87 protein-coding genes and 1 tRNA gene (2 of these 88 cut by a window edge) are annotated in these 115343 nt (G+C 62.8%); 22 read left to right on the top strand and 66 right to left on the bottom strand.

What is annotated here, in order from left to right:
• From H6678_07410 to H6678_07350, 13 genes are all read right to left on the bottom strand, one after another.
• Positions 1 to 953, bottom strand: the 5' portion of a protein-coding gene (locus H6678_07410) for a transglutaminase domain-containing protein (protein MCB9473621.1). 877 nt of this gene lie to the left of the window's left edge; 953 of the gene's 1830 nt are visible here — the first part of the coding sequence; it begins with the start codon at positions 951 to 953; its stop codon lies off the left edge, out of view.
• Positions 954 to 1205: 252 nt separating this feature from the next.
• Positions 1206 to 2645: a T9SS type A sorting domain-containing protein gene (locus tag H6678_07405; GenBank protein ID MCB9473620.1), complete on the bottom strand. Its 1440-nt coding sequence runs from the start codon at positions 2643 to 2645 to the stop codon at positions 1206 to 1208.
• 90 nt (positions 2646 to 2735) lie between these two features.
• A complete protein-coding gene (locus tag H6678_07400; GenBank protein ID MCB9473619.1) occupies positions 2736 to 3758 on the bottom strand; it encodes a PorV/PorQ family protein in 1023 nt (340 codons plus the stop codon).
• 11 nt (positions 3759 to 3769) lie between these two features.
• Positions 3770 to 7735, bottom strand: a complete 3966-nt coding sequence (locus H6678_07395; GenBank protein MCB9473618.1) for a hypothetical protein — start codon at positions 7733 to 7735, stop codon at positions 3770 to 3772.
• A 21-nt stretch (positions 7736 to 7756) separates the two neighbouring features.
• On the bottom strand, positions 7757 to 10681 hold the full coding sequence (locus H6678_07390; GenBank protein MCB9473617.1) for a TonB-dependent receptor: 2925 nt from the start codon (positions 10679 to 10681) through the stop codon (positions 7757 to 7759).
• Entirely contained in the window at positions 10678 to 11751 is a 1074-nt protein-coding gene (ugpC, locus tag H6678_07385; GenBank protein ID MCB9473616.1) for a sn-glycerol-3-phosphate ABC transporter ATP-binding protein UgpC, read from the bottom strand. The genes H6678_07390 and ugpC overlap by 4 nt, the downstream gene beginning before the upstream one ends.
• Positions 11752 to 11773: 22 nt before the next feature.
• Positions 11774 to 12604, bottom strand: a complete 831-nt coding sequence (locus tag H6678_07380) for a sugar ABC transporter permease (protein ID MCB9473615.1) — start codon at positions 12602 to 12604, stop codon at positions 11774 to 11776.
• 27 nt (positions 12605 to 12631) lie between these two features.
• Positions 12632 to 14851, bottom strand: coding sequence for an extracellular solute-binding protein (locus tag H6678_07375; protein MCB9473614.1), 2220 nt, complete (start codon positions 14849 to 14851; stop codon positions 12632 to 12634).
• A gap of 292 nt (positions 14852 to 15143) precedes the next feature.
• On the bottom strand, positions 15144 to 17294 hold the full coding sequence (locus tag H6678_07370) for a hypothetical protein (GenBank protein ID MCB9473613.1): 2151 nt from the start codon (positions 17292 to 17294) through the stop codon (positions 15144 to 15146).
• Between the two features lie 155 nt (positions 17295 to 17449).
• Positions 17450 to 19093 carry a hypothetical protein gene (locus tag H6678_07365; GenBank protein MCB9473612.1) on the bottom strand — a complete coding sequence of 548 codons (1644 nt, stop codon included), beginning with the start codon at positions 19091 to 19093 and terminating at the stop codon, positions 17450 to 17452.
• A gap of 64 nt (positions 19094 to 19157) precedes the next feature.
• Complete coding sequence (locus H6678_07360) at positions 19158 to 22802, bottom strand: hypothetical protein (GenBank protein MCB9473611.1); 3645 nt, start codon at positions 22800 to 22802, stop codon at positions 19158 to 19160.
• 458 nt (positions 22803 to 23260) lie between these two features.
• A complete protein-coding gene (locus H6678_07355) occupies positions 23261 to 25567 on the bottom strand; it encodes a hypothetical protein (GenBank protein MCB9473610.1) in 2307 nt (768 codons plus the stop codon).
• Between the two features lie 8 nt (positions 25568 to 25575).
• The gene (locus H6678_07350) at positions 25576 to 29463 is read right to left on the bottom strand and encodes a T9SS type A sorting domain-containing protein (protein MCB9473609.1); all 3888 of its coding nucleotides are present in this window, start codon (positions 29461 to 29463) and stop codon (positions 25576 to 25578) included.
• A 616-nt stretch (positions 29464 to 30079) separates the two neighbouring features.
• Between H6678_07350 and nrfH the strand changes: the two genes are divergently transcribed.
• From nrfH to H6678_07330, 4 genes are all read left to right on the top strand, one after another.
• A complete protein-coding gene (gene nrfH, locus H6678_07345; GenBank protein ID MCB9473608.1) occupies positions 30080 to 30631 on the top strand; it encodes a cytochrome c nitrite reductase small subunit in 552 nt (183 codons plus the stop codon).
• A gap of 86 nt (positions 30632 to 30717) precedes the next feature.
• Positions 30718 to 32073, top strand: coding sequence for an ammonia-forming cytochrome c nitrite reductase subunit c552 (locus tag H6678_07340; protein MCB9473607.1), 1356 nt, complete (start codon positions 30718 to 30720; stop codon positions 32071 to 32073).
• Between the two features lie 210 nt (positions 32074 to 32283).
• Positions 32284 to 32895, top strand: a complete 612-nt coding sequence (locus H6678_07335; protein MCB9473606.1) for an inorganic pyrophosphatase — start codon at positions 32284 to 32286, stop codon at positions 32893 to 32895.
• Between the two features lie 7 nt (positions 32896 to 32902).
• A complete protein-coding gene (locus tag H6678_07330) occupies positions 32903 to 34474 on the top strand; it encodes a hypothetical protein (GenBank protein ID MCB9473605.1) in 1572 nt (523 codons plus the stop codon).
• Between the two features lie 55 nt (positions 34475 to 34529).
• Here the strand turns inward: H6678_07330 and H6678_07325 are convergent, their stop codons facing one another.
• From H6678_07325 to ccoN, 13 genes are all read right to left on the bottom strand, one after another.
• Complete coding sequence (locus H6678_07325) at positions 34530 to 35330, bottom strand: hypothetical protein (protein MCB9473604.1); 801 nt, start codon at positions 35328 to 35330, stop codon at positions 34530 to 34532.
• Between the two features lie 172 nt (positions 35331 to 35502).
• Positions 35503 to 36081, bottom strand: a complete 579-nt coding sequence (locus H6678_07320) for a sigma-70 family RNA polymerase sigma factor (protein ID MCB9473603.1) — start codon at positions 36079 to 36081, stop codon at positions 35503 to 35505.
• 193 nt (positions 36082 to 36274) lie between these two features.
• Positions 36275 to 36700: a rhodanese-like domain-containing protein gene (locus tag H6678_07315; protein MCB9473602.1), complete on the bottom strand. Its 426-nt coding sequence runs from the start codon at positions 36698 to 36700 to the stop codon at positions 36275 to 36277.
• A 251-nt stretch (positions 36701 to 36951) separates the two neighbouring features.
• Entirely contained in the window at positions 36952 to 37755 is an 804-nt protein-coding gene (locus H6678_07310) for an HAD hydrolase-like protein (protein MCB9473601.1), read from the bottom strand.
• Positions 37752 to 37958, bottom strand: a complete 207-nt coding sequence (gene ccoS, locus H6678_07305) for a cbb3-type cytochrome oxidase assembly protein CcoS (protein ID MCB9473600.1) — start codon at positions 37956 to 37958, stop codon at positions 37752 to 37754. Before ccoS ends, H6678_07310 begins: the two co-directional genes overlap by 4 nt.
• Positions 37959 to 38000: 42 nt before the next feature.
• Entirely contained in the window at positions 38001 to 40907 is a 2907-nt protein-coding gene (locus tag H6678_07300; GenBank protein ID MCB9473599.1) for a response regulator, read from the bottom strand.
• A 146-nt stretch (positions 40908 to 41053) separates the two neighbouring features.
• Positions 41054 to 43570 (bottom strand): heavy metal translocating P-type ATPase, encoded by a 2517-nt coding sequence (locus tag H6678_07295; protein MCB9473598.1) that lies wholly within the window; start codon positions 43568 to 43570, stop codon positions 41054 to 41056.
• 2 nt (positions 43571 to 43572) lie between these two features.
• Entirely contained in the window at positions 43573 to 44340 is a 768-nt protein-coding gene (locus H6678_07290) for a sulfite exporter TauE/SafE family protein (protein ID MCB9473597.1), read from the bottom strand.
• Positions 44337 to 44861, bottom strand: coding sequence for a FixH family protein (locus H6678_07285; GenBank protein ID MCB9473596.1), 525 nt, complete (start codon positions 44859 to 44861; stop codon positions 44337 to 44339). The genes H6678_07290 and H6678_07285 overlap by 4 nt, the downstream gene beginning before the upstream one ends.
• The gene (gene ccoG / locus H6678_07280; protein MCB9473595.1) at positions 44858 to 46258 is read right to left on the bottom strand and encodes a cytochrome c oxidase accessory protein CcoG; all 1401 of its coding nucleotides are present in this window, start codon (positions 46256 to 46258) and stop codon (positions 44858 to 44860) included. The genes H6678_07285 and ccoG overlap by 4 nt, the downstream gene beginning before the upstream one ends.
• 140 nt (positions 46259 to 46398) lie before the next feature.
• Entirely contained in the window at positions 46399 to 47031 is a 633-nt protein-coding gene (locus tag H6678_07275; protein MCB9473594.1) for a c-type cytochrome, read from the bottom strand.
• A gap of 58 nt (positions 47032 to 47089) precedes the next feature.
• Positions 47090 to 47290, bottom strand: a complete 201-nt coding sequence (locus H6678_07270) for a hypothetical protein (GenBank protein MCB9473593.1) — start codon at positions 47288 to 47290, stop codon at positions 47090 to 47092.
• On the bottom strand, positions 47287 to 49464 hold the full coding sequence (ccoN, locus tag H6678_07265; GenBank protein MCB9473592.1) for a cytochrome-c oxidase, cbb3-type subunit I: 2178 nt from the start codon (positions 49462 to 49464) through the stop codon (positions 47287 to 47289). The genes H6678_07270 and ccoN overlap by 4 nt, the downstream gene beginning before the upstream one ends.
• A gap of 373 nt (positions 49465 to 49837) precedes the next feature.
• On the opposite strand from ccoN, the gene H6678_07260 reads away from it, so the two are divergent.
• Positions 49838 to 50521 carry a Crp/Fnr family transcriptional regulator gene (locus H6678_07260; GenBank protein ID MCB9473591.1) on the top strand — a complete coding sequence of 228 codons (684 nt, stop codon included), beginning with the start codon at positions 49838 to 49840 and terminating at the stop codon, positions 50519 to 50521.
• A 108-nt stretch (positions 50522 to 50629) separates the two neighbouring features.
• Here H6678_07260 and fahA read toward each other — a convergent pair whose 3' ends face one another.
• The 4 genes from fahA to H6678_07240 all read right to left on the bottom strand — a co-directional run bounded on the left by fahA (position 50630) and on the right by H6678_07240 (position 54496).
• Positions 50630 to 51916, bottom strand: a complete 1287-nt coding sequence (gene fahA, locus H6678_07255; GenBank protein ID MCB9473590.1) for a fumarylacetoacetase — start codon at positions 51914 to 51916, stop codon at positions 50630 to 50632.
• Between the two features lie 46 nt (positions 51917 to 51962).
• Positions 51963 to 52832 (bottom strand): hypothetical protein, encoded by an 870-nt coding sequence (locus H6678_07250; protein MCB9473589.1) that lies wholly within the window; start codon positions 52830 to 52832, stop codon positions 51963 to 51965.
• A gap of 35 nt (positions 52833 to 52867) precedes the next feature.
• Entirely contained in the window at positions 52868 to 53824 is a 957-nt protein-coding gene (locus tag H6678_07245; protein MCB9473588.1) for a hypothetical protein, read from the bottom strand.
• A 150-nt stretch (positions 53825 to 53974) separates the two neighbouring features.
• Positions 53975 to 54496 (bottom strand): BrxA/BrxB family bacilliredoxin, encoded by a 522-nt coding sequence (locus tag H6678_07240; protein MCB9473587.1) that lies wholly within the window; start codon positions 54494 to 54496, stop codon positions 53975 to 53977.
• Between the two features lie 359 nt (positions 54497 to 54855).
• On the opposite strand from H6678_07240, the gene H6678_07235 reads away from it, so the two are divergent.
• The 5 genes from H6678_07235 to H6678_07215 all read left to right on the top strand — a co-directional run bounded on the left by H6678_07235 (position 54856) and on the right by H6678_07215 (position 63630).
• The gene (locus H6678_07235) at positions 54856 to 57075 is read left to right on the top strand and encodes a hypothetical protein (GenBank protein ID MCB9473586.1); all 2220 of its coding nucleotides are present in this window, start codon (positions 54856 to 54858) and stop codon (positions 57073 to 57075) included.
• Positions 57076 to 57127: 52 nt separating this feature from the next.
• Entirely contained in the window at positions 57128 to 58186 is a 1059-nt protein-coding gene (locus tag H6678_07230; protein ID MCB9473585.1) for a DUF444 family protein, read from the top strand.
• Positions 58173 to 59795 carry a SpoVR family protein gene (locus H6678_07225; GenBank protein MCB9473584.1) on the top strand — a complete coding sequence of 541 codons (1623 nt, stop codon included), beginning with the start codon at positions 58173 to 58175 and terminating at the stop codon, positions 59793 to 59795. The genes H6678_07230 and H6678_07225 overlap by 14 nt, the downstream gene beginning before the upstream one ends.
• A gap of 2 nt (positions 59796 to 59797) precedes the next feature.
• A complete protein-coding gene (locus H6678_07220; protein MCB9473583.1) occupies positions 59798 to 62296 on the top strand; it encodes a hypothetical protein in 2499 nt (832 codons plus the stop codon).
• A gap of 482 nt (positions 62297 to 62778) precedes the next feature.
• On the top strand, positions 62779 to 63630 hold the full coding sequence (locus tag H6678_07215) for a class I SAM-dependent methyltransferase (protein ID MCB9473582.1): 852 nt from the start codon (positions 62779 to 62781) through the stop codon (positions 63628 to 63630).
• Between the two features lie 369 nt (positions 63631 to 63999).
• Here H6678_07215 and H6678_07210 read toward each other — a convergent pair whose 3' ends face one another.
• Positions 64000 to 65922, bottom strand: a complete 1923-nt coding sequence (locus H6678_07210) for a hypothetical protein (protein MCB9473581.1) — start codon at positions 65920 to 65922, stop codon at positions 64000 to 64002.
• 661 nt (positions 65923 to 66583) lie between these two features.
• Between H6678_07210 and H6678_07205 the strand changes: the two genes are divergently transcribed.
• Positions 66584 to 67759, top strand: coding sequence for an ATP-binding protein (locus H6678_07205; protein MCB9473580.1), 1176 nt, complete (start codon positions 66584 to 66586; stop codon positions 67757 to 67759).
• A gap of 406 nt (positions 67760 to 68165) precedes the next feature.
• Here the strand turns inward: H6678_07205 and H6678_07200 are convergent, their stop codons facing one another.
• From H6678_07200 to H6678_07110, 19 genes are all read right to left on the bottom strand, one after another.
• Positions 68166 to 69767, bottom strand: coding sequence for a fumarate hydratase (locus H6678_07200; protein ID MCB9473579.1), 1602 nt, complete (start codon positions 69765 to 69767; stop codon positions 68166 to 68168).
• Positions 69768 to 69877: 110 nt separating this feature from the next.
• Positions 69878 to 70444 (bottom strand): GTP cyclohydrolase I FolE, encoded by a 567-nt coding sequence (folE, locus tag H6678_07195; GenBank protein ID MCB9473578.1) that lies wholly within the window; start codon positions 70442 to 70444, stop codon positions 69878 to 69880.
• Positions 70445 to 70460: 16 nt separating this feature from the next.
• Complete coding sequence (locus tag H6678_07190) at positions 70461 to 71192, bottom strand: queuosine precursor transporter (protein ID MCB9473577.1); 732 nt, start codon at positions 71190 to 71192, stop codon at positions 70461 to 70463.
• On the bottom strand, positions 71189 to 71839 hold the full coding sequence (gene nth / locus H6678_07185) for an endonuclease III (protein ID MCB9473576.1): 651 nt from the start codon (positions 71837 to 71839) through the stop codon (positions 71189 to 71191). The genes H6678_07190 and nth overlap by 4 nt, the downstream gene beginning before the upstream one ends.
• Positions 71840 to 71894: 55 nt before the next feature.
• Positions 71895 to 73097: an FAD-binding oxidoreductase gene (locus H6678_07180; protein ID MCB9473575.1), complete on the bottom strand. Its 1203-nt coding sequence runs from the start codon at positions 73095 to 73097 to the stop codon at positions 71895 to 71897.
• Positions 73097 to 75289 (bottom strand): hypothetical protein, encoded by a 2193-nt coding sequence (locus tag H6678_07175; GenBank protein MCB9473574.1) that lies wholly within the window; start codon positions 75287 to 75289, stop codon positions 73097 to 73099. Before H6678_07175 ends, H6678_07180 begins: the two co-directional genes overlap by 1 nt.
• Before the next feature lie 48 nt (positions 75290 to 75337).
• Entirely contained in the window at positions 75338 to 76657 is a 1320-nt protein-coding gene (locus H6678_07170; GenBank protein MCB9473573.1) for a BamA/TamA family outer membrane protein, read from the bottom strand.
• Complete coding sequence (locus H6678_07165; GenBank protein MCB9473572.1) at positions 76658 to 77476, bottom strand: purine-nucleoside phosphorylase; 819 nt, start codon at positions 77474 to 77476, stop codon at positions 76658 to 76660.
• A gap of 27 nt (positions 77477 to 77503) precedes the next feature.
• Complete coding sequence (locus tag H6678_07160) at positions 77504 to 78802, bottom strand: NupC/NupG family nucleoside CNT transporter (GenBank protein MCB9473571.1); 1299 nt, start codon at positions 78800 to 78802, stop codon at positions 77504 to 77506.
• Positions 78803 to 78861: 59 nt separating this feature from the next.
• Positions 78862 to 79452, bottom strand: coding sequence for a thymidine kinase (locus H6678_07155; protein MCB9473570.1), 591 nt, complete (start codon positions 79450 to 79452; stop codon positions 78862 to 78864).
• 5 nt (positions 79453 to 79457) lie between these two features.
• A complete protein-coding gene (udk, locus tag H6678_07150) occupies positions 79458 to 80117 on the bottom strand; it encodes a uridine kinase (GenBank protein MCB9473569.1) in 660 nt (219 codons plus the stop codon).
• Entirely contained in the window at positions 80101 to 80493 is a 393-nt protein-coding gene (locus H6678_07145) for a cytidine deaminase (GenBank protein ID MCB9473568.1), read from the bottom strand. The genes udk and H6678_07145 overlap by 17 nt, the downstream gene beginning before the upstream one ends.
• 20 nt (positions 80494 to 80513) lie before the next feature.
• On the bottom strand, positions 80514 to 81062 hold the full coding sequence (locus H6678_07140) for an AMMECR1 family protein (GenBank protein ID MCB9473567.1): 549 nt from the start codon (positions 81060 to 81062) through the stop codon (positions 80514 to 80516).
• 232 nt (positions 81063 to 81294) lie between these two features.
• Positions 81295 to 82179: a lipoyl synthase gene (lipA, locus tag H6678_07135; protein MCB9473566.1), complete on the bottom strand. Its 885-nt coding sequence runs from the start codon at positions 82177 to 82179 to the stop codon at positions 81295 to 81297.
• 403 nt (positions 82180 to 82582) lie between these two features.
• A tRNA-Lys gene (locus H6678_07130) sits at positions 82583 to 82655 on the bottom strand.
• Between the two features lie 91 nt (positions 82656 to 82746).
• A complete protein-coding gene (locus tag H6678_07125; protein MCB9473565.1) occupies positions 82747 to 83688 on the bottom strand; it encodes an NYN domain-containing protein in 942 nt (313 codons plus the stop codon).
• 152 nt (positions 83689 to 83840) lie between these two features.
• A complete protein-coding gene (gene rnz, locus H6678_07120; GenBank protein ID MCB9473564.1) occupies positions 83841 to 84869 on the bottom strand; it encodes a ribonuclease Z in 1029 nt (342 codons plus the stop codon).
• The gene (locus H6678_07115; GenBank protein MCB9473563.1) at positions 84869 to 85921 is read right to left on the bottom strand and encodes a M20/M25/M40 family metallo-hydrolase; all 1053 of its coding nucleotides are present in this window, start codon (positions 85919 to 85921) and stop codon (positions 84869 to 84871) included. The genes rnz and H6678_07115 overlap by 1 nt, the downstream gene beginning before the upstream one ends.
• Complete coding sequence (locus H6678_07110; GenBank protein MCB9473562.1) at positions 85921 to 87132, bottom strand: Glu/Leu/Phe/Val dehydrogenase; 1212 nt, start codon at positions 87130 to 87132, stop codon at positions 85921 to 85923. Before H6678_07110 ends, H6678_07115 begins: the two co-directional genes overlap by 1 nt.
• 403 nt (positions 87133 to 87535) lie before the next feature.
• Here H6678_07110 and nadE point away from each other — a divergent pair, with 403 nt between their 5' ends.
• From nadE to H6678_07070, 8 genes are all read left to right on the top strand, one after another.
• A complete protein-coding gene (gene nadE, locus H6678_07105) occupies positions 87536 to 88219 on the top strand; it encodes an NAD(+) synthase (GenBank protein ID MCB9473561.1) in 684 nt (227 codons plus the stop codon).
• Entirely contained in the window at positions 88195 to 88398 is a 204-nt protein-coding gene (locus tag H6678_07100) for a hypothetical protein (GenBank protein MCB9473560.1), read from the top strand. Before nadE ends, H6678_07100 begins: the two co-directional genes overlap by 25 nt.
• 29 nt (positions 88399 to 88427) lie before the next feature.
• Positions 88428 to 89168, top strand: a complete 741-nt coding sequence (rsmI, locus tag H6678_07095; protein ID MCB9473559.1) for a 16S rRNA (cytidine(1402)-2'-O)-methyltransferase — start codon at positions 88428 to 88430, stop codon at positions 89166 to 89168.
• Positions 89165 to 89797, top strand: a complete 633-nt coding sequence (locus H6678_07090; GenBank protein ID MCB9473558.1) for a dTMP kinase — start codon at positions 89165 to 89167, stop codon at positions 89795 to 89797. The genes rsmI and H6678_07090 overlap by 4 nt, the downstream gene beginning before the upstream one ends.
• Before the next feature lie 130 nt (positions 89798 to 89927).
• A complete protein-coding gene (locus H6678_07085; protein MCB9473557.1) occupies positions 89928 to 91613 on the top strand; it encodes a S41 family peptidase in 1686 nt (561 codons plus the stop codon).
• A 256-nt stretch (positions 91614 to 91869) separates the two neighbouring features.
• Positions 91870 to 92910 carry a TerC/Alx family metal homeostasis membrane protein gene (locus H6678_07080; protein MCB9473556.1) on the top strand — a complete coding sequence of 347 codons (1041 nt, stop codon included), beginning with the start codon at positions 91870 to 91872 and terminating at the stop codon, positions 92908 to 92910.
• The gene (locus tag H6678_07075) at positions 92907 to 93575 is read left to right on the top strand and encodes an HAD-IB family phosphatase (GenBank protein ID MCB9473555.1); all 669 of its coding nucleotides are present in this window, start codon (positions 92907 to 92909) and stop codon (positions 93573 to 93575) included. Before H6678_07080 ends, H6678_07075 begins: the two co-directional genes overlap by 4 nt.
• A gap of 32 nt (positions 93576 to 93607) precedes the next feature.
• On the top strand, positions 93608 to 94747 hold the full coding sequence (locus H6678_07070) for an aminotransferase class I/II-fold pyridoxal phosphate-dependent enzyme (GenBank protein MCB9473554.1): 1140 nt from the start codon (positions 93608 to 93610) through the stop codon (positions 94745 to 94747).
• Between the two features lie 115 nt (positions 94748 to 94862).
• Here the strand turns inward: H6678_07070 and H6678_07065 are convergent, their stop codons facing one another.
• Positions 94863 to 95780, bottom strand: coding sequence for a T9SS type A sorting domain-containing protein (locus H6678_07065; GenBank protein MCB9473553.1), 918 nt, complete (start codon positions 95778 to 95780; stop codon positions 94863 to 94865).
• A 452-nt stretch (positions 95781 to 96232) separates the two neighbouring features.
• On the opposite strand from H6678_07065, the gene H6678_07060 reads away from it, so the two are divergent.
• The gene (locus H6678_07060; protein ID MCB9473552.1) at positions 96233 to 97453 is read left to right on the top strand and encodes an ATP-binding protein; all 1221 of its coding nucleotides are present in this window, start codon (positions 96233 to 96235) and stop codon (positions 97451 to 97453) included.
• A gap of 149 nt (positions 97454 to 97602) precedes the next feature.
• Here the strand turns inward: H6678_07060 and H6678_07055 are convergent, their stop codons facing one another.
• The 6 genes from H6678_07055 to H6678_07030 form a co-directional block, all read right to left on the bottom strand.
• Entirely contained in the window at positions 97603 to 97755 is a 153-nt protein-coding gene (locus H6678_07055; GenBank protein MCB9473551.1) for a hypothetical protein, read from the bottom strand.
• Positions 97756 to 97838: 83 nt separating this feature from the next.
• Positions 97839 to 98429, bottom strand: a complete 591-nt coding sequence (locus tag H6678_07050) for a cytochrome c oxidase subunit 3 (GenBank protein ID MCB9473550.1) — start codon at positions 98427 to 98429, stop codon at positions 97839 to 97841.
• Entirely contained in the window at positions 98426 to 100285 is a 1860-nt protein-coding gene (locus H6678_07045; GenBank protein ID MCB9473549.1) for a hypothetical protein, read from the bottom strand. The genes H6678_07050 and H6678_07045 overlap by 4 nt, the downstream gene beginning before the upstream one ends.
• Positions 100286 to 100313: 28 nt before the next feature.
• Entirely contained in the window at positions 100314 to 101105 is a 792-nt protein-coding gene (locus tag H6678_07040; protein MCB9473548.1) for a CbbQ/NirQ/NorQ/GpvN family protein, read from the bottom strand.
• An 84-nt stretch (positions 101106 to 101189) separates the two neighbouring features.
• Positions 101190 to 102542, bottom strand: a complete 1353-nt coding sequence (locus tag H6678_07035; protein MCB9473547.1) for a cbb3-type cytochrome c oxidase subunit I — start codon at positions 102540 to 102542, stop codon at positions 101190 to 101192.
• Positions 102539 to 103015 carry a cytochrome c gene (locus H6678_07030; GenBank protein MCB9473546.1) on the bottom strand — a complete coding sequence of 159 codons (477 nt, stop codon included), beginning with the start codon at positions 103013 to 103015 and terminating at the stop codon, positions 102539 to 102541. Before H6678_07030 ends, H6678_07035 begins: the two co-directional genes overlap by 4 nt.
• A gap of 123 nt (positions 103016 to 103138) precedes the next feature.
• Between H6678_07030 and H6678_07025 the strand changes: the two genes are divergently transcribed.
• Positions 103139 to 103567: an Rrf2 family transcriptional regulator gene (locus H6678_07025; protein ID MCB9473545.1), complete on the top strand. Its 429-nt coding sequence runs from the start codon at positions 103139 to 103141 to the stop codon at positions 103565 to 103567.
• A 92-nt stretch (positions 103568 to 103659) separates the two neighbouring features.
• Here H6678_07025 and H6678_07020 read toward each other — a convergent pair whose 3' ends face one another.
• From H6678_07020 to H6678_07010, 3 genes are all read right to left on the bottom strand, one after another.
• A complete protein-coding gene (locus H6678_07020) occupies positions 103660 to 103848 on the bottom strand; it encodes a VOC family protein (GenBank protein MCB9473544.1) in 189 nt (62 codons plus the stop codon).
• A 36-nt stretch (positions 103849 to 103884) separates the two neighbouring features.
• Positions 103885 to 104286, bottom strand: coding sequence for a hypothetical protein (locus H6678_07015; GenBank protein MCB9473543.1), 402 nt, complete (start codon positions 104284 to 104286; stop codon positions 103885 to 103887).
• A gap of 83 nt (positions 104287 to 104369) precedes the next feature.
• On the bottom strand, positions 104370 to 104621 hold the full coding sequence (locus H6678_07010; GenBank protein MCB9473542.1) for a hypothetical protein: 252 nt from the start codon (positions 104619 to 104621) through the stop codon (positions 104370 to 104372).
• Between H6678_07010 and H6678_07005 the strand changes: the two genes are divergently transcribed.
• Positions 104620 to 104835: a hypothetical protein gene (locus H6678_07005; GenBank protein MCB9473541.1), complete on the top strand. Its 216-nt coding sequence runs from the start codon at positions 104620 to 104622 to the stop codon at positions 104833 to 104835. The two genes, H6678_07010 and H6678_07005, sit on opposite strands and share 2 nt — an antisense overlap.
• A 294-nt stretch (positions 104836 to 105129) precedes the next feature.
• Here H6678_07005 and H6678_07000 read toward each other — a convergent pair whose 3' ends face one another.
• The 6 genes from H6678_07000 to hsdR all read right to left on the bottom strand — a co-directional run.
• The gene (locus H6678_07000; GenBank protein ID MCB9473540.1) at positions 105130 to 107097 is read right to left on the bottom strand and encodes a cation:proton antiporter; all 1968 of its coding nucleotides are present in this window, start codon (positions 107095 to 107097) and stop codon (positions 105130 to 105132) included.
• 165 nt (positions 107098 to 107262) lie between these two features.
• Positions 107263 to 108006, bottom strand: coding sequence for an MOSC domain-containing protein (locus H6678_06995; protein MCB9473539.1), 744 nt, complete (start codon positions 108004 to 108006; stop codon positions 107263 to 107265).
• Positions 108007 to 109570: 1564 nt separating this feature from the next.
• Positions 109571 to 111154 carry an AAA family ATPase gene (locus H6678_06990; protein ID MCB9473538.1) on the bottom strand — a complete coding sequence of 528 codons (1584 nt, stop codon included), beginning with the start codon at positions 111152 to 111154 and terminating at the stop codon, positions 109571 to 109573.
• Positions 111151 to 112737: a restriction endonuclease subunit S gene (locus tag H6678_06985; GenBank protein MCB9473537.1), complete on the bottom strand. Its 1587-nt coding sequence runs from the start codon at positions 112735 to 112737 to the stop codon at positions 111151 to 111153. The genes H6678_06990 and H6678_06985 overlap by 4 nt, the downstream gene beginning before the upstream one ends.
• Positions 112734 to 114200 (bottom strand): N-6 DNA methylase, encoded by a 1467-nt coding sequence (locus H6678_06980; protein MCB9473536.1) that lies wholly within the window; start codon positions 114198 to 114200, stop codon positions 112734 to 112736. The genes H6678_06985 and H6678_06980 overlap by 4 nt, the downstream gene beginning before the upstream one ends.
• A 12-nt stretch (positions 114201 to 114212) precedes the next feature.
• On the bottom strand, positions 114213 to 115343 hold the end of the coding sequence (gene hsdR / locus H6678_06975) for a type I restriction-modification system endonuclease (protein ID MCB9473535.1). It continues 2226 nt past the right edge of the window; only the last 1131 of its 3357 coding nucleotides appear in the window; its start codon lies off the right edge, out of view — the gene reads right to left on this strand; the stop codon is at positions 114213 to 114215.

The following is a 115343-nucleotide window of genomic DNA, read 5'->3' as shown; positions in this document are numbered from 1 at the left end:
CGGTCGGACATGGCACACAGCAGCGTGCTCTTGGCCTTGCAGTCGCCGAAGCGACTTGTCAGCGTTTCATCCGGGCTGGCCGACACCAGGCCACGCATCTCGCGCGTATCGGATACATAGCGGATGTTGCGCGCGACCCAGCGAGTCATCATGAGCAACCGGGCGCGGTCCGTTTCCGCTGACTCCAGCTCCGTGCTCAGATCCGGGGGAAATGGCTGGTCCAGTCTGGGTTCAAGCGTTGTCAGATTGCCGTACCAGCGCGTGAAGCCGACCGGGCCTTCAGGCACCAGGCTGCTGTCAGCCAGGCTCAGGTGAATCACGAGCCGTGCCACCAGATCATTGTCGTCGTGCAGGGCCAGTGGTTCGGGCGTGCGCATGGGTGTCACGCGAAAGATCTGCTCCCCGTCGGACCCCTTCTCGATCGACGTCCGGACATCCCGCCAGGACGAGTTCCACTCGAAGGATGCATTCAGGTCCTCCGGCACGGTCAGTCTCAGCTCGAAGGCCTCCAGCGAATCGGCACCATCCACCAGATAGCTGGGAAACTGGGAGAAATCCCGGCAGCTGCGCTCGGTATCCGTTCGGAAGAAATCTCCCGGGCGAAAGTTCTTCAGCGCCTGTTCCCAGTCCAGCACGTACCAGGTCCAGGACCCCATGAAGGCATCCGGGCGCGGCCCGGTCATCTTCAGCACGGGCACCCCCAGCGAGCGGCCGTTGCGATTGCCGCGGACCTTGTCGAAGGGGGCGTTCTCGTCATCGAAGATGTAGAAACGCCGCGCCTCGGCCAGATCGCGAATCACGGCACGGGTGTGGATGCGCAGGTCCTGTCTGCGGGTCTCGTGCCAGAAGAGCTCACCTTGTCTGTCGCGAGACACGGACAGCTCGATCCGGTTGGCAATGGAGACTTCCAGCCGATCCGGAGTCTCGGCCCGGACTGCTGGCAGACAGAGCAACAGGAGTCCGGGCAAGAGCCAGCGGGACCGGTGGCGAGGTGTGGGGGGGCGGAATGACATGCAACATTTTGGCAAATGGGAACGGAGATGGGTTGAGATGAATCAAGCGGCCGCGGATTGCACCGGCGGTCGACCGATGGAATGGCGTCTCCGGCTGCTGAGGGTCCGGCCACCCTTTCCCGGGTTCCCCCCAGAAACAGAACGCCCCCGTGCCAGGCACGGGGGCGTTCGTGGATCACGCGTGAGCAGGAACTACTTGACCAGCAGAACCTTGCGGGTTTCGCTCATGCCGTTGGCCTTCAGGGTGTAGAAGTACACACCGCTGGACAGACCGGCCGCATCGAAACTGGTGGTGTGATTGCCGGCCTGGTGCATGCCGGAAGCCAGCGTGGCCACAGCCTGGCCCATCATGTTGAACACGGTCAGCTCGACCACCGCGGGGCGGACCAGCGAGAACTCGATGACCGTGCTGGGGTTGAAGGGGTTGGGATAGGCCTCACCCAGCTCGAAGGTGCGGGGCTGGCTGGCGGGATTCACCGCGGTGGTGCCCCAAAGGTCACCCAGCGAGCCGAACTCGTTGTTGATGGTGAAGGTGGGGTTGGTGTCGTCAATGACGGTGACCCAGTCGGCCTGGAAGCCGGACTCGTTGTCGCTGCCGTTGATGCCGTACTTGTAGGTGATGGAACGCGCCGAGCCCGAGGTGAAGGTCACCGTGCCGCTGAACAGCGTGCCGCCGGCATTGGCGAACTGATACTGTGGGGGCACCAGATCCCAGGGCCAGTTGTTCCAGGGGCCGCAGATCGCCACGTAGTTGATGGCATCCCAACCGGTGATGCCCTGGTTCGTCTCACCCGGGTGTTCGGTGAACCAGGTGTCCACCATGTTCAGGTCCACATTGAAGGTGACGTCCACATTCTGCGAGAGGATGTCGTCCCAGGTCACATTGTCGAAGAAGGCTTCTTCGGTCACGTATTCGTGATACCCGTTCTGATCCTCGTCGGGCCAGGCTTCGGTGGGCTGGGCCGTGCGGTTGGCCACGGACTCCCAGCGCGCCAGGTTCTCGTCGCCATCGGTCAGGATCACGAACTTGTACTCCACGGGAGTTTCGGCACTGACCTGGTCGAACTGGACCTGCAGGAAGTAGTGACCGGGGTTTCCACCCACTTCGTTCAGGGCCACGGCTCCACCCCAGTTGCCGATGCCATCGTTGTTGCCACGGATCACGATCAGATCGCTGGCCGGAACGAAGGAGCCGTTGTCGATCATGATTTCCATGTTCACCAAAAAGGTGATTTCGGCATCCAGAAGCGCAGGCACCGTGTCGAGATTGTCGAAGTACCCGCCGTCCACGGTCTGGGCACCCGTATCACCAACCACGAAGCTGCGATCTTCGATGGATTCCCAGACATCACCGCTCGTGGCGGCGTTGACGAACTTGTACGTCACGGTCTCGCCGATCAGGGCGTCATCCAGATCGTAGGTCCCGGAGTACACACCGTCGCCGATCGGGCTGAGCGTGGGGTCGGTTCCACCCCACCCATTGAAACTGCCGCGCACGACCACGTTGTCCGAGCCGGGGACAAAATTGCCCAGAGCCTCCTGCACAGACATGTTCACCTGAAAGGTGATGGTCTGGGTCGCCCAGGCGCTGGCCGCACAAGCCAGCAGGGAAACACCGATCCACTTGTTCATTTGAACCTCCAGTTCTGCCGCCCTTTCGGACGGACATTCAACACCCGTGCACCGCGCATCCGGATTGGATGCGGTCGGGCACACTACCCATTACCATTTGAATCGCAAACTGTACTTGACGACCTCACCCAGCCGTCCGAACTCTTCCCAGGCGCCGTCGACGCACAGTGTACCCGCCGAGAAAACAGGCAGTTCCAGCCCGCCTCCCAGGGTCAGCCCGCCTTCAAGGTCGGTCAGGAAGAGATTGTGCCAGCCCCCACGCAGGAAGAAGCGGTTCTTGTAGCCATACTCGCCTCCCACGCTGATTGATTCCGAATTGTCCACCGGATGCGAGGCATCGGCGGCCACCAGCAAGGAATGCTCCGGGTTCTCGATCAGATACATCGAGGCGCCCATCCGGAAGGTTATCGGCAAAGGCCAGGCATAAAGATCAAGATTGACGGGAACGGCAGGATTGTCGCCGCCCTGATTGGGATCCAGGTCATGGCCGAGCAGCAGGTCGGTGCCACCCATCTCCATGTCCATGCCCACGTTGTAGATGCCCATGCCCAGCACCAGGTTGTGGAAATCGGTGCGGAACCGGGTTCCCACATCAAACGCGACACTGCTGGCGCTTTCGTGCCAGATCTTCTGCTGGACGAACTTTCCCGTGAAGCCAATGCTGAACCGATCCGTGAAGCGCGTGCTGTAGGTCAGTCCCAGAGCCAGATCCGAGGAACGAAAGAATTCGCCCGTTCCCTCCGGCTCTTCCACGGTGGTCACTTCCAGTTCGCCATAGTCCAGATAGGTCATCGAGAGACCCACGCTGCTGCGTTCCCCCGCAGGGGTCACCAGACCGAAGAAGTTCAGATCCGTATCGGCCAGATACTGGGTCTGCACCAGCAGCGCTTCGGACTTTTCCAGTACCGCGGCCGCACCGGGGTTCCAGTAGAGACAACTGGCATCCATCGCGACGCCCGTGTAGGCTCCGCCCATGCCCAGAGCGCGACTGCCGAGGCCGATGGTCAGAAAGGGTGCCGCCGTGGTGCCCACGCGCGTGATCCCTGCAAGCGCGGGTCCCGCCAGCAGCAGTGGGAGCATGACACCCGTCACGACAGGAAAGGAGTATCTCATCGTCGGGGCTCCTACTTGATCAACGCGAACTTGCCCACCGTCTCACCGGCCGAACAGTCCACGTGGTAGATGTACACACCGTAGGCCACATCCAGGCCTTCCTTGCTCTTCAGGTTCCAGTCCAGACTGCCGTCCCAGACCGGCGAATCGTGATGCAGTGTCTGCACCAGGTCGCCGCGAATGGTGTAGATCCTGACCGTGGAGGCAGGCGGCAGATGGGTGAACTGAATCTTGCGGGCTCCGCGGTTGCCCTTGATGGGCTTGCTTTCCCAGGTGGCGCTGGCCAGGTAGGGATTGGGCACCACGCGCACATTGTCCAGCGAATGGGCGGCCACCGAGGAATCGTATCCCGGGGCCTGCACCGTGTAGCGATAACTGTCTTCGGCCGAGAATGGCTTGCGCGTGATGGCCGTGTAGGATTCGCCGCCCTGGGGCAGGCTCATCAGACCGGCATCGAAGGGCACCTGGGCCTGAAACATCCAGGTGAGCTGGGGAGTTGGGCTGCCCGGGATGGGCTCGCGCAGCAGAATGGCATCACGACCATCGAAGGGGGCCTCCGGATCACGCTTGGTGGCCGGATTGCCCTCGTTGAGGCGAGCGTTGTAGACCCAGAATTCCACCGGGACGGGGTTCTCGGGATCGGTGATGTTCTCGACGATGTAGTTGGTCTGCAGGCCACCGACCAGCCGCCCCAGGGTCTGGGTCATGGTCTGGTCGAACCAGTCGGATGCCGGCAATGAGACTCCGCCCTCGGCCGTTGCCAGGAATCGCATCCGGTAGTCACGGGGCTGGGGAATGCCGTTCACTTCGCGCAGGCTGGGCGAAAAGTCCAGCAGAGCCAGACGGCGCAAGCCCCAAGGGATCAGTGTGTCCGGCACACCCTCGGACCAGCTGGACAGATCGGGATCCGCCTGCAGGCGCCAGTCATTGCGGAAGTCCAGTCGGACTCCTTCGACCACTGGAAGGAAGTTCGAGGTGGTGGTGGCGTACCCGGTCAGGTCCAGCACCATCTGCTTGTGCACCAGATTGTAGTCGTAGGTGAATTCCACACTGACCGCCTCGGCACTGCCCAGAGTCGCCAGGAAGGTGTCGCGGTAAATGACCTTGCCTTCGTCGAAACTGAATGAAAAGTGTCCATTGGCATTCAGTGTATCACCGGAATCCAGATTGATCCAGACCGACAACGGCGCGAAGTTGTCCTCGCGGACCGCACTGAACCCGGCCGCCAGCACACCCGGATGGCTGAGGCGCTGCTGGGGAGTATCCTGATTGATGATGTAGGACTCGGAGACCGGCTCTTGCCCCTCGCGACGCGCCGTCCAGGTGAAACCATTGGCCATCACTTCGGAAAGCAGGGTGCGCGTGGAATCGAAGGGAATGGAATCAATGACGGCCAGGTAGGCGCCCAGCGCCTGGTTCCAGACGAAATGTGTATCGGGCTGCCATCCCGTGTACTCCCAGCCCTGCACGTCCAGCAGGCGGCCGGTGGTATCGGGCAGAATCGAGATGTTGTACACCGCCATGTCGCGCAACTGCTGTTCGTCAATCACTTCCAGCAGAAGCTTTCCCGTTGCGGTGCCACTGACGTGCTCGGCTTCTTCCATCACCAGTGGCGGCGTGTAGCCGGAAGACGGTTCGCTTGGAATCACGTACACGGTATTCTGGTCCAGAGTCACGCGGCCGGCTTCATCGATGCTGGCCTGCTTGGCACACTCGGCGGGCAGGAATCCAGCCACCGGATCGCCCGCATCGTAGGAGGTGACCGCGTAGAAATAGGCCTGGCCATTGACCACGGTGGTATCGGTCCAGCTGTGTACCAGTCCCGTGTTGGAGCCCAGGTAGTACTGGGTGCCATTCAGCGGAATGTCGAAGTAGCCGGAAATCTCGTCGATCAGGTCGAACTGGGCCGTGGGTGCAAAACCACTGACCGTGCCCTGACCGTCGGTGATGGAATAGGTATCCAGAAAACCGGCGTCGGTGGCGCGGTAGATCCGGTAGCCCTGGAAATCGCGCAGGCCGCTGATCCGGTCAATGCTGTGCTCGGCGGCGTCATCCCAGTACAGCGTCACCTGGCGATCGCCGGTGACGGCGTTGACTTCGGGCTTGGCGGGCGGCTGAATGAAGTTGTAGTTCTCGTTGTAGATCGTACGCACGGTGGACAGATTCGTGTACAGGTCATCCACCGACTCGCCGAAGACCACCGCCAGGGAAATCCGCTTGGTCTCGCCGGCACGCAGCGGGAAGTACCCACTGCCGTAGAGGAAGTCCACATCGGCGGGCACGCCCGCAGTGGAGTCGAACTCACCGGGGACCATGCGCGCCCAGATGTCGTTGTCGTTGCGGCTGGAGAATTCGGGGAAGGTGAACTCGTTGAAACTGGTGAGACCGATCTGGTCGCTCTCGGTGATGTCCAGCGCATCGAAGTGAGGCTCACCCGGGCTGGGCACACCGTCGTTCTCGCCCAGGTCACCCGTGGCGGGCTGGCCATCACTGCCCACGTCATCGTTTTCGGGGTCCCAGTCGCCGTCGTTGTCAAAGCCGTCATCGCGGCGTTCGTCCACCAATGGATCCCAGCTGAGCACGGTGGTCGACAGGATCGGCACCGAATCCGCACCGGATTGGAGCGGGCTGGTATCGATGCCGAGTCGGATCCAGTCCACGTAGACGTTGCCTTCGTAGGCCGGACTCTCATCGATCACGCCGTTGAAGTTGTCGTCCACCAGGTTGGTGGGATCCTCGGCCACCACGGCTCCGTCGAAGATCAGCAGTTCCTGATTGCGCCAGGCCAGCACGAGCGTGTCACCCGGGGCCGGCACGAGCACCACGCTGCGTGGGTAGAAGGGGTCGCTGTAGTCGATGGCAATGACCTCGTCACCCTGCGCCAGAGTGCGAGGGGTCAGCATGCCGTCCAGCACGCTGGCTGTCAGCACGGGGGCACCGGCATCATCGGTCTGGCGGCTGTCGCCGTCGTTGTCAATCCAGTCGGTGTTGTTGTCGGGACTTTCCAGGAAGGCGTAGCCCACATAGCCCACGTTGCGCACGCCCGGGTGCACGGGCACCCAGCCACTGGCCCCGCGGTCGTCATTGTCGCCCGTGTAGGTGAATTCCTGATCCAGGTCGAACCAGTTGATGTCGTCGCCGCTGTCGCCATCGCCGCCGACCAGGGTGCCGCAGACCATGCCGAAGACCACCTTGTCGTAGTCGATGTCGCTGGCATTGGTGATGTCGTACAGCCAGAAGACCACGTCCTCGGCCAGCACGTGCGACCACTGGAAACCGCGCACCGCCATCTTCAGCCCCAGACCGCCATGCAGCGTGTCACCTTCGAAGGGCTGGATCCTGGGCACGCGAGCACTGTCCGGGTTCGTGGGAAACGCATCCTGCCAGATCTGAGGGTCCACATTCTCGCGATAGGCCCACTCGGTGGACATGAATTCCATGTCGCGGCTGTCGTCCACCCAGAAGTAGGCTTCCTGGTCGGCGTTCTGCACATCCCGCCCGAAGTAGCCGTTCCAGCTTCCGGGCCAGCCCTTGTCGGGCCAGACCGTGGGCCAGGAATAGGGCTGGTGAGACATAGCCACCAGGGTGGTGTCGGGATTGGCGAAGCCCGGCAGGGGCATGAAGGTCCAGTATTCCGAGGGGTTGGCCGGGTTGACCTCGTCCCGTCCGCGGGCGGGACTCTGGGTCACGGCCACGCTGGTGATCTCGTCCTGCAGCAGGGGATTGAAGTACTCGACCCCCACCACCACCGAAATGTCACCGATGTACTCGTCACCCGTGCTGCGCGGCCACTCGAAGGAGAACTCGTTGCCCACGCGCCCCACCAGACCCGTGTTGTAGAAGGTGGTGCGCACCAGGTTGCCGCTGAGCGTGTTCTTGCGCTTCTCCAGCGGGTCGGCCCAGGTATCGCTGTACCATTCCTGGGCAAGGGCACTGCTGGCACACACCAGAAGCAGAATTGTCGATAGTCTGTTCATGCTTGATCCTGTATTCCCTGGCTAGAAGGAGAAACGCATGCCCACGATCACTTCCCGCGGACGGGAGTAATTCGAAGGATTCACGTACTGCTCCGAGGCCGTGCTTTCCCAGTCAAGATTGTATCCCGCGCGTCCGGTCCGGGAGAACACGCCCACTTCGTTCAGACGATCCAGCAGGTTCTTCACCTGAAAATTCAACTGGACCGACTTGAGCCCGTTGAGCTTGCCCAGATTGTACCAGCCCGACAGATCGGCATTGATGTACTCCGGAATGCGACCGCTGTTTTCCAGCAGACCCACCACGATGTCATCGCTCTTCGGGTCGGGCGTGTAGGGCAGGCCGCTGCCGTAGGTGCCCAGCAGACCCAGCCCCCAGACTCCCTGCCAGTCGTAGTTGACCGTGGCGTTCAGTGTGTGACGCCTGTCCCAGGGCAGCGGTACGAGATACTTGTTGATCTCGGAACCGCCATTGGCCGCGTTGCGTGCCGCATCGGCATTGGCCGCGTTGGCCTTGGCCACCTGCCAGGTGTAATCCAGTCCGGCCGAGAAATTGTTGCCAAAACGCTTGTCCAGAGTCAGCACGATGCCCTGCACGGTTCCGAAGTCACGGTTGGTGAAGAGGTAGTAGCGGTCGGTGGTCACGGTCTCGATGACCCGGTCGGTGGAGACCAGATCACGGATGTCGCGGCTGTACAGGCTGACCGCCAGCGAAATGTCCTCGCCCACCTGCTGCTGCAGACCGATTTCGTACTGCACGGTGCGCTCGACGCTGAGGTCCGGATTGCCCACCACCGTGTTGGGGCCGGTCAGCTCCACATCGGGGTTGCGGTAGAGCTGCTCGAAGGAGGGCCGCTGGAAGAAGTGCCCATAACTGAAATGGATCACGCCCGTATCCGTGATCGGATAGGCGATGGCCACGCGCGGGCTCAACTGGAACTTCACCGAGGTGTCCGTGGTGCGCGGATCCTGCAGGTTGGTCAGGTCGGCCGGCAGGTGCCAGTTGGCATCGAAGACATCCATGCGTGCCCCCACATTCAGGGTCACATTCTGGAACTCCATCTTGTCCTGCAGGTAGGCCGCGCCTTCCCAGGGATAGCGCGTGTAGATGTCGCGGTTGGCGCCTTCGGGCTGCACGATGTCGAAGTTGTTGAAGGACACCACCCGGCGATTGTAGTTCAGCCGGTGGCTCTTGGCGATGATGCCGGACTTCACCAGATGGACCTTGCCCATCTGGCGCGACACATCCAGGGTGAACTGGAAACTGTCGGTGCGCCGGCTGAAATGCTCATTCTCGGTGCCGCCCACCCGGGCCGTGCCCACATAGAAGGAGTTGTCGGCGTACTCGCCGGTCAGCCAGTCAAGGCCTCCGGGGGAGTAATAGTAGAACCCACTGGAGGTCTGGTCTTCGGTGTTGCGGTAGCGGCGGTCCAGAATGCTGTCGTACAGGCGGTGATGGTACAGCGCCAGGGTGTGGGACAGGCTGGCATCCAGGAAGGTCTGGTTCGCGAAGGCCTTGCTCCACTTGAGTGATGTACTCTGCTGTCTGCTGTAGCGATTCAGTCGGCCATCGGGGGTGAAGCGCCAGCTCTGGTCGTAATCCTTGTATTGCCGATCACTGACGATGTAGCTGGCGCGGAGCTTGGACGTGGGGTCCAGTTCCCAGGTGAGCTTGAACTGGCCACTGCGCCGGGTCTCGGTGTTCATCTGCACCCAGGGCAATCCAGCACGGTCGCCACTGCCCATCTCATGAAACTGTTGTGAATGTTTGACTGCTTGCTGCAACAGATCACGCAGATGTTCGCCTCCGTGTGTGGACGTGTATTGCCCGTGACGCTGCAGCTCAAGTTCTGGAATCAGAAGTTTCTCAACATATGGATCAACTACGAAGGCGTAGGGCTCGGATTCGTTCAGGAAGTACTGAACAATGTCGCTGACATCCTCGGGGTTGAAGATCCGGGCCTGATTGCCCGACACCGGGTGCTCGATCACGAAGTTGTCGTCCTGGGGCGAAAACAGATAACGCCCTTCGTACCAGCCTCCGCTGTCATAAAAACGGCCGCTGCTGTTGAAAGTCAGCGCGGGCACTCCGGGAACCGGTCCGCTGAGGTTCAGCTCGAAGTTGCGGATGTTCATCGGGTCCAGTTCGTCGATGTTCCAGAACTGCTTGCTGTGGTTGGACACATAGTCCCCGGAATAGACGGTCACATCGGCTTCATAGTCTTCGCCGCCATCCTTGGTGATGGTGTTCACCACCCCGCTCATGGCCTGACCGTATTCCGCGTTGAAGGTGCCGCTGATCACCTGCAGTTCCTGCACCATGGAGACCTGCACATCCACACCGCGTCCACCGTCGTACACGTCGGTCACCGGGATGCCGTCGACCAGGTACAGCACTTCGCCGCCACGGCCGCCACGGAAGTGGCCATCCACGACGCCCGCCTGAACGTCCACCACCTGGGCCAGGTCGGTGACGGGCATGTTGGACAATTCCTTGCTGCCCACGTAACTGGCGCTGAAGGTCTGATCCACCTGCACCAGGGCGCGCTCGGCGGTGATCGTGATCACCTCGCCCTCGATGGCCGCGGGCGACAGCACCACGTCGTGACGCGAGGTCAGGTCCACGCTGACCACCACGTTCTCGATCTGGGTGCGGCCGTAGCCCAGGGTCGAGAAGTCCAGCACGAAGATGCCGGGCGGCACGTTGGAGATGATGTAGTCTCCCTCGAAGTCCGTGGCCGCACCGCGCCGCGTGTTGTACTTCTGGAAGTCCTCGGCACTCAGCGTGCGCAAGTCGGTGCCGGCCGGCACCTCCAGCACGATGACGTTCACGCCGGGCAGGGGTTCACCCGTGTTGTCGGTGACCTTGCCGGTGATCTTGCCCGTGATGCCGGCCTGCAGGCTTGCCGCACCGAGCAGGAGAATGAGTAGTATCCAGGGTCGCTTCATGCCTTTGCATCCTGATTGATCCGTGCTCCATTGGGTCCGGGCGCGAAGAGATACCAGGCGTCTTCACGCACCGACAGCGCCACCCGTTCGCCGGGCTGGCCGCCGAAATCCGCGGGCAGGCGGGCCACGCCCTGTCCCGGATCCAGATTGAAATAGGCCATCGTCTCGTGGCCCATGTGTTCCACCACGTCCAGTTCCCACTCGCCCAGCGGCAGACCACTGCCATCGGCCAGCAGGTCCTCGGGGCGGATTCCGAGAGTCAGGTGCTGCGAGGGCACACCTTGCGGTGGCTGAAGGCGCAAGCCCTGGCTTTCGAACACCCCGTCCTTGCCATCCCCGTCAAAGAAATTCATCGCCGGACTGCCGATGAAACCTGCCACGAAACGATTGCTCGGGTTCCGGTACAGCTCCATGGGTGTGTCCACCTGCTGGATCACGCCGTCCTTCATGACTACGATCCGGTCGCCCAGAGTCATCGCCTCGACCTGATCATGGGTCACGTAGACCATGGTCGTGCCCAGACGCTTGTGCAGGCGGGCGATTTCGGTGCGCATCTGCACGCGCAGCTTGGCGTCCAGGTTGGACAGCGGTTCGTCGAAGAGAAAGACTTTCGGATCACGCACGATCGCGCGCCCCAGGGCAATGCGCTGGCGCTGGCCGCCACTCAGCTCGCGCGGGCGACGGTCCAGCAGCTGCTCCAGCGACAGACTGCGGGCCACGTTCGCGATGCGCCGCTCGATCTCGGCCGGATCCATCTTGCGCATCCGCAGGCCGAAGGCCAGGTTCTCGCGGTTGCTCATGTGCGGATACAGGGCATAGTTCTGAAACACCATCGCGATGTCGCGATCGGCGGGCGCCATCTCGTTGACCACTTTTCCGTCAATCAGGATCTCGCCGGAACTCACCTCTTCCAGGCCCGCGATCATGCGCAGCGTGGTGGACTTGCCGCAGCCCGAGGGCCCCACCAGCACCACGAACTCCCCTTCGGCAATTTCCAGGTCGGCCGATTGCACCGCATGAAAGCCATTGGGGTAGACCTTGTTCAGATTCTTGAGGCTCAGGAATGCCACGGCGCGTGTCCCTTGTTTCGAGTTATTCCTTGACCGAGCCCAGGGTCAGCCCGGAGACCAGATAACGGCTGAGCGCGATGAAGATCACCACCACGGGAATGCTGACCAATATCGAGGATGCCGCATACAGTCCCCACTGGGTGGACATGCTGGCCTGGAAGCTCTTCAGCCCCAGTGGCAGAGTGAACAGTTCGCGGTCCTGCAGGACCTGGGCGGCCACGATGTACTCCGACCAGGCCGACATGAAACTGAACAGCGCCGTGATCACCAGCCCGGGCATGGCCAGAGGCAGGATCACCCGGGTGAAGGCCTGGAAGCGGCTGCAGCCGTCGATGCGCGCGGCCTCCTCGAGGCTGGCGGGAATCGTGTCGTAGAAACCCTTCATCTGCCAGACGCAGAAGGGCAGGGCCGTGGCCGTGTAGAACACCATCAGCCCCAGAAAGGTGTTCACCAGATGCAGCTTGGCGATGATGATGTACAGCGGCAACAGCAGCATGGTGGCCGGAAACATCTGGGTGGTCAGGATCGCCAGCATGCTGAAGTCGCGTCCCACGAAGCGGAAACGACTGAAGGCATAGCCGCCCGTGGAGGCCAGTGTCACACCCGTGAGCGTCACCACGCCCGAGACCAGCAGACTGTTCCAGAGCCAGGTCATGAAAGGCTGGTTGGTGAACAACTCCACATAGGAGGCGATACTCCAGTCGGCGGGAATGATCGACAGATCGGTTGAGCGCAGCCGATCGCCCGGGCGCAGGCTGATGGTGAACACATTCAGCACCGGATAGATCGAGATGGCCACGAAGACCAGCAACACCACGTGGCGCACGAGGGTCAGCAGACGGGGTTCCTTCACCGGGCACCTCCCGGCTGGCTGTGGGTGCTAGTACACACTTTGAGTCGCCTTGTTGCGCCGCAGGAAGCCGATCGAGAAAACCGCCAGCAGCACGAAGATCACCATCGAGAGCGCCGCGCCATATCCGTAGCGGTAGAGATTGAACACCGCCTTGTAAACATAGCTCACCAGAATGTGCGTCTGGTCCGAGGGTTCGCCCCCGTTGCTGACCAGCCAGACCACGTTGAGGTTGTTGAAGGTCCAGATGGCACCCAGCGTGATCGCGGGCAGCAGCACGGGCTTGAGCAGCGGCAGTGTGATCAGCCGGAACTGGGCCCAGCGACTGGCTCCGTCGACGCGGGCCGCTTCGTAGAGTTCCTGGGGAATGCCCTGCAGTCCGCCCAGCGTGATCACCATCATGAAGGGGAAACCCAGCCAGATGTTGGTGAGAATGCAGGCCAGAAACGCTTCGAAGGGCGAGCCCAGCCAGTTGACCATGGGCATGTGCAGGAACTGACTGATCACCAGGTTGATCGCACCGTACTCATAGTCGAACATGCCGCGCCAGGTGAGCGCCGTGATGTAGGCCGGGACGGCCCAGGGAATGATCAGCAGCACACGGTAGAGACTCTTGCCCTTGACCGGCCCGTTGAGCATGACCGCCAACAGCACGCCCAGCCCCACATGGAACACCAGATTGACCACGGTCCAGATCACGGTCTTCAGCAGAACCGAAAAGAACACGGCCTCGCGGAAGACTTCGAGGTAGTTCTGGAAACCGATGATTTCCCAGTCCCGGAAGTGGCGCAGGGACATGTTGGAGAGGCTCAGCACCACGTTGTAGAGGAAGGGAAACACGATGGTGAGCAGGATCACGACAAGCGAGGGCAGAATGAACAGATAGCTCAGCCGGTTCTCACGCCAGTCGTGCAGGAAGCGGCCCAGGGTCTTGCGTTGCCAGACGATGAATCCCGCCAGCAGCAGCCAGCCCGACCAGGAGAGGGCACGTCCAACCGGCCCCGGTTCCTGGCGTTGGTTCATCTTGGCGATTGAGACCAGCGCCATTTCCTGCATGTCGTGCGCCGCCTGGGCGGGAGTCTTGCTGCCACCCAGCAGGGCCTGATAGCTGGGGCGCATGCTGTCCCAGATGGCGCGCAGCTCGGCCACCACGGGCATGGCACGCCCCCGCTTCATCTGCTCGGCGGAGGCCCGCAGAGTGGGATCTTCGCGCAGCATGGGCAGATCCAACAGGCTCTTCCTGCTGGGCAGGGTCTTCAGCTGGCCCATGAAGGTGATCTGGACCTCGGCGGAGGTGAGATACTGCACCAGTTCCATGGCCAGGGCGGATTCTTCAGGGGTGGAGTTCAGATTGAGGCTGTAACCCTTGGTGGCCACCATCGGCCCCATCGGCAGGCCCGTGCTGCTGATCACGGGCAGCGGCACCACTTCCGCGTGGAAACCGGGATTGGAAAGGTAATCGCCCCAACTCCAGTCCCCATTGATGATCATGGCCGCCTGGCCGTTCTTGAAGAGGGCATCGGCGGTTTCGTAGTCACAGTTGGCAGGAATCACTTTCCAGCGATCCTGCAGTTCAAGCACCATTGTATACGCGGCCACCGCTTCCGGCGTGTCCAGATCGGGCTCGATGCCGCCGTCTTCCTTGAAGATCCAGGCGCCGTGTCCGGTCAGAAATGGTATCACGAAAAAGGGCTCGACGAAGTTCCAGACAAGTCCGTAGCGCTCGTTGCGGCCATCGCCGTCCTCGTCCACGGTCTGCTCGACGGCCATCCGGATCATCTCATCGCTGGTGAGCGGGGTCTCGGAGAGCAGGTCACGGTTGATCACCAGCGCCAGATGATTGCCGATGCGATCTCCCACCTGGACCAGTTCGGTCCGGGAGCTGTCAACCGGCGATGGCAGGAATGTGAGCGCCGCAGGTACGAATTGCTCCTGCTCGCTCGGGGGGAACCAGGGTGACATGTCCTGGATGATGCCCATGGTCTGGAAACTGCCGAGCACATCCGAGGGACCGTAGATCAGCTCGGGACCGGCACCGGCCAGTGCGGCGGCCTGGAAGCCACTGCGCAGTTCCTCGGTTTCCTTGTACAGGGCCCGCACGGTGATGTCGGGATGCTTGAACCTGAACGCGTCAAGCTGGCCCTCCAGAACCGCGCGCTCCGCCGGAGTCATCTGGTGCCAGAGCACAATCAGCTTTCCGCCGGAATCGCCGGAACAGGAAAACAGCAGAAACAGCAGCAGTGTGTACACGAAGGGTCGCAATGGCGTGCCGTGGTTGGTCGAAAGTGACAAGGCGCAAGCGAATTGAGGCCAAAATATAAACAATACATGGCGAAGGAGCGAACGCACGGGACCGTATACTCTGCGTTCCAGCGGCCCTGGACTTGATCTCAACCAGCAGGTCCCAGCGCTGGAACCGCGAGCGATTCGCGGGGGATTTCCGCCATCTGCCACCATTTCCGCCATGGATTCAGCAGAAAACAGCGGGGATTGCCCGAAACCGTCCCACTCAGTGCCATTGGGTCAGGGTTCCGGGTGAGAATCAGTCCAGAGTTCGCCCCGCCGTGCCCGCGGATCTCTGCTTCTGCAACAGGGTCGCCGGCAGCTCGCGGTGGGGTGACATCGTCCTCAGCAGTTGCAGAAAGAGCTCATCCCAGCGGCCATCCCCCTCGAAGGCCTCGCGGTCCTGACCGTACCACCAGAACCAGTCGCTCCCCTCTGCCAGCAAGGTCGAAATCACGCGCCCTGCGGGTTGCTGGAACAGATCCTCCGCCCCCAGCAGAGGCAGCAGGTCAGCGGCCGGGGGAACGGGCCCCACCGCCGTGCACTCATCCAGCAGTTGCCAGGCCAGATTCTCTTCGGCCTCGCCGATCCAGGTGCGCAGGTCGCCGTCGATCCAGGACCCGGCGGCAAGCCCCGCGCGCAGGGCGGGCAAGGACAGGTCCAGAGCGGGGCCCATGGACTCAAGCCCCTGCACGTCCGAGGGCGCAAGAGTGCGGATCCGGCCCGCCAGATCGGGTGACGCCAGCAAGGCATAGAAGGTATCCAGGAACTGGTCCGCGTCCGGATCACGCTGGTAGAACTCCCAGGCGTTCTCACCGTCCAGCACCAGCACCAGGACACGGCCGGGAGCCTGACGCCCCCGTTCGAGCAGCCGGTTCACCAGATCCGTGGCCGCGGCGCGACCCGGATAGAGTCGATAGCGCCAGCCCAGGCTGCGCGAGAGGGCCGTCTCACGCAGCAGCACGTCCGGGGCGTCGGACACACGCAGGAAACCGCTCCCCGTACCGGGCAAATCGGCTGCAGGCATGTTGTCACCGGTAGCCGTCCAGCCCAGACCGGCCTGCCCCAGCAGCGCCAACGCACGGGGGTCCAGCGCGCCTTCGCCGGGCCACATGCCCAGCGGGTCACGTCCGGCAAGCGAACGGTACTGGGCCACCGCGAGCTCCACCTGACGGCGCGCGTACTCCGGTTGCTGCAGGTCTGGCAGTGTGTCCTCCGGCTGGCGCGCGGCGGCGCTGCGTGTGTCAAGCAGCAGAGGCAGAATGGGATGGGCGAAGGGAGTGGTGGCCAGTTCCACCTGGCGCACACCGGAGCCTGCCCCCATCAGGGCCGCGTGTTCGGGGATCACGGCCTCCAGAATCAGCCCCGTCTCGTAGGCCAGGCGGCGACGTGCGCCGGCATCCCAGGCGCGTGCGGTCCAGCGCCCATCGGGCAGAGGCTGCACAAGATCGCAGACCCGCAGTTCGTGTCCGGTGACCAGCGACACGGGGGCGCGCAGGAAGCGCGGATCCATCCAGGCCAGGTGATACAGCATCAGCAGTTCCTGCGCCTGCCCGCTGTTTGGCACGAGACCGGCACGCACCATGCTCGTCAGCTCATCCAGCCGGGGCCAGTGCGAGCGCAGTTCGCTGGAGAGACTCAGGCAACTCCAGTCGTCCTTCCAGAGCAGCCCGGCCTGCACCGGGTCCGTGGGATCCAGGCCGTCACGCAGCAGCAAGTCCAGCCATGGGTCGGTGCGCCCGGTCCAGCGCTCGCTGAAGGCGGTGTCCACCGTGCGCGTTCCGTGATCCAGAAACGGCACCAGCCGGTTCAGGTAATAGCGATCCAGCTGGAAGAGCAGGGTTCCCGAGAGACTGATGCCTGCCCGGACAGTTGGCTGGTCCTTCAGGCGCAGAGCCATGTCCAGATAGTCCTTGGTGGCATGCAGACGCAGCCATGGGCCCAGCAGGCAGTCGCTCCCCGGATCGCCCAGCCAGGGCTGATGCTGCTGCCAGAGGATCACCAGCGGGATTTCCTGTAGTACGGTTCGGACGTCCAGTGCCAGATCATCAGGCACGTCGGAACGCAACTCCAGCCGCCCGTCCCGGTTCAGCCAGAACACGGAATTGGGTTGGCCGGACTCGCTTGCACTGCGTGCGGGATTTTCCGGATCGGGCAGCCAGTTCCCGTCCACGATGAACTTGTACTCGTGCAGGCCGTGATCCAGGTACAGCGTGCCCACGAAGCGCTCGCCCTCTCTCTCAAGCAGTGCGGGACGGGCACCCCAGGCGCTGAACTCCCCCGCGAGCTGCACGACGCGTGCATGCGGAAATGGAGCGCTGAACCGGATGCTCCCGTCGGGCAGGGCTTCCACCGCGGCGATTGCATGCCCGGAAACACTCAGAACACAGGACAGGATCAACAATCTCATCACGACACTCCATGCTGGCGCTCCGGCACGGTTCCGGAACTGCCTCAGGCTACTGATTCGCATTCGATGAAGAAATGACCCCGACCGCGGGGTCCGATGAAAGAAAAGGCCCGCCCTGTTGCCAGAGCGGGCCTGAAATCAGCGAATGGCCAGAACTAGTTGTTCGCGGTCACCACGAAGCAGCGCTTGTTCAGCACCACGTTGTGGTTGTAGCTGGTGCTGGCGGTGGTGCCCAGCAGGTTCTCGGGGGCCGGCACGAAGAAGGGCTCGGCATCGCCATAGACATTGTAGCTGGTGGCACCGGGGACCGCATTCCAGCTCAGCATGACCTGGTTGGCACCGATGTAGCTGATGCTGATGCTGGGCGGGCACAGCCAGTTGTCCCAGGCGACGGTGGCCAGCACCTGATCGGTGTTGGCGTCGCTGATGGTGAACGGACGGTTGGCGACGTTGTCTTCCCAGTTCCAGTTCACGCCATCGGCGCTCATGTTGAACTTGTGCTCCCAGTCGAAGCCGGAGCCCGCCGGGTAGGTCAGGGTGATGTCATAGATGCCGTCGTTGTTCGCGTCGCTCAGCAGGTTCACACCGGGAGTCCAGTTGGCCAGCACGTCGCCGCCACCCGTGACACTCACTCCTCCCGCATAGGCGGAGGCGTCAAGGCAGTTCATGTCAATGCTGAAGGTCACGTTCACGGGCACGGTGGTCACCTGGGGCGGCTGGTAGTTGTCCCAGAACTGCACCGGCACGATGAAGGGAGCGGGCCAGGCGGATTCGTCAAGGAAGAGCGCACGGTTGCCCACGGACTCCCAGCCCCAGCTCACACCATCATTGCGGGTGAACTTGAACTCGATGTTGGTGGACGAGCCGGCCAGGAAGGTCAGACCCGTGGTGAAGGTATTGCCAGCCTGGGGAGTCATCGGGGTCGCGCCGGCATCCCAGGTCAGCGGAGCGGCACTGCCCTGAATGGACACACCACCGCTGTAGCTCGCGGGATCCTGGTAGCTCATGTCCACTTCGAAGATCACGGTCAGGTTGTGAGTCAGCTCGGTGGGCAGACCGGCGCATTCGTCGTCGTTCCACAGGTATTCGCCGGAATCGGAGGTGGATCCGGGAGCGATGTGGTACTCACGGTTGACGAAGGGTCCGCCGGGCAGGCTTTCCCAGTCGGCGTTGTTGCGGAACTTGAACTGGATGGTGGGGTCACTGCCGGCGGGCACGACCAGGTCGTAACACCAGATGCCGCCGCCATTGTCCACCAGATTTGTGAAGCCCCAGCTGTTGAACGGTCCGGCAACGCCCGGGTTGAGGGTGCCCTGGGGCAGGTTGCAGGTGTTCAGACACATGGTGTAGGTGAACTCTTCGGTGGTCAGCTGGCTCAGCAGGTACTGGGCCGGTGCGGCCGAGTCAAATCCTTCGGCGTAATAGTAGGTGTCATCGCTGGTGTCGTGGTACTCGATGTAGAAATCGACGAAGTTGCCGGCCATGGACACGCCCGGGATCACGCCGGCATACTCCTCGGACGGAGCGTAGCAGTCGGCCGTGTTCAGGGTCATCGCCACGCTGTCCCAGGCGCCGCCTTCGGGACGGAAGAACAGATTGGGCTCCAGATCGGTGCAACCGATCATGTCACAGGCACCCGTGCATCCGGTCTTGAGCACGCGCGAATACACCGTCAGATCCAGCCCGGCGGGCTGGGTGGACCCATTCAGGGGCCACTGCAGGTTGGCGGTTTCCACGGCGGCCAGGGCGGACCCGGCCAGCAACGCGGTCCCGATCAGGGAAACAAGTCCAGTTTTCATCACTTACTCCTGTCTTGGGTCAAAATGTGAGTGTATCTCACGGTTCTTGTATCTGAGGAGTGGGTCAGGGCCCCACACTGCGAACGAGATAGAACGCCGAGAACCCGCCGATGGGTTCCAGCAGAAATGCGTCCGTCGTTTCCTGCACCAGCTGCCAGCTGCCCGCCCAGGGAGCACTGGAACTGTACACACGATAGGCCAGGGCGCCGGGGACCGTGTCCCAGTCCAGTCGCACCTGAGTGGCACTGTGCAGCGATATGCTGACCACGGGTGGATCGGGCAGAATGCTCAGGCTGGTCCCGTTGGGAGCGACTCCCATGGCTGGCATGGCCTGACCCATGGTGGTTGAGTCGAAGACGAACCAGTCGGTGATGGTGATGTTGTTGCCCACCGGGTTGGCCGCGGGCCAGCTGCGGGTGGTCATCAGATTGTCTTCCTGGCTGGTGCTCAGGGCCAGGGCCAATTGGGTGGGCGAGCCCAGTTCGCTCCAGGGCAGGCGAATCTCGTTCATGATGTTGCCGCTCCAGCCTTCGAAGCTGGTGGCGCCGTGCTCGCCGTACTGCTGATAACTCCAGCTTCCGGCCCAGACATTCAGTTGCATGCTGTTGCCGCCGCCTTCGATGGACAGCTCGTATTCGGGCCGTCGATCCGGGCCGAAACCCACCCGGTTCCAGGCATTGCGCGGGGCGCCACTGCCGGCCACACCGTCGGTATCGATGTAGACGAAGAAGTCGCCAGTGGCCAGATTCAACCCATTGTAACCGATGTACAGGTACTGGCTGTCCCAGGTGATGAAGAGGCTGTCCGTGCTCTGCTCCATCCATTCGCTCCACTGGATGAAGTCATTGACTCCGTCCACCAGAATCGTATGTGGCGTGAGCCCGTCAGGCATGCTGAAACTGGCCGAATCGTGGGCGGGGTCCAGCAGGTTGCCGTTGAGGTCGGAGACTCCACTGGCGTGAATGGTGCCATTGCTGCCCGCCTGGAGGCCCGTGAGCCGAAGCGCCACCACCCGGGGGTCGGCCTGCACGGTGGCGGAAACCAGCCCCACCCCGCCCGGGAATCCGGAGAGCGTATATGAGGACAGCGAGGTGGCCGTTGTCGGGTCCACGGTTTCGTCGAAGAGCAGCAATGCCTTGTCGGGAGCCAGGAACGCGGCCTGGGGATCGAGGCGCGGCGGTGTCGCGTCCATGTTCTGGCTGGCCAGGCTGACCAGTTCGCTGACCGCCCCGTTCATGGCCGGCTCGCTGGTCGTGCCCGCATAGAACAGGTAACGGAAACGCCCGCTGCCGCGGATTTCGTCGCCGCGCACCAGCGTGCCCTGGAAATCCATCGAATGCAGGGCGCCGCCATTGCCCAGCACGAGCGCACCGGTCACTCCCGTATTGGGGTTGCGCTGCCCTGCGTACTCCGTGGACGGCCAACTGGCGCCCGGGTCCCAGATCCGGTCACTGGCTGCGCTCCAGAGCAGGTCGATGTAGTCCGGCGTGAATCCGTGCTGGATCCAGGTTTCCTGGGGCACGTCGTAATCCACGGTGATCCAGGGATTGCCCGGTTCCAGGCTGAAGGACTTGCTCAGCGCGCCCAGACTCAGTGTGATGCGCGAGAAGCTGGCCGAGGAACTGTCGATCTGGATCGAGTACGGATCGTTCTGGGTGTTGGGCGACACGTCGGAGAACGCGGCCACATGGTTGTTGCTGGCGCCGTCGTTGTAGTCGCCTTCGGTCTCCACCCAGTAGGCGCTGCAGCTGCCCACCACGGAGGCGTCGTAGTCCGGGCCCTTGCTGAAGATCCAGGGGGCGCGTCCGCCCGTGCTCTCGAACACGGCGAAGACCCGGTCGTTGTGCAGCACCACTTCATCGACCCCGTCCATGTCGATGTCACTGGTGTAGGCCGCGCAGGCATTGGCGTACTGGCCATCGACCCAGCGCGAGGCTTCGGCATAGACATTGGCGTTCTTGATGTGCGAGGCGTAACGATGGATCCAGCCGCTGATCTCGCTGCCGTCGTGCCAGCCGGTTTCGTAGAGGTTGGTCATCAGCACGTACCAGGCGGTCTCGGAGAGGTCGTTGGTGGGGCAGCTCATCAGGTTGTTCCAGGTGGCATTCCAGACCTGACCATAATTCCACTGGGGCTGGTGCTGGTCGCTGTGGGCAGGGCTTCCGGCCCAGTCACTGTACCAGGAGTTGTGTGTGCCCGGGCTCAGCCAGTCGCTGCCGTAGCCGCCGCGCCCGCCCAGCAGACCGTAGGTGCCATTCTGCAGGTTGATCGGGCCGCCCGTGTATCCGCCCATCGCCTGATCCAGTGTCACGGCATTGGCACTGCCGCCACTGCCCGCGACTTGCTGGGCGATCCAGATCATGTTCTCGAGAGCACTGGGGAACTGATCCTGGAAGCCAGCCACCTCGGCGGCCACCTCCCAGTCGGTGGCGTACAGCAGCAGTTCATCGGGCGAGCTGGTGATGATCTGGTTCCAGGCGGCGCCCGCGTCATGGTGGCAATTGCCGGTGAACGAGCCCGAGATGGGAATGATGTTCAGACTGCCCTGGCCGGGTGAGTCGATGGTGTAGATGTGCCGGTCGTTGGCCCAGTTGTTCTCGTAGTCGCAGTGCTCTTCCTGATCCAGCACCACTCCCCAGATGCCATGAGGCAGCCAGTTGTCGCCGATCCAGTCGATCACGTGGGGACTGGTGTCCGTGCCGTTGCCGTCGAAATCCTGGGGGCTCACCCAGACCCGCTCGGGCACCCAGGCCGTGTGCGGCACATAGCCGTAGCGCCAGGCGGTCATCTGGGTGTGGGTGTATACGGCCCAGTTGTTCATCGAGTCCTGCACGAAGGGCATGATGTGCTGGGCGTAGGCGCTGGCCACCAGCGCGGCCCAGCCTTCGCTGACACCGCGGGTGACCCAGTCGTTCCAGCCCTCGACGGCCCCGCCACCGGGGTAATACCACTCGGCGGCCGTCTGCAGGGGGCCGGCGATCTGCAGGTTCACCGGCAGGTTCAGCAGGTCATGCAGACCCAACAGCTCGTCGAAACCATTGTGGGTGCTGCCCGTGTTCAGGTAGTCGGCCCAGTGCTGCTCGTTGCTGCTGGGCTCGTTGCCCCAGAGCACATCGGTCCAGGTCAGCCCCTGGTTGCCGTGATGCAGAAAAGCCACGCTGTGGTCCGTGCGTTCGCCGTCGCGCAGGGAGATGCTGTCCAGCACGCGGCCCTCGCGCACGGTCTGGAGCACGGGGTTGTCCGCCTCCTTGAACAAGGCCCCTCGCAACCAGAGTTCCACCACGGCCGCGCCGGGCATGGATTGCAGGACCGCGGCAACGGGAGTGCCGCCCCTGGCATCGTCCAGTCGCGCATCGAGGCGCGTGGCACCCGGCACGTGAACCGCCGCAGTAGGTTGGATCACAAGCCGCTGTGCGCCCGCCACGATCTGCAGGCTGGTTCCGGCATCCCCGGCCCAGGGGGCGAGCGTGCCCAGACGGATCACGGTGCTGCCGTCGAGCCAGGCCAGACCCGCAAGCGTCAGGTCGGCGGCAGCCCGCTGGCAGTTGCCGGCGGGCGCCAGCGTGCATCCCGTGATCCGGGAATCGAATCCGGGCACGGGCGAGGTTCCCAGCAACTGCGGTGCGATGGTGGCTACACCGGCCGTACCGGCAGCAAGAGCGTAGGTCGCGAAGGACAGCAGGAAGAACGGCAGGTGCGACACATTCATGGACAGGAGAACCTCTTTCAACGACGGATGAATTCGAAACCAGCGATCAAGCCTGACAATACATGCAAAACTCCGACCAGTTGCGATGAGCCTTGGTTGTTGATTATCAAGGACTTGGACTGACATGCAAAAATGTTGTCATCCTCGTGGCTTCGGGGGTGAATTCGGGAAGATCGGTGGGGAAAATGTGGGGTCAATGCAGCGATTCCAGCCATTTTCGAGCAGAATCGGGGCGCACCCATTCTGGCGCGGAGGCGCACATGACGATTGCTTGACAGAGGTCAAATCGCGCGCTGTTCAGCCTGTAAAGGATCTGCACACCCTGCCCTTGTCACCCGGGGCAGCGCACGGACGAAAATCGGCCCCATGGTCCTCGCATGTGCGACGTCCATGGGGCCGGAGTTTCGTGACGACAAACAGAGTTCATCCCAGCCCGGGCCCGGGGGTCCGGGCCGCGCTCACTTCTTTCCTGAGCCGTAGGCGGGGCGCAATTCAAGCACGGCGGCGCTCCGGGGCCCCAGAACCAGTGGTCCCACCCCTTCCAGCCTGACACTGCCCGCAGACAGACGCAGGTCCATGCGCGCGGGCAGGTCCAGACTGAGTGTATCTCCCGGGGAACTGTTCAGTACCACGGCGATGCTGCCATCCTCGAGCACCCAGGCCAGAGTCTGGCCGTCGGCGGGCAGCAGCAGTCGGCGAGGTGCGGTGGCCAGTTCAGGATGTGCCACACGATAGCGGCAGAGTGCGGCCGTGTTCTCCAGCAGCACCCGGTTCAGATCGGCCAGCTCCCAGGGAATCCAGTTGGTTGGACTGTCCTTCTCGTAACTGTTGTGATCGATGCGTCCCGCCGTCTCACCCGCTTCGGGTCCGGGCGAGACCAGCTTGCTGCGTCCCAGTTCCTGACCACTGTGCAGCATCGGCAGGCCCGCGCTGGTGAGCAGGTGGAAGGCGGCCAGAGTCTGGATGGCCAGTTCGTCTTCATCGAGAGTCATGAACTCGAGTCGCTGGTCCCAGTCGACCACCGTGTGCTCATCGGCCTTGCCAAGCGCGATGCGCACCCAGTCGGAAAGTGTGTTGTCGTCGTGAGACTCCACATAGTTCACGGCCTGCAGCGGGTCGGAATTGAATCCGTCGGACTCGGTCGTGGAGCCCTGGATGCCGGCGCTCAAGCGTTCAGCGGAACTTTCTGGATGCAGGGAGCCGAAGATGAATCCTTGGGCCTCCTGAGGTGAGCGTCCCCGCAGGTCCACGCGGTAGATGTCGTTCCACCAGGCCCAGTCGAGCTTCGCGAACAGCTGCGGTTCGTACTCGCCGCCGCCCCAGGGTTCCGCCGTGTGGAACACATCGCGACTCGCGAGCAGTGTGTGGATCTGGCGCAGGGTCTCGTCGTCGATCATCGCGCCCAGGTCAAAGCGGAAGCCATCGATGCGATACTCGTCAATCCAGTGCTCGAGTGACTCCAGAATCATCCTGCGCGCCAGCGGGCGTTCGGTGCGAAAGTCGTTGCCGCAGCCGGAGGTGCCCGCGTAATCGCCATTGTTTTCCAGCCGAAACCAGTAACAGGGGTCCAGGCGCTTGAAGCAGTTCTCGTCGTACTGGGCCACATGGTTGTACACCACGTCCATCACCACGGCGATGCCCGCCCCATGCAGCGTGTCCACCACCTGTTTCAGCTCGCTGACCTGACGCCCGCTGACTCCGCTCCACTCACCGCGCACGTGGCTGGACTCGCTGGCGTACCAGGACTCCGGCGCGAAGAAGTAGCTGGTCATGTAGCCCCAGTGGTTGCGCTCCCAGGAGTTCCAGGTGTTGCGGATGAAGGTCTCGGGGCTGTCGTAATCCAGTTCGATGTTGCCAAAGTCCTGCAGGGGCAGAAACTCCACCGCCGTGATCCCCAGTCGCTTCAGGTGGTTCAGGCCACCCTTGCCCGCCGGGTCCAGAAATCCTTTGTACGATCCCGGCGAGGCCACTCCCGCGCTGGGATCGGCACTCAGGTCACGCAGGTGCGTTTCGTACAGGATCCACTGCTCGCGGGGCTTCACCTTCTCGCGGCCGTTCTTCCAGTGATACTTTGGCACACGCAGCAGAGTGCGACCCGTGTGTCCATAGGTATTCCGCGTGGCCACGGCGCGCGACCAGGGGTCGGCGAATTCCTGGTCCAGATCGGACCACTCGGCGACTCCCAGAGGCGCGCGCTGGCTCCAGGTCCAGGCGGATACGCCCTTGAGGTTCTTCGCCCGCGCGATCCAGGTGCCGTCGGGTTGAGGTTCGGCGTCCAGATGGCGCATGGGCTGCGGATCATCCGGGCTGGCATAAAGATTGACCCGGACCTGGCTGGCACGCGGTGAATAGAGCCTGAACTCACCACGGCGACCCTGCAGGGTGCAGCCCAGGCGTGCGTCTGGATCACAGTCGGGATAGATGCCTTCGGGCAGCACGGGCCAGCTGCGGCCATCGTCGAGCGTCAGCGTGTACTGGCTCTGCAGGCTGAAGAGCTGGCTGGACAGCATGGAGAAGCGCAGCTCGAGCATGCCGTCGACCGCACGTGCATTCAACAAGGACGGGTTCAGCTGCAGGGTGTCCAATTCGCCGTTGGCATTCCAGTGTACACCCACGATGCGCAAGCCGTCCAGTTCGTCGGCGGTCAGACTTCCCCCGTGTCGCACGGTGACCAGATCCGGCGCATCCAGCGTGACCCGGACCTGGGCGCACAGGGCGGAGGCCAGCAGCAATCCTGCCAGCAGGATCGATCCAATGCGTGTCATGGGGTCCTCTACTTCAGCAGGGTGATTTTCTGGGTGCGGATCTCGCCACCGGCGCGGGCATGCACGAAGTACACCCCACTGGCCAGACCATCGGCGCGCCAGCGCACCAGATGACGGCCAGCCGCCAGCTCACCATCGACGAGCAGGGCCACCTGCTGACCGGCGAGATTGTATACCGCAACCTGCACGGGGCCCGCCTGGGGCACCGCGAAGGGAATCACCGTGTCGGGATTGAACGGATTGGGCCAGGCCGGGTCCAGACTGAACTGGCTGACCGGCACCACCGGCTCGGCCACCTCGACCTGCACACTGTGATCGGCGATCAGCCAGATCCCGCCTTCGCGGGGCGCGAGGAACAGATCCACGTCCGTGGGAAGTCCGTTGGTGAATGGAATCACCGTGCCGTTCATCAGGTGTGTCGCGTACCAGATGCCGCTGTCCATGCCCCAGGCCACCGGGTCCAGCTCAATGCCCACGGTGCGCGAATTGTCGCTCTGGTTGAGGGCCACCAGTATCACACCCTCGGCCGCGGGATTCTCACCCACGCGGGCGTAGGAATAGACCTGACTGGGCGTGTCGTTCACGCGCTGGTCGACCCGGTTGGTGCGGAACTGAGGATACTCGTTGCGCAGCTCGCAAAGATGCTGGTAGAAGGGGCGCAGGTTCAGGGCGTCATTCCAGTTGATCAGCCCGCGCGGCGAGGTCTCGCCCACTTCCTGGCCCGAATAGATCAGGGGCACACCGGGGGCGGTCATGACCAGGGTGGCCGCCAAGCGCGAAGAGGCTTCACCCACCACGTTGATCAGGCGATCCTCGTCGTGATTCTCGAGAAAACGGAAGGCCAGCGCGTTGTCGGGCTGCCAGAAACCGAGGTTCGAAATCCGGTCCTGCATGGCGGAGGGGGTGACCGTGTCGAAACTCTGGATCACGCTGTGGAACAGATCCCAGTCATAAGCCAGGTTGAAGCGGTTGTTGTAGATCGTAAAGTCGTTGGCGCTGGCCTCCGCCAGCAGCAGCAGGTCGGGGCGCTTGCGACGGATCTCGCGACGCCATTCGTTCCAGTACTGGGCGTCACGCTCCATCGGCCCCCAGGCCACATCGCAGCGGTAGCCGTCCACGCCGCGCTCCTCGACCCAGTAGCGGCACATCTCGAAGATTTCGTGCTTGAGGTCGGCATTGCTCACGTTGAAGTTGGGCAGCGAATCCCAGTCGTAATAGTGAGCGGGCGTGCCGTCCACGTTCCAGTCGTAGTAACCCTTGTACTGGGTGTAGTTGCCGTGTTCCTGGGCTTCGCGCATCCAGGCATGGTCGATGCTGCTGTGATTGATCACCATGTCCAGCACGATGCGGATGCCCAGCGCGTGGGCGGCACTCACCAGCTCGTCAAAATCCTCCTGGGTGCCGTAATCCGCTTCGATCGCGTAGTAGTCGTTGATGGCATAGCCGTGATCGCTGGGGCCTTCGAAGATCGGCATCAGCCAGATGCAATTGGCGCCCAGATCGGCAATCTCCTGCAGGCGTGCGGTCAGTCCGTCCAGGTCCTGTGATGAGGAAAAGCTGCGCAGGTAGACTTCGTAGACGATGGCGTCCCGCACCCAGGTGGGGTAACCGGTTTCGCCCACGGGCAGAATGGCGCCGTTCTCCACCGCGAACTGACCGATCGCCCAGTCGCTGTGACCTTCGGCATCGTTCACCGTAAGACGCACACGATATTCGCCGGGTGTGGTGGGCAGGCTCTCGATGCGCGCGATGCTGCTGCCTGCATTGGTGAAGACCAGTTCTTCGGGGTTGCCCGCTTCGGCCGTCCAGCTCCAGCTGGAGATGTCCCCGTCCATGTCCATGGTATTGCCACCGTAGAGCCGGATGTATCCGTCGGCGTGCAGGCTCACGTCCACCACCGGGCGGGGGGCATGATTGCGCGCCAGCGTATACTCCATGAGCGCGCTGCTGCCCTGCTCGCCTTCTCCATCCACAGCGGTGGCCTGAAAGGTATTCAGCCCGTCCTCGAGGTTCAGCGAGGTGCTCCAGCTGTTGCCGTTGATGCTCAGGTCCAGGGTGGTCTGCCCCGACTCGGTGGTGTGGATCAGGCTGACCGTGCCCACTGCATTGGCGGTGACCGTGCCGGCGATGGTCTTGAAAGGCACCACCGTGCTGGCTCCGCGGGTGAGGATGTTGACCACCGGCCCCGGTGCTGCCATGTGGGGACCGACCTGCCCGGGCAGGATCGCGGCGAAGCCACGATCGGTGCCATCCAGGGTGCTGGTGCGCGCGATGTTGTTGTTGGCCAGAATCCGGTCTTCATTGAGCGCGTAACCCACGTTCATCAGGTCGTAGACGTCGCAGTCCCAGTTCTCGGCCAAGCCGCCCGTGGTGGGCGTGATCTCGAGCACGCCTCCTTCAATGGGCTGCACTCCGTCGAGCACCGTGTACGCGGCCAGATACCACTCTTCCTGCCAGCTTCCCAGATGCTCTTCGAGAATGTCCATGGGCAGGTTGGCGTACAGGGCGTTGCCTTCCTGCCACACATCGATCGCGGGGCCCGCCGTGAAGGGAGTGTGCGCCAGCACGAAACGGTTGTCCTCGGCTGGATTCAGGCTGGTCGATCCGGGTGCGACAAGAGTCACCAGCATACCGCCGGCAGCCCAGTCGGGCGTGCGCAGCTCCTCGGCAAGATGGTCCCCGCTCTTCGAAGCCTGGATGTCGGAGGTCAGCATCAGCACCACGCGGCTGTAGTCGTGTACCAGATCCAGCTCCACGCCCAGGCGCAAGGTGTCGCCGGTGGCGGCTTCCCAGAGATGCAGGGCCTGCAGGTCGGCGTAGCCGTCGAAGGGGGTGGGATAGTTCCAGACGCCGGGGCCGTCGTCGTCGTTGTCGGGATCCACGGCATGCCAGCCCTCGCTCCAGTAGCCCGCCGCGTACTCCACGTCGGTACGATCGCCTTCTTCATCTTCCAGACGGATGCGCAGGGTGTGACGCCCTTCTGTGTTGAGGTCAAGGTCCACTGAGAGAGTGTTGGCCAGCACCGTGTAATCCATGGTGGCATCGCCGTCCAGCTCCACCTCGACGGTTTCCCAGTCGATGGGAGCGCCCGTGTCGGGATCGCGGAAGCTGGCCGTCAGAGCAAGTGTCTGGGGGACGCTCACGACCAGATTGTCGGGCTGGTCGAAACCGATGAACACGGGATCCGTGGACGGGACCAGTTCGAGCACTGAATTGTTGTTGTCGTTGGAGTTCTGCACAGGATTGTCCGGGTCCCAGGTCCAGCCCCCCGTGTTGACCACGAATTTGTACTGGTGGAACCCTTCGGGAATCACCTTGTCCAGGATCCAGGTGCCGGCCGGGCCGGGCAGCATGTTGTCCGCGGAGGAACTCCAGTTGTTGAAGGTACCTGCCAGATGCACCTGGGTGATGCTGGCGTCCCCCGAATAGAATTCGCTGGCGGGATCGAAGATGAAACGATGCCAGACATCGGCGAAGACCGGAGGATCACCGAAGTACACATTCCAGTTCAGGTTGGCGTTGCTGTCCCAGTTGGTGCCGTCGGTGACCACGAAATGGATGGACGTGATGGCCACCGTGGGACTGATCTGCACGGAAAAGACACCGTTCCCCTGGGAAATCATGGGCGTGCGGGCGGCGATGCCATCCACCCACACTGTGGTGCCGGCGGGCCAGATGTTGGAAGGCGGTGTCTCCCAACCTCCTGGGCCGGTTTCGTTGACACCCCAGTGCAGAATCAGATTGCTGGCACCATTGGGCAGGGCTCCGGCCACCGCGTCGTAATAGATGGTGACCGCATCGCCCAGTTCGGGTTCGGCGGGCGTCCACCAGGCGCTCTGGGCTTGCGCCAGCACGGAGACCAGCAGCGACATGATGAGAGTCGAAAAGGTTTTCATGATGGATCCTGTTCAAAGGGAGTGACAGTGGGAACCCCCGGAACGGGCCCGCCTGACGTAGTTTTCCAGCGCGCCACAATAATAAAGAGTGCAGTACAAGGGTCAGACGAATGTCTGACGCTGGGCGGTTTCTTGCCCGAAGGGGTCCCACTTGCCACAAATGATTGATTCTGAAGAAATTGAATCCCTGAATCAGCCATGCCCGATTTCACGTTCACGCAGCGTGCAGCAGACGGGCTTCCGTCACGCTGTTTGCGCCCCCCATTTGCCGCAACACGACGCCACCAGTCGCAAACATCGCGCCGGCGCTCGCTGCTGACGCACCCATTCGGCTGCTGGCCGAACCGTGCCTGACTCACAGGACATGCCCAGAAGGGCGGCCCTTGCCGCCTGACGCTGACTCCCCGTGGTACGCAAAACAGCTTGCCTCCCCCGACCATCGCGCACGGCTTGACATGGATCAAGCGGACGCTTGACATTGGGCAAAATTGTAGACAAAAAGTTCGATGCATCACAAAAATCCCCTTGAGACTGTTGGAGAATCAAGGACTGGATTGGTACTCTATCGCCGTCGCGATTCCGTGTTCACATTCCGAACACCATTCCGGAGGTCCGCATGACCATTCCGTCACGGGTCACATCCCGGCCCGGCACCGATCGGGGTTGGGCAACCCGACACAGTCTGGCCCTGGTGGCGGCCACGGGCATTCTGCTTGGCCTGGGCGCCTTCACCTTTCGCTACGGGGAGGGGCTCTCCTACTTCAGCAGCGACCCGGCCGCCTGCGTGAACTGCCACATCATGCAACCACAGTACTCATCCTGGCAGAAGGCCAGCCATCACACCTCCGCGGTCTGTGTCGACTGCCACCTGCCGGTTTCCCTGATCCCCAAGCTGCTGGCCAAGGCATCCAACGGCTGGCATCATTCCAAGGGCTTCACCCTGCAGGATTTTCACGAACCGATCATGATCAAGCCCGGCAACAGCCGCATCCTTCAGGAGAACTGCCTGCGCTGCCATGGTGACATGGTGCACGCCATGGCCCCCGGCATGGCGCTGGAACCCGATGCGGTCAGTTGTGTGCATTGCCATGCGTCCGTGGGACATGGCGAGACGACAGGCCTTGGCGGACCCGAACGCAATGATTTCAGTGAAAGGATGATCCCGTGAGTACCCAACATGGAACACACGACCGCCCCCGCAAGAGTCCCTGGGGCTTTCTCCTGTTGTTGGTTGCCATTGCCGGTATCACGGCCATGGTGACGATGGTTCTGGTCTCGATCTTCGAGCGCAAATCCGAAGCCCGCAGCCCGTGGGTGCGCCTGACCGAGGTGGGCGAGAACGACACCGATCCGGCCAAGTGGGGCATCAACTGGCCCCAGCAGTATGACTCCTACCTGCGCACCGCCACATCCACCAGAACCCGCTTCGGCGGACACGGGGGCAGCGAGGCCATGCCCGCGGAGAAGATCGAACGCGACCCCTGGCTCAAACGCATGTTTCTGGGCTATGCCTTCTCGATCGATTACCGGGATCGTCGCGGACACGCCTACATGCTCAGCGATCAGGAATCGACCGAGCGCCTCTCGAAACCGCAGACCGGGTCCTGCCTGCACTGCCACGCCTCGATCATGCCGCTCTACCGCGAACTGGGCGATGGCGATGCCATGAAGGGTTTCGAGGAATCCTACAAGCTGTCCTACCAGGAGATGAATCAGAAGCTGCACGATGGCGGCAATGCCCACCCCGTCTCCTGCGTGGATTGCCACGATCCCGAGAGCATGCGTCTGCGCGTGACACGCCCCGGGTTCATCAATGGCATCCAGGCCCTTGCAGGTTCCGATGCACCCCTGCCGATGATGCCCTCGGTCGAACGCTGGCGCGCCGGCGATCGCAGCGTGCCCTATGACCCCAACACCGAAGCCAGCCGCTCGGAGATGCGCTCCTTCGTCTGCGGGCAGTGTCATGTGGAGTATTACTGCTCAAGCAAGATGCCGCTTGAGTTCCCCTGGAGTCAGGGTTTGAAGGTCGAAAATGCCGAAGCCCACTGGGACGCCACCACATTCGATGACGGCAAGCGTTTCTTCGACTACAAACACAAGGAGACCGGTGCTGAAATCCTGAAAGCCCAGCATCCCGAGTTCGAACTCTGGAGTCAGGGCATCCATGCCCGATCCGGAGTCTCCTGCGCCGATTGCCACATGCCCTACATGCGTGAAGGCGCCAGCAAGGTGTCGGACCATTGGGTGCGCAGCCCCCTGCTGAACGTGAATCGGGCCTGCCAGACCTGCCACCACTTCCCCGAAGAGGAACTGAAAGCCCGGGTGGACCAGATCCAGGATCGCAATCATCGCCTGCTCCAGAGTGGCGGCGATGCCCTGATGGACCTGCTGGATGCCATCCAGGCCGCCAAGATCGCGGGAGTGGACAGTCTGGCCCTGCAGCCCGCGCGTGAATTCCAGCGTCAGGCTCAGTGGCGTCTGGATTACATTGCCGCCGAGAATTCCATGGGCTTCCATGCCCCCCAGGAAGCGGCACGCATCCTGGGCGAAGCGATGAATCTGGCGCGCCAGGGACAGGTCGCCGCACTGGAGCTGACCCAGCTTCCGTAACACGTGGAGTGACGCATCGTTCACAATGGCCGGTATCCTGCGGGATGCCGGCCATTTCATGGAATGTGGCCCCGTTCCGGAATCCTTGCCCACGCCGGGCACGGGCCGGGCCAAAGTCCTACCTTGGGCGGTGATCCAACGGGCGGGTGCTGGGTGCACCCGCTGATTCACCGGGATCTCTTGATGATCCCCCAGCCGCCGGACAAGCCCATGGCCTTTCAACCCCCCTTCTACCGCTGGCGCCCGCATCCCTGGCACGGACTGGAACCGGGACCCGAGTGCCCGGAAATCGTGAACGCCTTCATTGAACTGACACCCTTCGACCTGGTGAAGTACGAAGTGGACAAGGTCACCGGCTATCTGCGTGTCGATCGGCCCCAGCGGACCTCCTCGGTCGCCCCCGCGCTCTACGGATTCATTCCGCGCACCTATTGCGGACGCCGGGTGCAGGCGCTCAGCCCCGGTTCGGCCAAGGGGGACGGAGATCCTTTGGACATCTGCGTGCTCAGCGAACGCCCCATCACCAAGTGCGAGATGATCGTCAGTGCGCGGGTGGTCGGCGGTCTCCAGATGATCGACCACGGCGAGGCCGACGACAAGATCATAGCCGTCCTGGCCAACGACAACATCTGGGGCAATGCTCGCGACATCGGCGATCTGCCCGGTGCGCTGGTGGAGCGTCTGCGCCACTATTTCAGCACATACAAGCTGATCCACGGCGAAGAGCCGCGCACCGTGATCAACGGCATCTACGACCGCGAGCAGGCCACCCACGTGATCCAGGCATCCATCGCCGACTACAAGGAAGAGTTCGGCGATTGAGTGATGCATGCGTGATCCGCGCAAGGGAGTGCCCCTGTCGGGAGGTGGTGGAATGGATCGTCTGAGCTGGCAACTGCCATCCGTGCTGCGCTGGGTGGTGGGTTTCCTGGCGGGCATTTTCATTCTGTGCGCGCTGGCCATCGCCATCACACGGTCGGCCTGGCCGGCTGAACTGGAGTGGATGGAAGGCGGCTCGCTGGCCCAGGTCCAGCGCCTGCAGACCGGTCAGGAGCTGTACACGGCGCCCACCGTGGAGTTCACTCCGTTCCTCTATACTCCACTGTACTTCGAGATCGCCGCCTGGCTGCCGGTGAACCCCTCCTCCCCGTTCCTCCCCATGCGCGTGCTTTCCACGGTGGCCTGGCTGATCAGCCTGGGGCTGATCGCCCAGCTGGTCTTCCGTCGCACGGCCAGTGGTTGGTGGAGTGTGGTTGGCGCCGGTCTGTATGCCGCTTGTTTCGAACTTGGGGGGGCGTGGTTCGATCTGGCACGCGTGGATTCGCTGGCTCTGATGTTCCTGCTGGCGGCATGGATGGCTCTGGAACCGCGCAGCGACGGGCAGGCGACTCCGTGGTGGAGTCATCTGTTGGGTGCCCTGTTCTGCCTGGCGGCATTTCTGACCAAACAAAGCGCGCTGGTGGTGCTGTTGCCGATGGTGCTGTACACGCTGCTCTTCGGGCGGGGGTTGCGGCGCTGGCTTTTCCCGGGGCTGTCCCTGGTGGGGCTCAGTCTGCTGGTGGTGTGGCTGAATCACGTCAGCTCGGGATGGTTCAATTACTACGTCTTCGAACTGCCGGCCGGCCATGGGATCGAACTGTCGGCTCTGGCGGGATTCTGGCGCTTCGATCTGGTGGGGCCACTGCCCATTCTTGCTCTGGCCGTGTGTTTTCTGGCCGTGCAATGGCTGTATGCGCGTCGCGACCGGGAACTGGTCTGGCTGCTGGCTCTGGCCCTGGGATTCGTGGGCAGTGCCTGGTTGGGACGCCTGCACAGCGGGGGCTATCTGAATGTCCTGCTGCCCGCGTTCGCCTTTCTGGCGGTCTGGGGAGTCCGCAGTCTGCACCTGCTGCTTGAACCGGCCTTTGACGATCCCTGGACGGCCTTTCGTGTGCTGCCCTCAGAAGGCAGCGAGAACCTGCGGCACAGTCTTGTTCTGCTGGCCTGTCTGCTGCAGCTGGCTCTGCTGGTGTACGACCCGACGGATCACATACCCCGCCAGGCGGACCTGCAGGCCACCCGGAAACTTCAGAGCTGGATCGCGGCCCAACCGGGCGAGGTCTGGGTGCCCGCCCATGCCTGGCTGGCCAGCACGGCCGGCAAGCCGACAGCCGCACACGAAATGGCCCTGCTGGATGTGTTGCGCGGGCCCCAGGGTGATGCTCGCCGCTCACTGGAACGAGCACTCAAGCGGGATCTGGAGAATGGGCGTTGGTCGGCCGTGATCCTGGACCGCCCCTGGTTGGAAGAATTCCTGCAGCCCGGCTACCGGCCAGGCCCGCCCCCCTATGACACTCCGGATCTGGGCTGGCCGCTCACCGGCATGCGGACTCGCCCCCAGGAGATCTGGCTGCGCAAATGACACGGGGAGGCCAGCTGGCCTCCCCGTTTGATTGCCTTGCATTTCGTGTTGTGGATCAGTTCCCGGCGGGCTCGTCGCTTTCCACCTGGACGCCGATCTCGACTCTGGCCTTGGCACCGTCTTCAGCGGGCATCCGGGTGATGGAAATGCTGGCGTCGTCGGGGTTCACCCCATCCGCCTCGAGCTGCTGCCTGACGATGGCGCGAATCTGCTCGTCGCTCATCTCACCATTGATGTCGCTGAATCCACCATCGGACAGCCGCACCCGCATGCGACTCTCGGTCGCGTTGCCGTCACCGTCGACGGTGGCATCCTCATCCAGGGCGATGAACACCTGTCCACCTTCGGCTCCCAGACCTTCCAGGTCATCGGCATCCACCTGGACTTCCAGGTGCTGGCTGTCTGGATCCCGTGTGATCATCACGCTTCCGGGGAAGCCCTGCTCACCCAGCTGGCCATTGATCGCGGCGTTGATCTCTTCGTCACTCATGCCCGTGGTATTGACATGCACTTCGAACATGGTGTTGAGCATCTGGCCGAACATGCTGCGTGATACCGTCTCGACAAGCGCCTTGGACTGCAGGTCCAGCACCCCGGGCAGCTCGCTGAAGTGCAGTTCGGCATCGTCTCCCGCGGACAGCAGGTCCGCCAGAACGATGGTCTCGCCATTCTCCTGTTCCCAGACCTTCAGTTCGCCCACCTGCCAGTTGCCCGAACGCAGGTCCTCGAGCACGGGTCCGGAATCGCTGGTGCGAATCACGAACTGTCGCCCGGTTTCCTCTTCCACTTCCATCGGCACGCTGCAGGCGGCCACCAGGGCCAGCAGACTGATTGCCACGAGTGTCTTCAGATTCATCAGTTTCCGTGTTGCCATGGTTCGCCATCCTCTCGCTGAGTGTGTGCTGCCGGAATGGATCGCCTGTTCTGCCCGCTCCACCCGGACGCGCATCACCTCCATGCTCAGGCTGGCAGGCTCGCGTCCGAGGGCGTCAAGAGCGTGCTCCAGCCGTCGCTCATCGGGACGGGACTCAGTCCGCCCGGGCCTGTTGGATGCATTGCTCGATGTCATGATCCAGCTCCTTCACAGTCTTTCCTCGGATGACCGACAAGGACGTGCCTCCGTCGAGCGCCACGCGCAATTCCTGCCTGCAGCGACTCAACCGCGACTTGATCGCGCCCTGGCTTTCCTTGCGCAGGTCGGCGATCTCGGCCACGGAGAGTCCAGCCACGTGGTACAGCAACAGGGTCTCACGGCGCATCGAAGGCAGGCGCAGAATGGCCGTCTTCAGATGCTGAAGATCCAGTCGCAGTGCCGGATCCGGATCCGAGGCAAGCTCGCGAGTCTCGCCATGTTCCAGTTCCATGGGCAGAAAGCGTTTCCAGAACTCCCGCCGGGCCCCGCGTTTGGTCTCGTTGGCGATGATCCGGAACAGCCAGAACTTGAAGCTCGCTTCATCGTTCAGGCTGTCCAGCGCCTGGAGCGCCTTCAGCAGGGATTCCTGCAGCACATCTTCCCAGTTGCGGGGCGCCATGTAGCGCGCAAAGGCTTCCGCCTGGGAGTAGAGGGGCTTCAGCAGGGTCCAGAATCGATCGGGGTTTGTGATCAATGCCGGTCATCTCCTTTCAGCGCACAAGAGTCATCCCGCCGGCAATCGGTTGCATGGCTGCCGAAAATGGTGAAATCTTCAGCGGTGGACACTCCCGGGCCACCCACCTCGCCCGCTTTCGGGCTACCCGCCCAAGATGAAAAACGCGGAGCCTCCGAAGAGACTCCGCGCCGAAAGGAAGAAATGGGAACTCTCAGTGGGAGTCGACCCGACCCTTGACTTCGCGTTGCCAGGCCTGATATCCGCCGCGCACGTTCACCGTATGGCGCCAGCCCTTGCGGCGCAGCCACATGGTCACCTGGGCGCTGCGCACCCCGTGGTCCGAGATCACGGCAATCCGGGTTTCCTTGTTGCGGAACTCAGGTCCGAGTGCGGATTCCTGGTCGGTGCTGAGACGACTCAGCGCCACGTGAACCGTGGTGGGAGCCATCAGGCGGGCACCGTCCATCTCGTCGTCTTCACGCACATCCATCAGCAGCAGAGCGCCTTCGGCGATCAGGTCCGCAGCTTCGGTCGCGGTGATTTCAGGGGCACCATAAGGATTCATTTTCGTCTGGGGCAGTCGGGAAGCCGGGCTGTCCGTCCTGCTGTCCTTTTCCGAAAACTTGCGTATGACCATCTTGCACACTCCAGAGTCGCAGCTGATCCTGTCTGCCAGCAACCAACGATCCCGGCAGGGAATCAGCCGGACACCAACGAATACTCACATGGGGTCGGCTATCGTGCTTGGAAGAGCTTTCAACCCTGGGGGGGAATCTGCGAAGCTACTCGCCATCGAGCCTTGATGTGCGTCAGACCGAGCAAAAGAACTGGCAGAATATTCAGCATGGAGGGCCGGAAAGAGTCCAGGGGGCAGGGAGGGGCAAAGGATCAAAGCCCAAGCCAGTCCGGCAGACTGGCGACGCCGTCGAGAACAGCGTCCGAATGCCGCTGCGCCCGGTCTTCATCGTCGCGGCGGTACTTGCCACTGCGGACAAGCATCGCACGCAGGCCGGCCCGGCGCGCCGCGATCACATCGTTTTCCAGATCATCACCGATCATCCAGACCGCTCCGGCCTTCAGACCGGCATCAAGACCATCCCGGAGTACGGCACGGGCGGCATTGAGGAACAGATCAGCGGACGGTTTGCCCACCAGGACTGCTGAACAGGATGCTGCGTACTCCAGTGCGGCGACGAATGGCCCCGCGTCCAGCACAAGACGTCCGCCCTTGCGGAAGTAGCGATTGGCCTGGCACGAGACCAGTCGGGCACCATCCATCAAGTCCATGAAGGCCCGATTCATGACCTGGTAACTCCAGCCGGCTCCCAGATCCCCCACCAGCACGGCCTGGGCGCCTTCGTCCTCGGGTCCAAGCAATGTCAGGCCCGCCAGATCTGTGAGGGCGGCTTCCCGCACGAGGGCACGCACTCTCGTCAGGCCCATGGTGCCCAGGGTCTGACGGGCAGCCGCCAGGGGAGTCATCAGCCGGGAGGAGTCCACCGGAAAGCCCATGCCGGCCAGGCGTTCCAGAACCGTCCCGCTGGGAATCGAGGTGGTATTGGTCACGAACATCAAACCGATGCCCGCGGCCCGGATCCGCTGAAGTGCTTCAATGGCACCGGGAAGGGGCAGGCCATCTTCGTGAACCGTGCCATCCAGATCCAGCAACAGCAATCCGGGACGGTCGTTCATGACGAGCTCCCGCCGGGCCGCTCGCGGGTCCCGGACTCAGGTGGGGTCGGTGGGGCGGGCTGGAATTCATCATCGATGAGCATCCGGTGCGCGGGAGTATCCAGATCGTCGAACTGGCCCTTGCGCACCGAATGAATGAATGCTCCCAGAGCCACCGCCACGATCAGCAGCGCCAGAGGCACAAGCACGTATACGACAGACATCCTGCTCCTCCGCTGGAGTCCCACTTGACGGCAAGGAATCTGTCACAATTCGTTGAGATGGGGACTGTGATCCCGGTTCTCCGCTGCCGAATGCGCCAGCAGCGCCGAACGCCAGGTCGACTGGGTTTCCAGTACCTGGCCCACCTTGTGCATGAGTTGGGACATGCTGAACGGTTTGTGCAGGAACTGGAAGGTCGGGCTGTTCGCTTCCTCTGGCAGGATCACTTCACTGGCGTATCCCGACATGAACAGCGTGCGCAGCATGGGATTGGAGGCCTGGATCCGCTGCGCCAGGTCCCGCCCGTTCATGCCGGGCATGACCACATCGGTCAACAGCAGATGGATCACCCCCTCGTATCCATTCGAGATCTCGAGCGCCGCATCTGGCCCGGAGGCTGACAGCACATGAAAGCCGTGCTGCTCGAGCATGCGCGTGGCGAGGGCCAGGATTCCCGGTTCATCTTCGACCACCAGAATGGTCTCGTGTCCGGTCACGACGGGCGTTTCCACCTGGATCTGCTTGCTCGATCGGCGTTCATCCAGATGGCGCGGCAGAAAGATCTCGAAGAGAGATCCCTGGCCCGGTTCGCTCTTCACTCTGATCAGGCCACGGTTCTGGCGCACGATTCCGTACACGGTCGAGAGGCCCAGCCCCGTGCCCTTGCCCACTTCCTTGGTAGTGAAGAAGGGTTCGAAGATCTGCATGCGCGTGGCATGATCCATGCCCGACCCGGTATCACCCACCGAGAGCAGGATGTAGCGGTTGGTCTCGATGTCACCGAAGGCGTCTTCGAGGCCTTCGCTGGTGTCCACGGCACGCGTGGTGATGGTGATGCATCCCGTGCCATTGATGGCATCCCTGGCGTTGACACACAGATTCGTCAGCACCTGGTCCAGCTGGCTCGGATCCATGAACAACGGCAGCGATTCCATCCCGGCATTCCACTTGAGCTCGACATCGGAACCGATCAGGCGGCGCAACATCTCCAGCATGGCAGCCAGTGTATCTTTCAGATCAATCTTCCGGGGCGAGTAGGCCTGCTTGCGGGCATAGGCCAGCAGCCGGTGTGTCAGCCGACTCGAGCGGTCGGCCGCATCCAGGATGTCCTCGAGAGCACGCCGTTGAGGTGAGTCCGGGGGCAACTGCGACAGGGCCAGATCGGCGGTGCCGATGATCACGCCCAGCATGTTGTTGAAATCGTGCGCCACGCCACCGGCCAGGCGACCGACGGTTTCCAGTTTCTGCGCCTGCAGCAGCTGCTCTTCCAATCGGAGGGTCTCGGTGATGTCGGAGACCATTTCGATGACACCGCTCAGGGTGCCGTCGGGATCCTTCAGCGGGGATGACACGACCCGGAAATGAAAGGTCTCCTTGCCAGCCGGAGTGGTCGTGATCGCTTCGTGCACACGGCCATCCAGCAGTGTCCGGAACGTTGGGCAGCCATCGCAGACCGTATCCCGAGCCGGTGTGTTGAACACCTCGAAACAGCGGGGCCTGCTGGCGCAGTTGACGCCCGGAAACCAGTTCCGCATCTGCTGGTTCATCTCCAGCACTTCCATTTCGGGACTGATCAGTGAGATGCCGAAGCCGGCGTTTTCCAGGATCGAGCGCAGCTTGGACTCGCTGAGCGCCAGGGCGTGCGCGGCTCGACGGGTCTCGGTGACGTCGTGGAACGTGGTCACTGCCGCGTAGGGTTTGCTGGAGTCGTCGCGAAACATCGGTCTGCTGTTTGTAGACAGCCAGATCCGTTCTTCCTCGTTCTGGCCAACGCCCAGCTGGAATGCATTCTGGGCTTTGCCGGTCGCGAGTGCCAGACGCGAGGGGTGTTCCGCTTCCGCAAGCGGACTGCCATCTTCGCGGACCACGGCCCAGGGCCTGACATGGCCTGGCTCCAGGAGCAATGAGCACCCGGTGATCTCCTCGAACTCGTAGGCCTTCGGATTGGCCGCCAGCACGCTTCCATCGGCGCCATGAAGCACCACTCCATCGGCCATGGACTCCACCAGAGTACGATAGAGTTCCTCGTTGTACTTCAGCTCCCGCTCGACGGCACGCCTGGATCTCATTTCACGCTTGAGACTGATCACGTAGTACGTCATCGCCAGAACCAGCATGAAACACAGTCCCTGAAGCAACAGCAGCACGTAGTACAGCGTGCCGTGCCCCGACTGGCTGAATCTCAGATGAGTTTCCAGCGCCCCGGGCAGCATGGGGATTTCATGGCTCAGATCGCGATCATCGCCTTCGTCAAGAATCGGGCCGACAAGAGTACGTCCGTTGCGGTCGATCACGGCCAGCTGGATATTGCCATGAGGCACGTCGGACCGGGCCTTGTCCAGCAACCTGTTCACCGAGTAGACGGCCCCCAGCAGCCCCATGAATTCCGTGCCTTCGAACACGGGTACCCATTGCTCGAATGCAAGTTCGCCCTGGATGGAATCGAACAGATTCGTGTACGCGGGAGATCCGGTATCATGCGCCAATCGGGAAGCCCGCCGCGACTCGGGAAGATCCAGTCTCAATCCGATCACCTGCTCGTTGCCTGCCAGAGGCGCAACACTCCGGATCACGTAATCCTTGTCAACCCAATTGAAGCAGACAAGCTCCGGGTGGGACAATGAATACCGGGCAGCCAGGTCCTCGAACCGTGAAACGGACAGGTCGCCCGAAGCCCGGGATTCTTCCAGCAATTTCAGGTAGTCTTCGTTCCCGCCCATGTGCAGCAGAATGTTGCGACTCACCATTTCGCCATAGGCGACCAGATTGTTCTTCTGGCTGGTATGGTAGGCAACCCGGAACATTCCAAGCAGGCCGGCGAAGACCAGCGAGAAAGCGAACAGCAGCGCCAGTGGACTCAACCAGGAAGGAAGTTGGCGGGACTGTTCCGAGAGTCGAGTGGCTGTCCTGGCAGGATCGGAGGGCGTGGGAGGTGGGTCGGAACGAGACATTCGAACTCCTTCGACCGTGGCTGGGCAAGTCCCGGTGTTGGCCGTCAAGAATGACAGTGTTTGACAAATCTATCGGCAAGAGCAGCGGGAGGCTGTACCAATCAATGAAGAGGAGTCCTCGACAAATCATGCGGATGCGAGCAGCATCAGGGGGAAGTTTCCTGTTCTGGCCTCAGCAAATTCGGCGACAAGGCACCAAAACTGCGGTTGTTGAGCGAAATCAGCACAACGGTCAATGAGCTGATGGGCATCAGCACGGCGGCCACCAGCGGGTTGAGCAGGCCGCTCATCGCCAGACCGGCACCGGCCAGATTGTAGAACAGACTGAGAGCAAGGTTCAGCCGGATCGTTCGCACCGTCCCGCTGGCTCCGGCCACCAGTTCGGCAAGGGGCAGCAATCCGGGTCGCGACAGATACACATCCGCGGCGGCCAGGCTGGCTTCGGCACCCCCGCGCACGCTGACGCCAACGGTGGCGGCCGCCAGGGCGGCGGCATCGTTCACCCCATCGCCCACCATCATCACTCTGCCCGTGCGGGCGAGGCCCTCAACGATCTGCAGTTTGGATTCGGGCGAAACTCCGCCCAGACAGCGGTCTTCGGCCAGGCCCAGACGACCACCGATCGCGCGTACCACGGAGGGATGGTCCCCGGAGAGGATCCGCGGTTTCCAGCCTCGGGCCCGCAAGCGATCCAGCGTCTCCAGCGCATCGGCCCGCAGGGTGTCACCAAGTCCGAACACGGTCACCAGCTGTCCATCCACGGCCACCCCGATGGGAGTCAGTGCATCCGCCAACAGCCCGGGGATCGCCTCCTCCAGCGCTCGCGCAGGCAGAATGCCCAGGCCTGCCAGATGGGACAGCGAGGCCGCGATGACCGTGCGCCCATTGACCTCGCCGGCGATTCCGGCTCCGCTGATCTGTCGTACGGAGTTGGCGGTCGGCAGTGTGCTCGCATCGGCGGCCCGCAGCAGGGCTCTGGCGACCGGATGGGCGCTGTTGGCTTCAAGGGCCGCCACCAGTGGCAGGCTCCCCGCGTCGCCCAGAGTGCGCACGAGATCCAGACGCCCCTCGGTGAGTGTGCCTGTCTTGTCCAGAACCAGCTCGCCACCATCCTGCAGACGTTCGATCACATCCGCGCCGCGTACCAGGATGCCACGCCGGGCCGCGCGCCCCAGAGCCAGGCCCACCGCCAGAGGCGTGGCCATGCCAAGCGCACAGGGACAGGTCACGATCAACAGCGAGATGGCATGGTCCAGTGCCAGGCCGACACCGTTGCGCACCCAGAGTGCAAAGGTCACGAGGGCCAGAAACAGCACACCGGCCACGAACCAGCCCGAGATCCTGTCGGCCAGCAGCACGATGGGAGCACGTCTGCCCGCGGCATGCTCGATCTCCTTCATCAATCGGCCCACGCGCGTATCCTCGCCGGAACGCATCACGCGCACCACCAAGCGGCCTTCCAGATTGAGGGTGCCGGCAAACACGGGGGCCCCGGGTTCCACATCCTGGGGCACCGATTCCCCCGTGAGCAGCGACAGATCCAGACGCGAGTTGCCCTCTTCCACCATCCCATCTGCGGGAACCGTCTCCCCGGCGCGTACTTCCACCCGGTCCTCGATGGTCAGCGCGGACAACGGGACCTCGCTGACCACTCCATCCGTGATCCGGCGAGCCGCACTGGGGGTGAGCGAATGCAGCAGTTCGGTGGCATCGGCGGCGCTGCGCTGCTGTCGGCGCACCAGCCAGCGTCCGCAAAGCAGCAGGAAGATCAGCACGGTCAGGGTGTCGAAGTAGATCTCGCCGCGGTTGGTGATGGTGTTCCAGCTGCCCCAGAGGAAGGCTGCCGCGATGCCGATGGTGATCGGCAGGTCCATGTGCAGGCTGCGGGCCTTGAGGCTGCCCCACGCACCACGGTAGAATTCCATGCCCGACCAGAACACGCTGGGAGCGGTGAGCAACAGGCTGACCCAGCGGAAATACTGGCGGAACTCCTCGCTCATGCCACTGAAATAGCCTCCGTAGAGGCTGAAGGCGATGAGCATCACATTGCCCGCCGCCGCACCGGCCACCGCGATCCGGATCAACAGGCGCCGGTCTTCGCTGCGGTGAATCGAGTCCATCTGCGAGCCGCGCCAGGGATGGGCCGGATAGCCCAGCGAGTCCAGGAAACGGGCGATGTCGCTCAGCCTGGCCCGCCGCGGATCCCAGCGCAGACGGGCGCGCCCCCGGCGGATGTCCAGCAGGCACTCGTCCACGCCGTCCAGCTTGATCGGCAGTTTCTCCACCAGCCAGACGCAGGCCACACAGTGCACATTCTCGAGATACAGATCCACTTCCAGATGGCCGTCGGCAAGTGGCCGACACCAGGCGTCCTGGAATCCGGGATCGTCAAAGTCACGGTAGCTGCGATCGGTGATGGTGGCGGGGCGGGTCTTCTCGCGGGCGGGGTCGGCGGAGCGGGCCAGGTCGTAGTACTTCTCGAGACCGTTGCCATGAATCACATCATACACGGTCCGGCAACCATTGCAGCAGAACTGCAGGGGTTCGTCAGGCCTGTGCAGGGCGGGTGGCACATCCAGTCCGCAATGGGCACAGGCCGACACCCCCGTGCGCTGGATCACGCCCGGATCGGACCAGGACGGGGATGGCGTCTCGTCGGACACGGTCACTCATTCTCGCAGCAGGGGGCCGTGAAGGGATCACCCTTGGCGGGCTTTCCATCCTCCTGGATGGCGACCGGGGAGGTGATCTGACTGAAACGTTCGGGATTGATGCCCGCCCGATGGATCACGCTGATCAGGCCCATCACCACGATCGCAACGGCCCCCACCACGGGCAGATGCCTGCGGAAGCGTCCGCTGAGAGCCTGGATTCCCACTCCGAGTGACACCATCACGGGCAGTGTGCCACTCCAGAAGAGCAGCATCACCAGGGCCCCCTGCCAGGGACTCCCCGTGCCGGCGGCCGTGATCGCGAACGCGTAGAGCCAGCCGCAGGGAAGCAGCGTGGAGGCCAGCCCCAGCATGCCTGCTCGCCACAGCGGTGGTTTGTTCTGCAGGTTCTGGAACAACCTGCGGAAAGCCGCCCCGGTGGATTTGCCCAGAGGATTGGCCGGCAGGAATCTCAGGCCGAAACGGGCGAAGAGCACGCCCAGGCCCCAGAGGATCATCAGTACCCCGGCCGCGATCGCGGATACCCGGATGATCCCGGCGGCTTCGCCGGCCATGTTGACCGCACTGCCCGCGGCGCCGGCGAGGGCCCCCAGGGTGGCGTAGGACACGAGTCGCCCCAGGCTGTAGGTCAGATGCCCCAGCCAGCGTTTCTCCACAGGGGCGCCCGCCGCATAGAATGGCAGCAGCGGCCCGCACATGCCGGCACAATGGGCACTGCCCAGCAGGCTGGCACTGAACACGGCGATCAGCAGCAGGGTCATGGTGTGGCTCCTTGTATGTCCAGGAGTGCCGCATCCAGTTCGCGTCGCAGGGTTTCGGTGTACACCGACTCGCCACGCGTGGCTGTGATCCTGAACTCCCAGATCCCCGCCTGGTCCATGGGCAACAGGGCGCGGTAGCCGGAATCACTGGCCACGAAATCCTGTTGCATGCGCTGGGCACTGCGCGCATTGGCGAAGGCCACCACGGAAATCCGGGCGTCGTCAATGACAAGTCCGGTGGAATCAGCCAGTTGCAGCGTGAGAGCCATGATGCCCGGCTGGGCGGGCAGGAGCGCCAGCTCGAGCCTCCAACCCAGCTCAAGGTTCTCGCGAGCCTGGGCCTGGTGCTCGTCCCATTGGACGCCCTTGACATAATAGTCCGGCTCGACACCAAAGGAGGGGTCGTGATTCACCTTGTAGAAGAAGATGCCGTACAGCACCACCACCGGCAGCAACAGCAGCGGCACCGCCAGAATCCACCAGCGGCCGGAGCCTTTGCCCGGGGTCGTGTTCTGTGTCATTCGCGTGGCCCCAACAATTTGTACAGCACGCTCTGGCTGAACCCCAGTGAATCGGTGACTTCGATGTGCGTGGGGACATCGCCATGCTCGAAGGCCTCTTCATTCAGGATCACGAAGAGGGTCGCGGTGTGACTGCCATTGCCGGGGACCACGATCGGATTTTCCGGCGCGATCAGCTGGGCCTCCGCAGGCTCGGTGACCGAAATCCAGAACTTGCGGGGTTCGAGATCCCGATTGCCCACCTTGACCCGCAGGCTGTTGCTGATGCGGTCGTCGCCCAGATCGGTCCAGGGCGCGCTCAGGCCGCGCAACACGGTCACGTCGGCGGTCTTGATCGAATTGAGCTTGATGGTGAGCAGGGTCAGGGCCACGATCAGCACCGTGGGATAGATCAGCAGCCGCGGCCTCAGGAAGCGCCGGGTGCCGGTTTCCAGTTCTTCCTGCGAGCTGTAGCGGATCAGGCCGCGCGGCTTGCCCAGCTTGTCCATCACCTGGTCACAGGCGTCGATGCACTGGGTGCAGTTCACGCATTCCATCTGCAGACCGTTGCGGATGTCGATGCCTGTGGGACAGGTCTTGACGCAGGCACCGCAGTCAATGCAATCGCCGAAACTGGTGTCCTTCTGCTCTCGACGGTCACGCGTGGTGCCGCGGCTTTCGCCGCGCGTGGTGTCGTAGCCCACGATCAGGGAACTGCGATCGAGCAGCACCGACTGGAAGCGCCCGTAGGGACACGCGACCAGACAGGTCTGCTCGCGGAACCAGGCGAAGTCGATGAAAACCAGTGTGGACACCGCGGCCATCACCAGAAAACCGCCCGGATGGTCGAGTGGTGACTGTCGCATCCAGTGCAGCAGCACATCGACACTGACCCAATACGCAAGGAAGGTGTGGGCCAGAAACACCGCGATCAACAGGAACACGCCGTTCTTGGCGAGCCGGCGGATGCCACCGCCCTGCTGGTCCAGCTTGCGCTGCTGCTCGGGCGGCCCTTCGAAGAGACGCTCGATGGGACGGAAGAGAAATTCCATGTACACGGTCTGGGGACAGGCCCAGCCACACCATACTCGCCCGATGAGTGCCGTGAGCAGGAAGATGCTGACCAGAATGGAAAGCATGAACAGCATCAGGATCACGGTGTCCGTGGCCAGCAGTGTCTTGCCGAAGAAGGTGAACTGCCGATGTGCCAGGTCCAGAAAGATCGCCGGCTTTCCACCGAGCGTGATGTAGGGAATCAGGCTGAAGGCCAGAATCAGGAACCAGGCCAGCACGCGCCGGCGCTGGAAGAAGCGGCCGGCATACAGACGGGGACGCATCAGCTTGCGGCTGCCGTCCTGGTTCATGGTGGACAATACCTTGGGAGGTGGGCCGGCGCTGCCCTCGGAGGGGGAACTCATCACGGGGTCCTTTCGGGGACCGCCCCTTCAAGGGTGGACGGTCCGGCATGGGCACCCCATCCGGGTTTGACCGGATGGGGTGCCATCTCGTATGCCGCCGTTCCTTGGAGCCAGTACGAAAGTTCCAGGAAAAGGAACGGTCAGGGGTTCTGTTCTGCGGCCGGGTCCGCGATGGACGCATCTTCGACCAGACTGTCGGCGGGAGCGGTGTGGCTCACGGGATCGTAGAGCTCGCCTTCCGGCGCCTTGGGATTCGCGGGGGTAGTGTCGCGCAATGTGTACACGAACGCCACCACATTCTCCAGTTCTTCGGGCTTGAGGATGTTCTCCCAGGCCAGCATGCCCTTTTCGAGCACGCCCTTGCGAACGGTATGCATGATGCCGTCGATGGAGCCATTGGAGTTCTTCCAGTAGTTGTCGCACAGGTTGGGGCCGATCAGACCCCCGCCATCGGCCGTGTGGCAGGCCACGCAGTTCTTCTCGAAGATTGCCTGGCCGCTGCCGATCCGGGTGGGGTCGCCCACCATGGCCAGCAGGGCTTCGCCCGATGCGGTCATGATTTCGGGCGGCTGCTGGGCCTCGTACTCGGCCACATCCTGGTCGTAGCGCGCCAGCACGCCGGGCGCTCCGTAGATGTGGTAGAAGGGGAAGTAGACGAACGAGAACAGGATGGTCAGGATCCACAACCACTTCCACCAGCCGGGCAAGGGATTGTCGTACTCCTTGATGCCATCGTAATCGTGATCCAGCAGTTTATCGAATGCCTTGCTCATGAATCTCTCCACTTGTTTCCCGCTTTCGCGGGTTCCAGTTCCCCAGGGGAAGAGGCCGTCAGCGCTCCGGGTCCGCGGATGGCGCTTCGGTGGTCGTGCCATCGTGCAGGGGCATGGCGGCCGCATCGTCCATGGCCCGGCGATCGCGGCGCACCAGCGTGGTGATGGCCACCAGGGCGTAGATGCCCAGGAAGATCACCAGGGCGATTTCCGCATAGTTCGCCAGGTCGGCGTACGACATGATGTCACTCAGCCTCATCTGGCCGATGCATCCATCTTCTTGATGTCGGTACCCAGACGCTGCAGATAGGCGATGAGCGCCACGATGTCCTTGCCCTGCAGATCCGGTCCACCCTGGTCCACGATGCCGCGGGCAATGCTCTCGGCCTGGGTGCGTGCGTTCTGCTCGGCACTGTCCACCACATCACCATAGGGCACGCCAAGCATCAACAGGGCATCGATGCGGGGCTGGATGCTTGCGAAGTCGATGTCATTCTTGGCCAGCCAGGGATAACGCGGCATGATCGACTGCGGAGTGGTCGAGCGCGGATCCTCCATGTGGCTCACGTGCCACATGTCGGGATACTTGCCGCCCACGCGATGCAGGTCGGGACCGATGCGGCGGGAGCCCCACTGGAAGGGACGATCGTAGATGAACTCGCCGGGCTTGCTGTACTCGCCATAACGCTCCGTCTCGTGGCGCATGGGGCGCACCATCTGGGAGTGGCAGTTGTAGCAGCCTTCGGACACGTAGATGTCACGTCCGTACTGCTCGAGTGGCGTGTAGGGCTTTACGGAGGCGATGGTGGGGATGTTGGACTTGATCAGGAACGTGGGCAGAATCTCGAAGAGCGACGCGCTGATCACGGAGATTGCCACGAAGATCGTGAAGACCAGACCCTTGCGCTCCCAGACGCGGTGCCAGCCCATGCCGGTGAACCAGCCCCAGGCACTCTCGTTCTCGCGGCGGGGATCATGCTCGCTGCCATCACCGGTCAGGGCGGGGGCTTCGGCCACGGGATCCTGCAGCTGGCCCGCGGGGGCCATCTTCATGGTCATGACCATGTTCACGGCGCAGAGGATCGCGCCCGTGATGTACAGCAGGCCGCCCACCGCACGCACCATGTACATGGGCATGAGTCGCATCACGGTCTCGACGAAGTCCGGATAGGCCAGGCGTCCGGTGGCGTCGAAGGCGCGCCACATCAGGCCCTGGGTGACGCCGGCGCTGTAGATCGAGACGATGTACAGCAGAATGCCCACGGTACCCAGCCAGAAGTGCAGTTCCATCAGCTTGTGGCTCCAGACCTTGCCGGTCTGGTACAGACGGGGCAGCAGCCAGTAGACCATACCGAAGGCCATGAAGCCGTTCCAGCCCAGGGCACCGGAGTGCACGTGGGCGATGGTCCAGTCGGTGTAGTGGGACAGACTGTTCACGCTCTTGATGGACAGCATCGGTCCTTCGAAGGTGGACATGCCATAGAAGGTCACGGCCACGACGTAAAACTTGAGCACGGGATCCGCGGCCACGCGGTCCCAGCGTCCCCGCAGGGTCAGCAGGCCGTTGATCATGCCACCCCAGGAGGGCATCCAGAGCATGAGGGAGAAAAGCATGCCCAGGGTCGAGGCCCACTCGGGAAGTGCGGTATAGTGCAGGTGGTGCGGGCCGGCCCAGATATAGATGAAGACCAGCGACCAGAAATGCAGGATCGAGAGCTTGTAGCTGTAAACGGGGCGCTCGGCCGCCTTGGGCAGGAAGTAATACATCAGGCCCAGGAAGGGTGTGGTGAGGAAGAAGGCCACGGCATTGTGCCCGTACCACCACTGCATGAAGGCGTCCTGAACACCGGCGTAGATGCTGTAGCTCTTGAAGGCCATGGCCGGCAGGGCCAGGTTGTTGAAGATGTAGAGCACGGCAATCGCGACGATGGTGGCGATGTAGAACCAGATGGCCACATACAGGTGCCGTTCACGCCGCTTGGCGATGGTGCCGAAGAAGTTGATCGCGAACACCACCCAGATCAGCGCCACCAGAATGTCGATGGGCCATTCCAGTTCCGCGTATTCCTTGGACTGGGTAATGCCCAGCGGCAGCGTGATGGCCGCACTGACGATGATGATCTGCCAGCCCCAGAAATGGATGCGGCTGAGCAGGTCGCTGAACATCCGGGCTTTCAGCAGGCGCTGGCTCGAATAGTACATGCCAGCGAAGATCGCGTTGCCCGCGAATGCGAAGATCACCGCATTGGTATGCAGCGGCCGCAGACGCCCGAAGGTCAGCCAGGGCAGACCGAAACTCAGATCGGGCATGAAGAGCTGCAGGGCGATGATCACGCCCACCAGCATGCCCACTATGCCCCAGATGACCGTGGCCCCCGTGAACTGGCGGACGACCGCGTCGTCGTAGGAGAACCGTTCGACTCGTTGTTCCATGTTTCACCACTTCCTTCTAACCGGTGCCTGATGACTACCGATCGCCAAGGCACACCGAATAGCCAAATAATCATAGAGTAGATCAACTCTGAAATCGAACAATCTCCAGAGCGGTCAACACGATGATAGGATGGTCATGATTGGAGAAGCCTCCGCGAGCGTCACAATGTTTCCTTGAAATGCGATCCTCGGGTTGACCAAAGTCAAGTGGTTCAGCTACAGCTACTATTTTCACCCTGGACTTGATAAGTTGTCCACCTGATTGTCATGCAAGAGCCAAAGCAGGCTCCTTTGCCCAGCGCCCACCCAGGAGTACCGGATGGCCCTGTCTTCCAGGTCTTCATTCCCCAGTTGCGATACCCCGAACGGCTGCATGAGCTGTGCGTCTCGGGTGTATTCCGCATGGAATCTGCTCAGCGAAGCGGATCTTCAGTTCCTGAGCGAGCACAAGAAAACCCGCCACTACAAAGCTGGCCAGATCATTTTCTTCCAGGACGATCCCTGCTACGGGGTCTACTGCATCGAAAGCGGCCTGGTGGCCCTTCGCAAGACGGACGAGCAAGGGCGCAGCGTCATCGTGCGGTTGGTGCACCCAGGTGAGACGGTGGGCTACCGCACCTTCTTCTCCGGCGGCAATTTCACCAGCAGTGCCGAAAGCCTGGCCAAGTGCCGCGTCTGCTTCATCGAGAAGAGTGTGCTCGAGTACCTGCTGGACCGCAACAAGGATGTCATGCGCGACTTCACGCGCCAGCTGGCCAATGAGCTGAAGCGCAGCGAAGAAGACATGCTCTACCGCAGCACACTTCCCGCGAGGGCCCGCCTGGCCCACCTGCTGCTGAATCTGGTGGCGCACGCCGACATCGAACTGAAACGCAAGGATCTGGTCTGGGAACTGCCGCTCAGTCGCCAGGACATGGCGGCCATTCTGGGCATTCGTCCCGAGACCATCGCCCGCACCCTGCATTCGTTCGAAGAAGAAGGCGTGGCCCACTTCGAAGGGCGTCAGGTTCGCGTGCCACAACTGGACATGCTGGAAGCCGAAGCCGAAGAGATCTGAGTTCCTCCCTTCCTCCAACCCATGAAAAACGCGCAGCAAGCTGCGCGTTCGTGACACTCCAGATACCCACGACTGACTCACCCATCCCCCAGCGTGCAGGCGAGCCCATCAATCGTGTGCGGGAAGCAGCGTGCCTTCCACTTCGCCGAACCCGATCGGGACGGCATTGCCGGCGCGGCACACGCCCGTGATCAGGATGCTGTCGCCGTCCTGAAGATAGGTGCGTGTCTCACCGTTGTGCAGGCTCAGGGGCTCGGTGCCTTTCCAGGCCAGTTCCAGCAAGCTGCCATAGCTGCTTTTCTCCGGGCCTGAAATCGTGCCGGAGGCCATCAGGTCCCCTGTGCGCAGATCACAGCCGTTGACCGTGTGATGGGCCAGCTGCTGGTTCACGTTCCAGTAGAGGTGGCTGAAGTTGCTGCGGCAGATGCGTTGGTAGTGGTCCATCTTCGCGCCCTTGAGCAGCACATCCAGCTCGATGTTCCAGCTGGGGTTGCCCTCTGTCCGCAGGTACTCCAGGGGTTGGGGATCCTGCACGGGGCCTTCGCTCACGAAGGGCTCCAGTGCATCCAGAGTCACCACCCAGGGCGAGATGGAGGTGGCGAAGTTCTTGCCCAGGAACGGCCCCAGCGGCACGTACTCCCAGCGCTGGATGTCGCGCGCGCTCCAGTCGTTCACCAGCACCAGACCGAAAATGTGCTCGCGCGCCGACTGGACCGGCACCGTCTCACCGCGCCGGGTACCGGGGCCCACCAGAAACCCCACTTCCAGCTCGATGTCCATGCCGCGACTGGGGGCATGCACGGGTGTCTCGGAATCGGCGGGCATGATCTGTCCCCAGGGGCGGTGGAATGCGGTTCCACTGACCACAACGCTGCTGGCACGGCCATGGTAGGCCACCGGCAGATGCAGCCAGTTGGGCATGAGCGCGTTCTCCTTGCCGCGGAACATGATGCCCACGTTGGTCGCGTGCTCGCGGCTGCTGTAGAAATCGGTGTAGTCGCCGATGCGGGCCGGCAACAGCATCTCCACCTCGGCCGCCGGATGGAACACACGGGCCCGCAGGGAGCCATTGTCACGCAGCTCGGCCACATCCTGGCGCAGCAACTGGCTGATGCGTTCCCGGGCTTCACGCCAGGCAGGGCGCCCCAGGGCCATGAAGGCATTCAGTGCATCACTGCAAAAGACATCCGTTCCGGCCAGACAGGGTCCGTTGAAACAGCCCGCGAGCTGCAGTTCAGCCAGATCCAGCACATGGTCTCCGATGGCCGTTCCCACACGGGCATTGCCACCTGACCGCGGCCTGAACACACCGAAGGGCAGGTTCTGGATTGGAAAATGATGGCCGTCGGGCACGGCGATGAAGCTCTTGAGTGCGGGGTCGGTCGTGGCGGACATTCGGTTCTCTCCGGTGATTGCAGGCGGCCGCGGCCGCGGTACTGTGTCAGTCGTTCAGCTGGGCCAGGTCATCCTTGCACCAGCTCTTCTCGTTCTCACCCGTGCGCGAGAACCATTCCAGCGCTTCGGTCCGCGCACGTCCGAATCCTTCGGTGTCACCTCCGGCGCGCAGAGCCATGGCCATTGCGGCGCAGGCGAAGAAGTTCTCGACGGGAGGGGCCGAATTGGCGATGCAGATCGCCACGCAATTGCGCGCGTGATCCACGGCACGATCGGGAAGTGCGGCACACAGCAGGCTGCGAGCCAGCCGGTATTCGGCGCGCTCTTCCTCCAGCCAGCCTCCGGCGCGTCGCCAGTAGATCAGCGCCGCTTCCGCGGCTTCCACCATGCCGGCGGTTTCCCATGCATCGCGTTCGCTCTTCTCTTCCAGACTGGCGGCCAGATTGTTGCCGGACACCGCCAGCGCCCGCAGTGCGGGTGAGCCATCGGGCAGACCGGCCTGGGCACGCTGGAGGGCTTCCCGGTAGGTCTGGATCGAGCGCGTGAGCTGGCCGTTGCCCTGAAGCGCGGACGCGGCCATCGCCAGAATCGAGATCCGGTCTTCGGCGGAAAAGACGCTCAGGTCCACCTGACCGTGATCCGCGTGTTGCAACACGGCGATGCTGCGGGACAGGGCGGCGTCCGCCAGGGGGTCGGATGCCGCCAGGCACTGTGTGCGCAGGGTTTTCAACAGTTCGATTCCCGCCTGCCAGCGGGCCAGGTGTTCACCGTGGACATGGGTGATCAGACCCGCCAACTGGCGCACTTCAAGGACACTTGCCGGCAACGCGAGAGCGCCTTCGATGCGCTCCGCCACAGCGTGCGGCTGATCGCCGTGCTCGGCCCAGGCCGTGTCGATGAATTCGGCGAAGCTCATCTCTGGCCTCTCCTGAATTGCCGCTGGAATGTGTGTCACTCCAGCAGGCCCATTCCCCGCAGATCCTCCACGGGCTCTTGGAAACTGCAACTGCCGATGGAGGTGGCGAAGGTGCGACGCGCCGCGGCCAGAGTCTGCGGATCCAGGCGCCAGCCCCGGAAACCGAGGCTGTTGGGGCTGATGTGAAACTCGGCCGGATCCTCGCAGAAGAGGATCTGCTCGATTTCGGTCTTGCCCAGATTGAGTTCCCGCGCCAGCACCGCGGCCACGATCACGTTGAAGAATCCGTGCATGCGGGTCTGGACGCCCTCGTCAAAATGTCGTACAGGGTGATGCAGACCGGCGGTGAATTTCATGGGCACTCCCCTGGAGGCACAGCCCAGGATCAACTGTCCCAGGTATTCCACCGGCGGGAAAGCTTCGGCTGTCACTCCTCCACAGCGCACCTTGAGGCCCGCTGGCGGCACACCCGCGAAGGAATCGTTGTAGTGCGCCAGGGCACTGCAGACCCAGTCGGTCCCCGATTGCCAGTCCTGCTCGGGCAGTTCGAACCAGGGTCGGGACAGCGGCCCCAGCAATTCGCCGGTTTCCTTCAGCAGCAGGGCCAGTTCAGCGGGGCTTTCCAGCTGGGGCAGCTTCAATTCCAGCGACTGTACATCAAAGTGGGCCCCGTGGGTGAACAGCAGGTTGCGGATGCGGGACACCTGGCCGTGCAGGGAGTCGCGCAACGAGTCCGCCGAATCGGCTCGCTCGCCCAACAGTGACAGTGCCCAGCGGCTGTCGGCCTTCTTGGCCGCAAGGGCCAGAGGCACGAATTCATCCAGTCGCGCCATGGGCACGATGAAACGCGCCTGAAGTGCCCGAAGTGGATGTTGCAACTGGGCCGCGTACTGGTTGACCGCCTGGTCAAGCGGGAGTGCAGCGGGCGGAAAGAGACCCGCCCAGTCAAAAAGACCCGTCAACAGCGAGGCCAGAGCGGCATGCAGGGGCATTCCGGAATCCTTGGATTTGGGGGTTGCCCGGGCACGTGACGAGACCGCGGGTGTGTCATGGACAGGCATCATGGTAATGAAATGCCTGCAGGCGGGCAGCGTCCCGCGAGGAGAGAGACCGGGTCCGGAAGGTCCGGACCCGGGAAGGACTCAACTGTCGAAACGGGGCACCTTGCTTCCGCAGCGGCGGATATAGGAAAGCTGCTCGAAGGCATCGGCGGGAATCGTGGGTCCCACGGCCGTGCAGTGCTCGTTGAAGGCCTGCACCAGCAAACCGGCCACCTGCTCGGCACTGCGGTTTTCAATGTCCATGCGATGCAGGATCGACACGGGTTCACCGTTCTTCAGCAAGACCATGCAGGGAGAACTGGGGGGCATGGGTTCCATGCGCTCGCGGAAGCGATTGACCGCGGCCTTCTCCATGCCCGCGAAAATGGCATGCAGGCGATCGGGCACGCGCTCGTTCTGCAGGGCCAGCGCGACTCCGGGGCGGGCATTGCCGGCGGCGCAACCGCAGACGCTGTTGAGCACGACCAGCAGGGTTCCCTGGGTCTGGTCGAACTGCTCATCCACGTCCTGGGCGCTCAGCAGGTCCTTGAATCCAACCTCGCGCAATTCCTGGCGCATGGGCTCCACGGCCACGGGATCGTAGCTGGGATATTCACTCATCATCATGGCTGGCTCCTTCCAGTCTTGCGACACCTTCGTCACTTGGGGCGTGGAAGTTAGTCTTAACGAAGACCGCTGGCAAGCCGGTCCGACACATTCCTCGGCCCTGGAATGGATTCCTGGCAGTTAACTCCTTGCATGTCATTCAGTTGCCGCCGCATGTATATTCCCGGGCGGGCCAATCCGAATCTGGATTCCGGCCACCTCGACGACGATAAGACCGGCCAGACCCAACAGGAAGGGAGGATCCGGATGCGTCACCCGCCTCCCCACTTCCGGGTCCACCGGGAACCGCGCGCGCCGAGCGCGATTGAATTCAACCGGACCAGTCATTGACAACCCACCAGCTCATGAGGGCCACCATGTTCGATTTGCTCAACAGCCTTACCCAGTTGCAGGATCAGAACACGGACCTTGAAGAGGTTCTGACCTTCGAACAGTACCTGGCCCTGGTGATCCGCGAACCCTGGATCACACGCAACACCTCGCAGATTCTGCACGACATGATTCTCACCGGAGGTGTGGAACACTCGATCCAGCCCGGCAAGCCGGTGAAGCACCGTTACGGCTTCTTTGAAATGAAGGAGCGCGTGGGCAACTACGTGGTCTTCGGCCAGCAGAAGGCCAAGGAGAACTTGGTTGAGAAGTTCGACAACGCCAGCCGCGGGGCCGAGGCCGCCAAGCGCCTCTGGATTCTGCTGGGCCCTCCGGGCAGCGCCAAGTCGCGTTCGATGGACGGCATCAAGACCGCGCTCAACCGCTACAGCGCGTCCGATGCGGGCAAGACCTACAGCCTGCTGCTGCCCACGGTGGACGAACGCCTGCGCGACCGCGCCGTGCTCGAGGAGAATGGGGTGTACTACATTCCGGCTCCCATTTTCGAGCGCCCGCTCCAGGTGGTGCCCATGGAACACCGCGAAGCCTTTGCCGCCGAGCTGACCCGTCGCCTCTCGGAGGAAGGCCTGAAGAAATTCCTGGCCGACCATCCCCACTACGACGGGCGCTATACCGTGCACATCGACGGGCGCATCTCGCCCTACGCCGAGTTCGTGCTGCGCGAGTTCACGCGCGCCAAGCGTCTCACGCCAGCCCAGCTCTACAGTCACCTCAAGGTCAAGCGCATGGTCTTTGACGCCAGCACCAAGACCGGCATCGGCTCCTACACCCCGCGTGACGAGAAGAGCCAGGAAGCGGGCTCGCTGGTGGGCAACATCGATTACAGCCTGCTGCCGCGCTTCGGCAGCGAGTCACACCCGCTCGTGCATGACTACAAGGGCGAACTGTGCGCCGGGGCCAATGGCTTCGTCGAGATCCACGAGATTCTCAAGCTGAGCGACAAGTTCCTCTACGAGCTGCTCTTCGCCACCCAGGACCGCTTCTTCAAGCCCGAAGGACAGGCCCCGATCCCCTTCAACGGCGTGATCATCGGCCACACCAACTTCCATGAGTACAACATGTTCATGGAGAACCGCTCCTTCGAGGCCCTGCGCAGCCGCACGACCTTCATCGAGATGCCGCTCTCGGTCAACTTCAAGGACGAGGAGCACATCTACAGCCACACCTATTCCAACGAGGTGCGCGGCTGGTCGCGCGAACGCAGCCACTCGGGACACGTGGCCCCGCACAGCCTGGAACTGCTGAGCCTGATCTCGGCCATGTCGCGCCTGTACGCCAGCAAGCAGAACCCCAATCTCAGCCTTCTGCAGAAGGCGCTGATCTACGCCGGACGCGCCGACAGCGGCGTGGACAACAACATGGCCCGGATGATCCTGGACGAGTTCCAGTTCATCAAGCCCAGCGAGGGCACCTTCGGTCTGGATCCGCGCTTCATCCAGAACGTGTTCGAGAAGACCGAGCACTTCCAGATCAACGAGTACGCGGCCAACATCCAGAAGCTGCGCGAGGAAAGCGGCGAGCAGGCGATGATGGCCTCGATCGCCCTCGAGAATCCCTGCGTGAGTCCGCTGGATCTGTACGTGCAGGCCGAGAACATGCTCAAGGAGAGCTTCGCCACCCAGAAGACCACGCTCAGCCATTATGTCGAGCGGATTCTGCCCCAGGCCAAGAGCTGGATCTTCGGGCAGATCGCCAGCGACGTATACAGCGCCATCCTGCGCGACGACAGCGTGATCGAGACCACCTGGAAGAAGTACACCGACCACGTGCGCGCCTACGCCCACAACACCACGGTGAAACACGACGTCACCCAGGCCGACGCCCAGCCCGACGAGAAGTTCATGCAGACCATCGAACAGTATCTGGGTGTGCCCGAGAAGGATGTCTTCCGCAAGGAGCTGTCCGACGCCATCGCCAGCGTGAGCTACAAGGTGCTGCTGGCCGACGAGCCCAGCTACCAGAGCGCGATCAAGCGTTACGTCTTCGAGAACGAGTTCAAGAGTGGCGAGAACATGAAGCTGCTGGGCTGGATCAAGAGCGGAACCAGCCAGGCCAATGTCAACTCCAAGGAACAGGAGCAGCTCAACGCCACCGTGCGCTACCTGATGGACACCAAGGGCTATTGCGGCAAGTGCGCGTTCCAGGCCCTGACCATCACCGCCAATGCCTCGAGCATCGTGATCTGAGAGGCCGTCACACGGACAGGAACCCTGGCGTCACGGTTGGAAAGGTCAGCGCATGAGCGATCGCATCAACAGCAACGAATCGGAAGGCGCCTTCAACGATTTCATCCAGGATCGCCTCGAGGACATGGTGGAGACCATCCTCAACAACGGCGGACTGGACACTCGCGGCAGCGAGGTGATCGTTGAAATGGACGACATCCAGCCGCCTTCCTTCTCCTACGGAGAACCGGGCGGCGGCGGAGCCGGCAAGGGCAGCGGCCCGGGCGGCGAGGGCGAGAAGATCAGTTTCGGACTGCCCTTCAACCAGCTGATGGAACTGATGGCCCGCAAGCTGGGCCTGCCCGACCTGAGCAAGCAGGGCCAGGGCCGCATCAAGGAAGTGTCGTACGAGTTCAAGACCTTCGGCACCACGGGCGTGATCCTGGACAAGAAGCGCACCTTCCGGCGCGCCCTGCGCAGCAGCGTGGGCATGGGCCTGTACGACCCGGCCAACGACAGGCACGAGGTGCAGATCCGCCGCCGCGACAAGCGCTACAAACTGCCCGAGCGCGTCGAGAAACCCCGCTTCAAGGCCGTCGTGTTCTACATGGGCGACATCTCCTACAGCACCTGGGGCGAACGGCTGGAGCTCGAGAAGCGCCTGGTGGGCTTCATTCACCACTGGCTGGACTACAACTACGGCGAGCGCAACGTGGAACACCGCTTCTTCGTGCACGACGCCGAGGCCTACGAAGTGCAGCCCGAGCAATTCTACCGGGTCAGCAATGCGGGCGGCACACGCGCCTCGATCGTCTTCGACCTGGTCTCGCAGGTGGCCTTCAACGAGTACGACCCCGAGAGCACCAACTTCTACGGCTTCTATTTCGGCGATGGCGAGCTCTTTGATGACGACGCCCGCGAGATCACCGAGATCCTGGCCAGCCGGATGCGTGCGATGTTCAACCGCATCGGCATCGTGGAAGTCAAACCCAGCCGGGCAAGCCACCTGAACAAGATGGTGGGCGAAGTCTTCGCCAACGATCTTGTGATCAGGCTGGGCAGCCTGCGCGAGAAGAGTCAGACCATCGACGTGATCAAGCTGCTGTTTGGAGGCGCCGGTGCGGAACATTGACAGCGACAGTCGCCTGAAGGCACTCGAACAGCGTGTGATCCACTGGGCCCACGTCCATGGCCGCACCCTGCCCGAGATGCGCTTCTTCATCCTTGACGGAATGGAATTCGCCAGCCTGCTGGAAAAGCATGTCTACCCCACTTCCCCGATCAACATCTGGGAAGGCAAGAGCATGGTCAGCCGGCGTTACCGCATCGAGGAAGGACTGGAGAGCAGCATCTACTATGAAGTGGTGCAGACCGGCAATCCGTCCTACGCCTACCTGAACGACACCAATTCCGAGTGCATGCAGGCTTCGGTGATGGCCCACGTGGTCGGTCACTGCGAGTTCTCCGAGCTGAACGTGCTGCGCGATTCCAATCTGGACCGCACCGAGCACGTGATGCACCTGGTACGCAAGGTGGACCTGGGCCGGCGCCAGATGGGCGATCTGCATTACACGCGCTTCTGGAACGCCGCCGAATCAGTGGTGGACCTGATCGCGCCCAACAGCCAGTACAACCTGCAGCGCTCGGTGGATTCCGAAACCCGCATCCAGAGCAAGAATGACGACCCCATGGAACAGGAGGAACTGCAGGGCCCCTACATGCCCTTTTCCTCCACCATGGATGCCCTGCTGGTCATGGAAGACCGCCAGACCGCCTTCGAGCGCGAGATCCGTCAGCGCCAGCGCCAGGAAACACTGAGTCGCCGCGGCTACAAGCTGCGCGCGCCGTGCCAGGACGTGCTGGGCTTCCTGCGCAGCTACGCACCCGCCACCCAGGCGGAGCGCAACATCCTGGACTACCTGTACGTGACCCACCAGACACACGACTTCGTGATCCGCACCCAGATCATGAACGAGGGCTGGGCCATGACCTGGGAGAACACCATCATGCACGAGCTCTTCAAGGAGCGTGCGGTGGGTGACATCATCGATTACTGCAAGGTCTTCTCCGGAGTCTGTTTCCCGCGGCCCTGGTTCCAGCGCAATCCCTACCACCTCGGCTATCACATGTGGCGCCACATCAAGCAGCTCTATGCCGATGGCAAGGTGACCCTCGAGTACGCCGAGGAAATCAGCATGGAGAAGCGCGAGAACTGGAAGAAACCCCAGAGCCAGGATCCGCTGGCCGCCATGGAACACCTGGTGAGCACGGTAACCGACTACGAATTCCTGCGGCGCTTCCTCACGCCGGAACTGATCCATGAATTCCAGCTGAACCGGCTGCACAAGCAGATGGCGCAACGGCTGGGGATCAGCCCCAAGGATGTGGTACAGGAAAGTCAGAGCCATGTCTGGATCAATCCCGAACCGATCAAGACCGAGATGCTCAACTTCTTCACTCACTTCTACCGGCCGCGGATCTACATCATTGACACCGACTTCCAGGATGGCGGGCTGCTGCTGATGCACCGCAACGACGGACGTCGCCTGCGTGAGGACTGGGTCAAGCCCACCCTGCGCAACCTGAACATGATCTGGAAAGGCCCGGTCTCGCTGGTGTCGTCGAACACGCTCTACGGGTTCAGCGCCAACACCTACAAGGAAACGGCGATCTCCGAAGTGAGTTTCGAACAGGTCACGGCGCGCATGCAGCGCGACGAAAAACCCTTCAACGTGGGATAGCCATGCCCAGCGAATTCAATTACCGCGACATCCTGCGCTACTACCGCAAGAACACGATGCAGTTCTCCGACTTCGTGGAGCTGCTGATGGCCGAACCGGAACGCGTGCTGGTGACCAGCTCGCAGCTGATCTATTCGGCGATCAAGCACTTCGGCTTCGAGATCGTGGTGCGCAGCGGCGAGCCCGTGGTGAGTTACCGCATCTTCAAGGACCTGTTCGCGGGCGGCATCAACGCCGTGTTCGGCCAGGAATTCTGCATCAAGAACATCGTGGAAGTGATCGAGTCGGTGGGCAAGGAAAGCGGCCCCAACCGAGGTCTGGTGCTGGTGGGTCCGCCCGCCTCGGGCAAGACCAACATCGTGGACCTGATCTCGCTGGCTCTCGAGGAGTACACCAAGGAAAAGAACGTCCGGCTGTACACCTTCTACTTCCTGTTCAAGGATGACAACGGCCGTGAAGTGGAGCTGCGCACCAACTTCATCCACAACCCGGTGCTGCTCTTTCCCACGCTGCTGAATCGCGAGGAAGGCATCACGCACCCGCGCCAGGAGCTCTTCGAGCACATCGCCAGTCGTCAGCCCGAAGGGGCTCATTTCATCATTCCGACCTTCTACCAGAACGCGACCCTGGACAAGCGCAGTTTCGACATCATCGAAAGTTTGCTGCACAATCCACGCAATGCGGGCAAGAGTCTCTTCGACATCATTGAGGAGTATGTGCGCGTCGAGGAGATCGAGTTCAGCAACGCCCAGGCCCAGGGCATCGCCAACATCGACGACATGCACCAGCTGCGCACCAGCATCCGCCCGATCGAGGTGGGCCGCGAGGCGCTGGAGATCCTGGCCGGGCATCTGAGCACGAATCACATCTACCAGTACACGGGCGCGATCATCTCGAGCAATCGCGGGTTGCTGCACATCCACGATGCCTTCGGCGGGGGCAACGGGCCCACCACCGAGACGGAGTACAAACCCCTGCTGATGCTGCTGGGCAGTGGCAAGGTGTCGGCCGAAGCGACCCAGACTCCCATTGACAACACGGTGATCGTGACCACCAACATCGACGAGATGGAACTGCTGGAAAACCAGCTCACCAGCAGCAAGCTGATGGACCGCATCCAGAAGGTGCCGGTGAACTACCTGCTGGACACCAACTCGGAAATGGACATCCTCAAGCGCGACATGAGCATCATGCGCGAGAAGTACGACGTGGACCCAAACCTGCTGCGGATCGCCTCGTATTACAGCGTGCTGACGCGCCTGCGCCCGCCACTGCGCAGTCAGTTCCCGCCCCAGTGGAGCGTCGAGAAGATCTCGCTGTACCGTTCGATCACACCGGAACAGAAGCTCTTCATCTTCAGCTATCAGTCCGAAGACCCGGTGAACACGATCCGTCGCCTGCCCCACTGGCACCCCTTCCGCAACGAAGCGCTGCGACTGGGGCTGGACATCACCGACACATCGGAACTGCACGATCACCTGGTGCGCCACCCCAACGCCACCTCGCTGGAGGAATCGGGCCTGTTCTCGCGCGACCAGCTCAAGCTGATCGACGATGAGTTCATGCGCGAGCTCTGGAACGAGCACTATCCCCACGAGGGCCAGACCGGCATCAGCATCCGCCAGCTGCAGAACGTGATGCGCAGTACAATCGCCGCATCCGACGGACGCAAGGTGCATGTGGGCACCTTCTTCAGCATTCTGCGAAAGATGCTGGCCGAAGGCCCCAGCCTGCATCACTGGATGGTGGAGCACCCGCATCCCGACGACGGCGGACATCGTCTGCCCCGCCGCGTGATCGCCGGCGAACTCTTCGAGGAAGGCGACGGGGCCTACGGCGATTACAAGGGCCTGCTGGACGTGGTGCGCGCCCTGTATTACAACATCATCGCGCGGGAAATCACCGTGGCGCTCGTGGACCGCGACCCGGACCAGATCGAGGCCGACCTGCGCAAGTACATCCAGCATTGCCTGCTGGCGCTGGCCAACGACAACCGGGCCTTCGCCCACATCATGGTGCCGCGTTTCACTTTCATCGACCCGGGCACGGGCATGAAGGTCGACCGCCCGGACACCAACTACATGGCCTCGGTGGAAAAGGTGCTGGCCAACACGGAGGGCGCAGTCGCCTTCCGGCGCAAGGTGGCCGAGAAATTCCTGGACCTGCAGAACTCGGGCGAGTTGCGCATCGCCCAGAACAAGAGCGCGGTCACCAGCAAGGACGACAACCTGCTGACCTGCTATGCGCGTGAATACACCACCATGCTATCGCATCGCAAGTCGGCTGGCGACATCAACATCTCGGAACTGGAAGAGGCATTCTACCAGAAACGCAATGCTCCCAGCAAGTACCACAACTACCCTGCCACGATCCGCAACATGGTGGAGAGCGTGCTGGACAACATGGTCACACGCTACGGCTACTCGCGCAAGGTGGCGCTGGACACGGTGGTCTTCGCCCTGCGCAAGGACATCATCAAGTTCGCCAAGATCATCAGCTGAGCCGTCGGAGGCAGAGCATTCAGGCGGGGCTTCGGCCCCGCTTTCTTCTCCCGGCGCAACCGTATACCTTCCCTCGCGACCGCGGGGGAAGGCCCGCCGCAGGAGGGAGGGATGGGGCGACTGCAATGTTCCGGCGCTCCAGAATTTCTGCACACCATCACGCCCCCATCCCCCCACAGCGCAGGCGCTGTGGCCTTCCCCCGCGGTCGCGAGGGAAGGTATCACGGCTTCGCCTGGGCAAAGGATGGTCTCTCGTTGGGGATTCGTTCAGGAACCAAAAACCGCGAGGCAACGCCACAATGCCTTCCCCCGTGACCACGGGGGAAGGCCCGCCGAAGGCGGGGGGGATGGGGGCATCGTGGCCCGATCACGAATCACCTTCCTGGCCACCTTTCATCGCGCGTGGCAAGTTGTGGTGAGCGCCCCCGGTTCCCATTCTGCCGGGCAATTGCGACTCTGGGGGCCAACACAGTGGAGAACGCATGATCGAGCGGATGATTCATTCCCTCAAGCGCAGAACACATCAGCTCATGGGCAATGCGCAGCAGTTGCGGGCCCTTGAGACCTGCGGTGTGGCTGCCGGTCCGCGTCTGGCGACAGTGCTGCGCGAGGTGCTGGCGGGCAATGACATGCATCCTGCCCTGCAGGAGATGCGTGTGCGCCGCGGCATGCTGGTGAAGGATCATTCGCGCGCGCTGATCGAGGATCACGGCGCGGGCCGTCCCGAACTCAATCTGAGTCCCGAGGCCATGCGTTCCGGTCGGACCGTGGAAGAGGATCTGGGCGAGCTGGCGCGCCAGAGCAGCGTGCCGCCCGCCATGGCGCGGCTGCTGGTGTCCCTGGTACATCAATTCAAGCCCGAACGCAGTCTTGAGCTGGGCAGTTGTGTCGGCCTGTCCGCCTGTTGCATCGGGGGAGCGCTGGAATCCCTGGGTCGCGGCAACCTGCTGACCATCGAGGGCGACCTGAGCCTGGCCCGCATCGCCGCCGAGTCCCTGGGCGCCTGCGGCATTCTGCGCGCCCGCGTGCTGCACGGCCTGTTCCAGGAGCGCCTGCCCTGGGTCTTCGAGCGCTGGCCCGCCATTGACTTCCTCTTCAACGACGGCGTGCATGAAGAACACACCGACTGGGAGCTGACCACCGCGATCATGGAGCACATGCCCGACGGGGCCATCGCCCTGCTGGATGACATCGACTGGTCACCTGGCATGGTCCGCTTCTGGCAGCGCATCCAGAACCATCCGCGTGTGGCGCTGAGCGTGGACCTGTTCCGCAGCGGCCTGCTGGTTCTGGGCAGTGGCCCCGCCCGGCACTTTCGAGTGGCCATTGACTGAGCCGCGGCTGGCTCACCGGAACCGGCTTCATCCTTTCAATGACCCTCTGGAAAGGAAACGCGCCTCCGCGCACACACCGATTCCCGATTCCTCAACCTCACCCACGGAAACCAACCAGGAGCCATCTGGCAAGCAAGCCCGTTGGCCGCCGGCTGGGCTGAGTACTGAACGCGGGCGAAGTGGGTGGCCCCGAAGTCCCCGCGGAAGTCAGCACGGAAGGTGGCCCGGTGGACAGTCCCGAAGGTGAACCGGGATCCCCGCCCTGATTCATCCTCACATCACATCTGTGGATTCCTCATGTGCCAGCTGCCCGAAGAGCCGTAGGCGCAAGAAGGCAATCCGCGGAACTGTTCGGGACCGCGCAAGGATTCAGGGATTCAGAGTCCGCACCTGGTACAGCGCCACTCCACGCAGCAGGGGATTCTGGCTGTCGGTCCACGTCGTATCAGTCGTGGTGGCCACCGCCTCCATCACCCTCAGCGCTCCCTCGGCTCCGCTGGCCCGATACACGGTGTAGCCCGCGGCTCCCGATACGGGTGGCCAGCTGAGCCGGATCTGGCCTGAGAGGCGCAGAATGCTCAGCGGATCGGGGGCGGGCAGGCCGGAGGGCGTGGGCTCGCGCAGCGCACTCGCGCTGGCCATCAATTCGGGGGCCGAGCGGCCAGTCTGGTTCCAGAGGTCCCAGGCCAGCTGCCCAGTGTTGTCGGTCACGTTCTCGTCACGCAGAAAATCCATGTACTCACGGCTCGTGGTCTGGTAGAACAGTCGTGCCTCGACACGTGCCGCTCCTGCGGGCAACGGGTATTCGGTGTCGTCCCAGTACTGTCCATCCTGGTAGTCCACACCGACCACGGGCGACTGGATCTCGCGGAACGCCTGATTGGTGAACCCCCGGGGTGGAATCCGGTTGTCGTAGTAGATCGTGTCGTTCTGGACAAAGTGGAAGCCGGGACCCGCATCCTGCTGCACCACGGCCGCCAACCCCGGGGTGAGGCCAGGTTCGATGTGGTAGATCTTGAGCTGGGCATCGTGATCCAGATCAGCCGTGAGGGAGTCGTAGGCCCCCGATTCATGGATCAGCTGATCATTGATGTCCCAGACCCGCAGATTGAGCCAGATCCGGCGTCCCTCCGGATACCCCGAGGGCAGTTTGTGTCCCGTCTCGTTGGTCACTCGCACCCGGGCGAGCGGGATGGGGCCCGCATCATCGATGCTCAGATCCAGACTGGCCGCGTGTTGCAGCATGTACCGGGCCCGCGTGATGCCATCCTGGAGCGCGGCCACATCGGTTTCCGCGGGATACTGTTGTGCCACCCAGAGCGGCACGGTCGTGTTGCCGCCCGTGAAATCATGCAGGGGCAGATTGTCCCGCTGGGGCGAGGTCATGCTGGCTCCACGCCCGGTCACATCGCGCATGTGGCAGTCCTGGCAGGTACGCACGACACTGAGATTGCCTCCGAACTGCGGCGCCAGCACTCCCCCGGCCGTATTGTACTCGCTCACCAACCATTCGCTGTAGGTGCGTTCGATGGGAAACTGACTGCGGGGATCCGCTTCCGGGGCCGCCTGATCGAAGGGATTGGGCAGGTAGCGTCCGCTGGCCGCGTCCAGCGTGAACACGGGATTGCTGACGTCGTGACAGGTGCCGCAGAGCCGGGACTCGGAGTGCACGGGCGAGTAGCGTTCGGGGTGGGGCGACACCGTGCCGTGAAAGGGTCCGCGACGCGAGAAGTTGGAATCCACCACATACATGCCATTGGCCGTGGTCGGGGGAATCTGGGCCAGGGTGGCCAGATAGCTCTGGTCCGTGCTCCAGGTGTTCGCGGTGTAGATGGAATCCTGGGGCCAGAGATTGCTGCCCAGAGCCGCGGGCGCCACCAGCTGGTGGCAGAACGCACACTGCACACCCTCACGGTCCGCCGCGATCAGGGCACTGCCATCGGTGGGCGTACTGCGGCCCTCGAGCCAGCCCTTGGGCGTGTGGCAGCGCAGGCACAGGTCGCCGCTTTCGGGAGCGTCCTGATTGGCGATCGTCAGACAAGCCAGGAACAGGGGATCGCGCATGGCCTGCCCCATCATGCTGCCGCGCCAGTTGTGAAAGGGCTCGACTTCCGGCTCGCCGTAGCCCGAATGACAGTTGTCGCAGATCGCAGGACTCATCAGGGTTCCCGACTGCCCGGGCTGCGAGCCCGGCAGCTGAAAATCCTGAAGAGTGCTGGGAACGGGCAGTGCGTGGGACAGCAGGCTGGTCAGCAGCAGGCAGGCCAGAGAAAGAAAGTTCGCGGGAGTCATGCAGCGCTCCATGGTTGTGGGGTCGGTAGACGGCGGCGACGCTCGTTTGAACGGACTGGCGGCCCGTTCATTGCATGGGGGCACAGCCTGGCCCGGAGTGGGCTTCCAGGAGTCGATGGGATCGGACGGAACTCCCCCGCGTGTCAGAGTGGCAGGACAGGACACGGCGGGGAAGCGGGCAAGGTGGGTGGTCCCGAAGTCACTATCGCGGGTAGCCCGGTGGAAGGTCCCGGCGGTGGGACCTGGGTGCAAGCAGGCATTCCGCGCGGCGGGGGATTCTGGCTGTCGGTCCAGGTGATGTCCTGCATGGGGGCTACCGTTTGCATCACCTGCATCTCCCTCCGGCCCCGCTGCATCAAGAATCTTTCGAGCATTGACCTGCAGGAAGTCCGTGGAGGCTGGATTCTGCTGGGTGTGGATTGTACCGTGGGACGACCGGACTTCGTCTGCACGGTCCGGGTCCACCGATCCGATCTGCGGGTGAAGGGCGCAGGACAAGATGGACTTGCCCTGCCAGCACGGGCCCTCGTTTCAGCGTGGGCTTGAATCTTGACCGAAGATAGACTGATAATTCACCAATAGATCCCTACATTTTCCCTGAAAATCGTCAGATAGAATGATAATCCGCGGTAATGTTCCTCAAGAACGGAAGGTCTGTTCAATGGATCCCTTGACGAATCCCTTCTCCCCTGGTGCTGGGGCTCAGCCACCCGCACTGGTTGGTCGCGAAGAAATTGTCGCCGCCGCCGAAATCGCCTTGCACAGGGTGCGTGCCGGTCGACCGGAGAAAAGCCAGATTCTGCTGGGCCTCCGCGGTGTCGGTAAAACCGTACTGCTGAACAGGATCGGGACGATGGCCGAAGAGCTGGGCTACCAAGCCGTGATCCTTGAGGCTCCTGAAGGCAAGAGGCTGGCACAGTATCTTGCCCCAGCACTCAAGAGCGTGCTGCTTCGCCTGAATCGCGTGGAGCAGGCGAAGGACCTGTCCAACCGGGCGATCGCAGCCCTCCGGGGGTTCGCCAGCGCATTCACGGTGTCCATCGGTGCGGTCGAACTGGCGATCAGTGAACCACCCACGGCCGACAGTGGCACACTGGAAATCGACCTGCCCCAACTCCTGATCGCAATTGGTCAGGCGGCCCGAGCAGCCGGACAGTGCGTTGTGATCCTTGTGGACGAAATCCAGTATCTCGGTGAAGAGGATCTCAGGGCACTGATCGTGGCCTTTCATGCCATCTCACAAAGAGGATTGCCGCTCCTGTTGTTCGGAGCAGGATTGCCACAGGTCGCAGGCCTTGCCGGTGATGCAAAGTCCTACGCTGAGCGTCTGTTTGACTATCCGCCGGTCGGACCGCTGTCTGAACTTCCGGCGCGCGAGGCAATCCGCAGACCCATTGAAGAAGAGGGTGCACGGATTGAAGACGAGGCACTCGACAGCATCGTGAGAATGACAAAGGGATACCCCTATTTCCTTCAGGAATGGGGAAAGCACACCTGGCTCACGGCTGATTCCTCCCCCATTGATCACACGGATGTGGAGCGTGCGCATGCCACGACGACGGCAGCCCTTGACAGGAACTTCTTTCGAGTCCGGTTTGACCGCCTGACTCCTCGCGAACAGGACTATTTGCGTGCGATGGCCGAACTGGGTCCCGGGCCCCACAGATCCGGTGTCATCGCCAGCTCCATGAAGAAGAAAGTCGAGAGCCTGGGTCCGCTGAGAAGTGGTCTGATCAAGAAGGGCATGATCTGGAGCCCCACACACGGTGATACCGCATTCACAGTTCCGCTGTTCGATGAATTCATGCGGCGGGAAATTCCCGTCTGGACTGCCTGAACAAAGCGCAACACACAGACGAAAGCAACGGGATACCTCTTGCAGCAGGACCGCATCGCGGTCCTGCTGCGCCTACCTTTGGATCACCCATTTCCTCGCGAAGAGAAGAGTGAACACCGCCGCCCGCGCAAGGCTGAAAGTCCTCAGGTCTCGGCGAAACTTGAAGTGATACGGGAGAGTGACGGGTGCACAGCGACGCCGGCCGAAGGGTGGCTGGAATGGCTGCCGGGGTACGGTGTAACCGCTGGGGGCGCCATGCAATGGTTGCCGTCTACGCGGGGATGACGGAATTTTGAATGCGTGTAACAACTCTGGGTTCCCGCTTCCGCGGGAATGACGGCAAAATATGGCGAGCGGCGCCGCCCGGCCGCAACCGGGCGACGCCTGACTTGTCTGCGTCACAAACCTACAGGCTGGTGAAGAAATCGTTGCCCTTGTCGTCCACCAGGATGAAGGCCGGGAAGTCCTTGACGGTGATTTCCCAGACGGCTTCCATGCCGAACTCGGCGAAGTCGCGCACCTGGCTCTTGAGGATGTGCTCGCTGGCCAGCAGGGCCGCGGGGCCGCCCGTGCTGCCCAGGTAGAAGCCGCCATTGTCCTTGCAGGCCTGTGTGACCTGCGGAGTGCGGTTGCCCTTGGCGATCATCACCAGGCTGCCCCCCGCTTTCTGGAAGCGGTCCACGTAAGGATCCATGCGCTGGGCCGTGGTGGGGCCGAAGGAGCCGGTGGCCATTCCCGCAGGAGTCTTGGCGGGGCCGGCGTAGTACACCGGGTGGTTGCGGAAGTACTCGGGGAGCGGCTCGCCGCGGTCCAGCATCTCGGCCAGGCGCGCGTGAGCCATGTCGCGGGCCACGATCACCGTTCCCGACAGCTTCAGCCGTGTGCGGATGGGGTACTTGCTCAGGTCGGCCTGGATTTCCTTCATCGGGCGGTTCAGGTCAATGGGTACCGCATTGTCCACCTGCTCCGTGGCGGCGGGCAGGAAGCGCGCGGGATCCAGTTCCAGACTTTCCAGGAAGATGCCGTCGGTCGTGATCTTGCCCAGCACGTTGCGGTCGGCGCTGCAGGACACGGCCATGCCGATGGGACAGCTGGCGCCGTGGCGCGGCAGACGGATCACACGCACATCGTGGCAGTAGTACTTGCCGCCGAACTGGGCACCCAGGCCCACGTGGCGGCTGGCCTCCAGCAGCTCCTTTTCCATCTCGAGATCGCGGAAGGCGCGGCCACCCGTGCTGCCGCTGGTGGGCAGGTTGTCGTACCAGCCGGTGGAGGCCAGCTTGACGGTCTTCATCACCGTCTCGGCGGAAGTGCCGCCGATCACGAAGGCCAGGTGGTAGGGCGGACAGGCCGCCGTGCCCAGGGTCTTCATCTTTTCAACGAGAAACTCCTTGAGCGCGGTGGGCGTGAGCACGGCCTTGGTCATCTGGAAGAGGTAACTCTTGTTGGCGCTGCCACCGCCCTTGGCGATGAAGAGGAACTTGTACACCGCGCCGTGCCCGGCGATCAGGTCGATCTGGGCGGGCAGGTTGTTGCCCGTGTTCTTCTCCTCGAACATGCTCAGCGGAGCCACCTGGGAATAGCGCAGGTTCTCGTTCTGGTAGGTCTGAAAGATGCCGCGGGAAAGCGCTTCCTCGTCGCGCCCCGCCGTAAGCACCCTGTGGCCCTTCTTGGCGTAGACGATGGCCGTGCCCGTGTCCTGGCAGAAGGGCAGCTGGCCCTGGGCGGCGATCACCGCATTCTGCAGCATGGCGCGGGCCACATAACGGTCGTTGTCGCTGGCCTCCGGGTCGGCCAGGATGCGGGCCACCAGCTCCTGATGGCGGGCGCGCAGGTGAAAGTTCACATCGCGCAGGGCCGTGCGCGCCAGCAGGGTCAGGGCCTCGTCGCCCACCTGCAGAAAGTCCTCGTCCTGAACGCGCACGGTGGACACATGCTCCGTGCCCAGTGCGCGGTATTCGGTCTCGTCCTTGCCAAGCTGGAAGGTCTCGTCATACTGGAACTCCATCGGGGGGCCTCCGGAAAGGTTCGGACAGTCTCGAAGGAAGGACGGGTCAGGTGTGTCCGATCGCCTGACGGTCAGAAGGATCTCCGTGTCGCCCTGCGTCCGTCGGTTTGTCAGCGACCGATGACGCTCAGGAATTCGGCGCGTGTCTCGGCGCTGTCGTGAAACTCGCCCAGCATGGCGCTGGTGGTCGCCATGGAATTCTGTTTCTCCACGCCGCGCATCTGCATGCACATGTGGGTGCCCGTCATCACCACGGCCACGCCGGTGGGCTTGAGCACGTCCATCAGCGCCTCGGCCACCTGGTGCGTCAGGCGCTCCTGCACCTGCAGGCGCCGCGCGAACATGTCGATGATGCGCGGAATCTTGGACAGCCCGATCACCTTGCCATTGGGAATGTAGCCCACGTGGGCACGCCCGAAGAAGGGCAGCAGATGGTGCTCGCAGAGGCTGTAGAACTCGATGTCGCGCACGACCACCATTTCGTTGCAGTCCTCGGTGAACACGGCGCCGTTGACCAGTGTCTCCAGATTCTGACCGTAGCCCTGGGTGACATAACCCCAGGCCTTGGCCACCCTCTGGGGTGTCTTGAGCAGCCCTTCGCGCTGGGGATTTTCACCCAGGGCTTCCAGCAACTGGCCCGTCAGGCCGGTGATGGTATCGAGTTGTGTCCGTTCCATGATTTCTCCTTTGCGCTCATTCAGCCGCGTTGGCGGACCAGGTCGCTTCTTCCGGATCCTGGTGCACCCGGGGTTTCAGCAGCATCACGGCCGCGTAGAACAGTGGTGTGTCCAGCAGGGCCATCAGCACCTTGAACAGGAAACCGTTGGCCAGCAGGGAACCGAATCGGTCCCAGGCGATCACGCCGGTCAGGCAGAGCAGCGACAGCACCGAGAGGGTGTCCACGAACTGGGACACGATGGTGGAGCCATTGTTGCGCAGCCAGAGATGCTTGCCATGGGTCAGGCGTTTCCAGAAATGGAACACGCGAATGTCGATGTGCTGGGCCAGCAGATAGGCGCTCATCGAAGCGAAGATGGCCGGCCCGAAGAGTCCGAAGACCCGCTTGAAGGTGGCGTCATCAATGGGCGACCAGGCGGTCTGCGGCACGGCGATGGCCACCAGGATCACGGCCATGATGAACAGGCTGGCAATGAACCCCGCCACCACCACCTGATTGGCCCGTTTCTCGCCATAGAGCTCGCTGATGATGTCGGTCACCAGAAAGGTGACCGGATAGGGCAGAATGCCCACGCTGATCTCGAAGGTGTACAGTCCGAAGGGTGTCCAGGTGAAGAACTTCTGGAAGATCAGGTTGCAGGCCACCAGCGCCGCGATGAAGATCGAGGCCAGCACGAGATACAGCCGATCGGCGAAGACCGTGAACGTGGGTGTGGGCTCGATGTAGGCGGGTTTCGCGAGCTTCATGCCGGTTCCTTCGACGATGGGCATTCGGCGCGCAACACGCAGTCGCCACAGCGCGGGCGCCGGGCGATGCAGACGGCCCGGCCGTGGTCAATGGTGCGATGCACCAGGCTGACCCATTCCGCTGGTTCGAAGATCTGCATCAATTGCTGTTCCAGCTTCACCGGATCGCTGGTGTCACCCAGCCCCAGCAGATTCATGATGCGCACCATGTGTGTGTCAATCACCATGGAGGGCACGCCGTACACTTCGCCCAGAATGCAGTTGGCTGTCTTGCGTCCCACACCCGGCAGCTTGACCAGCTCTTCGATGGTGTCGGGCACCTCGCCGCCATGGTGCTCCACCAGCGCCCGGCTCATGCCCAGCAGACTCTTGGCCTTCTGGTTGAAATAGCCACAACTGCGGATGTCCTGAGCCAGCTCGGCCTCGTCGGCCTGGGCGAAGGCCTTCACCGAGCGATACTTGCGAAACAGGTCCACGCACACCGTGTTCACCCGGGCGTCGGTGCACTGGGCCGACAGAATGGTGGCCACCAGCAGCTGATGCGGGGTTCCGTAGTCCAGCGAACAGCGGGAGTCCGGGTAGGTCTCGCGCAGCAGTTCCACGATGCGGGCCGCGCGGGCCTTGCGTGCGGTCTTCGTTTCCTTCATGCAACTCCTCGCTGCCACGTTCCCGGATCCTCGGGATTGTCGCTCATTGAAGGGCTCAGCCGTCGAACCGCGCCGGGCGGAAGGCATCCAGTCGGGCATCGGGCTCCCCGGCCAGAATCTCCCCGGCCAGCAGGCGCCCGAACACGATGGCCTGTCCCAGGCCGCAGCCATTCCAGCCACCGCACACGAACTGCCCGGAAAACCCGGGGCGCGGCCCCACCAAAGGGCGTTCATCGGTCGTGAGCGCCAGCAGACCGGTCCAGCCACCCGTGAACTCCACACCGGCCAGCTTGGGAAATGTCTCACTCCCGAACTGGCGCAGGCGCTCGTCGACCAGCGGATCCAGCTCCCGATCCGCGTGGGCGGGGTCGGCGAAGCGGCGCATGCCCCCGATCAGGACCTCGCCCTTTTCCGCCTGGCGCCAGTACTCCTGCCCGCGATTGCTGGCCATGGGCATGGCAAAGACCTTGCGCTCACGCCCCCCCAGCAGAATCTGGGCGCGAGCCGGCTGGATCACGTTCACCAGTTCCGGCAGACAATCCGCAAGCCCCCCATTCAGACACCAGATGATCCGGCGACAGGCCACAGTGCCGTTCGCCAGCTCGACTGACCAACCGTCCTGCATCTGGGTCGCCGTCTGGACGCGTGTGTCACCGCGGTACCGTCCTCCCGCGCGCTGGAACTTGCCCAGCAGGGCCCAGACAAGGCGTGCCGGATGCAGGGTGGCGTCCTCGGGCTGGTAGAGTGCGCCATGGAATGGCGACACTCCCAGACGCTTCTGGAGCTGTTCGGCGGTCCAGAATTCTACCGGAAAGCCGTCCTCGACCAGACGCCGTGCGGACAGTTCCAGCAACTTGCGTTCGGCGTCGTCCGCGGCGCAGCTCAGCGAGCCGGTGCGCATGAACTGCACTTCGCTGCGGCAGTCGGCCAGCTCGGCATCCAGCCACTGCTGATTCAGGACCAGCAGCTCACGCCACTGACGCGCCAGGTCCCGTCCGAGGCGACGGATCGCTTCCGCGTAGGCCCAGGGCAGGTCCGCGATCAGCTGCCCCGCATTGCGACCCGAGGACCCCGCGGCGGCCTGTGCGCCGTCCAGCAGCAGGACCTCAAGGCCCGCACGTTGCAGCTCCAGTGCCAGCCAGGTGCCGGCAATGCCCGCCCCCACCACCACCGTATCACAGGAAGCTGGCAGGCTGCCCTGCTCCAGAGTGGGCCTGTCTTCAAGCCAGAGAACATTGGACTCCGGTGACACGAGCATCAGAAACGCACTCCCTCGAAGAGCGGAGCAATGGGGGCCTGCTCCGCGGAGCCGGTCGGCGGCAGGGTCAACGAGAGCCGCAACGTGTCCACGGGAGCGCCCCGTTCCACATTAACCGGGTAGCCCCAGCAGAAGAGCATCACGAGATCACGCACGGTGTTCAGCACGGCCTCTTCCAGATCTTCATCCGGGGAACTGATCTCGGCGCTGACGATCCGGCCATCGAAACGCAACCCCAGCACCATGTCGATCTGCCCGGTGGGCATGCCCTCGCCCATGAACTCCCGCAGGACGATGCCAAGGTTGGCCAGTCCGGGGTTGAATCGCGATGAGTCCACCAACGCCACCGTATACAGGGATTCGCTGAAACGGTGGCCTTCCTTGATGGCTTTGGCCGGTTTCGAGTAGTATCGACGGTCGAAGTGCAGCTTGTGCTGCACATGCAGGCGCGGAAACAGGGGGTCCAGCGAATCGGCCTGCAGCCCAAGTTTGGGCAGCACTTCCAGACTGTGCTCACCGAAGCCCAGTTCCTCGGGTGATTCACGCAGCAGGACCACGTTGCTGGGCTCCTGCCCGGGCAACAACTGGTAGGACAACAGGGCTTCGCCATCCCAGCTGTAGCGGCGAGCCTTGCGCGGGAAGTCCAGCTTCTTGACGAATTCCTTGAGCGACAGGCCCGACTCGATCCGGGGACGCCAGGCACTCAGACTGTCCATCAGGACTCCCGCTTCGTATCCATCCTGGGTGTACCAGGGATTCTCGTTGCTGGTGAACAGTGGAAAGTGCAGGCTGTAGAGCAGGCGTGTGCGCACGAACTTGCCGTCAAGCAGTCCGGGTGTGAATTCCAGCGAGTTGAGAATCTCGAGGGCGTAGGATCCGAAGCCCAGATTCCTGGGGTACTCGTCCAGCACTTCCCCGTGCTCAAGCTGGCCGCTGGCGCTCACGTCCACCAGCAGGATCGCGAAGCCGGGTTCGCCCAGGAAACTGGCCTGGTTGTAGTTGCGGGCCAGGCGATCCAGCTTGTTCTGGTTGTCGGCCACTCCGGGGTTGCCATCCAGCAGACTGAAGAGGTACTGGGTTGAATCGCTGGACACATTCAGGGTGGGACGGTTGCTCGCCGAATCGGACACAGCCAGCAGGGTGTCACCGGCTGCGATCAGTTCGGGCATGCTCTGGCGACGGGTCAGGCTGTTGTGAATCAGGCTCAGTTCGTCGGTCTCGGGGTTCAGGCTGGCCATCAGTCCGCGGCTGCCACAGAGCATCACCGTGTTGCCCCGTGTGACGGCTCCGCTGAACAGGCTGTAGCGGTCCAGCCGCAGTTCCGTGAATTCCCCGCCCCGCATGAGCCCCAGATTCCCACCGCTGCCGCCCAGCACCCAGCCATCGGGCAGGGCGTGCAGCATCCAAGAATCGCCCCAGGATGCGCTGGCCACGGTCTCGAACTGGCCCGAAGCCAGCATGCGCTCGACGCGCCCGTCTCCGAGCGCGAGCAAGGTGCCGCCCGGAGTGGCCAACAGCGCCACGATGGGTGTGTAATCCCGCCGGGGAATCTGTTGCCAGCTCTGGCCATCGTCCGTGCTGCGGAAAAGGAAGCCGCCGGTTCCGCCGACGGTCCAGGTTTCGCCCTCCACCAGCTGGGCCAGATAGCGTGCCGGCTCGGGAAGGGTCCCAACGGTCCAGCTGCGGCCCGCATCCTTGCTGAGCGCGAACAGTCCGCCGCCGCCGCAGACTCGCAGCGTCCCGTCTTCCATTGCAATGGCGCAGATATCACGGGGGTCGTCCAGCGAGCGGGAGAGCAGCGTGTCACCGGCGGCCAGCAGAACGGTTCCCGAATCTCCGGCGGCGAAGATCTTCTCGGCGCCGCTGACCAGGCAGTTCAGCGCCAACGGTGAGCCACTGCCTGCCAGGCGGTTCCAGGTACTGTCATTGCGGCTCCAGGCCACCAGCCCCGAATCACCGCAGACCCAGAGCCGATCACGCTCGCGCACGATGTCGGTGAAGAGTGGGCCATGCCGCAGTTCCAGGGCCCGGGCCTGCTGCAGAGAGTCCAGTCGCAGACTGTCCGCCGTCAGGGAATCGACTCCGGTCGAGGCGGACTGTGGCTCGGAAGTGGCCAGCTTGTTCGCCACCGGTTCCCCGGACTGGGCCAGCACATGCCACAGCGCTCCCGTGAAAAGCAGCAGGAGCAGCAACGAAAGGCGGTGTCTGACTGTACCTGAATCCTGGATCACTGGATGCCCCTAGAAACTCTGTCCGGTGTACACATAGACCTGCATCCCGCTCTCGCGACTCCAGGCCGCGTCGAAGGAGATCACATCCACGAAAGGCGCGAAGAGTCGCAGGCCGGCTCCCGTGCCCGTGCGGACTCCGCTGCCTCGTGCCAGACGATCCTGCCAGGTTTCGCCGGCATCCGCGAAGATCACGCCCCCCAGCGCCAGGTCATATCGATGCAACACGATGCGCTTGTCGATCAGGGGAATCCGGCACTCCAGCTTGGCGATGGCCGAACTCCACCCCCCCCAGGAACCGCCGCTGAGACCGCGGACCGTGGTCTGCCCGCCCAGTGTGTGTTCCATGTATTCCGGGCGGCGGCCCACGGTCCTGGCCAATTGTCCGTTCACACCCAGTACCACCGGGCCCAGGGACCAGAAATGGCTGCCGGACAGATCCATCCTGGTTCCGGCCGGGTTCTCCGGTCCGTACAGTCCAAAGAACTGTACGGAGGCATAGGCCTTGTCGCCCCGCTCCGGATTCACATGGATGTCGGTCGTGTTCAGGATTGCGCCCACACCCAGCGACGTGAAGCGATCGCGCCCGCTGGGGTTCACGGTGGTGCGCTGCCCCAGGTGATCATCGGAACTGAGCGAGTACCAGCCCGGATCGACGAACCAGCTGCGTTGTGGATCCAGGAATGATTCCAGGCGTGATGAGACCCGCACCAGCCTGCGCCGGTAATCGCTGCTCACGCCGTCCTGGGTGCGCTGCACCACCTGATCACGGTAGTCGGCGGCCAGCAACAATCCCAGCCGCCGCTTCCAGAGCCAGGGATCGTACCAGATCACGCTGAGCGCATCGTTGGATCCCGTGCGCGCCTCAAGGGTCAGTTTGCGTCCCAGCCCGGACACATTGTTGTGTTGCAGGGCGAAGCCGTAATCCCACTGGCCCGCCAACTCGCCGGGCTTGAGCAGGGGCAGAAACAGAAAACGTGGACGTTCCTTGAGCGCGTAGGTCACATGGACCGACTCATCCAGGCTGTCCGGCGACACGGTGACCACCAGACGCGCGAACAACAGCGTGTTCTTGATCGCGTTGGCATCCTGCACCAGTTCCGCGTCGCTGTAGAGGTCGCCGGGGTGCATTTCCAGCTCCCGGATCACGGCCTCTTCGCGTACATGCTCCAGTCCGGTCACCCGGATGCTGGCCACCTTCCAGTCGGACCATTCCAGTTCCTCGGAACGGTCGAACTCCAGCGAATCCTGAAAGACAATCGCGGATTGCGCACGACACTGGCCCTGCATCAGGATCCAGAGCAGCAGAACGAGAGGCCCGCGCGACAGCACTCAGTGCTCCAGGGATCCGGCCAGCCCCTGGAACACCGCACCCAGCAGGGCGGTGAATCCGGGACGCGCCTGTTCCGCGATCCGGGTCACTTCTTCGTGATTCAACTGGGTCGTGCCGATTCCGGCCGCGTAGTTCGTCACGCAACTGATGGCGGCGGTGGCCAGACCGATGTGCCGGGCGGCGATCAGTTCGGGAATGGTCGACATGCCCACCACGTCGGCCCCGATGCGGTCCAGCATGCGGATCTCGGCGGGGGTTTCGTAACTGGGCCCGGTGAAACCGGCCATCACGCCCACGCGCAAGGGCAGACCCAGCTCGCGTGCCGTATCACGGATCATTTGGTTGATTCCGGGATCCGTGGGTGCCGACATGTCGGGGAATCGCGGTCCGGGGGCGGTCGTGTTGGGTCCGCGCAGCGGATTGCGGAACATCAGGTTGATCTGGTCCTCGAGCAGCACCAGGTCGCCCGGGTGGAACAGGCGGTTCACGCAGCCCACCGCGTTGGTCAGTAGCAGACGTCGCACGCCCAGGGCTCCCAGCAGCCGAACGGGCATGACGACCTGCTCGGGCGTGTAACCTTCATACCCGTGTACCCGCCCCTTGAGCGCCAGCACGGACACTCCATCGAGAGTGCCGGCCACCCAGCTGCCCGCATGTCCTTCGACCGTGGACGGCGGATAGCCGGGAATCTCGCGAACCGCCAGACTGCGGATGTCACTCATGCCGTCCACCAGCACTCCCAGCCCCGAGCCCAGCACAATGGCCAGTTCGGGCACGGGTGCCAGCCGTTCGCGAATGAATGTCGCCGCGTCCTGGATTCCGGCGCTGTAGCTCACGTGACTCTCCTAGATCATCAGCCCGGCCACGCAGGCCGTCAGCCAGGAAGCCAGGGCTCCGCCAAGCATGGCCCGCAGTCCCAGTTCCGCCAGGTCCTTGCGCCGTTCCGGGGCCAGAGCCGCGATGCCACCGATCTGGATTCCGATCGACGAGAAGTTGGCGAAGCCGCAGAGGGCATAGGTGGCGATGATCTGGGCCCGTGCCGAGAAGTCGGGCAGTTTCATGTACTCGGTCAGCTGCATGTAACTGACGAACTCGTTGACCGCCAGTTTGATGCCCAGCAGGTTGCCCACCTCATGGGCGTTGTGCCAGGGAACGCCCATGATGAATGCCAGAGGCGAGAGCAAGGTTCCGAAGAAGGTCTGCAGGCTGCCCGGGAAGAAGCCCGAATACTCGCCGTTGGCCATCAGCGTGCCGCCCATGATCACACCATCGACCAGCTGGTCCGCGTAACCCAGCAGCCAGTCGACCAGAGCGATCAGGGAAATGAAGGCCAGCAGCATGGCGCCCACGTTCACCGCCAGTTTCAGGCCGTCGGTGGTGCCGCGTGCCGCCGCATCGATCAGGTTGGAGCCGTTGTCGAATTCCGGCAGTTCGGCACCGGCGGCGGTCACCGAGGTCTCGGTTTCGGGATAGATGATCTTGCCCACCACCAGGGCCGCGGGTGCCGAGAGCACCGAAGCCACGATCAGGTGGCCGGGATTCACGCCCATGCCGATGTAGCCCGCCAGCACACCACCGGCCACCGTGGCAAAACCGCCCACCATCATGGTCAGCAGCTCGGAACGGGTCATGCTGGCCAGGAAGGGTTTCACCAGCAGGGGGGCTTCGGTCTGACCGATGAAGATGTTGGCCGAGACGGTCATGGTCTCGCTGCCGCTCGTGCCCATCGCCTTCTGCATCACGCGGGCCAGCGCCTTGACCAGCACCTGCATCACGCCCAGGTAATACATGATGGACATGAAGGCCGAGAAGAAGATGATCGTGGGCAGCACCTTGAAGGCGAACTGGAAGCCGAAGCCGGGCCAGGTGCTGCCATCGGTGAAGAACATCGATGGGTCGACCAGGTTGCCGAAGAGGAAGGCCGCGCCCTTGCTGGACAGGTCAAGGAACTCGGCCACCTTGGCCGAGAACATCTGGAAGCCCACCCGGCCCGGTTCCCAACTGAGCAGCAGAAATCCCAGCACCAGCTGGATTGACAGGCCCACCACCACGGTGCGCATGTTGATGCGCCGCTTGTTGTTGGACATCAGCCAGGCCAGACCCAGCAGCACGAGCATGCCTACCGCACTGATCAGACGCTCCATGACGACTCCTTGCTTGCCGGCCCGGGCCGGTCAATTGTTCGCGGCCCCCGGGGTCCGGTTCAGACGGCCGGGTCACTCTGGGTGAAGATTTCAAGCTGCTCTTCGCTGGGCACCGTGAAACAGGTGCGGCAGCGCGCCTCGTAGACATCGCCGGCTCCCAGGAGAACCTGTTCGCGGCTGAGTGTCTTGCGCTGGGTGAAATTGGCGGGGTTGCCGCAGATCACGCAGATCGCGTGCTGCTTGGTCACGTACTCGGCCACCGACATCAAGACGGGCATGGGACCGAAAGGGCGCCCGCGAAAATCCTTGTCCAGCCCGGCCACGACCACGCGGGTCCCGGCGCGGGCCAGGTTCTCGCAGACGGCGACCAGCTCGTCATCGAAGAACTGGGCTTCGTCCACGCCCAGCACGTCGGCATCCCCGCAGACTTCGGGGATCTGGATCGCGCGCTTGATCACCACCGATGGCAGCGAGCTCTGGTTGTGACTCACCACCCGATCGCGGCTGTAGCGGCTGTCGATCTCGGGCTTGACCACCAGCACCTTCTTGCGGGCGATGGTCGCCAGACGGATGCGCCGGATCAGTTCCTCGGTCTTGCCGCTGTACATGCTGCCGCAGATCACCTCGATCCAGCCGCAGCCCGGCTGCATGAAATTCACTCGCTCTCCTCCTGCTGTGCTCCCAACAGACTGGCGATCTTGGTGCGCAGCAGGTCCAGCGCCACGGTGTTGCGTCCGCCACGGGGAAAAATCAGGTCCGCATGGCGCTTGGTGGGTTCCACGAACTGCATGTGCATGGGCCGCACGGTTGTTTCGTACTGGCGGATCACGCTGTCCAGACTGCGTCCACGCTCTTCGACATCGCGGCGCAGACGGCGGATGAAGCGCAGGTCGTTGTCGGTGTCCACGAAGACCTTGATGTCCATCAGCTCGCGCAGGCGCGGGAAATAGAGGATCAGGATGCCTTCCACGATGACCACCTTCTGGTGCTCCAGGTGGATCGTCTCATCCTCCTTGCGCGAGTGAGAGGAAAAGTTGTAGACGGGCATCTCAACCGATTCGCCGTGCAGCAATTGCTGCACGTGTTCGAGCAGCAGTTCCTGATCGAAGGCGTCGGGGTGGTCGTAGTTGATCTTGAGCCGTTCCTCGAGGGACAGCTCCGTGTTGGCGTTGTAGTAATTGTCCTGCTCGAGCACGGCCACCCGGCCGCCCAGCTGTTTGACCAGGGTGCGCGCCACCAGAGTCTTGCCCGATCCGGTCCCGCCGGCAACCCCGATCAGGATGGTCCGGTCGGGGTTGTCACTCGAAAAAGTCATCCTGGAATCCGTTGGGCAAAAGCTCCTCGATGGAGCGGGTTTCCCGGTTCTGACGGTTGGACTGGATCACGAGAATACCGGGGGCGTAATCCAGCAGCAATTGCCGACAGGCTCCGCAGGGTGGGCAGGGTTGCCGGGTATCGGCGACCACCGCAATCCGGCTGAAGCGACGCTGGCCCTCGGAGAGGGCCTTGAACAGAGCCACGCGCTCGGCGCAGCAGGTGAGACCGTAGGAGCTGCTTTCGACATTGCAGCCCGTGTACAGGCTGCCGTCCTCGGCTTCGAGACAGGCTCCCACGCTGAACTTGCTGTAGCGTGCGCACGCGTGTTCCCGGGCCTGCCAGGCGGTGGTCACCAGGAGATCTTCAGGATTCATGGTCGTCCTTCCGTTCCGGATCAGGGCCGGATGACCGTGGACTGGAACACGCGGATACGGCAATCGGGGCGCGTCCAGGCGTCCGGTTCCAGTCCCGCGTCAAGGCAGAGGCGGGTCAGGCATTCTTCGCGGGTCCAGCCGGCTTCCACAGGATCACCGGGAAGGCACCAGGCGCTCTGGCCATTCTGTTCAATGATCACACCATCGCGCCCGGGTTCGATTTCCTCGAAGGACTGCACATCCCGGGAATCCCCCAGGAAGGAAATCTCCAGTTCGCAGCGGTTCCATTGGTCCTCGGTGATCGACTGGCGACGGGGATCGTCAAATGCCCCCCGGATCGCGAGGCGCTTGAGCTCGGGCCCCAGCGGCTTGCCCGACTCCAGTTGCGCCACCCGGTTGCGTTCGCGTCCGGCTTCGAGAAAGCGCAGGGCCACTCCATTGCGGCGGGTGAAGACAGGAGAATCGGGGATCCGGAACTCATCTTTCCCGCTGATCAGGCCGCTGACCACGTTGCGGGCGAAGCCATGAATCTGCTCGCCTTCCGCCTTGTTGATCTCGCTCACCTTCATGATGTCCCCTGATTTCCGAAGAGAATTGAAAAAGTTCGGTCCGCACTGGAACCTTGAAGGCCTTGCCCGGTTCTAATCCCTCGCAAGGATGGGAAACGACGTGCCGAGCCCTCGACGCTGATCCTGTCCTCCACATCCACCCTTCCTCTGCGGCCAACCGGCCCCCTACCTACTGACAAGCGACACTCGAGTCCTCCTTCGCGGAGGACTTCGTGTCTCGGGCCGTTCCGGTTCAGGCGCTGAGCACGCCGTGCCCCGCGAAGGCATCGTCGGCGTGATAGGAACTGCGCACCAGTGGACCCGACTGCACCTTGGGCACCCCGATCTCGCGGGCATAGCGGGCGAACTCGTCGAAGGCATCGGGATGGACATAACGATCCACGGGCAGGTGCTTGGTCGTCGGCTGCAGGTACTGCCCGATGGTGATGAAATCCACCTGATGGGCGTGCAGGTCGCGGATGATTCCGCGGATATCCTCGTCGTTCTCGCCAATGCCCACCATGAAGCCGCTCTTGGTGTAGAAGCCATTCTTCTTGGCGCGCTGCAACAGCGTCAGACTCTGCTGGTAGTCGGCCTGGGGACGTACGGTGCGATACAGGCGGGCGGCGGTTTCCACGTTGTGGTTCAGCACATCGGGCTTTTCCTGCAGCACCAGTCGCAGGGCCGAATAATCGCCCTTGAAGTCGGGAATCAGCACTTCGATCTTCAGCTCGGGAAAGGCCTTGCGCAGCTTGTGGATGGTCAGCGCGAACACCCCGGCACCCTTGTCGGGCAGCTCGTCGCGGTCGACGCTGGTCAGCACCACGTACTTCAGATTCATCTTGCTCACGGCGTCGACCACGCGGTCGGGTTCGTCCCAGTCCACGATGCCGGGACGGCCGGTCTTGATGTTGCAGAATCCGCAGGAGCGGGTGCAGGTGTCGCCCAGGATCAGGAAAGTGGCCGTTCCCTTGTTCCAGCACTCGTGCAGGTTGGGGCAGCGGGCCTCTTCGCAGACCGTGGCCAGCCGCTGCTCACGCATCAGCCGGTTGATGGTCTGCAGTTCCTTGCCATGGCTCAACCGGATTTTCAGCCATTCCGGTTTCGGTGTTTTCGGGGGAGTTGCGCAAGCGCTCATGTGCTGTCCTGTGTACTGGACCGAGCCTTGTGATCGGTCCGTGAAAAGGATCATCTATATAGGTATTGGCTGCCAAACAGACCAGATTCTCCGCGCCGCTCCGAAGCTGTCCAGGCCCGGATCAGGCGTGAGAATCAAGCCCGGACGCACGGATGCTGGCGCCTGGCCAGCAACAACGGGTGGCAAGGATGCGGGCCTCACGCCAGCAACCGAGGGTGGCAAGGATGCTGGCCTCATGCCAGCAACCACGGGTGGCAAGGATGCTGGCCTCATGCCAGCAACTGCGGGTGGCAAGGATGCTGGCCTCACGCCAGCAACCGGGGGTGGCAAGGATGCTGGCGTCAGGCCAGCAGCCGGGTAGGTGCTACAAAAAGGAATCCCGGCCCTTGGGCCGGGATTCGGATGAAGGTGGAAGGACTCGAACCTTCGACCAGCGCCTTAAAAGGGCGATGCTCTACCGACTGAGCTACACCTCCGTGCTGTTCTCCCCGGCGACAAGCGGGCCGGCGGCCCCGCAAAGTAATGCGCGGGCCTTGGACGCGCAAGCTGGCGGCCGGCGAGGTCGGTTCAGGAATCCGCGAAGGGATCCTCGTCATCGGGTTCGTAGAGATTGGGGTCTGCCCTGTCCACGCCCATCAGGCGCGCGAACTCCGCTTCCTCCGGGCTGAGCGGTTTCTTGCGCCGCATCTTGTCCGGTGCCTGACCGGCGGCCCGGGGCGCATCGTCCTCATTCAACCGCTTTCGCTTCGCGCGCGCGGGCTTCTCGGCCCTGGGAGCGGAATCGGGCTCGGCGGATGACTTGCGGCCACGCGGCGCGGACGCCGGGGGCAAGACCCAGCCCTCCTCCTGAATCGGGGAGGAGTCCTGATCTCCGGAATCCGCGGGCGCCTGAAAGGCCGAAAGCCAACCGTCCACTTCGCGCTCACTGAGCGGGCTGCCGCTCTTGCGCACTCGCAAGCCATCGGCATCCGGCCCCTGCTTGCGTGCCTGGCGGTCCTCCTGACTGTCGTCACCGCTTGCACCGCGCACATCCGCGGGATCGGGAAGGGAGGCACTGAGGAAATCCTGACGGAAACGGGCACAGGCCATGATGGTGACACCGCGGAACTTCGCCTGCTGACGCAGCTCGGCATCATCGCTGACCAGCACCAGATCCAGTCGCTGGCTGGCACGGCGTACTTCGCGGCTGATCAGTTTCAGCAGGCGGCCATCCGCCGTCTCGGGTGCGGCCGCCCAGCTGACCATCAATCCCGCGGGCGGCTGTTCATCGGGCAGGCGTGCACCGTCCAGTACCAGCCGGATCTGTTCCACAGGCAGTCGGTCCTGCCGGACCAGCCATCGGCAGAACAGCGTGCGCGCGCCAGCTGGATCCGTGGCGAGCAGGGAGGCCAGCCCGGACTCGCGGTGCAGCAGGTTGTAACCATCGATGAAGTAGATCGCCAGAGCCGGAATCGCCATGGTGCCTCGGAAGTTATGCACAGTGCCTGTGGGCGCAATTGCCAGAATCATGCCAGATCCGTAACGAGATCCAAACGCCCATCGCACTGATTTCAATGGACTTGCAATTCATGTCCTGAATTATCCACCAAGGACAGGGAGTTATCCAGAAGTTATCCACAGAAAAGACACAGGGTCTGGCAAGAAAGAAGCCAACGCCCGGGTCACGCCGGATTGCTGGTTTCGGTACCCGGCTGCGGCGCTTTTCCACCCACGGATGAGCTTGCCGGGGCCTCGTTGCTGCGACAATCCCCAATCTTCAGCGGCCCGGGGTCCAGGGGCAGTTCCACCCGCATGAAATCCCGGCTGAGGGTGCTGGCCGCAAAAATCTCCTTCACTCCTCGCATCAGGGGCGAGGTGTCGGCCATGTAGCGGCTTGAGATGTGGGTCAGAAAGAGATGCCCCACTCCGGCATCCCTGGCCACGCGCGCCGCATCGCCGGACGTGCTGTGCTGGGTGCGCCGGGCATGCACCCGATCGCCCTGCTCGAAGGTGGCCTCGTGGACCAGCACTTCGCTGCCCCGGGCCAACTCCACCGACATCTCGCAACGGGCCGTGTCCGTACAGACCGTGATGCTGCGCCCCGGACGGGATTCTCCCACCACTTCGGCCGCCTCGAGCAGCCGGCCATCGGCCAGGGTGATCGATTCGCCTCGCGTCAATGCACCCCGTTCCGGCCCGAATGGAACCCCCAGCGCATCGGCCTTGTCGGCATCGAAACGTCCGGGGCGATCGCGCTCGCGAATCCGGTATCCCAGCGTATACAGCCGATGCTTGAGCGGTGCGGCGGTCACCGTGTAATCCGGCGTTTCCAGCACGGTGGTCGGTGTGCTGATTCCGGGCAGCTCGGTGATCGTGAGCGGGTAGGTGAATTCGGTCTGGCAGAGGCGTTTCATGAAACCCACATAGGACTCCAGCCCGGGAGGCCCCAGAATCTGCAGGGGCTCTTCGCGCTTGCCCAGCTGGTAGCTGTTGAGCAAACCGATCAGGCCGAAGAAGTGGTCCCCGTGCAGGTGCGTCACCAGGATCCTGTCAATGCGTCCCCGGCGCACGCCCGCCCGCAGGATCTGCATCTGTGTGCCTTCCCCGGCATCCACCAGCAGGCTCTCGTGAGTCATCTGCACGTACACGCTGGTCACATTGCGGCGTACCGTGGGGATCGCGGCCGAGGTTCCCAGAAATACCAGTTCCATCAGTGGGTCTCCAGTAGCTGCCGTGCCAGTTGACGGTAGCCCGCGAGGCCCGCCTGCAGTTCGTCCAGCGTGATCGATTCGTCGGAGCGGTGCGCCATCTCGATGCGCCCGGGTCCGATCAGGTATACATCTCCCAGTGGGCGCAGGTACTCGGCATCGGTGCCGAAGGGCGCCACGCAGAGCGGCCAGCCGGGCAGTTCGCTGAAGACCTGCGGCTCGCCAGCCCCTTCGAACTCCACCCGGCAGCGTCCGGCCACCAGCGCCAGAATGCGTGCCTGGTACCAGGCCATCTCGCGCACGGTGCGGAAGCAGAACTCCCCCTCGGCCTCGGCGGGTATCACATTGGCGGCCACACCGCCCGAGATGCGCCCCAGATTCACATAGGTTGGCCCCAGCACGGGATCCGTGGGCCAATTCTCCTCCAGCAGGCTACGGCTGCAGGCCAGCAGAGTCGCGATTGCGCTCTCGCCCAGGTGGGGCAGGCTGCTGTGAGCCGCCCGGCCCTCGGCGCGCAACCAGAGCTTGAGCACACCCTTCTGGGCGCGCACCAGTTTCATTTCGGTGGGTTCGCAGAGGATGATGCTGCGCGTGCCCGTCACCGGAGGCAGCGGGTCCGCTTCGCCAGCGCGTCGCGCTCCCGCGTGATTCACTTCCTCACCCACCACCAGCAACACACCTGCGGACACACCTTCCGCCAACAGCTCTTCCAGCACGGTCAGCATGCAGGCCAGTCCGCCGTGCGTATCACAGGTTCCGCGCCCCGACAGGACATCGTCCTGGCGGCTGAAGGGAATGAAGGGCGGCACCGTGTCGACGTGCGTGCTGAACCAGAGCCGCGGCGCCTGGCCCGACCAGGCCAGCAGATTGTCGCGGCCGTCCGCCACGGGTTGGCGGGCCACCTGCAGCCCATGCTCGTGACACCAGCCTTCGAGAAAGGCAATGATCTCCTGCTCGCCGGGTGTCACGGAGGGGATTGAAACCAGACGCTCCGTGAGGAGCACGGAGCGTCTGAGTGAATCGCGGATATCGGGTTCGCGGAAGCCAGAAACCATCAAGCGAAGATCCTCTTCAGGGCGATGTAACGGCTGGCGTCAATGGGCTCCACATCGAAGCGCTTGACCAGCTCCAGCAGTTGTTTGACGTTCTCGGCGATCTTGGTGCGGGTCATCACCTTGGACTCGCTGACCTTGGCACGCGTGCGTGCATTCTCCTCGTCGCTCACGGTGGAAATCAACTCCACGTAGGCGGCGATCACACCACCCGCATTGGCGATGAAATCGGGAATCACGATCACCCCACGCTTGTGCAGGGCCGTGCGACACTCGGCGGACAGCGGGTTGTTGGCTCCCTCAACCACATAACGGGCCTGGATGCGTGGCTCGTTGTCCTTGTGCAGAACATCCTGCACTGCGCAGGGAAAGAGCAGGTCCACGGGCTGAAAGAGCACATCCTCAAGGGGAAGCTGGCGATACCCGCCGGCCTTCAGTTCCTGCACCGAGGCGGCAAAGTCCATCTGCGCGAGGTTGTCACGCAACGTGGGAGTCAGGCCTTCGGGCAGGTACCAGGTGCCTTCGAGGCGCGGATCGCTGATCCAGCAGATGGTCGCGCCCGTCTCACTGAAATAGCGGATCACACCGGCACCCATCGCACCGGCCCCCTGAATGGCGCACGTGATGCGCGAGGGATCTTCGCCCTTGACTTCCAGCAGGGTTTCGGCCGCCTGGGCCACACCCAGACCGGCGATGCCCTCGGCGTCGTAGTCCGTGCCGCCCATTTCCACCGGCTTGCCCGTGAAGCCCTTGGTGCTGCCCAGTTCGTCACAGGCCCATTTGCAGTGGATCGGATTGCCACCCAGATCGTAACCAAAGCCGCCCCAGGGGCCGCCGTTCTCGCGCAGCATCGGCTTGAGCAGCTGCACGAAGCGCCGGTACTTCTTCTCGAATCCCGGCTCATTGGGATCCGCGGCCAGTCCGGATTTGGCTCCGCCCAGAGCCAGGCCCGCGGCTGCGTTCTTGAGGGTCTGGATGCGGGAGAGCATTTTCAGCTCGGCCACGTCCACCGTGGGAGTCAGCCGTGTGCCACCCTTGCCGCAGGCCCCAGCGGGCCCTTGCGCAGGCCAGTGTGCTCCAGACCACCAGATGGCCGGTGACCCCAGCTCCGGGTCGCGCACGGTGAGTTCCACTTCGGGCTTGAGATTCTCAAAGCGCTCGTTCAATTCCTGCAATTCGGCCCGGAAGGCCGTGCTGTTCTCTGCGTACTGCATCGAAGGAATCCTTTGTCTGCCGGGTTGGCCCGGAATCCATCCGCGCGTGTCGGCAAGCCGACTCGTGCGAATCCTGTATTACAAGACGGTCTTGCCTGATTCAGGAGATGCCTGCCGGGAGTGGCCGGAAGGAGGAACGGAACCCGGCATGGCTCCGGGATGGTGGATTGTCCACACGATGGAATCAATCTTTGCCGCAGACCGGCAGTGGGCATGGCGATCCGGATGCTGCCGGGAAATCTGTCGCGACCGGTTCCGGATCCTGCCTGGACAGCGGGCCCACTGGGTGAAGAACCCGCGTTCCTCCGCTTTGTCGAGCGGAGCGCCAAGGTGCCATTTTGACGCTAAATCCAACAGGCGCGCGGGCATTCCCGGGGATCTTTTGATAGATTGGCCCGCTCTGATGCAAAGCAGGAGAATCCGCATCCGCTCTTCACAAGGACCGACCGATGCACCTGCTGGCTCTGGATCCGCGGCGACCTGCGCCCACCTGGAACGCTTCCTCAAGGGGCGTGGGCTGCACCGGATTGCAGCGCGTGGTGCTGGGGCTCTCGGAGGAATCGATTCCGCACTGGCGGCCGCACTGGCCGTGCGCGCCCTGGGCGCCCAGAACGTACACGCCATTGCCCTGCCCTTCCGCGCCTCCAGTCCCGCGTCGCTCGCCGATGCCCGTGCCGTGGCCGACAGCCTGGGCCTGACCCTGGAGCTGCTGGAGATTTCTCCCATGGTCGATGCCTTCGCCGCGGCCCTCGACCAGCCCGACGCCCTGCGCCTGGGCAACATCATGGCCCAGGTGCGCATGACCGCGATCTTCGACCGCAGCGCCTCGCTGGGCGCTCTGCCGCTGGGGACCTCCAACAAGACGGAACTGCTCCTCGGCTACGGCACCTGGTACGGCGATCTGGCCAGCGCCATCAACCCGCTGGGCGACCTCTACAAACAGCAGGTCTTCGCGCTCAGCCGCCACTGGGGCTGCCGGCCAGTGTGCTCGACAAGGCTCCTTCGGCCGACCTGGAGGAAGGCCAGACCGACGAGAAGGATCTGGGTTGGGACTACCTCACCATGGACCGCGTGCTGGTGCGCCTGATTGACGCGCGCCTCTCCCCCGAACGCCTGATTGCCGACGGGTTTGACGAGGCCACCGTGCGCGGCATCCTCGACCGGGTGCGGCGCTACCATTTCAAACGCAACCTGCCCGTGATCCCCAAGGTGTCCAGTCGCACCATGGGTCTGGATTGGCTCTACGCCCGGGACGCGGGACACTGAGCCGGCCAGGGCCCGCCGGCGGCGCATCCATGACCGGCATCCTCTACATCGTGCCCACTCCCATCGGCAATCTGGCGGACATCACTCTGCGCGCCATCGAGGTGCTCAGGGCCGTGCCCCTGATCGCGGCCGAAGACACACGCACCAGTCGCCGCCTGCTGGAACACCACGGCATCGCCACGCCGATGACTTCCTACCACGATTTCTCCAGCCCGGCCGCTCTGGACAGACTGACCAGCCACCTGGCCGCCGGCTCGGATCTGGCCCTGATCAGCGACGCCGGCACTCCCGGCATCAACGACCCCAGTTATCGCCTGGTGAATGGCGCCATCGCGCTGGGCATTCCCGTGGTGCCACTGCCGGGAGCCACCAGCATCATTCCGGCCCTGGTGGGCAGCGGCTTGCCCACCGACCGCTTCAGCTTCCTGGGTTTCGTGCCGCGCAAGAAGGGCCGCCAGACCTTTCTGGCCGAGCTGGTGGAGCGCCCCGAGACCAGCATCTTCCTCGAGTCTCCGCACCGGCTGCCGGACACTCTGGCCGCCCTGGCCGCCAGCATTCCCGATCGCCGACTCTGCGTGGCCCGGGAACTGAGCAAGCTCCATGAGGAGTTCCTGCGGCTCAGCACGCTGGAGATGCGCGATCACTTCAATGCCAACCCCGTGCGCGGTGAATTCGTGCTGCTGCTGGAAGGCAAGGCTCTGGCCAGCAAGCGCCAGCAGGCGGCCGAGGCCGAGGCCAATCGGGACCCACGCGGGAGGATGCCATTGTGAACCCCGGTCTGCTGATCAGCTTCGAAGGCAGCGACGGCAGTGGCAAGAGCACCCAGATCGCCCTGCTGGAAACCTGGCTGAAGGAACAGAATCGCCCGGTGGCGGTATTCCGGGAGCCCGGCGGCTCGACCATCTCGGAAGCGATCCGCGCGATTCTGCTGGATCCCGGTCACACGGCCATGGCCGCCGACACCGAACTACTGCTTTATACCGCCAGCCGGATGCAGTTGCTGCACGAGAAGGTCTGCCCGGCGCTGGCCGAAGGGCGAGTGGTGATTCTGGACCGTTTCGCCGACTCCACCACGGCCTATCAGGGCTGGGGGCGCGGATTGCCGCTGGAGCGGGTGCGTCAGCTGAACGAGCTGGTGCGCAGCATCGCCTGGCCCCGACGCACCTACTGGCTGGACCTGGATCCCGCCACCGGACTGGCCCGCGCCGGTTCACGGGGGGCCGAAGCCGACCGCCTCGAGCGCGAGCGCCTGGAGTTCTTTCTGGCTGTGCGCGAAGGCTATCGCCGGATCCATGCCGAAGATCCGCAGCGCGTGATCAAGCTGGATGCGGGCGCTGCCGTTAACCAGATTGCCATGCGCATCCGCGAGGACCTGTCTCTGCTGCTGCCCCGCCCCTGAAGGGTGAAACGCCCGCCCCGCGTCGGGTTCCAAGGGGGTGCCTGTCCCGCGACGAGGCGATTCCGGGCCGGACCCGATTTCTGGACTGCCGCCCGCCGACACACTCAAGCGACCCGATTGGAACTGCCCGATGAAACTCTCCCGCGTCCTGCCCTTTCTCCTGATGGGTCTGCTCCTGATGGGAGCGGACGAACCGGCCAACCGCGACGAATACATGGCCTCGATGCGCGAGAATCTGCAGCGCTTCCAGAAGGTGTACCAGTACCTGGTGTTCCGCTATGTGGACGAGATCAACCCCGAAGCCACCATCGAAGCCGCGATCCATGGCATGCTGGACGAGTTGGACCCCTACACCGACTACTTCATCGAAGAGGAAGCGGAAAGCCTGGACGAGATGACCCGGGGCGAGTACGGGGGTCTGGGCATGCAGGTGGGCCAGCGTGGCAGCACGAAGCGCCTGACCGTGATCAGCCCCTTCGAGGATTCGCCCGCCTGGAAGGCCGGTCTGCTGCCCGGCGATGTGATCACCGAGATCGACGGCCTCTCCACGACCGACGAGAAACTGTCCGACGTGGTCAAGCACATGAAGGGCGAGCCCGGCACCCAGGTCACCATCACGGTGGAACGCCCCGGTTACGAAACCCCGCTGGTGTACACACTCACGCGCGAGATGATCGCGATCCAGGACCTCAAGTTCGCCGGCATGATCGACAAGTCGCAGGGGCTGGGCTATGTGCGTCTCACGGGCTTCAGCGGCAAGGCCACCGAGAGCCTGCGCAAGGCGCTGATCGACCTGAACGCCCAGGGGCTGAACAAGCTGGTGCTGGACCTGCGTGGCAATCCGGGCGGCCTGCTGCGCGAAGCGGTGGGCGTGTCGGATCTCTTCCTGCCCGTGGGTGCGCGCATCGTGGAGACCCGCGGCCGTGACGATGAGATCCTGAAGGAGTACACATCCGAGAACGACCCGATCTTCACGGGCGAGCTGGTGCTGCTGGTGAACCAGGGCAGCGCCTCGGCCAGCGAGATCGTCAGCGGCGCGATCCAGGACCTGGACCGCGGCGTGATCGTGGGCACCAACACCTACGGCAAGGGCCTGGTGCAAAGCGTGGTGAGCCTGGACAGCAACAGCAAGGTCAAGCTGACCACCGCCAAGTACTACATCCCCAGTGGGCGCCTGATCCAGCGCATCGACTATTTCGAGGACAACAAGGTCCTGTACCACATCAACAAGGGCGAGCCGGTGGACAGCCTGTTCCACACCGACCAGGGGCGCGTGGTGATCGGCGGACGCGGCATTCTGCCCGACGTGGAGCAGGAGCCCGAAGCCTGGCCCTTCTTCGTGTCCGAACTGTGGCGCTCGAACCTCTTCATCAATTTCCTCACGGACCGGGAGCGTGAGGGACACGCCATCGCGAAGACCAAGGTCAACGCGGCTCTGCTCTCCGAGTTCCAGACTTTCATCCAGAAGAGCGAGTTCACCTTCAAGCCCAGTGGCAGCGAGCAGCTCGAGGAGCTGGAAAAGATCGTCGAGCGCGAAGGCTACGGCAGCCCCGTGGCCGATGCCCTGATCAGCCTGCGCCAGAAACTGGAAGGCGACCCGGAACAGCACTTCGTCCAGAATCAGGAATGGATCGAGCGCCTGCTGACCAGCGAGATTCTCAGCCGCAGCGAGGGCCAGGATGCCCGCACGCTGTATGCCCTGAGTTACGACCGCCAGTTCGATGCGGCCCAGCGTCTGCTCACGGCAGGCGAGGACCAGTACCGCGCCACCCTGAGGCCCGTGGTGACCACCGCATTGGAAGAGAGTGCCCGCTGAGTCCTGCACGGACAGTACACCATGATGACGCCCGGAGCCTGGCTCCGGGCGTCTGCTTTTGCGGAGCTCCCGTCTCGTTTCCCGGCGCGGGCCGGGTTCGGCCCACGGTGACACCCAAGGGAATTTCCCCCGGATTTGCCAAGCTTGGCCCTTCTGGCGCCAAAGACCACGTCGGAGGCCACGTCAAAGACCATGTCGGCATTCACCCCAAGGAGGACCTGTGATCTGGATCTGGATCGGCTTCGTGAGCCTGGTGATGGGATTGCTGGCCCTCGATCTGGGGGTCTTTCATCGCAAGGCCCACGTGGTCAGTGCCCGGGAAGCCATGGGCTGGTCGGCGGTCTGGATCACTCTCAGCCTCTGTTTTGCCGTCTTCGTCTACTTTGGCTATGAGAACCAGTGGCTGGGAATGGGCAGCACCGTGGATGCGGTGGACGGCCTGGTGAACGACGGCCACAACGCCGTGCTCAAGTATCTCACCGGCTACGTGGTCGAATTGTCCCTGAGCGTGGACAATGTCTTCGTGATCGCCCTGATCTTCAGCTTCTTCGCCGTGCCCGCGATCTACCAGCACCGAGTGCTGTTCTGGGGCATCGTGGGGGCCCAGGTACTGCGCGGCGTGATGATTCTGGCGGGCGCGAAACTGGTGGCCGAATTCCACTGGGTGCTGTACCTCTTCGGGCTCTTCCTGGTGATCACGGGCCTGCGCATGCTGCTTCCCGGCGACAGTGACCCGGACCCGGCCAACAATCCGGTGATCCGTTTCGTGCGCCGTTTCTTTCCGGTCACGGCCCGCTTTCACGGAGAACACTTCGTGGTGCGTGCGGGCTCGCCCGAATCCCGCATGGCGGCGCTGCCCGGCCAGACCGAGCAGGTGGACGAGGTGGTGGCCAGAGCGCGTCCCGGCACCCTGTTGCTGACTCCGCTGGCCCTGACCCTGGTGATCGTCGAGACCACCGACGTGGTCTTCGCCGTGGATTCGATTCCCGCGATCTTCGCGATCACGGCCGACCCCTTCCTGGTGTTCACCAGCAATGTCTTCGCCATTCTGGGGCTGCGCTCCTTCTACTTCGCGCTGGCCAGCATGCTGGACTCCTTCCGCTTTCTCAAGCTCTCGCTGGCCCTCGTGCTGCTGGTGGTGGGCGGCAAGATGCTGGCCGGAGAATGGCTGCAGACCCTGCTGGGACACAACTTCAACCTGTACCTGCTGGCGGCCGTGGTGGGCATTCTGGGCTCGGGCGTGATCGCTTCGATGCTGTTCAAGGTCGAGGAAACTCCCGCGGAGCCGAAGCCGTGACACAGACGCCCTTGCCCGGCCCCGCGGTGGTCTTCTGCGATTTTGACGGCACCGTGACCGAAGAGGACACGCTGGTGCTGCTGCTGGACCGCTTCGCGCGGACCCGTGCCGACGGGGCCCACTGGCGCTCCATCGAAGACGACCCGGACCTGCCCGAGATCGAGAAACTGCAGGCCGAGATGGACCTGCTGGCACTGGACTGGCCGCAGGCTCTCGAGTATCTGCACACGGTGGTGCGCATCCGCGCGGGCTTTCAGGCCTTTCACGACCGGCTGCAGGCCCGCGGCATTCCCCTGAAGCTGGTCTCGGGCGGCTTCGTGGAGATCATTGAAGCCTTCCTGCCCCCGGCCCGATATCCGGGCATGGAGCTGCTGGCAAACAGGATTGAAGTGCAGAACAGCGTCTGGCGTGTGCGCCCCGCCGCCAGCCCGAAGATCACCGGGGCCTGCAACCACTGCAAGAGCTGGCATCTGGGCCAGCATGACGGACACACCCTGGTGTACATCGGCGACGGTTCCACCGACTTCTGCCCCGCCGGTCAGGTGCCGGTGGTCTTTGCCCGGGACAGCCTGGCCCGCCACCTGGACCGAGCCGGCAAGCCCTGGTGGCCCTTCGAGACATTCCACGAGATCGAGACACGCATGGAGCAGCTGGGACTTCTGTGACCCAAGCGGCTCGCGAAAGGAAAGGACTTCCCATGGGTTTCAACACCCGCGCGATTCACGCCGGCCAGGAGCCGGACCCCCAGACCGGTTCGGTGACCACGCCGATCATCCAGACCTCCACCTTCGCCCAGACCGGCATCGGTCAGCACAAGGGCTGGGACTACACGCGCGCGGGCAACCCCACTCGCGACGCGGCGGAAGCCAATCTGGCCGCACTGGAAAACGCGAGCCACGGCCACCTGTTCTCGTCGGGCATGGCGGCCATTCACGCGCTGACCGTGCTGCTGAAGACCGGCGACCACATCGTCTGCACGCGTGATGTTTACGGCGGCACCTGGCGCCTGATCACCCAGATTCTGGAACCCTGGGGCCTGAAGGCCGATTTCGTCGAGAGTCACACGGTGGCCAATGTCGAAAAGGCGATTCGCCCCGAGACCAAGCTGCTCTTCATCGAAACGCCCACCAACCCGCTGCTGACGGTGACCGACATTGCCGCCATGGCCCAGCTGGCCCGCAGGCACAAACTGATTCTGGTGGTGGACAACACCTTCATGTCGCCCTTCTTCCAGAACCCGCTGGACCTGGGCGCCCATATCGTGATGCACAGCTGCACCAAGTACATCCTGGGTCACAGCGACATGATCGCGGGTTTCCTGGGCACCAGCGACGACGCGCTCTCCGAGCGCCTGCGCTTCATGCAGAAATGCTCGGGCGCGCTGCCCAGCCCCCAGGACTGTTTCCTGATTCTGCGCAGCACCAAGACCCTGGGCGTGCGCATGGAACGCCACTACTCCAACGCGCTGAAGGTGGCGCTGATGCTGCGCGACCACCCCCGGGTGAGCAAGGTGCACTACCCCGGCCTGCCCAGTCATCCCCAGCACGAGCTGGCCACCCGCCAGATGCGCGGTTTCGGCGGCATGGTCAGTTTCGAGCTGGCCGATCGCGCGGCCGCCGAGCGCTTTGCCACCTCGGTGCGTGTCTTCACCCTGGCCGAAAGCCTGGGCGGAGTCGAGAGCCTGGTCAACCACCCCGCCGGCATGACCCACGCCAGCGTACCGAAGGAACAACGCGAGGCCTACGGCCTGACCGACAGCCTGCTGCGCCTCTCGGTGGGCATCGAGGACATCGAGGACCTGCTGGACGACCTGAGCCAGGCGCTGGCGAAGGTTTGAGTCACGGCGGCATGTCACATGACTGCAACGGGCGACCCTTGGGTCGCCCGTTTCCATCTGGGTTCTGCATGAAGGAAGGCCACCGCCGGGCAGGTGCCGGCGGGATCCATGCAGTCTATTCCAGAAGCAGAAGCTTTCGCGTCACACACTGCCCGCAGGCTTCCAACCGGGCCAGGTAGACACCACTTGCCAGGTCTTCCCCGTGAAAGGAGACCTCGTGGGCACCCGATTGCTGCCAGCCGGATACCAGGGAGCGGACTCGCTGGCCCCGCAAGTTGAAGATGTCGAGCTCCACGCGTTGACTCTGCGCCAAGGTGTAGCTCAGGGTCGTCGCTGGGTTGAAGGGGTTGGGATAACTGTCCAGTTCCAGTGCGAAGGTTCCGGGGTGCCCACGCCGGTTGTCTTCCAGTCCGGTAGCCCAGTATTCCACACCGTCTATCCGGGCGTAGGCGATTGTGTAGGTGACATGTCCGAGATCCCCTACGCTAAAGCCTGTGAGACCGAATGACGGCGACAGCATGTATTCCTGGTAACAACACCTGCTGTGAACCATTGCCGAATCCGGGCCACCGAAGGGCCCGACGGTACTCGTTTCGGCATGGAAGTAGGTGTCCACTGCGTAGCCGCAAAGGAAGTTTGTGTAGTATCCGAATCCCTGGGCACCAAGGTCCAGCAGCACTGCTTCGCTGGTACCGGCGCTGTCGCAGTCCCCGAGCCATTCACTGTACACCTTGACATCCAGGGCTGCGGTATCCACGCGGGCATATGAGGTCAGCCAGGGTTCGATTCCCCCCCATTCCAGCAGGTCGATACCGGACAAGCGGCTGTAACGCACACCATTGGGCAGCAGCGTGTCCCCCACCACCTCGACCATCCTGAACCCGTCATCGTAGGGTGTGCCGTTGTAGGGAAAGACCATCACGGCATACTCCCACCGGTTTCCCTCCTGCAACGGGAACATGCTCAGGGCGCGGGTCGAATCGAGTTGCGCCCGTGCCGGCGCTTGCAGCAGGAGCAGGAGTGCAATCATCATGAAGGGCATTTCGGTCACCTTCGACTCGGGATGCAATTCGCCACCAACCGCAAATCAGGTGGTCTGACGCATACGCCGCGAAGATAACCCGGCGTTCCTGGGGGAAGCAAGTGCTTTGGTTTGCCGAACAATGATTTTCAGAAGCGGTCCTGTGGCAGCCTCCATGAAGGGGGACAGGAGCGGCGCATTGTCGTCCGGGTGAGGAGGCGGTCTCCGGGTCCGCCTCCGAGTCCGCCGGATGTAGTCCTTTACGCCCGGAGTTCTTGGCCCGCCTGCCGCCCCGGGCAGGCGCTGGCGGCTGCGCAGACCGCTGCGCTCCGCCAGAATCGCCGGAAATGACATCTGCATGTGCTTGTTTTCATGTCAGTTGACAAATCCATTCACGGCGTGAATGATTTTCATTCATGCTATGAATGATTGTCATTCACCGAGTGAATGATTAACATCGGGCCATGAATCCGGAACCCCTTTCCCGGCTCAGCGAAACCGCTCTGACGGACCGGCTGCGCATCATGCCCGTGGTCGTCCTCAGCGGGGCGCGCCAGACCGGCAAGAGCACTCTCGCCAAAGCCATTGATCCCGAGCGCCGCAGTCTGAGTCTGGATGATCTGGACACGGCCGAGCTCGCGCGCCACTCGCCCGCCCAGCTGCTGGACCTGGCGCCCACACTGGTGCTGGACGAGGTGCAGAAGGAACCCGGCCTGCTCGCGGCCATCAAGCTGCATGTGGACCGCGACCGCCAGGCCGGGCGCTTTCTGCTGACCGGATCGGCCAATCTGCTGCTGATGCAGCAGGTCTCGGAATCACTGGCGGGCCGGGCCAGCTACTTGACCCTGTGGCCCATGACCCGCCGGGAGCAGGCGGGTCTGGGACGAGCAGGTTTGTGGCAGGAGTTGCTGGACACCCCCGACTCCCAGTGGCTGGACTTGCTGCGCAGCCAGCCGGAGCTGCCCGAAGACTGGAAGGAACTGGCCCGACGCGGAGGATTTCCCACGCCCGCCCTGGAACTGAATTCCTCCGCCGAGAGGGAAATCTGGTTTGATGGTTATGTGCGCAGCTATCTGGAACGCGATCTCCAGGACCTGTCCAGCATCAGCTCTCTGGCCGATTTCCGGCGACTGATGCGTGCCGCCGCCCATCGCACGGGGCAGCTGCTGAACCAGACGGAGCTGGGGCGCGATGTCTCACTGCCACAACCCACGGTCCACCGCTGGTTGAATCTGCTGGAGACATCCACCCTGTTGGTGCGCCTGCCCGCCTGGTCGGTCAATCGCACACGCCGCCTGATCAAGTCCCCCAAACTCTACTGGGCCGACACGGGTCTGGCCCTGCATCTGGCCGGAAGCCCTGAGCCCCTGGGCGCACATCTGGAAAACATCGTGCTGCATGACCTGCTCGCCTGGCGCGAGACAGCCCTGCCGCGCGTGGATCTATTCTACTGGAGAACAACCACCGGAGACGAGGTGGATTTTGTGATCGAGAGTGGGTCCCGGCTTCTGCCCATCGAAATCAAGAGCGGCACCACGCCCCGTGTGTCCGACACGAAGAATCTCCAGACATTCCGCAAGGAGTATGAGGGCGAGGCGCGCACGGGCCTGCTGATCCACACGGGCGAGATGCTGGACTGGCTGACGCCGGGCGTGCTCGCGGTTCCCTGGTGGCGCTTGCTCTGAGATTGCTTGCACCGTGGTCGTCCAGACTTCCGACCTGAAATCTGGAAGGACAGCCAGACGAATGCATCATCGAAGCATGGCGATTCTGGAGACTCTTCCGGGTGGCTGACGCAGGATCTCGCGTCAGCCCCATTCCATGGCGGGCCGGGTCAGGGCAGCAGCAAATTCAGTCCGATGATCACCAGCAGGATCCAGCCTGGCACAGTCAGTCTCCAGGCAAGAGGCGCCCGCCCGAGCTCCATGAAGTACTCCGAAATCAGAATGGCCTTGGCCGACACCGTGAGCCACAACAGTGTGGCCATGCCCTGTGCGCCAGCCCAGGCCCCGATGAGAACCAGCCCGCCGAGCACCAACCACAGGAAAGCAGGAAATGTCCGCAAGCCCTTCATTGCCCGCCCCCCAGGTAGACAAGGGGAAACAGGACCAGCCAGACCAGATCCACCATGTGCCAATAGGACGCGGCCGCTTGCCAGCTGGAAAGACGCTCGCGTGCTGAGGTCCCGCTTGCCTTGTGGCGTCGGGCCAGCAGCAGCAGGGCCATGCCAAGCCATACATGGGCCAGATGAATGAAACACAGGAAAAAGTAAAAGAAGTGGAAGCTGGAGCTGGACAGATGACGGCCCTGCGCGAATAGGCCGGCAAACTCGCTCAATTTGATCAGACTGAACACAAGTCCCGCGAAGACAGCCGCCAGAAACCAGCGCCCGGCCTGCAGCCCGTCACCGGTTCGCTCAAGGCTCCTGACACCAGCGAGGGCCGTGGCGCCGCCCGTGAGCAGCACCAGAGTATTGATCAACCCGGTCGTTGCGTGCAGGTCGGCGCGTCCCGCGGCAAATCCTGCTGGGTCTCCCCGCTCGAACCAGGCGAACACGCCGAAGAACAGCGCGAAAGTGACCAGTTCGGCAAAGATGAAAATCCACATGGCCGTATCACCGGGCACCTCACGGGGCAAAGCGGCAGGTGTCCGCGTACTCATTGTGTCAGTTTTCCGTAGATGGTGGTCAACAGTTCGGGCAGTTCCGCCGGACGCTGCAGCAAGTGCCAGTGTCCATTGCCAAGCATCGCCGGCAGACCGACTCTGGCCCGGGGGTCCAGTGCCAGAGCATGCACGGCAATGCCACGACTTCTGGCTTCGCGCAGAGCCTGTCGGACGTCCGCGATGCCGTGACGTCCTTCGTATCGGTCGAAGTCGTTGGGCCGACCATCCGTGATCATCAGCAGCAGTCGCTTGCGTGAAGGCACCAGCGCCAGGCGGTCCGTGGCATGACGCAAGGCAGGTCCAATGCGGGTGTAACCCTTGGGTTCAAGACCGCCCAGTCGGGCTCGCCCCTCGCTCCATGACTCGCCCCGGCGATGCACCAGCCAGGTACGACAGTGATGCCGGGTGCGGGAATGAAAGGCCAGGATCTCCAGGTCTTCTCCCAGGCGATGAACCACTTCACCGAGAACCAACGCGGCATCCTTGCACAGGTCCAGCACTCGCAGGTCGCCCACCCAGGCATCACTGGACAGTGATACATCCAGCAGCAGCGTCAGCGCCAGATCCGGGCGGCGGCGAGAGTCCCGCCGATACCACTTGCCCTCCGCGTCATGGCCGGAACGGATGGACCCTGCATCCTCCGCATACGCATCTGTATCCAGTTGCTCGCCGTCCTCCTGACGCGATACGGGTTCAAGACGCTCCTTCTCCCGTTCCAGCACCCGCTGCAGGCGGCGGATCTGGGGCTCCAGCAGGGGTAGGCGGGCAGCGGCCCAGCCTGAATCACGGCTTCCCGGCACAGCTGGAAACACATGACACCAGTTCTCCCGGTAGCAACCCCGGCGTTGGTCCCATTCCGGATAGGGCAAACCTCCCTCCGTGGCACCCTCGGCGCTTTCAGGAATTCCCGGGTCCAGACGAAGGTCCGCGCGCAGAATGCTGGAGGCGGATTCACCCCCGCGGATCACATGGCGCAGGTCCACTTCCTGCAGTGCCTCAAGTTGTTCCTCGAGCTGGTCATCCCCATCGGTCTGGCGTGTGCCGCCTCGATACTCGTCCGCCGTTTCGACCTTTTCGAACACATGCATCAGCACCTGGTCCTGCAGATCCTTGCCGGAAAGACGCACCTGTTCGATATCCGCGCGAGCGGGTATCTCAAATTCCGTTCCTGTTGAGTTCTCGGGAGCTTGCACCTCGGCGGGAATTCCCAGTTCGCCGTCCGAGACGATGGCGGGCAGCCATTCGGGCCAGCAGGCAAGTGCTGGGGATTCGAGCCCGGAGTCCGTTGCCGTCAGTCGATCCAGCAAGGCTCTGTCACCCCAGGGCTGCTCCCCGGCGAGGGCCTGGCGCCGAGCCTCTTCCAGAGCAGCCGCGGTTCCGGCCAAGGCGGCGAGATCGGGGCGCAAGGCAAGGGCGGCCGCTTCGCTTCGTTCAAGAGGCACCCGAAGGCCCGGCCAGTCCGCCAGCAACCGTGTGCGGGCGGCTGCAGCTCGCCGCAGTGAATCGATGACGAACCCTCCCTTGACCGAGGACACTGGAGGTCCATCCGCCAGCATCACGGCACCCAGCAAGGCGAAGGAAAGCAGCTGGTCCAGAGCAGCCTGCGGGTCTGTCACTCCGGTCAGGCGCTCCGGCAGCAGCAAGCCGTCGTGCAACAGACCGCCCGCCCCGCGGGCCACTCCCACGCGGCAGGGCCAGCCAGCCAGCAGTTGCACGGGCACGGTAAGCCGGGAAATCAGCAGGGAGCTGTCATAACCGGGGGTTTCATCCTTGGCGGGAGGGCGCAGGCGTCGCCAGAGCGCACGCAAGCCCGTATACAGCCGCTCTTCCCAGTCCAGCTCGAGTCTGGGCATGACGGCAGGACGACCCGGAACGCCCATCTCAGAATGCCATCCGGATCAGGTCGCGCAGGCTGACCAGCAGGTCCGGATCGTCACTCAGCGGTTCCGCCAGGGCGGTGTCACAAGCTTGCCTTGGCGCCATGCCCGCCAGCAGCAGGCGGGCAGCATTGACCAGCAGGCGCGTTGAAGCGGGCTCGGCAAAACCCAGGTCCTTGAGGCCACGGAGTTTCGAGCCCAGCACGGCCAGACGCTTGGCCTGTGATGCATCGATGCCTGTCTCGCCCTGCAGAATGCGGGCCTCGGCCTCTGCATCCGGATACTCAAAACCTATTCCCAGAAATCGCTGGCGTGTGCTCGGTTTCAGTTCCTTCAACCCTCGGGTGTAACCAGGGTTGAAACTGATCACCAGCATGAAGCCCGGCGCGGCCAGTACCTCCTCATCATGGCGCTCGACGAAAAGGCGTCGCCGATGGTCACTCAACGGGTGCAGGGCCGTGATCACATCGGGTCGCGCCTCAATGATTTCGTCCAGATACAGAATGGCCCCCTGGCGCAGGGCGCGGGTCACGGGGCCATCCTGCCAGACGGTTTCTCCGCCGTGAATCAACCAGCGCCCCAGCAGGTCGGTCACACTGGTGTCGTCGTGGCAACAGACCGTCACCAGTGGGCGTCCAAGACGGGCGGCCATGTGTTCCACCAGTCGCGTCTTGCCGCAACCCGTTGGGCCTTTCAACATCAGGGGCAGATGCTGGGCGAAAGCCGCCTCGAAAATCCCGCACTCGTCTCCGGATGCGTGATACCAGGGAAGGGTGTCGCACGTTGTCAGTGGCATCCTGTGTGCCTTTCAAGCTCCTTCGCGGTGCGAAGCGACCCGCAGAGGAAGCGGGAGCCGAATCGCTCCGGCTCCCGTGTTGACTTACGACCGGACTTCCATTTCGGGAGCCCCCACCTGCTCGTCCTTGGGCAGGCCATAGCGGATGAAGTTCCAGATGAACAGTCCTATGCCCGTGCTGAACAGGGTGGCCGCCAGCACAAGGCCGAGAAAGTGCACATGCAGAGATTCCTGCACATCCAGGAAATCCATGCCCACCATGCGCTCCAGGTAGACCTGAGCCACTCCTGCAACGGCGAAAGCGCCGGTCATGCCCAGCATGCCGATGTTGCTGGTCCAGAAGGCCCAGTCGGGGATCCAGCCGTCAAACAGCCGACGACCGGTCATCTGGGGCATGGCGTAGGAGATCATGGCCAGCACCAGCATGGCGTATGCCCCCCAGAAGGCCAGGTGCCCGTGCATTGCCACCACCAGTGTGCCGTGTGTATACGCATTGACCTGCGGCAGGGTGTGGGCGAAGCCAAGGAACCCGGCACCGACGAAGCTCATGATGCCTGTTCCGACGCTCCAGAACAGCGCAATGCGGTTGGGATGTTTTCGTCCTCCCTTGCGGCTGAGAGCCACGGTCCAGAGCGCCATGCCCAGAAAGGCCAGGGGCTCAAGCGCGGAGAAGACACCCCCAACGATCAGCCAGTAGCGGGGCGCTCCCATCCAATAGTAGTGATGGCCTGTGCCCAGAATGCCCGAGAGAAAAGTGAGACCCACAATGATGTACAGCCACTTTTCCACAACCTCCCGGTCCACACCCGTCAGCTTGATCAGCAGAAAGGCCAGAATGGAACCCATGATCAGTTCCCAGACGCCTTCGACCCACAGATGAACGACCCACCAGCGGAAATAGCTGTCGAAGACATGGTTCTCAAAGGTCCACATGCCGGGCAGGTAAAGCAGGGCAGCGGAGAACAGGCCTCCATAAAGCACCAGCCCGGTGGTTGAAAATCGCCGTCCCTTCCAGACTGTCATGCCGGTCACATACAGGAACAGCAGCACATCCACGACCACCAGATAATCCAGTGGCCGGGGAATCTCAAGAAATTTGCGCCCTTCCCACCAGCCCACATGGAATCCGGCAATCGCCACCACGCCGGTGATCACCAAGGCGGCCCACTGGAGGATGGCCAGTTTGACGCTGTACAGCTCACGTTCCGCCTCTTCGGGCAGAATGTAATACGCGGCTCCCATGAAGCCCGTCAGCAGCCAGACCACCAGCAGGTTGGTGTGCACGGCTCGTGCGGTGTTGAATGGAATCCAGTCGTGCAGACCGTCGAACCCCATATGGGCAAAACCCATGATGAAACCATAGACCAACTGCAAAGTCAGCAGCAGCATGGAGGTGGCGAAGAACAGGTAGGCCACCTTCTGGGATTTGTACTTCATTTGCCCTCCCTTTCGCGGCGCAGCTCTTCCTGGCGGATGGCCCGCTGCGAGGCTTCTCGAAGCGGCGGATCAAAGGGGAAGCCGTTGGTGTCCACCGTGCCGATCCAGGTCAGGAAAGCGACCAGGTCCGTGATTTCCTGGTCCGTGAAATCGTACTGCACCATCTTGCGACGCCCGGGATAGAATCCCTGCGGATTCTGCAGAAAACCGCGAACCCATGCTTCGTCCCGGCGTTCGATCACCTTCGTCAGCTCGGGCGCATAGTATGCCCCCTCACCAAGTATGGTGTGACAACCCATGCAGTTCTTCTCGTCCCAGATCATTCTTCCACGCAGCGCGCTTTCGTCCAGGGTGGTCTCCATGCTGCGAGCGGGGGTCTGGCGAATGGTATCCACCGTCAACCCCAGGAAGACCAGACTGAACAGGGCAGTGCCGCCGAAGAAGAAGAGCTTGGCCTGACTTTTGGAAAGCATGCCACCTCCTCCCGATTATGCTGACTGATTGGAATCATCGACGCGGAAAGATAGATCTCTATTTCTGGATATCAATATCCGGATTCTTGATATTGCTCTCCAACACACGAGCGAAGGAACTCCATGATCTCCCAGACGGCTGAATATGCCTTGCGTGCAATGGTTTACTTGACGGAATGCCCCCACGAAAGCCAGACGGTATCGCGGATCGCACAGCATACCAAGGTTCCCGCGGGGTACCTGTCAAAAATCCTGAAGAGTCTGGCCAGTGCGGGTCTGGTTGATTCGCAGCGTGGGCCTGGTGGCGGATTCTGTCTGGCCCGTGCGGCGGAACGAATCAACCTGCTGGAAATCGTGAACTGCGTCTCGCCCATCGTGCGCATCCACGAATGTCCCTTGCACCTGCCCCAGCACCGAGCTGGCCTTTGTGCTCTGCACCAGCGTCTGGACGACGTGATCGCCCGATTCGAAGCAAGCTTTCGTGATACCATGCTCAGCCAATTGGCCGAGTCCGGGCCGTACGGCACATTCGGACAGGATGTGCGCTCCTGAACACCAGAGAATCACGGTTGGTTTCATACGCAACCGAGTGCTCCAGAGTCCCCGGGAATCACTCGGGCGATCTACTGGACTGACCGACATGCTCAGGGAATAAGGGTAACGGCTGTTCCCGGGATGGCCTGCCCGGGAGGGGCAAGCTGGATCCAGGTCATTTCCGGACCCATGGGCGACTCACGAATCAGCTCGAAACCCAGCAGGTCCATGAAGAAGCGCTTGGCACTCTGCGGATCCGACACGGGCACCGATAGGATTTCGAATGATGTGATTGACATTTGACGCTTTCCCCCGTGATCCGCCACTCAAATGATTCACAAGCTCGCGATATCTGGGATTCTTGATCTTCTCCCGAACCAGTTTCTGGCTACCATACCAGGAAACCAGTGGCAGGAACACAAGGAACAAGTCGAAGAGTGAGCGGCTCTTCGTGAACACGAACATTCGATTGAGACAACTGCCATGAAGGCGGTCACTGCCCAGACCTTCCTCTTTGTCCAGAATGCGTGCCTGTTGGATGGAATCAGTGTCTGGTCCACCATGTCGCTGATCTCATCGCTGTCATCGAATCTCTGGAACACATGCTGGCTCAGCCAGGCGCGCAGTTCGCCGGTGCTGTCAAATGTCTTGAGATGCTGCAGCTGTTCATAGTCCAGCACCTCCCGGGGCAGGTCACGCGACATCAGTTCCTTGACGAAACGCTCTTCGGCAGTCATGAATGCTCCTGAAGTCTGTGTCCGGAAACCATCGTGGAATCCGGAAGCAAGGTTGACTCACATGTGAAGCCGAACGAATCAGGCTATGCACTCCCGGACGGCGCAGTGGCACCCAGCCGCCCCTGCACAGCCGCGATGACGGCTCCGCCCAGCCCGGACATGATGACCGAGAGCAGCGCATTCAGCGCCATGCTGGCCGGTGTGTTCAGCCAGGTCGTGGCCAGCGTGATCATGTCCATGTGCAGCACCACGGCCAGCCCGATCAGTGCGCCCACGGCCGCACCGCGACGGAAGGTGTGCACTCTGGCGACCGTCGCGAACAATGTCGCCAGCATGCTGGTGTACACCAGATCCGATACGAAGATCAGCCCGAAGTTCGCCGGATTCTTCTGGATGCCCGCGAATTCCGCCGGGGAGCTGACCCGAGAAGAAGTCTGCGAACAGGAAGCCAAAGAACAGCCCCGCCAGCAAGAAGATCACCACCGCCCCGGCGAGAGCGCTCAGCATGATGCGTGTGGCCATGGTCTTGCACCCTCCGATTTCAACTGATCGGTCTCCCTGCCAGCCATTTCCCGGGTGTTCGTGCAATGGCAGTTCCCGAACCATTCGCTGCATTCGATGGCGCACAGGGCCAAGCGTGCCCATCCACAAGGGGAACAGGCTGCGTGCGCGGGTCGAACCAGGTTGCCTGTGGGCCGGGAAGATCTCCCGCAATCCTGCGGGAGCCAAGCACCCTGGCCTGCTGAACAATGATTCTGAACCCGCCCCGGACGGCCGTCTGGCCATGAGATTCTGACCGGGATCGCGGTGCAACCAGGCGGACAGCGTGAGACAAAGTCAGCATCAGCTGACGAGGGAGGGGTCCCAGTCCAGGGGGCCGATCACGAAGAGCACATCGTCCGGGCGCAGCGGCTCGTCGCTGTGGGGGTTGCCCAGGGTCTGGCCATCGCGGGTGATTGCCAGTACGGTAATGCCGTGGGTGGCGCGCAGGCCGCTGGTGGCGATGGTGCGGCCGGCCAGTGGGGAATCAGGGCCCAGTCGCAGCGAGTGGGTGGCCAGGTCCGGCACGCGGATGTGGTGGATCGGCATGCTGGTGGCTTCCTTGTTGAAGCTGCGGGCCATGCGCCGCCATTCGCCGCGCACCTCGCCGATCAGGCTCTTGATCTCCTCGCGGGGCACCAGCATGCGGGTCAACACGCGGCTGAATACTTCGATGGACACTTCCAGCTCGTCGGCGATGACCTCGTCGGCACCCAGGTTCAGCAGCGGTTCCACTTCCTTGAGATAGCGGCTGCGCACCAGGATGTAGGCATCCGGAGCCACCCCTCGCGCCTGTTCCACGATGCGGCGCGCGCCAGCGGGGTCGTTGATCACCACCACGATGGCCCTGGCCCGGTCGGCACCCAGGTGTTTCAGAATGCTCACATGGGTCGCGTCGCCATAATGGATGGGTTCGCCCGCGGCGGCCGCCTCCTCCACCGTGGCACCGTTCATCTCGAGCACGGCGTAGGGCGCACCCGCCAGCCGCGCCGTGCGCGCCAGATTGCGCCCCGTGACCCCGAACCCGATGATGAGAATGTGTCCGTTGCACTCCGGCAGCGGCTGGCTGTCCTCCGCCGACAGGGGAGCGGTGCGCTGAAGGCGGACCAAGCCCGTGTGCGCCAGCCGCTCGGCCAGCCGGGGGCCCACGGCCATCAGCAGCGGCGTCAGCAGCATGCTGAGCACGGCCAGGTTCAGCACGATCTGGAACACGTCGTTCCCCAGCAAACCGGCTTCCACTCCCACCTTGGTGGCCACCAGCGAGAATTCGCCCACCTGCCCCAGGGCGATGCCCACCAGCACCGAGCTGCGCAGGGGCAGGTGCAGCACCAGACCCGCCAGCGCTCCCAGGGCTGGTTTGATCACCAGCACACCCAGGGTGAGCACCAGCAGCAGCAGCGGGTTCTCCAGCACGAAGTGAAAACTGAGCAGCATGCCGATGGAGACGAAGAACAGGCTCATGAACACATCGCGGAAGGGCAGCATCACGGCCACGGCCTGGTGCGAATAGCGCGATTCGGACACGATCAGCCCCGCCAGGAACGCTCCCAGCGCCAGCGACAGCCCCAGCGCCTGGGTCAGCAGGGCAATGCCGATGCAGAGCACCACAACGCCCAGCAGAAAGGCCTCGGAGCTGCGCGTGCGAATGATGCGCTCCAGCAGAAACGGCACCAGCCAGCGCCAGGCCGTGTAGGCGAATACGGCCACCGCGGCGATGCGCAGCAGCAGATCGCCCATGGCAGCCAGCCCACCGGTCTCCGCAGTGCCGGCCAGCAGCGGCGCCGTGAGCATCACGGGCACCACGGCGATGTCCTGGAAAATCAGAATGGCCAGGACGGTGCGCCCGTGGGGCGATTCCAGCTCGGCCCGCTCCTGCAACAGCCGCAGCACGATGGCCGTGCTCGACAGGGCCACCACGAATCCGAGGAAAATGCCCTGGGGCGTCGTGGCCCCCAGCAGCGAAGCCCCCAGCCCCACAAGCAGCGCCGTGCCCAGGAACTGCAGGGAACCGCCCAGCAAAAAGGGCCGTCGCAGCCGTTTCAAGTCCGAGAGCGAGAATTCCAGCCCGATCACGAACAGCAGCAGCACCACACCGATTTCCGCCAGCACCTCAATGGCGTGCAGATCCTGCACCAGGCCCAGGGCGGAGGGTCCGGCCAGGGCGCCCACCAACAGCAGTCCGATGGGCAGGGGCAGCCGCACCCACTGGCACACCACCGCGGCAAGCACGGCCAGGGCGAACAGCAGGGTCAGGTCCGGCAGCAGCGGCATCGGGGAGTGCCTCCAGTGGTTTCAGACAATGAGGACAGGGAACATCGCACGAGCTCCCGGGGCAGGAATCTCAGGCCCGGACCCGGACGCCGCGTGAGTTCGGCGTGGGATAGCTGCAGGAAATCCGCGAGGGCGCTGTCCGTTCCCGGCCGAAGATCGGAAGATTCATCCGAAGTCGGGCGACTCCGCTTGAAAGCGCACCGCATCGCCCACCCGGATCGTGCCGACGCGCACCACGGTGGCGTACACCCCCGCGACGTTGCGATTGAGACGCACGGCCGCCCTCATCACGCGCGCATCCTTCTCGCCAGTATCCGGGTCCAGATTGATCATCGTGCAGCGCAGCGTGCCTTGCGTCACGCTCAGCACGACCCGAGACTCGCCCTCGCCAATCAACAAGCGTCCACCGACCCAGCCATCCTCCGCAAATGGCTGGGCCTGCTCGCTCTCCAGCAGGATGTTGGCCCGAAAGCGGCGGCGATCGAGGGTGAGGCCCGCTTCCCGCTCAATGCCCGGAATGGTCGCCAGATTGAGCACGGAGACCGCCGCCTCATCGAAAATGCCATGCTTGAGCCGCATCAGTTCCAGGCGGCTCCCGAAGCGCTCGGAGAGAGCACTGTTCAGTTCCGCGCTGCCCAATTCCAGGCGAGATCCGTCCGGGGCCAACACGTGGGTCGGGAGCGGTTCGCCACTGCTCTCATCCAGCCCGACCGGTGTGTATGACAACATCTCGGGAAGCCGACTCGCCGAGAGCCAGGGGAAGGCGTCTTCCGCCCCCACTCGCCGGAACGCAAAACGCCGATCTCCCGCGAGCCCGTGCCAGCCGACCTCCGCCGACTCGACTGCAATGCCGGCCATGGACTTGACAGGATAGCGCGTGATTTCGCGGATACGGCCGATCTCGATCATTGGCGGGTTCCTGGAATTTCGTGTTGTATGCAGCCATGAGCGCAAGCAGAGTTGGCCCTGGACACGAAACGTGTTCCAGTCCTACCGCTCATTCCCGCGCTTGAAGTTGCCTGTGACCTTGGCAATCAGGAGCTGAAGAGCCGGGTCATTCGCACCGGTGGAGCGCTGAAGAAACCGTTTCGCCTCTGTGCCAGCCAGTGTGGTGACGACTTTTCCGCAGTGGGCGATGGATGCGGCCGTCTTTGGTCCGGAAGGGAAGTGATTTCGCTCGGACTTCATGGCTCGTGACTGCCCAGCTTTCGCACGCTGGTTGGTTGGTGGCGCATGCCGTCGAAGTTGACACCGCGCGATCGGATGTTAACCAAGTTGTCCTGCTTTTGTTGCGCCCTGGATGGGCGCAGACAGCGCAAACATGTCCGGATACCGGTAGAAGCCATCAGCGTCCAGTGCCCGCATCCGCGTGGCCACAAGAACAGCTCGGCGAAGGGCTTGAGACGAGTCCAGTCATGGCATAGAGCGAGTTCGTGTACTTCATCGCAGCACCTCCATCGCTGCCTTCAGTCGCACCGTGTGGCAGCCTGTCAGCCGACTTCGCGACCTTCCGCGATGCAGCATGGACTGGCATGACGCACTCCGGATGCGGCCGTCCCGACTGGCGATGGCTGTCGTCAGTCAGTAATGCCAGATCGCGCACGGCCCTTCTTCAGCGAAGAAATACCCGGTTCAACTGGTCTTATTGATGAGTCATTCTATTGTTCAGTCAACAGATCCTGCAGCCGTGTACTGGATTAATTGGTTTCCACATGTGCCACTTTGAGATACAGATCGGCAAGGCTGAATCCGCATGCTATCTGCTCTGCCTCTGACTATAGTAGTTAATCGTACGGACTGTCCATGCTGATCCAGTAGTACCCGCATCTCCAGCGCCCGCTACGAGCTACGCGACGCCCTGCTCTGATCATCGTACACGCTTAGCCTGTTGACCCGGTTTTGCGACGGCGTTGGTGATTCTGCGGAGTTCCCGCTACCCTCACCGATTCCAGCACTCCAGACTGTTTTTTGTCCATGAGGGTCGGGTTGTAGCGCCGACCAATACTTGACCGGTCGTCTCGTCGTCGTCGACGTGGTGCTGACTGCGTGGCTTCAGATCAAGAAGAGCAAACATCGTCTCGTCGAGTCGAGCAGCATGGGTTCAGCAGGTCACCTCACCACGCGAGCAGTCAGCCGCGCGCAGAAGCATGCCCTTGCGATGTTCCGCAGATCGGTAGTTCCCAGCAGGCCAGCCACCAGAGCCGTCAGGTGTGCCGTCTCGATCTTTGGCGCTTTTCTTCGGCCTGTAGTGCTCGACGTCCCAGTGACTGAAACAGTCCTTGGCCTCCGTGAACCAGCACTTGCCGTGTGACAGCCCGATCAGCCATTCCTTCAGTTCCCCCAGAGGGCGCTGTTCTTGTCAATGATCTCGTTGCGGGCATCCGCATCTGCAGTACCTTGAGCACAACAATCAACGCAGTTGCCTTTCTGACCCACACGGGATCCGGCGTCTGGTCGCGGAGGGGGATGTACCTCACGAGGCAGCCCCCTTCTCGGCGTTGCGCTCCTCCGCAATCAGTTCGCTGAGCACCTCATCGGCGAGCTTGGCTTGAGCGTCCAGCTCTTCCTTCGTGAGGGTGTTTTCCTCGTGTGGTGCACGCCGGGCCAACGCGGCGGCGAACGCCTCGAAGTACGGATTCGGGTGGGTGCGTGCCACACCGAGAGCGTTGAGCTCGGAGGCCAGTCGCATTAGTTCCGTCCGTTCCTCGGGCGTCTTCTCATTCTTTCCAAGCAGCTCGTAGTGCCGGTCAATGCGGTCAAGAATCTCCGGGGCGAGAGTCGAGCGTAGACCATAGAACTCGGACTTTAGCAGCCCTTCAACACCGATACCCAACGGATCGTAGTCGGGCTCCTCGGCAGTGATGCCGTCGTCGCCCATTGCGAGAACACGCACCTGATTCTTGCGCAAGCTGCCGATCATCAGCGGGTTATGCGTGGCGATGATGAGCTGGCCCTTTTCGGCAATGATGTTCTCTTGCAACAGCTTGAGAAAATCGTATGTCCAGACCGGGTTGAGATGAGTATCGGGCTCGTCCAGGAGGTAGAGGGACTCGTCATTCTGCGTAAAGATCAAGAGACCCAACACCGTGAGCAACTGCTGTTCGCCTTCGCTCATCTGCGTGAACTTCACGCAGGTGCCGTCAACCTTCTGGATCGTGACTCGCACTTCGTCGATGAGGTCGCACAAAAAGAGGCTCTCAAGGTAGCCGAAGAGGTCCTTGGGGGCGTCACCTGGAGTTCCGAGGCCTGCCAGCTCCTCCTCATTCTTGATGAAGAGATAGAGCCGCTCGGTATTCTCACTTTGGCGTCGCACGTCGCGCTCAACGGCCTCCGTGTTGCGGATGGGTGCAAGCGCACGATCCCAGAGCCGACCGAGGAAGGCCTTGAAGGCACCGCGAGCGTACCAGAAGCGCGGGTCGCCCTCTTCACGCTGGAGTTTGGTTGGCTTACTGTTGCCGCGCCACCATGGTGTGTTCAGTACGAAGAGCGCGGACTTGAAACGCTCGATGTCCATGTACTCCTTCAAAAGTTCGCGAGCGCTGTCGGTCTTGGCCAGAAAGAAGGCGAGCAAGACGAGCTGGCTGTATTCCTTGCGGCAGAAGAAAAGTCGGCGCAGCGGAAGCTCGTTGTCGTGGGCCTTGAGGATGGCGTCATAGTGCTTGCGCGTGGGCCGGTCGAAGTGCCGCTCGAGGCGGCTGCTCCAGCCGGAGTAGTAGGCGAACACGTAGTTCGGAAGGTAGGTGTCAAGATTCTGTTGAAATGCCGTCTGAGTCACGGACGCGCCGTCTACCGTAATGTCGAGACGCTTGCTGCGTCGCGCGGGGTCTGCGTCGATGCGGATCTGCTTGTCACGGCAGGCGTATTCGAGAGTGTAGGCGAAGGCTGGCGGCTGGCCGAGCTCGAGCTCACGAAAGATCTCGATGATAGCCTCGATCAAGTTCGACTTTCCTGAACCGTTACGGCCGAGAAGCACGCTCGTCGATTGCCCCTCGTCGAAATCGATGGAGAACGCACGAAGGTTGCGGTAGCTCGGAATGGTCAGCCGGTTGAGTCTCATGCGGTCGGCTCCAACAACCGGGAATCGTCCCGGCCCTCGCCGCGGCGCTCACGCAAGAGGCCCTGCGCTACCTCTTCCTTGAGTTGCTCGTAGAACTCGTCGATATCGAGCTGTGAGGCATTCCAGAGGGCCTCGGCGCTGAGGACACCGCGCTCCTTGAGGATTGCGGACAGGTGATCGGCCTTCACATCGCTTCGGTACAACATCGCTACCTCCGGTGCCTTCTTGGTGCGGGCCATGTGCTTGCCCCCGCGCTTGGGCTTTGTCTTTCCCTCTGCGGCGCGGGCAGCGCAAGTTCGCGCCAATAGCTCCGATGCCGGCTCGTCGTCGGGGTCTTGGGGGACGAGTTCGCCGCGGAACGCTTTTGCGAGGAACGCAGGGACCAGCGTCCGAACTCGCGAGTCGGCTCGACGCAGATGCGCTTCCAGGTGGTCGGCGAATGCGAGCAGCTCATCTGCGCGGCGAACGATTTCCTTCTGCTCAGCGGGCGGGGGCACGCTGATTGGGATCGCCGAGATCTTCGACAGGCTAAGCGTGTACAGGCCGGCGCTAGACTTCGCGACCTGAACTAGTTCAGAGCGTCCATGCGGCGACAGGAGCCAATAGAGCGCATACTCCGGAAGAACTTCACCAGTGCTACGCCACTTGATCAGGTGATTCTGATGGGAACAGTCTGCGAATTCGCCCCTCCATATCGCGGCGCGTCCGATCTGATCGATGCTGCCGTTGCCTTCCACGATGAGGACGTCACCCGGGACGAGACGGGTCCTCGAGTATTCGTCCTCGTTTGTGCCGATCTGCCGAACATCTTCCAACTCGAGTCGATTTGCATAGACGTTTCCCACGCGAAGGTAGGCGCACTTCATCGTGGTGTTCGCCCTCGACGAGTTCTTCGTTATGCCGCCTGTAACGGTGCCTGTTGTTCCCATCGTGCTTCGCGTCCAGGCGTCCGTCTCGGCGTCCTCCCGCCACTCCCGCGTCAGCTCGCCGCTCATGGCGGCGGCGAGGACGGACTGACGGAAGCGCTTGAGGATGTCCGGCACGCGGTCGAGTCGTTCCCGGCAGGCGGCCACCCGCGTGAGCAGAGCATCCAGCTTGTCGGCGATGCGTTTCTGCTCGACGATGGGAGCGAGCGGAACGTCCAATTCCGCAAGCTTTCGTGCGTTGACGTTTGCCAGGGCAATCCCTGCCGCTGCCTCAGCGATCTGTCGCCAATAGTCTGGAGTACGGAGAAAGTACGCAACGTACCGAGGGACCACGACATGCGTATCGGGCAGAAATCGAATCAGATACGAAGCAAAGACGGCAGGGAAAGGCACGCTTGTGAGCAGCGCACTGAAGCCGACCGAGCCAGCCCGGGAAACCAAAATGTCGCCGCTCTTCAGCGCGTACTTGTGAGCATCCGGGGGTACTTCGGTGCAGAAAGGCACTCTTTCCCAATCGATCGAGCCCTTCGTAATGTCGGTCGTCCTCAGGAACTTCATGGCGCCACTGTTCGACGCCTTGGTGGTCCAGCCATACTGGCCTCCGCCCGCAAGCTGGCGGAACTTGACTTGAACCCACCCGGCGGGAAGCTGACTCACGCGCCTACCTCCTCAATATCCTCGCCCAGCTCAGCGAGGATCCCGCGCAGCCCCTCGAACGCGCCCTCGAGCTCCTCCATGGCCGCGCGTGCGAGCACGGCGGGTTCGGGCAGCACATCGGCTGATCCGTTGCTCTCGTCCTTGAGCCAGGCGATGTCGAGACTCTCACCGCGCTCGGCAATCCACTCGCGGGTGAAGCGGCGGAAGCGACCGGTCTCGCCGGTGTCCTTGCGCTTGCTCAGGCTCTTCGGGGAACCGGCGGAGTCCTTGCCGAACGCCGCCTCAAACTCCTTGAAGTGCTCGCGTGTCAGGACCGTGCGCTTGCCGAACTGCGCCATGTTCACGCGCAGGTCGTAGACCCAGACCTCTTTGGTATTGCCCTTCTCCTTCTCGCCACGGGTAAAGAAGAGGACGTTCGTCTTGACTCCCTGTGCGTAGAAGATGCCGGTGGGCAGGCGCAGGATGGTGTGCAAGTTGCACTTGTCCATCAAGTCGGTGCGGATCTGCTTGCCGACGTTGCCCTCGAACAGGACGTTGTCGGGCAGCACCACCGCAGCCCGCCCACCTGGTCGCAGTCCCCGGTAGATGTGCTGCAAAAAGCAGAACTGCTTGTTGCTGGTAGGGAAGGTGAAGTCGTTCCGCGATGGCAGGCCGCCACCTTTCTTGGTGCCGAAGGGGGGATTGGTCAGCACCAAAGTGGGCTTCGGGAGAGCTGTCCCATCATCTGAGAGCGTGTCTCCGTAGCGAATGCCCGCGGCCTGGGGATCGGAGTCAAGGCCGTGCAACATCAGGTTCATCAGCGCCAGGCGATGTGTGTCCTGCACGTGCTCCATGCCGAAGAAAGTGTTGCGCCGGTACTTGCGCTGCTGGGGCTCGGTCCAGGCGTCCGGGTCGCTGTGCTCGCGGATGTAGCGATTGGCGGCGATGAGAAAGCCGCCGGTGCCGGCCGCAGGATCCTGAATCACGTCCTCGAGCGTGGGTTGCATCAGGGCCACCATTGAGTCGATGAGGGGCCGCGGTGTGAAGTACTGCCCGGCGCCCGACTTCTTCTCGTTGGCATTCTTCTCCAGCAGGCCTTCGTACAGGTCGCCGAGCCCCTCCTGCCGCGCGCTGTACCAGTCGAGCTTGTCGAGTTCGGCGACGAGGGTGGAGAGTGTAATCGGCTTCTTGATGAAGGAACTGGCATTGCCGAAGATTTCCTTCACCAGAGTCGAACCGCGGGTGCCCAGGTGGATGAGGGTGAGCTTGTAGTGCTCAAGCCGCTCCGGCGCCGCCTTCGCTTCAAGGTCGTCCCAGCGGTAGCCTTCCGGGATCTGCTCCTCGGTGCCGGTCTCCTTGGTCATCTTGAGAAAGAGCAGATACGTCAGCTCGGTGACATACTGGTGATAGGTCACTCCGTCGTCCTTGAGGACATTGCAGAGGTTCCAGAGTTTCTGGACTATATCGTGTGTGACGTTACTCATGGGTCCTTTCGATCAAGCCACTGTTGACCAGAGTGAATCATTGAAAGCAGCGAGCACTTGTTCGAGCTCGCCAGCGAAGATGCGATTGAGACGATCATAGCCGCCACCTTCGCGCTGGAATAAAAGATCCGGATCATCGAGTGCGGCACGGTCGACGATCAGATTGACCTTGGTCTGCGCGGCGATCTTCTGCAGCCACTGCCGCTGCGGTTTGGTCCAATCACGTGACGCCAGTATCGCCTGCAACGAACTATCAACGCGCTGCTCGTAGGGCACGAGCGCATCCCCCAGCGCCGCCTGGCGGATGTAGCCCACGATGCGTGCCGCGATGTCCTGATTGGTCATCTCGCGCCAGGCTATAGTGATGTTGGTCTCGCTGAAGCCGGCGCGGTCCAGTTCGTAGGCCAACTCGCGCAACTGCTTGCGGGTGAGCTCACGTGGTCGCGTAAGCACCGTGACCAGGGCAGGCAAGGTGTTGCTTCGACTCTGGATGAACTTCGTGAACTCCTGAAGATAGTCCTCGGGTTTCTGAGCCCGGCCGTAACCTCGCTCCGTGCCGATGAGCTCGTCCTCGTGATCCGAGATGAAAGTGGGTAGTCGCTGGCGTGTGCACTTTCGGTCAAGGATCTCACCGAGCGTTGGGTTGTCGGTGAACCACCTGACAATCTCGGGTAGCTGCATGGAATGCAAGTGGCGGATGAAATTGTCAGGTGGCATGCCCGCCAGAACCTCGAAGTCCTCCGCCTGATGGCTACTGAGGTGTCGCTTCTTTTGCTGGAGTTTCGCCAAAAATTGGTCAAGGACGAGAGTCCGTTCCTTGTCCGTCGCAACCTGCCGCAGTTCATCGACCAGCTGGGTGAAGCTGATAGTGGGGTTTACCACAACGGGCTGCATGGCCGTGACGTTCTTGAGAGCCTCGTAGATCTTCACCGCGTCAAAGATGCGGAATGCCTCCTTCCCAATCTCGTCACACAGACGCGTGGCACGCCCAAGCATTTGATCAAAGAGAATGCGGCTGTTGACCCGCCGCAGGAACACGAGGTTGCAGATCTCCGGCACATCGACTCCTGTGGTCAGGAGATCGACTGTCACCGCGACGTTTGGGTTGCGCTCGTTCTTGAATCGGCGAATCAGCTGCAGAGG

This window comes from Candidatus Delongbacteria bacterium, assembly GCA_020634015.1.
Lineage (GTDB): Bacteria > CAIWAD01 > CAIWAD01 > CAIWAD01 > CAIWAD01 > JACKCN01.
This window is presented reverse-complemented; position numbering and strand designations above follow the sequence as displayed.

Excerpts from the sequence above, each read along its gene's own strand:
- H6678_07405 (MCB9473620.1), bottom strand. The coding sequence starts at position 2,645 with ATGAACAAGTGGATCGGTGTTTCCCTGCTGGCTTGTGCGGCCAGCGCC.
- H6678_07400 (MCB9473619.1), bottom strand. The coding sequence starts at position 3,758 with ATGAGATACTCCTTTCCTGTCGTGACGGGTGTCATGCTCCCACTGCTG.
- H6678_07395 (MCB9473618.1), bottom strand. The coding sequence starts at position 7,735 with ATGAACAGACTATCGACAATTCTGCTTCTGGTGTGTGCCAGCAGTGCC.
- H6678_07390 (MCB9473617.1), bottom strand. The coding sequence starts at position 10,681 with ATGAAGCGACCCTGGATACTACTCATTCTCCTGCTCGGTGCGGCAAGC.
- H6678_07370 (MCB9473613.1), bottom strand. The coding sequence starts at position 17,294 with ATGAGATTGTTGATCCTGTCCTGTGTTCTGAGTGTTTCCGGGCATGCA.
- H6678_07365 (MCB9473612.1), bottom strand. The coding sequence starts at position 19,093 with ATGAAAACTGGACTTGTTTCCCTGATCGGGACCGCGTTGCTGGCCGGG.
- H6678_07360 (MCB9473611.1), bottom strand. The coding sequence starts at position 22,802 with ATGAATGTGTCGCACCTGCCGTTCTTCCTGCTGTCCTTCGCGACCTAC.
- H6678_07355 (MCB9473610.1), bottom strand. The coding sequence starts at position 25,567 with ATGACACGCATTGGATCGATCCTGCTGGCAGGATTGCTGCTGGCCTCC.
- H6678_07350 (MCB9473609.1), bottom strand. The coding sequence starts at position 29,463 with ATGAAAACCTTTTCGACTCTCATCATGTCGCTGCTGGTCTCCGTGCTG.
- nrfH (MCB9473608.1), top strand. The coding sequence starts at position 30,080 with ATGACCATTCCGTCACGGGTCACATCCCGGCCCGGCACCGATCGGGGT.
- H6678_07340 (MCB9473607.1), top strand. The coding sequence starts at position 30,718 with ATGGTGACGATGGTTCTGGTCTCGATCTTCGAGCGCAAATCCGAAGCC.
- H6678_07335 (MCB9473606.1), top strand. The coding sequence starts at position 32,284 with ATGGCCTTTCAACCCCCCTTCTACCGCTGGCGCCCGCATCCCTGGCAC.
- H6678_07330 (MCB9473605.1), top strand. The coding sequence starts at position 32,903 with ATGCGTGATCCGCGCAAGGGAGTGCCCCTGTCGGGAGGTGGTGGAATG.
- H6678_07325 (MCB9473604.1), bottom strand. The coding sequence starts at position 35,330 with ATGAATCTGAAGACACTCGTGGCAATCAGTCTGCTGGCCCTGGTGGCC.
- H6678_07315 (MCB9473602.1), bottom strand. The coding sequence starts at position 36,700 with ATGGTCATACGCAAGTTTTCGGAAAAGGACAGCAGGACGGACAGCCCG.
- H6678_07310 (MCB9473601.1), bottom strand. The coding sequence starts at position 37,755 with ATGAACGACCGTCCCGGATTGCTGTTGCTGGATCTGGATGGCACGGTT.
- ccoS (MCB9473600.1), bottom strand. The coding sequence starts at position 37,958 with ATGTCTGTCGTATACGTGCTTGTGCCTCTGGCGCTGCTGATCGTGGCG.
- H6678_07300 (MCB9473599.1), bottom strand. The coding sequence starts at position 40,907 with ATGTCTCGTTCCGACCCACCTCCCACGCCCTCCGATCCTGCCAGGACA.
- H6678_07290 (MCB9473597.1), bottom strand. The coding sequence starts at position 44,340 with ATGACCCTGCTGCTGATCGCCGTGTTCAGTGCCAGCCTGCTGGGCAGT.
- H6678_07285 (MCB9473596.1), bottom strand. The coding sequence starts at position 44,861 with ATGACACAGAACACGACCCCGGGCAAAGGCTCCGGCCGCTGGTGGATT.
- ccoG (MCB9473595.1), bottom strand. The coding sequence starts at position 46,258 with ATGAGTTCCCCCTCCGAGGGCAGCGCCGGCCCACCTCCCAAGGTATTG.
- H6678_07275 (MCB9473594.1), bottom strand. The coding sequence starts at position 47,031 with ATGAGCAAGGCATTCGATAAACTGCTGGATCACGATTACGATGGCATC.
- H6678_07270 (MCB9473593.1), bottom strand. The coding sequence starts at position 47,290 with ATGAGGCTGAGTGACATCATGTCGTACGCCGACCTGGCGAACTATGCG.
- ccoN (MCB9473592.1), bottom strand. The coding sequence starts at position 49,464 with ATGGAACAACGAGTCGAACGGTTCTCCTACGACGACGCGGTCGTCCGC.
- H6678_07260 (MCB9473591.1), top strand. The coding sequence starts at position 49,838 with ATGAGCTGTGCGTCTCGGGTGTATTCCGCATGGAATCTGCTCAGCGAA.
- fahA (MCB9473590.1), bottom strand. The coding sequence starts at position 51,916 with ATGTCCGCCACGACCGACCCCGCACTCAAGAGCTTCATCGCCGTGCCC.
- H6678_07250 (MCB9473589.1), bottom strand. The coding sequence starts at position 52,832 with ATGAGCTTCGCCGAATTCATCGACACGGCCTGGGCCGAGCACGGCGAT.
- H6678_07245 (MCB9473588.1), bottom strand. The coding sequence starts at position 53,824 with ATGCCCCTGCATGCCGCTCTGGCCTCGCTGTTGACGGGTCTTTTTGAC.
- H6678_07240 (MCB9473587.1), bottom strand. The coding sequence starts at position 54,496 with ATGATGAGTGAATATCCCAGCTACGATCCCGTGGCCGTGGAGCCCATG.
- H6678_07235 (MCB9473586.1), top strand. The coding sequence starts at position 54,856 with ATGTTCGATTTGCTCAACAGCCTTACCCAGTTGCAGGATCAGAACACG.
- H6678_07230 (MCB9473585.1), top strand. The coding sequence starts at position 57,128 with ATGAGCGATCGCATCAACAGCAACGAATCGGAAGGCGCCTTCAACGAT.
- H6678_07220 (MCB9473583.1), top strand. The coding sequence starts at position 59,798 with ATGCCCAGCGAATTCAATTACCGCGACATCCTGCGCTACTACCGCAAG.
- H6678_07215 (MCB9473582.1), top strand. The coding sequence starts at position 62,779 with ATGATCGAGCGGATGATTCATTCCCTCAAGCGCAGAACACATCAGCTC.
- H6678_07210 (MCB9473581.1), bottom strand. The coding sequence starts at position 65,922 with ATGACTCCCGCGAACTTTCTTTCTCTGGCCTGCCTGCTGCTGACCAGC.
- H6678_07205 (MCB9473580.1), top strand. The coding sequence starts at position 66,584 with ATGGATCCCTTGACGAATCCCTTCTCCCCTGGTGCTGGGGCTCAGCCA.
- H6678_07200 (MCB9473579.1), bottom strand. The coding sequence starts at position 69,767 with ATGGAGTTCCAGTATGACGAGACCTTCCAGCTTGGCAAGGACGAGACC.
- folE (MCB9473578.1), bottom strand. The coding sequence starts at position 70,444 with ATGGAACGGACACAACTCGATACCATCACCGGCCTGACGGGCCAGTTG.
- H6678_07190 (MCB9473577.1), bottom strand. The coding sequence starts at position 71,192 with ATGAAGCTCGCGAAACCCGCCTACATCGAGCCCACACCCACGTTCACG.
- nth (MCB9473576.1), bottom strand. The coding sequence starts at position 71,839 with ATGAAGGAAACGAAGACCGCACGCAAGGCCCGCGCGGCCCGCATCGTG.
- H6678_07180 (MCB9473575.1), bottom strand. The coding sequence starts at position 73,097 with ATGCTCGTGTCACCGGAGTCCAATGTTCTCTGGCTTGAAGACAGGCCC.
- H6678_07160 (MCB9473571.1), bottom strand. The coding sequence starts at position 78,802 with ATGGAGCGTCTGATCAGTGCGGTAGGCATGCTCGTGCTGCTGGGTCTG.
- H6678_07155 (MCB9473570.1), bottom strand. The coding sequence starts at position 79,452 with ATGCAGCCGGGCTGCGGCTGGATCGAGGTGATCTGCGGCAGCATGTAC.
- udk (MCB9473569.1), bottom strand. The coding sequence starts at position 80,117 with ATGACTTTTTCGAGTGACAACCCCGACCGGACCATCCTGATCGGGGTT.
- H6678_07145 (MCB9473568.1), bottom strand. The coding sequence starts at position 80,493 with ATGAATCCTGAAGATCTCCTGGTGACCACCGCCTGGCAGGCCCGGGAA.
- H6678_07140 (MCB9473567.1), bottom strand. The coding sequence starts at position 81,062 with ATGAAGGTGAGCGAGATCAACAAGGCGGAAGGCGAGCAGATTCATGGC.
- lipA (MCB9473566.1), bottom strand. The coding sequence starts at position 82,179 with ATGAGCGCTTGCGCAACTCCCCCGAAAACACCGAAACCGGAATGGCTG.
- H6678_07125 (MCB9473565.1), bottom strand. The coding sequence starts at position 83,688 with ATGATTCTGGCAATTGCGCCCACAGGCACTGTGCATAACTTCCGAGGC.
- rnz (MCB9473564.1), bottom strand. The coding sequence starts at position 84,869 with ATGGAACTGGTATTTCTGGGAACCTCGGCCGCGATCCCCACGGTACGC.
- H6678_07115 (MCB9473563.1), bottom strand. The coding sequence starts at position 85,921 with ATGGTTTCTGGCTTCCGCGAACCCGATATCCGCGATTCACTCAGACGC.
- H6678_07110 (MCB9473562.1), bottom strand. The coding sequence starts at position 87,132 with ATGCAGTACGCAGAGAACAGCACGGCCTTCCGGGCCGAATTGCAGGAA.
- nadE (MCB9473561.1), top strand. The coding sequence starts at position 87,536 with ATGCAAAGCAGGAGAATCCGCATCCGCTCTTCACAAGGACCGACCGAT.
- H6678_07100 (MCB9473560.1), top strand. The coding sequence starts at position 88,195 with ATGGACCGCGTGCTGGTGCGCCTGATTGACGCGCGCCTCTCCCCCGAA.
- rsmI (MCB9473559.1), top strand. The coding sequence starts at position 88,428 with ATGACCGGCATCCTCTACATCGTGCCCACTCCCATCGGCAATCTGGCG.
- H6678_07085 (MCB9473557.1), top strand. The coding sequence starts at position 89,928 with ATGAAACTCTCCCGCGTCCTGCCCTTTCTCCTGATGGGTCTGCTCCTG.
- H6678_07080 (MCB9473556.1), top strand. The coding sequence starts at position 91,870 with ATGGGATTGCTGGCCCTCGATCTGGGGGTCTTTCATCGCAAGGCCCAC.
- H6678_07070 (MCB9473554.1), top strand. The coding sequence starts at position 93,608 with ATGGGTTTCAACACCCGCGCGATTCACGCCGGCCAGGAGCCGGACCCC.
- H6678_07065 (MCB9473553.1), bottom strand. The coding sequence starts at position 95,780 with ATGATGATTGCACTCCTGCTCCTGCTGCAAGCGCCGGCACGGGCGCAA.
- H6678_07060 (MCB9473552.1), top strand. The coding sequence starts at position 96,233 with ATGAATCCGGAACCCCTTTCCCGGCTCAGCGAAACCGCTCTGACGGAC.
- H6678_07055 (MCB9473551.1), bottom strand. The coding sequence starts at position 97,755 with ATGGCCACACTGTTGTGGCTCACGGTGTCGGCCAAGGCCATTCTGATT.
- H6678_07050 (MCB9473550.1), bottom strand. The coding sequence starts at position 98,429 with ATGAGTACGCGGACACCTGCCGCTTTGCCCCGTGAGGTGCCCGGTGAT.
- H6678_07045 (MCB9473549.1), bottom strand. The coding sequence starts at position 100,285 with ATGCCCAGACTCGAGCTGGACTGGGAAGAGCGGCTGTATACGGGCTTG.
- H6678_07040 (MCB9473548.1), bottom strand. The coding sequence starts at position 101,105 with ATGCCACTGACAACGTGCGACACCCTTCCCTGGTATCACGCATCCGGA.
- H6678_07035 (MCB9473547.1), bottom strand. The coding sequence starts at position 102,542 with ATGAAGTACAAATCCCAGAAGGTGGCCTACCTGTTCTTCGCCACCTCC.
- H6678_07030 (MCB9473546.1), bottom strand. The coding sequence starts at position 103,015 with ATGCTTTCCAAAAGTCAGGCCAAGCTCTTCTTCTTCGGCGGCACTGCC.
- H6678_07025 (MCB9473545.1), top strand. The coding sequence starts at position 103,139 with ATGATCTCCCAGACGGCTGAATATGCCTTGCGTGCAATGGTTTACTTG.
- H6678_07020 (MCB9473544.1), bottom strand. The coding sequence starts at position 103,848 with ATGTCAATCACATCATTCGAAATCCTATCGGTGCCCGTGTCGGATCCG.
- H6678_07015 (MCB9473543.1), bottom strand. The coding sequence starts at position 104,286 with ATGACTGCCGAAGAGCGTTTCGTCAAGGAACTGATGTCGCGTGACCTG.
- H6678_07005 (MCB9473541.1), top strand. The coding sequence starts at position 104,620 with ATGCTGGTGTACACCAGATCCGATACGAAGATCAGCCCGAAGTTCGCC.
- H6678_07010 (MCB9473542.1), bottom strand. The coding sequence starts at position 104,621 with ATGCTGGCGACATTGTTCGCGACGGTCGCCAGAGTGCACACCTTCCGT.
- H6678_07000 (MCB9473540.1), bottom strand. The coding sequence starts at position 107,097 with ATGCCGCTGCTGCCGGACCTGACCCTGCTGTTCGCCCTGGCCGTGCTT.
- H6678_06995 (MCB9473539.1), bottom strand. The coding sequence starts at position 108,006 with ATGATCGAGATCGGCCGTATCCGCGAAATCACGCGCTATCCTGTCAAG.
- H6678_06990 (MCB9473538.1), bottom strand. The coding sequence starts at position 111,154 with ATGAGACTCAACCGGCTGACCATTCCGAGCTACCGCAACCTTCGTGCG.
- H6678_06980 (MCB9473536.1), bottom strand. The coding sequence starts at position 114,200 with ATGAGTAACGTCACACACGATATAGTCCAGAAACTCTGGAACCTCTGC.